This window comes from Paenibacillus sp. YN15 (genome assembly GCF_003285005.1).
Classification (GTDB): Bacteria; Bacillota; Bacilli; order Paenibacillales; family NBRC-103111; genus Paenibacillus_AR.
This window is the reverse complement of record NZ_QMFA01000021.1, coordinates 1-115,343: the sequence shown is the minus strand read 5'-3', so window position 1 is coordinate 115,343 and position 115,343 is coordinate 1. Positions and strand designations below refer to the sequence as shown.

Annotated in this window: 87 protein-coding genes, 4 tRNA genes, 3 pseudogenes and 1 other annotated feature (1 of these 95 running past the window's edge); of the genes and pseudogenes, 17 read left to right on the top strand and 77 right to left on the bottom strand. The window is 54.1% G+C overall.

Annotated features, from left to right (window positions below):
- Both ileS and DQG13_RS17475 read right to left on the bottom strand, forming a co-directional pair.
- Positions 1-842: pseudogene (ileS, locus tag DQG13_RS17480) on the bottom strand (isoleucine--tRNA ligase); it reaches 2,240 nt to the left of the window's first position.
- Between the two features lie 57 nt (positions 843-899).
- Positions 900-1,145, bottom strand: a binding site (T-box leader).
- Positions 1,146-1,235: 90 nt separating this feature from the next.
- A complete protein-coding gene (locus DQG13_RS17475; RefSeq protein WP_113021067.1) occupies positions 1,236-1,859 on the bottom strand; it encodes a CatB-related O-acetyltransferase in 624 nt (207 codons plus the stop codon).
- Positions 1,860-2,429: 570 nt separating this feature from the next.
- On the opposite strand from DQG13_RS17475, the gene DQG13_RS17470 reads away from it, so the two are divergent.
- Positions 2,430-3,635 (top strand): RluA family pseudouridine synthase, encoded by a 1,206-nt coding sequence (locus DQG13_RS17470; RefSeq protein ID WP_258525720.1) that lies wholly within the window; start codon positions 2,430-2,432, stop codon positions 3,633-3,635.
- Positions 3,636-3,740: 105 nt separating this feature from the next.
- Here DQG13_RS17470 and DQG13_RS17465 read toward each other — a convergent pair whose 3' ends face one another.
- Positions 3,741-5,015, bottom strand: a complete 1,275-nt coding sequence (locus tag DQG13_RS17465) for a serpin family protein (RefSeq protein ID WP_181592817.1) — start codon at positions 5,013-5,015, stop codon at positions 3,741-3,743.
- Between the two features lie 310 nt (positions 5,016-5,325).
- On the opposite strand from DQG13_RS17465, the gene xerS reads away from it, so the two are divergent.
- Entirely contained in the window at positions 5,326-6,423 is a 1,098-nt protein-coding gene (gene xerS / locus DQG13_RS17460) for a tyrosine recombinase XerS (protein WP_113021065.1), read from the top strand.
- A 101-nt stretch (positions 6,424-6,524) separates the two neighbouring features.
- On the opposite strand, the gene safA is transcribed toward xerS, so the two are convergent.
- From safA to dapB, 5 genes are all read right to left on the bottom strand, one after another.
- Positions 6,525-7,172, bottom strand: coding sequence for a SafA/ExsA family spore coat assembly protein (gene safA / locus DQG13_RS17455; protein WP_113021064.1), 648 nt, complete (start codon positions 7,170-7,172; stop codon positions 6,525-6,527).
- 59 nt (positions 7,173-7,231) lie between these two features.
- Positions 7,232-8,149 (bottom strand): DMT family transporter, encoded by a 918-nt coding sequence (locus tag DQG13_RS17450; RefSeq protein WP_113021063.1) that lies wholly within the window; start codon positions 8,147-8,149, stop codon positions 7,232-7,234.
- Between the two features lie 60 nt (positions 8,150-8,209).
- Positions 8,210-10,195, bottom strand: a complete 1,986-nt coding sequence (pulA, locus tag DQG13_RS17445; protein ID WP_113021077.1) for a type I pullulanase — start codon at positions 10,193-10,195, stop codon at positions 8,210-8,212.
- A gap of 84 nt (positions 10,196-10,279) precedes the next feature.
- Entirely contained in the window at positions 10,280-11,572 is a 1,293-nt protein-coding gene (locus tag DQG13_RS17440; protein ID WP_113021062.1) for a DUF3900 domain-containing protein, read from the bottom strand.
- Positions 11,573-11,623: 51 nt separating this feature from the next.
- Positions 11,624-12,370, bottom strand: a complete 747-nt coding sequence (gene dapB / locus DQG13_RS17435; RefSeq protein ID WP_181592816.1) for a 4-hydroxy-tetrahydrodipicolinate reductase — start codon at positions 12,368-12,370, stop codon at positions 11,624-11,626.
- 207 nt (positions 12,371-12,577) lie between these two features.
- On the opposite strand from dapB, the gene DQG13_RS17430 reads away from it, so the two are divergent.
- Complete coding sequence (locus DQG13_RS17430; RefSeq protein WP_113021060.1) at positions 12,578-13,687, top strand: metallophosphoesterase; 1,110 nt, start codon at positions 12,578-12,580, stop codon at positions 13,685-13,687.
- A 380-nt stretch (positions 13,688-14,067) separates the two neighbouring features.
- A complete protein-coding gene (locus DQG13_RS17425; protein WP_113021059.1) occupies positions 14,068-14,292 on the top strand; it encodes a hypothetical protein in 225 nt (74 codons plus the stop codon).
- 14 nt (positions 14,293-14,306) lie between these two features.
- Here DQG13_RS17425 and DQG13_RS17420 read toward each other — a convergent pair whose 3' ends face one another.
- Together DQG13_RS17420 and DQG13_RS17415 are read right to left on the bottom strand one after the other, a co-directional pair.
- Complete coding sequence (locus DQG13_RS17420; protein ID WP_181592815.1) at positions 14,307-16,043, bottom strand: ATP-binding cassette domain-containing protein; 1,737 nt, start codon at positions 16,041-16,043, stop codon at positions 14,307-14,309.
- Positions 16,040-16,858 (bottom strand): ATP-binding cassette domain-containing protein, encoded by an 819-nt coding sequence (locus tag DQG13_RS17415; RefSeq protein ID WP_113021057.1) that lies wholly within the window; start codon positions 16,856-16,858, stop codon positions 16,040-16,042. The genes DQG13_RS17420 and DQG13_RS17415 overlap by 4 nt, the downstream gene beginning before the upstream one ends.
- Before the next feature lie 111 nt (positions 16,859-16,969).
- On the opposite strand from DQG13_RS17415, the gene DQG13_RS17410 reads away from it, so the two are divergent.
- Complete coding sequence (locus tag DQG13_RS17410; protein ID WP_113021056.1) at positions 16,970-17,572, top strand: biotin transporter BioY; 603 nt, start codon at positions 16,970-16,972, stop codon at positions 17,570-17,572.
- A gap of 418 nt (positions 17,573-17,990) precedes the next feature.
- Positions 17,991-18,401 (top strand): Hsp20/alpha crystallin family protein, encoded by a 411-nt coding sequence (locus tag DQG13_RS17405; RefSeq protein WP_113021055.1) that lies wholly within the window; start codon positions 17,991-17,993, stop codon positions 18,399-18,401.
- 60 nt (positions 18,402-18,461) lie between these two features.
- Here the strand turns inward: DQG13_RS17405 and DQG13_RS17400 are convergent, their stop codons facing one another.
- Both DQG13_RS17400 and DQG13_RS17395 read right to left on the bottom strand, forming a co-directional pair.
- Entirely contained in the window at positions 18,462-19,232 is a 771-nt protein-coding gene (locus DQG13_RS17400; protein ID WP_113021054.1) for an SDR family NAD(P)-dependent oxidoreductase, read from the bottom strand.
- A 70-nt stretch (positions 19,233-19,302) separates the two neighbouring features.
- The gene (locus DQG13_RS17395) at positions 19,303-20,646 is read right to left on the bottom strand and encodes an MFS transporter (RefSeq protein ID WP_113021053.1); all 1,344 of its coding nucleotides are present in this window, start codon (positions 20,644-20,646) and stop codon (positions 19,303-19,305) included.
- Positions 20,647-20,761: 115 nt separating this feature from the next.
- On the opposite strand from DQG13_RS17395, the gene hflK reads away from it, so the two are divergent.
- On the top strand, positions 20,762-21,787 hold the full coding sequence (hflK, locus tag DQG13_RS17390; RefSeq protein ID WP_113021052.1) for an FtsH protease activity modulator HflK: 1,026 nt from the start codon (positions 20,762-20,764) through the stop codon (positions 21,785-21,787).
- On the top strand, positions 21,784-22,647 hold the full coding sequence (gene hflC, locus DQG13_RS17385) for a protease modulator HflC (RefSeq protein ID WP_113021051.1): 864 nt from the start codon (positions 21,784-21,786) through the stop codon (positions 22,645-22,647). The genes hflK and hflC overlap by 4 nt, the downstream gene beginning before the upstream one ends.
- 80 nt (positions 22,648-22,727) lie before the next feature.
- Here the strand turns inward: hflC and DQG13_RS17380 are convergent, their stop codons facing one another.
- The 10 genes from DQG13_RS17380 to DQG13_RS17335 all read right to left on the bottom strand — a co-directional run bounded on the left by DQG13_RS17380 (position 22,728) and on the right by DQG13_RS17335 (position 35,839).
- Positions 22,728-23,969, bottom strand: coding sequence for a cellulase-like family protein (locus DQG13_RS17380; RefSeq protein WP_113021076.1), 1,242 nt, complete (start codon positions 23,967-23,969; stop codon positions 22,728-22,730).
- A 228-nt stretch (positions 23,970-24,197) separates the two neighbouring features.
- On the bottom strand, positions 24,198-25,094 hold the full coding sequence (locus tag DQG13_RS17375) for a C40 family peptidase (RefSeq protein WP_181592814.1): 897 nt from the start codon (positions 25,092-25,094) through the stop codon (positions 24,198-24,200).
- 74 nt (positions 25,095-25,168) lie between these two features.
- On the bottom strand, positions 25,169-26,557 hold the full coding sequence (locus tag DQG13_RS17370; RefSeq protein ID WP_258525724.1) for an MATE family efflux transporter: 1,389 nt from the start codon (positions 26,555-26,557) through the stop codon (positions 25,169-25,171).
- A gap of 167 nt (positions 26,558-26,724) precedes the next feature.
- On the bottom strand, positions 26,725-27,204 hold the full coding sequence (greA, locus tag DQG13_RS17365; RefSeq protein WP_113021075.1) for a transcription elongation factor GreA: 480 nt from the start codon (positions 27,202-27,204) through the stop codon (positions 26,725-26,727).
- 124 nt (positions 27,205-27,328) lie between these two features.
- The gene (locus DQG13_RS17360) at positions 27,329-28,693 is read right to left on the bottom strand and encodes an FAD-binding oxidoreductase (RefSeq protein WP_113021048.1); all 1,365 of its coding nucleotides are present in this window, start codon (positions 28,691-28,693) and stop codon (positions 27,329-27,331) included.
- Positions 28,694-28,706: 13 nt separating this feature from the next.
- The gene (locus DQG13_RS17355) at positions 28,707-29,369 is read right to left on the bottom strand and encodes a methionine ABC transporter permease (protein WP_113021047.1); all 663 of its coding nucleotides are present in this window, start codon (positions 29,367-29,369) and stop codon (positions 28,707-28,709) included.
- Positions 29,366-30,397, bottom strand: a complete 1,032-nt coding sequence (locus tag DQG13_RS17350; RefSeq protein ID WP_113021046.1) for a methionine ABC transporter ATP-binding protein — start codon at positions 30,395-30,397, stop codon at positions 29,366-29,368. The genes DQG13_RS17355 and DQG13_RS17350 overlap by 4 nt, the downstream gene beginning before the upstream one ends.
- Positions 30,398-30,534: 137 nt before the next feature.
- Complete coding sequence (locus DQG13_RS17345) at positions 30,535-31,410, bottom strand: MetQ/NlpA family ABC transporter substrate-binding protein (RefSeq protein ID WP_113021045.1); 876 nt, start codon at positions 31,408-31,410, stop codon at positions 30,535-30,537.
- Between the two features lie 197 nt (positions 31,411-31,607).
- Positions 31,608-34,682: a PAS domain S-box protein gene (locus tag DQG13_RS17340; RefSeq protein WP_113021044.1), complete on the bottom strand. Its 3,075-nt coding sequence runs from the start codon at positions 34,680-34,682 to the stop codon at positions 31,608-31,610.
- Positions 34,683-34,816: 134 nt separating this feature from the next.
- Positions 34,817-35,839 (bottom strand): LacI family DNA-binding transcriptional regulator, encoded by a 1,023-nt coding sequence (locus tag DQG13_RS17335; RefSeq protein WP_181592812.1) that lies wholly within the window; start codon positions 35,837-35,839, stop codon positions 34,817-34,819.
- Between the two features lie 225 nt (positions 35,840-36,064).
- Here DQG13_RS17335 and DQG13_RS17330 point away from each other — a divergent pair, with 225 nt between their 5' ends.
- The 4 genes from DQG13_RS17330 (at position 36,065) to DQG13_RS17315 (ending at position 41,437) form a co-directional block, all read left to right on the top strand.
- The gene (locus tag DQG13_RS17330; RefSeq protein WP_113021042.1) at positions 36,065-37,381 is read left to right on the top strand and encodes a sugar ABC transporter substrate-binding protein; all 1,317 of its coding nucleotides are present in this window, start codon (positions 36,065-36,067) and stop codon (positions 37,379-37,381) included.
- A 164-nt stretch (positions 37,382-37,545) separates the two neighbouring features.
- A complete protein-coding gene (locus tag DQG13_RS17325; protein WP_113021074.1) occupies positions 37,546-38,811 on the top strand; it encodes a carbohydrate ABC transporter permease in 1,266 nt (421 codons plus the stop codon).
- On the top strand, positions 38,808-39,632 hold the full coding sequence (locus DQG13_RS17320; RefSeq protein WP_113021041.1) for a sugar ABC transporter permease: 825 nt from the start codon (positions 38,808-38,810) through the stop codon (positions 39,630-39,632). The genes DQG13_RS17325 and DQG13_RS17320 overlap by 4 nt, the downstream gene beginning before the upstream one ends.
- Positions 39,633-39,637: 5 nt before the next feature.
- Positions 39,638-41,437 (top strand): glycoside hydrolase family 13 protein, encoded by a 1,800-nt coding sequence (locus DQG13_RS17315; protein ID WP_113021040.1) that lies wholly within the window; start codon positions 39,638-39,640, stop codon positions 41,435-41,437.
- Positions 41,438-41,755: 318 nt separating this feature from the next.
- On the opposite strand, the gene DQG13_RS17310 is transcribed toward DQG13_RS17315, so the two are convergent.
- From DQG13_RS17310 to DQG13_RS17240, 15 genes are all read right to left on the bottom strand, one after another.
- The gene (locus DQG13_RS17310) at positions 41,756-44,116 is read right to left on the bottom strand and encodes a histidine kinase (RefSeq protein ID WP_113021039.1); all 2,361 of its coding nucleotides are present in this window, start codon (positions 44,114-44,116) and stop codon (positions 41,756-41,758) included.
- Between the two features lie 4 nt (positions 44,117-44,120).
- A complete protein-coding gene (locus DQG13_RS17305; RefSeq protein WP_113021038.1) occupies positions 44,121-44,936 on the bottom strand; it encodes an alpha/beta fold hydrolase in 816 nt (271 codons plus the stop codon).
- A 1-nt stretch (position 44,937) separates the two neighbouring features.
- Positions 44,938-45,558, bottom strand: coding sequence for a potassium-transporting ATPase subunit KdpC (kdpC, locus tag DQG13_RS17300; RefSeq protein ID WP_113021037.1), 621 nt, complete (start codon positions 45,556-45,558; stop codon positions 44,938-44,940).
- 36 nt (positions 45,559-45,594) lie between these two features.
- Positions 45,595-47,628 (bottom strand): potassium-transporting ATPase subunit KdpB, encoded by a 2,034-nt coding sequence (gene kdpB / locus DQG13_RS17295; protein ID WP_113021036.1) that lies wholly within the window; start codon positions 47,626-47,628, stop codon positions 45,595-45,597.
- Positions 47,629-47,648: 20 nt separating this feature from the next.
- Positions 47,649-49,325: a potassium-transporting ATPase subunit KdpA gene (gene kdpA / locus DQG13_RS17290; RefSeq protein WP_113021035.1), complete on the bottom strand. Its 1,677-nt coding sequence runs from the start codon at positions 49,323-49,325 to the stop codon at positions 47,649-47,651.
- A gap of 33 nt (positions 49,326-49,358) precedes the next feature.
- Positions 49,359-49,436 carry a K(+)-transporting ATPase subunit F gene (gene kdpF / locus DQG13_RS31900; RefSeq protein WP_397333989.1) on the bottom strand — a complete coding sequence of 26 codons (78 nt, stop codon included), beginning with the start codon at positions 49,434-49,436 and terminating at the stop codon, positions 49,359-49,361.
- Positions 49,437-49,635: 199 nt separating this feature from the next.
- Positions 49,636-49,827 (bottom strand): hypothetical protein, encoded by a 192-nt coding sequence (locus tag DQG13_RS17280; RefSeq protein ID WP_113021033.1) that lies wholly within the window; start codon positions 49,825-49,827, stop codon positions 49,636-49,638.
- A gap of 587 nt (positions 49,828-50,414) precedes the next feature.
- Complete coding sequence (locus tag DQG13_RS17275; RefSeq protein ID WP_113021032.1) at positions 50,415-51,119, bottom strand: response regulator; 705 nt, start codon at positions 51,117-51,119, stop codon at positions 50,415-50,417.
- On the bottom strand, positions 51,112-53,805 hold the full coding sequence (locus DQG13_RS17270) for a sensor histidine kinase (protein WP_113021031.1): 2,694 nt from the start codon (positions 53,803-53,805) through the stop codon (positions 51,112-51,114). Before DQG13_RS17270 ends, DQG13_RS17275 begins: the two co-directional genes overlap by 8 nt.
- Before the next feature lie 226 nt (positions 53,806-54,031).
- Positions 54,032-56,350 carry a heavy metal translocating P-type ATPase gene (locus tag DQG13_RS17265; RefSeq protein ID WP_113021030.1) on the bottom strand — a complete coding sequence of 773 codons (2,319 nt, stop codon included), beginning with the start codon at positions 56,348-56,350 and terminating at the stop codon, positions 54,032-54,034.
- A 483-nt stretch (positions 56,351-56,833) separates the two neighbouring features.
- On the bottom strand, positions 56,834-58,315 hold the full coding sequence (locus tag DQG13_RS17260) for an Lsa family ABC-F type ribosomal protection protein (protein WP_113021029.1): 1,482 nt from the start codon (positions 58,313-58,315) through the stop codon (positions 56,834-56,836).
- A 713-nt stretch (positions 58,316-59,028) separates the two neighbouring features.
- A complete protein-coding gene (locus DQG13_RS17255; protein WP_113021028.1) occupies positions 59,029-60,738 on the bottom strand; it encodes a hypothetical protein in 1,710 nt (569 codons plus the stop codon).
- Positions 60,739-61,036: 298 nt separating this feature from the next.
- Positions 61,037-62,785 (bottom strand): hypothetical protein, encoded by a 1,749-nt coding sequence (locus DQG13_RS17250; RefSeq protein ID WP_113021027.1) that lies wholly within the window; start codon positions 62,783-62,785, stop codon positions 61,037-61,039.
- A gap of 201 nt (positions 62,786-62,986) precedes the next feature.
- Positions 62,987-64,219, bottom strand: coding sequence for a sensor histidine kinase (locus DQG13_RS17245; protein ID WP_113021026.1), 1,233 nt, complete (start codon positions 64,217-64,219; stop codon positions 62,987-62,989).
- Positions 64,220-64,286: 67 nt separating this feature from the next.
- Positions 64,287-64,985: a response regulator transcription factor gene (locus DQG13_RS17240; RefSeq protein ID WP_113021025.1), complete on the bottom strand. Its 699-nt coding sequence runs from the start codon at positions 64,983-64,985 to the stop codon at positions 64,287-64,289.
- Between the two features lie 199 nt (positions 64,986-65,184).
- Between DQG13_RS17240 and DQG13_RS17235 the strand changes: the two genes are divergently transcribed.
- The 5 genes from DQG13_RS17235 to DQG13_RS17215 are packed head-to-tail and all read left to right on the top strand — an operon-like array spanning position 65,185 to position 70,049.
- Complete coding sequence (locus DQG13_RS17235) at positions 65,185-66,795, top strand: ABC transporter substrate-binding protein (RefSeq protein ID WP_113021024.1); 1,611 nt, start codon at positions 65,185-65,187, stop codon at positions 66,793-66,795.
- 18 nt (positions 66,796-66,813) lie between these two features.
- Positions 66,814-67,782, top strand: a complete 969-nt coding sequence (locus DQG13_RS17230) for an ABC transporter permease (RefSeq protein ID WP_113021023.1) — start codon at positions 66,814-66,816, stop codon at positions 67,780-67,782.
- A gap of 1 nt (position 67,783) precedes the next feature.
- On the top strand, positions 67,784-68,620 hold the full coding sequence (locus DQG13_RS17225) for an ABC transporter permease (protein WP_113021022.1): 837 nt from the start codon (positions 67,784-67,786) through the stop codon (positions 68,618-68,620).
- 12 nt (positions 68,621-68,632) lie between these two features.
- Entirely contained in the window at positions 68,633-69,499 is an 867-nt protein-coding gene (locus tag DQG13_RS17220) for an ATP-binding cassette domain-containing protein (protein ID WP_113021021.1), read from the top strand.
- Positions 69,453-70,049, top strand: coding sequence for an ABC transporter ATP-binding protein (locus DQG13_RS17215; RefSeq protein ID WP_113021020.1), 597 nt, complete (start codon positions 69,453-69,455; stop codon positions 70,047-70,049). The genes DQG13_RS17220 and DQG13_RS17215 overlap by 47 nt, the downstream gene beginning before the upstream one ends.
- An 82-nt stretch (positions 70,050-70,131) precedes the next feature.
- On the opposite strand, the gene DQG13_RS17210 is transcribed toward DQG13_RS17215, so the two are convergent.
- The 40 genes and pseudogenes from DQG13_RS17210 to DQG13_RS17015 all read right to left on the bottom strand — a co-directional run bounded on the left by DQG13_RS17210 (position 70,132) and on the right by DQG13_RS17015 (position 115,343).
- The gene (locus DQG13_RS17210; RefSeq protein WP_258525722.1) at positions 70,132-70,857 is read right to left on the bottom strand and encodes an ABC transporter ATP-binding protein; all 726 of its coding nucleotides are present in this window, start codon (positions 70,855-70,857) and stop codon (positions 70,132-70,134) included.
- On the bottom strand, positions 70,850-71,683 hold the full coding sequence (locus tag DQG13_RS17205) for an ABC transporter ATP-binding protein (protein ID WP_113021019.1): 834 nt from the start codon (positions 71,681-71,683) through the stop codon (positions 70,850-70,852). The genes DQG13_RS17210 and DQG13_RS17205 overlap by 8 nt, the downstream gene beginning before the upstream one ends.
- Positions 71,684-71,707: 24 nt before the next feature.
- Entirely contained in the window at positions 71,708-73,303 is a 1,596-nt protein-coding gene (locus tag DQG13_RS17200; protein WP_113021018.1) for an ABC transporter substrate-binding protein, read from the bottom strand.
- Positions 73,304-73,322: 19 nt separating this feature from the next.
- Positions 73,323-74,069, bottom strand: coding sequence for an ABC transporter permease (locus DQG13_RS17195; RefSeq protein WP_258525721.1), 747 nt, complete (start codon positions 74,067-74,069; stop codon positions 73,323-73,325).
- A gap of 96 nt (positions 74,070-74,165) precedes the next feature.
- Positions 74,166-75,095 carry an ABC transporter permease gene (locus tag DQG13_RS17190; RefSeq protein ID WP_220094400.1) on the bottom strand — a complete coding sequence of 310 codons (930 nt, stop codon included), beginning with the start codon at positions 75,093-75,095 and terminating at the stop codon, positions 74,166-74,168.
- Between the two features lie 38 nt (positions 75,096-75,133).
- Positions 75,134-75,823 (bottom strand): class I SAM-dependent methyltransferase, encoded by a 690-nt coding sequence (locus DQG13_RS17185; protein WP_113021016.1) that lies wholly within the window; start codon positions 75,821-75,823, stop codon positions 75,134-75,136.
- Positions 75,824-76,055: 232 nt separating this feature from the next.
- Complete coding sequence (locus DQG13_RS17180) at positions 76,056-78,809, bottom strand: golvesin C-terminal-like domain-containing protein (RefSeq protein ID WP_113021015.1); 2,754 nt, start codon at positions 78,807-78,809, stop codon at positions 76,056-76,058.
- 6 nt (positions 78,810-78,815) lie between these two features.
- Positions 78,816-81,773, bottom strand: coding sequence for a glycosyl hydrolase (locus DQG13_RS17175; protein WP_181592810.1), 2,958 nt, complete (start codon positions 81,771-81,773; stop codon positions 78,816-78,818).
- Between the two features lie 143 nt (positions 81,774-81,916).
- Positions 81,917-83,545 (bottom strand): response regulator, encoded by a 1,629-nt coding sequence (locus DQG13_RS17170; RefSeq protein ID WP_181592809.1) that lies wholly within the window; start codon positions 83,543-83,545, stop codon positions 81,917-81,919.
- Between the two features lie 14 nt (positions 83,546-83,559).
- Positions 83,560-85,281 (bottom strand): cache domain-containing sensor histidine kinase, encoded by a 1,722-nt coding sequence (locus tag DQG13_RS17165; RefSeq protein ID WP_181592808.1) that lies wholly within the window; start codon positions 85,279-85,281, stop codon positions 83,560-83,562.
- A 111-nt stretch (positions 85,282-85,392) separates the two neighbouring features.
- Positions 85,393-86,955: a type 2 periplasmic-binding domain-containing protein gene (locus tag DQG13_RS17160; protein ID WP_113021011.1), complete on the bottom strand. Its 1,563-nt coding sequence runs from the start codon at positions 86,953-86,955 to the stop codon at positions 85,393-85,395.
- A gap of 68 nt (positions 86,956-87,023) precedes the next feature.
- Positions 87,024-87,896 carry a carbohydrate ABC transporter permease gene (locus DQG13_RS17155; RefSeq protein ID WP_113021010.1) on the bottom strand — a complete coding sequence of 291 codons (873 nt, stop codon included), beginning with the start codon at positions 87,894-87,896 and terminating at the stop codon, positions 87,024-87,026.
- A gap of 11 nt (positions 87,897-87,907) precedes the next feature.
- Entirely contained in the window at positions 87,908-88,861 is a 954-nt protein-coding gene (locus DQG13_RS17150) for an ABC transporter permease (RefSeq protein WP_258525714.1), read from the bottom strand.
- A 25-nt stretch (positions 88,862-88,886) separates the two neighbouring features.
- Positions 88,887-91,274: a family 78 glycoside hydrolase catalytic domain gene (locus tag DQG13_RS17145; protein WP_181592807.1), complete on the bottom strand. Its 2,388-nt coding sequence runs from the start codon at positions 91,272-91,274 to the stop codon at positions 88,887-88,889.
- Positions 91,275-92,065: 791 nt separating this feature from the next.
- A complete protein-coding gene (locus tag DQG13_RS17140; protein ID WP_113021008.1) occupies positions 92,066-92,422 on the bottom strand; it encodes a VOC family protein in 357 nt (118 codons plus the stop codon).
- A 68-nt stretch (positions 92,423-92,490) separates the two neighbouring features.
- A complete protein-coding gene (locus DQG13_RS17135; protein ID WP_113021007.1) occupies positions 92,491-93,372 on the bottom strand; it encodes a transglutaminase domain-containing protein in 882 nt (293 codons plus the stop codon).
- A 46-nt stretch (positions 93,373-93,418) separates the two neighbouring features.
- Entirely contained in the window at positions 93,419-94,120 is a 702-nt protein-coding gene (locus tag DQG13_RS17130) for an AAA family ATPase (protein ID WP_220094399.1), read from the bottom strand.
- Positions 94,051-94,611 carry a ClbS/DfsB family four-helix bundle protein gene (locus tag DQG13_RS17125; protein WP_113021005.1) on the bottom strand — a complete coding sequence of 187 codons (561 nt, stop codon included), beginning with the start codon at positions 94,609-94,611 and terminating at the stop codon, positions 94,051-94,053. Before DQG13_RS17125 ends, DQG13_RS17130 begins: the two co-directional genes overlap by 70 nt.
- A gap of 294 nt (positions 94,612-94,905) precedes the next feature.
- Positions 94,906-96,060 (bottom strand): AI-2E family transporter, encoded by a 1,155-nt coding sequence (locus DQG13_RS17120; RefSeq protein WP_113021004.1) that lies wholly within the window; start codon positions 96,058-96,060, stop codon positions 94,906-94,908.
- A 101-nt stretch (positions 96,061-96,161) separates the two neighbouring features.
- Complete coding sequence (locus tag DQG13_RS31895) at positions 96,162-96,500, bottom strand: S-layer homology domain-containing protein (RefSeq protein ID WP_397333988.1); 339 nt, start codon at positions 96,498-96,500, stop codon at positions 96,162-96,164.
- 163 nt (positions 96,501-96,663) lie between these two features.
- Complete coding sequence (locus DQG13_RS17110; RefSeq protein WP_113021002.1) at positions 96,664-97,428, bottom strand: MgtC/SapB family protein; 765 nt, start codon at positions 97,426-97,428, stop codon at positions 96,664-96,666.
- 108 nt (positions 97,429-97,536) lie between these two features.
- Positions 97,537-98,259 (bottom strand): alpha/beta hydrolase family protein, encoded by a 723-nt coding sequence (locus DQG13_RS17105; protein WP_113021001.1) that lies wholly within the window; start codon positions 98,257-98,259, stop codon positions 97,537-97,539.
- Positions 98,260-98,431: 172 nt separating this feature from the next.
- On the bottom strand, positions 98,432-99,403 hold the full coding sequence (locus DQG13_RS17100; protein ID WP_113021000.1) for an acetylxylan esterase: 972 nt from the start codon (positions 99,401-99,403) through the stop codon (positions 98,432-98,434).
- Between the two features lie 92 nt (positions 99,404-99,495).
- Positions 99,496-101,874, bottom strand: coding sequence for a LamG-like jellyroll fold domain-containing protein (locus DQG13_RS17095; RefSeq protein WP_113020999.1), 2,379 nt, complete (start codon positions 101,872-101,874; stop codon positions 99,496-99,498).
- Positions 101,875-102,158: 284 nt separating this feature from the next.
- The gene (locus DQG13_RS17090; RefSeq protein ID WP_113020998.1) at positions 102,159-102,812 is read right to left on the bottom strand and encodes a histidine phosphatase family protein; all 654 of its coding nucleotides are present in this window, start codon (positions 102,810-102,812) and stop codon (positions 102,159-102,161) included.
- Between the two features lie 28 nt (positions 102,813-102,840).
- Positions 102,841-104,142: a nucleoside hydrolase-like domain-containing protein gene (locus tag DQG13_RS17085; protein WP_113020997.1), complete on the bottom strand. Its 1,302-nt coding sequence runs from the start codon at positions 104,140-104,142 to the stop codon at positions 102,841-102,843.
- The gene (locus DQG13_RS17080) at positions 104,123-105,481 is read right to left on the bottom strand and encodes a glycoside hydrolase family 28 protein (protein ID WP_113020996.1); all 1,359 of its coding nucleotides are present in this window, start codon (positions 105,479-105,481) and stop codon (positions 104,123-104,125) included. Before DQG13_RS17080 ends, DQG13_RS17085 begins: the two co-directional genes overlap by 20 nt.
- 14 nt (positions 105,482-105,495) lie before the next feature.
- Positions 105,496-106,374: a carbohydrate ABC transporter permease gene (locus DQG13_RS17075; RefSeq protein WP_113020995.1), complete on the bottom strand. Its 879-nt coding sequence runs from the start codon at positions 106,372-106,374 to the stop codon at positions 105,496-105,498.
- Positions 106,375-106,385: 11 nt separating this feature from the next.
- Positions 106,386-107,309 (bottom strand): ABC transporter permease, encoded by a 924-nt coding sequence (locus DQG13_RS17070; RefSeq protein ID WP_258525713.1) that lies wholly within the window; start codon positions 107,307-107,309, stop codon positions 106,386-106,388.
- 186 nt (positions 107,310-107,495) lie between these two features.
- Positions 107,496-109,769, bottom strand: a complete 2,274-nt coding sequence (locus DQG13_RS17065) for a helix-turn-helix domain-containing protein (RefSeq protein ID WP_113020993.1) — start codon at positions 109,767-109,769, stop codon at positions 107,496-107,498.
- Between the two features lie 73 nt (positions 109,770-109,842).
- Positions 109,843-111,144 (bottom strand): annotated as a pseudogene (locus DQG13_RS17060) (extracellular solute-binding protein); the annotation flags it as partial.
- A 136-nt stretch (positions 111,145-111,280) separates the two neighbouring features.
- A complete protein-coding gene (locus tag DQG13_RS17055) occupies positions 111,281-111,511 on the bottom strand; it encodes a DUF5348 domain-containing protein (protein ID WP_113020991.1) in 231 nt (76 codons plus the stop codon).
- Positions 111,508-112,308: an ExeA family protein gene (locus tag DQG13_RS17050; protein WP_113020990.1), complete on the bottom strand. Its 801-nt coding sequence runs from the start codon at positions 112,306-112,308 to the stop codon at positions 111,508-111,510. The genes DQG13_RS17055 and DQG13_RS17050 overlap by 4 nt, the downstream gene beginning before the upstream one ends.
- A complete protein-coding gene (locus DQG13_RS17045; protein WP_113020989.1) occupies positions 112,301-113,653 on the bottom strand; it encodes a DDE-type integrase/transposase/recombinase in 1,353 nt (450 codons plus the stop codon). The genes DQG13_RS17050 and DQG13_RS17045 overlap by 8 nt, the downstream gene beginning before the upstream one ends.
- A gap of 32 nt (positions 113,654-113,685) precedes the next feature.
- Positions 113,686-114,156 (bottom strand): annotated as a pseudogene (locus DQG13_RS17040) (DUF6431 domain-containing protein); the annotation flags it as partial.
- A gap of 217 nt (positions 114,157-114,373) precedes the next feature.
- Positions 114,374-114,652: a hypothetical protein gene (locus DQG13_RS17035; protein ID WP_113020988.1), complete on the bottom strand. Its 279-nt coding sequence runs from the start codon at positions 114,650-114,652 to the stop codon at positions 114,374-114,376.
- Between the two features lie 368 nt (positions 114,653-115,020).
- A tRNA-Leu gene (locus tag DQG13_RS17030) sits at positions 115,021-115,105 on the bottom strand.
- A gap of 7 nt (positions 115,106-115,112) precedes the next feature.
- Positions 115,113-115,188, bottom strand: a tRNA-Val gene (locus DQG13_RS17025).
- A gap of 10 nt (positions 115,189-115,198) precedes the next feature.
- A tRNA-Glu gene (locus DQG13_RS17020) sits at positions 115,199-115,270 on the bottom strand.
- Positions 115,271-115,281: 11 nt separating this feature from the next.
- Positions 115,282-115,343, bottom strand: a tRNA-Thr gene (locus DQG13_RS17015).

Sequence of the window (115,343 nt, the reverse complement as noted above, 5' to 3'; positions counted from 1 at the left end):
ATGCCCACCAGTTCGGCGCCTTTTTTCACGGATAAAATCTCGTAATCCGCCTTCATCACCTTTTCCACCAGATTCAGGGCAACCACGAAGGTTTCCCCCTGCCGGCGCACCAGAGCGTAATCCATGCTCTTATTCACGGCCAGCGCGATATTCCCCGGCAGAGTCCAAGGGGTGGTGGTCCAGGCCAGGAACACCAGTCCGCCCTCAAGGTTGGGAAACTTCACTGTAGCGCTCAGGTCCTTGACATCCTCATAACCCTGGGCAACCTCATGGGAGCTGAGGGTTGTCTGGCAGCAGGGGCAATACGGGCTTACCCGGTGCCCCTTGTAAAGCAGGCCCTTCCCGTGGATGACGGACAGAAGATGCCAGACGCTTTCGATATAGTCGTTGGTTAGGGTCACATATGGATGGTCCAGGTCCGTCCAGTAAGCAATGGCCTCTGTCAGCTCCCGCCACTGGCGCTCGTATTCAAAAACGCTGGATTTGCAGGCTTCCACAAACCGGGCTACGCCGTATTTCTCAATTTCCTGCTTGCCGGAAATCCCCAGCTGCTTCTCAATGCCCAGCTCCACGGGCAGGCCATGGGTGTCCCAGCCCGCCTTGCGGATCACCTGGTAGCCGGACATGGTTTTGTAGCGGCCGATAAAATCCTTGATCACCCGCCCCAGCACATGGCCGATATGCGGCTTGCCGTTGGCGGTAGGCGGCCCTTCGTAGAATACGAACCGGGGTTTGCCCTCTCGGTTGGCAATGGATTGGCGGAAGGTATCCTCCCTCTGCCATTGCTCCAGCACCCGTTTTTCCCGTTCCCGGGCTTTTTCCTTAACGTCAACTGTTTTCATCTCGTTGGCCATCCTTTCGTATGCCGCTTGACCAAAAAAACAAAAAAATCCCGTCCCCTAAGGGACGAGATTCCTCTCGCGCTACCACCCTCGTTCCGCTGGCTTAAAGCCCATGCGGCGCTGTTCCGGCGTACGTGCTCATACGCGGCCCTTGTAACGGCGGGGATTCCGGGTCGGCTTACTTCATTCAGCCTTCCTTCTCGGAGAGGATATTCGGCTGTTTCCCGGACATTGGCTTTCAGCGCAGGGCCAACTCTCTGGGGAACGGGCAAACAGCTTATTTGTTCTCGTCAGCGAATTTGAATTTGGTTATGATTATTGCCAGTTATACAGGAAGTTCCGGGGAATGTCAATCCCTCTCCTGATAATGGGCTGCGGATGGGGCTCTACACCCTACAACCTCTTAAGCTCCTCAGCCAATTCGGCAATTTTGTTGGAGGTCAAAAGCGGAATGAGCCACTTCACCGTTTCGATGTCCTTCTCCCACCACTTGGTTTCCAGCAGGAGCGCAATCTCTTCCTCGCTGAAGCGCATGCGGATCAGCTTGGCGGGATTGCCTCCGACTACGGCATACGGCGGAACATCCTGGGTGACCACCGACCGCGAAGCGATTACCGCTCCGTCCCCGATGGTGATGCCGGGCATGATCATGGCCTCCGTGCCGATCCAGACATCATTGCCGACAACAGTATTCCCTTTGGCCAAATAGCCGTTTTCCGCCCCCTCATAAAGGTCCGGGGTGAAATAAAACGGATAGGTCGTAACCCAATCCACCCGGTGCCCCTGGTTGCCGCACATGATGAAGGCGGCCCCCGATCCGATGGAGCAGTATCTGCCGATAATGAGCCGGTCCACATCGTCCCGGTCAGGGGACAAATACCGGACGCAATAATCCTCGAAATGCTGTTGGTGGTAATAACCGGAGTAATACGTATAGTCGCCTACAGTAATATTTTTGTTGATGATGCGGTCCTTCAGCACATAACTTTTGGACCAGTGCTCAAATACATTGGTCATTCGCTATCCCCCGTCTTTTGTAATGGACGTTATTCCGCTATTAGCTTACCTTCTTTTGGTCCTCTCAGTCATCCCTTTCCCGCGGATAAAACGGATATAGCGGATTTTTCCGGCAGCTGGCCTGTCTCCGGGGCGGGACGGGGGAAGGTTGCTCTGGTGCTGAGGTTTGTTCTGGTTCTGAGCGTAGCGGAACTCAGCGGCTCTTAAAAGGCTAAAATTGGGGGCTTTCCAATTTTTGCGGAACTCAGCGACTCTAACGTGGGCCGGCACGAGCCAAACTGCTCCAATCCGAGGAATTTCGGCAAATAAAGGTGCCATAGTTCCGTTATTTTGCCAACCAGCGAAATTAAGGCGATTAAGAGTCGCACAGTTCCGATACGGAGCCGCGCTGCTCCTCCCCGCCCATTGCGGAGGAGCGGCATCTGCTGCAGCCAAGAACAAATCAACGGCCGAACCTCGCAAACAGGCAGAATAGCAGCCGCCGATCAGGCAAACCTTGTGTGCGGCCGTCGTTTATGTCATGATACAGGTAGCTTTTATAGCACATAACACTAGAACAGGTGGTCTCACATGGCAAACAAACGGAATACGGAGAGCGGCCGCAGGTCCGGCTCCCCTTCCCATAAGCAACAGGCGGACAAACCGCGTAAAGGCCGCCGCGGCGCAGAACGGCATCAGTCCGAAGGCAGGGGCGCCCGCCACAAAATAGCCGACCAGGGCGACGCCTACGCCCAAACGGACCGCCGGGGCCGGCAAGAGGCGCCCGGAGCAGCCCGCGGGCGGACCGCCGAGGCCGGCCATGACGGCAGGCGTGGGCCCGCCCCGGCAGCTGCTGCCGGTCAAGGCGCTCCGCGGCAGCGGCGTCCGCAGACGCAGACAGGCGGCGGCGAAGGCGCATTGTCCTTAGCCGGGCGGCGCAAGGGTGACTGGTACGAAATCCGCCTGCCGGAGCAATACGGCGCCGCTCCCGCATCGGCGATGCTGCGGTTTCTGCCTCTGCCTCCCAAGCTGGCTAGCAAGCTCCTTCAGGAAAACGGCGTCCAGAAAAGCGGCAATCTGCTGAAGCTGCGCCTGTTTCCCAAGGAACGGCTGGGCATGGAGGCGGATTGGCATGATTTGAACATCCTCTTCGAGGATGACTTTATGCTGATTGTCAACAAGCCGGTGGGCATGGAGGTCCATCCCAGCGCCCACGGTCAAAAAGGCACTTTGGCCAATGCCGTTGCCGCCTATTTCGAGATGACCGGCAAAGCCTGCAAGGTCCGGCCTGTGCACCGTCTGGACAAGGATACTACCGGTCCGGTGGTATTCGCCAAGAATGAGGTGGCCAGCGTCATTCTGGAGCGATCCCTGAAGGATAAGCATATTGACCGCTTATATGTAGCTATTGCGGAAGGACGCTTCAGCCAGATGAAAGGCACCATCGATGCCCCCATCGGCCAGGACCGGCTCCACTCCACCCGCCGCCGGGTCAGCGAAACCGGCGAACCTGCCGTCACCCATTATGAGGTGGCAGAACGGCTGGGGGGTCATACGCTGGTGCGGCTGCGACTGGCTACCGGCCGGACCCACCAGATCCGGGTCCATCTGGCCCACATTGGACATCCCATTGCCGGGGACGGCATGTATGGCGGCAAGCGCACCTATATTTCCCGGCAGGCGCTGCACGGCGAGAAGCTGGTTTGTTATCATCCGTGGACCGGAGACAAAATCCATGTGTCGGCTCCCATACCCGGGGATATGATGCAAGCGCTGGCGGCTCTCCGAAAAAAGTAAGGCTGCCCAATGCTTCCCTTTCAACAAAAAAACCGGACTCCTGGGGGTCCGGTTTTTGCAGTTTTGCGAAAGGATAAACGGGGAGGTATCAACCTAAACCCAAGCTCAAGGCTGGCGGCAGATGCCTGCAAACAGGATGACGCCGTTGGGAGCGGTGATGCTGTAAAGAAAGGGACGGTCCAGAATCAGCTCCGCCGGCTCCCCGTTGGGCTGTGCGCCGCCCGCCATGAGAATCTGGGTGAAGGCCGCCGCCTCTACCCCTTTTTCATCAATGGCAATATGAGTATCCTGCTTGACCCCGCTGATATAAACCGCCGTATCCGTCATTCCCCCGAAATCCGCCCGGTCTGTGAAGGCAGTCTCCATGCCCAAGGCCTGCAACGTCTTCGCAAGCTCCAGCCCGGAGCTGTACTCAAATTTGGGCACCTTCAGCACCAGCTTCCGCAAGGGCTGGCCGGATGCCGGGAGCAGCGCCCCGGCTTTTTCCAGGGAGGCCGCCAATTCGTCCACAGAACTCCCCTTATCCGGCAGCACAAAGGTCATGGAGCCGCCATGCTTCAATCCCAGGGAAGCTGAGGCATAGCCCTCCCCCTTGCTATAGCCCACAGTAAAAAAAGTCCGGTTCATAAATGCCGCGGGCGCCTGACTTCCCTCCTGGGGATAAAAAGTCCCCGTCTCTGTCTGGCTTTCATTAAAGGCGTCCGTCCATTCATCCTTGAAGTCCAGGGTATTCAACAGCGCCATAATCTGCTCCGGATCAGGCTGAATCTCCGGTGAAATTTGCCCGCTGGTATGCTTGCGGACCCATTCACTCATCCGGTCCGCTGTCTCCTTCCGCGCAAAATCCCCCTGATGCAGCGAAGCGTAGAAGCTGCCCGCCGCCAATTCCCCATACTCCTTCCGGAAGGTATGCCCGTTCTGAACCCACAGGGAGTTGGCGGTTTTCAGGCGTCCCACCTCATTGTCGGCATGAAGCTGGCGGATGAGCTTGCCCACTTCCTCCGCTAATGGAAGACTGTTGTCTGCCCCGTTCCCCCCAAGAAGCGCCATCATTTCCTCTCTGGTTGCTCCTTCCGCTCCCGATGCGGCCAGGGCAAGAGCAATATAGAGACTGTACGGCGAGTAGAGCGCATTGCCCTTCTCCGCTGTCAGCACACGGGCTGACGAAGCCAAGGCAAACCGGCGCATCCCGTCCAACAACTCCGCGGATACGGGATTCTCCTCCCGAACCTTGATCCTGCCGTCCCTATCATCAAAAGCCAACGCACGGGGATAGACCGGCTCGGCAATATAGTCTTTTCCGCAGGAAGCAGTCACAGCCAGCAACGCCGCAAAGAGAAGGAGCTTGCCGGAGGTTCGCCGGACAGAACATGCTGTCATAACCATCGCCCCTTGTATCGTTTTCCCTTATGACGCCATGGAGCAGCCATTTGTTGCAAAAGGTCTACAGTAAACAGAATTACGGCAATCTGCATCTTGTTAAGTTTACATAATATTATTTATGTCACCCGCGACTGTGTTCACAAACTCAAGGAAACATTCAGTAAGCGATGGAGAATAAGTAAGTTTACATAATATTTATTACGTCATTCAATCCCCCCTTTGCCCCAAAGAGATAGAAACTTTTCCCTCCCCTTGTTATACTTGAACATGGATACATGATCCGTCAAACCCACATGGGGGTGCAAGTATGAACGTCATCAAAGCCAAAGACCGCAAGGAGCTGGACAGCCGCCTCCCCACAATGCCCTGGTACATTGAAAAATTCATCAACTACAAGCTGCCTGACCTCTCCCCTTCCTCCCTTCTGGAATATGTGCGGGATTATGAGATTTTTTTGAAGTGGCTGATGGCCGAAGGCCTGACCGCCGCCGCGGACATCCGCGATGTGCCCCTGGCCGATCTGGAGAAGCTGCGGATGGATGCCATCGATAACTTCCGCATGTCGCTGGCTGCCGGACTGGGCAGCCATACCAACAGCAAAACCACCATTGTCCGAAAGCTTTCCTCTCTCCGGTCCCTGTTCCATTACCTCAGCCAAATTGCCGAGGATGAGGAATTTTACCCTCTGCTGAAACGCAATATTATGGCCAAGGTGGAAATCAAACGGACCCATAAGCCCAAGGATACCGCCGCCAAGCTGGAGGGCAAGCTGCTGCAGGAGCATGAAATCGGCGAATTTATCGACTACGTGGCCCGGGGCTACGGGGATGATGTGGCCGGCAACAAGCAGGCCACCTATTTTCATCAGCTGAACAAGGAACGGGACGTATGCATCATCAGCCTGATTCTCCATTCCGGCCTGCGGGTGTCCGAGGTGGTGAATCTCAATGCCGAGGATCTGGATTTGAAAAAAAAGCTGGCTTACGTTTACCGTAAAGGTAAAAATGACGAAACCTTCAAAACGCCGGTTTATTTCCGCCAGTTGGCCATCTCCCATCTGGAGACTTATTTGGAGCTGAGGCCCGCCCGGTACCGCCCTTCCAAAAAAGAAAAAGCCCTCTTCCTGGCTATCGCCAACGGCAAAAAAGAGGGAGAACGGATGACCAAACGGGCCATTCAGGAAATGGTCATCAAATATGCCAAGCGGTTCGGCAAACCCTACCTGTCCGTCCATAAGCTGCGGCATTCCTTTGCGACGGATTATTATGTCCGCAACGACTTGTACAAAACTCAGGAGCAGTTGGGCCATGCTTCTCCGGACACTACGCAGATTTATGCCCATCTGACGGATAAAACCATGGCGGAGGCCATTGACCGCTCCAAGGCGGAGTCGCCTGGATCGTAACCGAACGACAAAAAAGAAGCTTGCCGACAGCAAATCCCAGTCCTCGGCAGGCTTCTTTAGTTTTCGACATTTATATTTAATGTTATAAATATTTATCTCACTTAAGGATTGATAAACATTTGGGTCCAATAGTAGCGGTAGCTGCCGCCTGTGCAGTAGCCCACGCCAATTTCCGAGTAGTTCGGGCTCAGGATGTTTTGCCTGTGGCCGGGGCTGTTCATCCAACTGTCCATCACCGCTTGGGCTGTGGTCTGCCCTGCTGCAATATTTTCGCCTGCGGCGGAGTAGCTGATGTTGAAGCTTTTCATCATATCGAAGGGGCTGCCGTAGGTGGGCGACGTATGGGAGAAATACCCCTTGTCCCGCATATCCTCCGACTTGTAGCGGGCAACCCGGGCCAGCTGCCAGTTGGCGGTTAAGGGCTTCAGACCATTTTGGGCCCGTTCCACGTTCACCAGGCGGACCACCTCTTCCTCCACGGATTTGGTGGCGGTGTAGAGCGGCACGGTAACCTTGTCACCGGGGTAGATTAAGTCGGGATTGGCGAACTGCGGGTTGGCCGAGATGATTTCGGACAAGCCCACCTGATACTTGAGGGATATTTTCCACAAGCTGTCCCCGGGTTGGACGGTGTATACATCCGAATCCGCCGGTGCGGAAGCGGCAGGGCGCGGCACGGCAAGCAGCGTTGCGGGAAGGACCAGCACAATGGCCAGCAGCATAACGAGAAGCCTGTTTTTATTGGGCATCGGAATTCTCCTTTAATTAAAAATCGGATCATTCCTAATATGCGCCGCGCCTCCCGTTCTTACACGAGGGACGAATCAAGTTCTTGCTTGCTCTCCCCCGCCGCCCCTTTCAGCTCCGCCAGCAGGATGCCGCTCAAAATAAGTGCTCCGCCCAGCAGTGTCTGCCCACTCAGACTCTCCCCGCCGATGGCAACCGCTGCAGCCGCGGCAAAAACAGGCTCAGAGGCGAAAATAATGGCCGTATGAGTTGCCGTGGTAAACCGCTGGAAGTGGGTTTGCGCCCAAAAAGCAAAGGCCGTTGCAAAAACAGCGCCGATCAGAAGCGCCCGGAGCACCCGGAAGTCGCCCCAGACCGCCGGAGACATGGCTTCCCCGACATTTTCAAAGCAGCCTGCCGCGATAAAATCCAAAAGCGCCGCCACGGTGATCTGAATGCTGGCCAATAGAAAAGGCTGATGCAGTACGGAGTATTTGGCCGTAACGAGAATATGGAAAGCGAAGGCAAAGGAGCCAAACAGCACAATGAGATCCCCTGCCTGCATCGGTTCATGGAAATGCAGCGACATAACAGCCAAACCGATCAAAGCAATACCTGCACCTGCGCCAACAGCCAGAGACAGCCGCATCCGGTAAACCACCGCGCCGAGAACCGGCACCAGCACTACGCATAATCCGGTGATAAACCCGGTATTGGATGCCGTAGTAAATTGCGTGCCTACAGACTGGAACATAAAGGCCAGAAACAGCAGCGCCCCCATTGCAGCCCCGCGGCGCCAAACTGCCCATGTCATCGGCTCCTTGTGCTTCATACATGCGTAACCGATCCACAATATCCCCGCCGCCAGGGAGAAACGGACAGCCAAATGGGTCATCACCGGCATAACGGCAACGGCCTCTTTCAAAAAAACAAACATGATCCCCCATACAAAGGTAACGCACAGCAATACCGCATCCGCCCAAACAGCTGCCTTCTTCATAGCTTTCCTCCTGTTGTCATGGAATTGCGGCAGGCGCAATTCCGAAAAAAACCGCACAGCTTAGGCGGGATAGAAACCAACCTGGGAGGTTACGCCCAGCACAACGGAGCTTAAGCCGTGAACCTCCAGCCGTCCGCCCGTGAGCCGGTCAAAGCTCCCATGATCGCCCAAACCGAAAAGCACCGACCAGACGCCGGGCAGAGGAATTTCCACTGCAACCGGATGAGTGTTGGCGTTATGCACTACGAACAGATCCCGGCAGGGATCTCCGTTGGCGTGATTCCGCAGCGTAAAGGCAATGCAGCCGTCCACCGACTGCTCGAATACCAAAGAAGCGCGGATTTCCTCCGCCGTGCGCATCCGGAAAGCGGGATGCTCCTTGCGCAAGCGGATCAGTTGCCGCATGGAATGGACCGCCTCCTGCTCCCGGGCGCAGCAGCTCCAATCCATCCGGTTCACCGTGTCAGGGGCCATGTAGCTGTTGTGATCCCCATCCTTTGTCCGGAAAAATTCCTGTCCCGCATGGAGAAACGCCATACCTTGGGAGGTCATCACCACCGCGGAGGCCAGAAGCTGCCTTCTCTTCCGCCTGTTCTCATCCTCATGCCCATTGGTCAAGGCAAGCTTATCCCATAGGGTGTGATTGTCATGGGCCTCTACGTAGGCAACGGACTGCACCGGCTCCAGGGCAAAGCCCCTGGTCTGCTCATTATAGGCAATGGCGCCGGCAATCCCCCGCCGGACATCCTGCTCGAAGCCGGGCTGGCCGCCGGCAAAGCCCGGCGCCTTCCCCGCAAAAGTGCTGCCCTTCAGGGCATCCCGCAGATTATCGTTGAACTGGCCGATGCCGGGCAGCCGGGAGGCATTGGCCTGATTCGCCCGCCGCTCAGACGCAAGCTCTGTGGGCATGATCCAGCCTTCCCCCAGCAGAACCATGGACGGATCAAGCTCATGCAGCCGGGTGCGGACCTCATTCATCGTTTCCAGGTCAAGCAGCCCCATCAGATCAAAGCGGAAGCCGTCCATCCGGTACTCCCTGGCCCAATACAGCACCGAATCCACAATCAGCTTGCGCATCATCCTCCGCTCGGAGGCGGTATCGTTGCCGCAGCCGGAGCCGTTGGAGAGGCTGCCGTCGGCTTTATGTCGCATATAGTAGCCAGGCACCAGCTTGGCCAGATTGGCCCGGTAGCCGTCATACACATGGTTGTAGACCACATCCATGATCACCCGCAGCCCATGGTCATGATAGGTCTGGATCAGGGTTTTCAGCTCGCGGATGCGGGCGGCGGGATCATAGGGGTTCAGAGAGTAGGAGCCCTCCGGCACATTGTAGTTTTTGGGATCGTAGCCCCAGTTGTAGCGTTCCAGGGGGGAGCGCTCATCCACACTCTCCGTGGCATAATCGTACACCGGGAGAAGCTGGACATGAGTGACTCCCAGTCCGGCGATATGGTCCAGTCCCGTAGGAATCCCCTCCGGACCCTCTGTCCCCGTCTCGCAGGCGCCGGCATAGGTGCCTTTGTGCCGCACGCCGGACAATGGATGGATAGTCAGGTCGCGGATATGCACCTCATAAATCACCGCATCCAGCGGATGGGCAAAGGGCGGCTTATCCTCGGTCCACCGCTCCGGGTTGGTCAGGGCCAAATCCAGCACCGCTCCCCGGTCGCCATTGATAGACACCGCCCGGGCGTAAGGGTCCACCGCCTCGTTCCATTGGCTGCCGATCAGCACCTTATAGGTATACAGCTTGCCTGCCAGGTCGCCGGGAAGGGCCAGCCTCCAGACGCCCCGGTCACCGCGGGTCATGGGATAGCCGGTTCCCCCGGCTGCGTCCCAGGCTTCATAGAGCATCACCAGCGCTTCTGTGGCCGTAGGGGCCCACAGCACAAATTCCGATCCGTCCGGCGAATAGCTTAAGCCCAGGTCATCGCCGCCATAGGCATACGCCTCATCGAATTCCTCCGCAAAAACAGAAAGGCCGCCTGTAGTTTGTGGGTCGCCGTATTCGATTGCATAATCGATTTCCTTTTGAACCGCCATGCCTCCGCCTGCCTTTCCGCTTGGTTTCATGTCCCCATTATAGGATGAATCGGAAAACCCGGCAACGGCCTCCATAACCCCGGCTTACTCCTCCCGGCGGGTCTTCAGCCTGTCCACCACCTGGTCCAGCTCCTCCGGCTGCAGCAGCTCCACCGGGGAAAAGTCCTTGTCAAACTTGAAGTCCTCCCCTTCCAGAAGCACCACATACCGGTTTCCCAGCCGGGCAAAATGAACCTTGCTGCCGTAATCGGACAGCTTCGTTTTGACGAAGGTATCCCCGATGTGGAACTTCAGTTCCAGCTCCGGCTGGAACTCCACAATCCGCTGCGCCGCTCCCACCACTGTTTCGTGGTCCCAGCGCTCCTGGAGCCTGCGCTTGTCGCTGTTGGCCCACAGCTCATAGGCTTGGGCTTCCTGCAGCATGGCGGGATTGGCGTTCCCTGCCGGGGCGTCCGCCGCCGCGGGATAAGGCGCATCGTCCAGAAACGGGATGCCCGTCAAGGTAGACTCCGGCGCAGCGCCCGCCGCCATCATGTAAGGCGCTTCCTCCACTTCCGCATCTTCCCCCGCCGGCTCTGCAACAGGCACACCCCCAGCCTCCGCCATCCGGATTCCTCTGTCATCGGCCACCTTAACCGGCGCAGCCGCTTTGGGAACGCTTGGGAGCTGATACTTCTGCTCCATATATTCCTGTACCAGGCCCAGCACCTGGGTTTGCACCAGCTCGGGCACGGACTGCTCGTAGGACACATAGGCCAGAAATTCCTCGAAATACCGGGCATGGGAGGCCTGGTGAATCTTCAGCTCCCCGTACTCCAGCATTCCTTCCTCCGGCATATGGGGATATTGGATGGACTTCATGCTTTTGGCGCTGATGGCCATATCCACCTGCCCCACCAGACTGTCCTCATCGGTAATCCGGGCAATCTTCGGCTCAAAATCGCATTTCAGGATAAACAGGAACGGCTCGTCAAAATATTTGGGCAGCACCGCCCGGGCCACAATAAACGCCCCGCCGCGCACCGAGCTGGTGCCGATATAGGCCCGCAGAAGATCGTCGCAGCCGTTGTGGTACTGCTCCCGGTCACGGGCCTCCCGGCAGCGGGCGATCATATTGTAATTGGGGTTGCTGGCCAGCTCATAGCCGGGCTCCACCACAAACGTGCCGATTTTGGTGGGGCAGCCCTCCGTGGGCGCGTGCTTTTCCGCCTTGCGCTTGACGATCCGGGCAAATTCCCCGTCCAGGAACCGCTTGATCTCGCTTCTTTCATACTCCTCCCCGTCGAGAGTCTTGAAGTGCCGGTAGCGTTTATTTTGCTCGGAGGCGCCCTCCGAGTGAATGACGAAGAAGGATAAGTATTCCATTGAAAAATCCATCTGTATGCTCATGCTCCTCTATAGTCAAAATCTGGGTTGGGTGTCAGCGGGCTACCCGAAGATATCCTCCAGCCCGTACAGCCCCGCCGGACGCTGGCTGATCCATTGGATCACCGTAAACACGCCCTGGGCGAAGCCCTCCCGGGAATACACCTTGTGGGACAGCTCGATTCGCTCATTTTCCGGCGTGGTAAACAAGACGCTGTGCTCTCCGATCACATGTCCGGCCCGGATGCTGTGCATATGAACCGGCGACTCCACCCCTGTCTGCAGGATGGTTTCCCTGATTTTTTTGGCCGTTCCGCTGGGCTGGTCCTTCTTGAACTTATGGTGGATTTCCGAAATGTCGATGTCCGCATGTTTGCCGAATTCCTCGGCGGCCAGCCGGACCAGCTTCAGAAACTTGTATACGCCGATGCTGAAATTGGGACAAATAGCCACCGGCATGGACTGGGAAAGTCCCGCCAGACGCTCCACGTCCTCGGCGCCAAATCCGGTGGTAGCCACGATCACCGGCTTGTGCAGCAGCGCGTAAGCATGGAAGTTTTCCTCCATCAGCGCCTTGGCATGGGTGCAATCGATATATACATCGCAGTCTTCCTTGGTGGCCAGCAAATCGCCGGTAATCCGCAGACCGGTTTCGTTGCCGCCTGTTACAGCCCCCAGATCCTGTCCGATCCACGGGCTGCCGCTGCGCCCGATAACAGCCCCCGGCGTCATATCCTCCCGTTGTAACAAAAGACCGGCAATATCCCGGCCCAGCTTGCCTGTTCCTCCCACAATGCCCACTCTGATCATTTGCGCCAAAACCGCCTTTCGCTCCATGGTTGCCGCTGTTCCGGTCAGTCCAATAAGTCTTCACATTGTTAGATTGTAACGCAAGGACGGGATAATTGTATACACACTTGAAGCACATGACGCATGGATTCTCAGACATTTGACCCGGCCGGTACAGGGGACGTATGATGAAAGTTAGGCAAACAGCATTTAGAAGGAGCGGCATTCATGTTTATTCTAATCGGATTGGCAGTTCTTGCGGTATATGGGCTTTTGGTATTTTATATCGGGTTTAGCGGCTGGCGCTGGATGAAGCCCAGGGTGCCGGGCTGGTTCAAGATTGTTTACGCCGTAGTCCTCGGATTTCTGGCAGTTTCTTTTTTCGTGGGCCGGTTTGTCCCCCAAGCCGATGTGCTGGGCATAATCGGATCGTATTGGCTGGCGGTATTTTCTCTCCTGCTGATGATCCTGCCGGTTGTCCATCTGACCCTGCTGGTGCTCCGGCTGACGGCTTTGCCCCGGCAGACCGCCCGGAAATGGGCGGGCCTCCTGACTCTGGCCGCTTTGGTGGGGATCATGGTGTACGGCTCGTACAATGCTTACAATCCGGTGATCCGGGAGTACGACATCCGCATCCCCAAAACGGTGGAAGGGATGGAGCAGCTGAATGTGGTCATGGCCTCCGATATGCACTTCGGCTTGCTGTCCGGCAGGTCCCATGCGGAGCGGATGGTGAAGGAAATCAACCGGCTGAACCCCGATCTGGTTTTGTTTCCGGGAGACATTATCGATGATGATCTGAATGCTTATGTCAGGCGGGGCTTTGGCGGCATTCTCAAGCAGGTGGAGGCCAAATACGGGGTATACGCCACCTTGGGCAACCACGATACCAATCCGGGAGCCATGGATGAGCTGATTACAGCCTTGGAGGACAGCGCCATGCGTGTGCTCTACGATGAGTCTGTTGTGGTGGACAACCGGATCACCCTGGTGGGCCGCAAGGACAAAACCGACCGGGACCGGGCAACCCTGGAGGAGCTGCTTCGCGGGACTGATAAGAATCTCCCTCTGATCTTGTTGGACCATCAGCCGTATGAGTTGGATATTGCCAAGGATAACGGGATCGATCTCATGGTCTCCGGCCATACGCACCGGGGCCAGATTGCTCCCGCCCAATTTATCACCCGGCGAATTTATGAGAATGACTGGGGCCATCTGATAAAAGGGGATTTTGATTCCGTTGTGTCCTCCGGATACGGCTTCTGGGGGCCTCCCATCCGGACGGGCAGCCGTGCGGAGATCGTGCAGCTGCATATCATGTTTACCGGCGGGCAGTAAGATTTCGCATTGTATTAAGAAGCTGTTAGGAATTGCAGTTAATAATTGAAACCGCAGAAGGATGCCGTTTTCCGGACATTCTCCTGCGGTTTTGTTTTGGTCTGGGACTTTGGAACCGGATCCCCTTTCATCTTGTTACGAATATCATATTATAATCATTATCATTAATACTGCAGTCACAGATTTGCCTTATTTCTTCATGCGGAAGCCTTACACTTACCCGAAATTTAGACAAATTCCGTTAAAAATATGTTAGGAAAAATAATGCGACTTTGATACCTCTCTGAAAACCGTTTAACTTTTTTCATTTATGATAGTTTCATAGAACAACTTGCTCCGACATACATTTACAATTTGAACTTTCTGGAAAGAGGTAATGTATGATGAAACCTGCTGTGCTGAAATTTAAGCAACACACCATTCCCGTCACCTTCTTCAATCAAGAGGCCGCCCCTCTTTCATCCTTGGAAAAGCTGTTTCAGGCCATGGAATATCATCTGGACTTCCGCCGGAAGCTGAAGAAAATCGCATCCATTGAAATGGTGGGCGAGGTGGCTGTGTTCAAGTATTTCGACGGCACCAAGCTGTACATGGAAGTCTGCTGATTCCTTGAGACCCTTCAGAAAAACAGCCGCAGCATGTTTATTCCTGCGATGACCAATAGACCGGCCAGACATGCCGTCCCATCGCTCCGCCGCCAACGGAGAGGGACGGCGTTTGTGCGTTTGGCGCCGGGCCGCCCGTACCCCCGCGCTGTCAGGGCGAAGGAAAGCTCCTCGGCATAGTGGAGCATGGACAACAGCAGCGGAATGAAGAAGGCCGCCAGCTGACGCAGCTTCAGCTTGCCCGGGTTGTCTCCGGGCTTCCCGCGGACAGAAGCCGTAAGCGCCATCCGCGCCAGCTCGCCGGGCAGGTAGCGGATAAACCGGAACAGAAGAGCCACCGCCAGCCCGGCGGTTTCCGCCCCCCGCCGGATGCCGGGAATGCGCCGGAGCAGCTCCTGCAGTCCCTTTTGGATGGACAATGGCGGGGTAAGGGCGTTGAACAGGACTCCGCCGGCCAGCATCGGCAGCAAGGGAGTCAGCCGCTGCAGCGTAATCCCCCCTTGCTCCCAGGAAAATCCCAAGCGCAGCGGAGCTCCCTGGACTTGGCCAAAGGACAGCTGTACACCCGAGATGGCAAACGCTGCCGCAATAAAACCGGCGAAGGCCAGAACCGGCTTAAGCCAGCGTTTGGCGGGAATACCGGCAGCCGTTCCCAGCGCGGCTGCGGCAAGAGCTCCCGAGGCGGTAACTCCCCAATGCGGCTTGATGAGCAGACTCAGGCTGAACAAAGCGTAGAGCAGCCACTTGGCTCTGGGGTCCAGCGCGGTTAACCGGGCAAGCTTCGCTGCCTGCGTTCCCGGGTTCCGGTCAGCGGCTTCGGCTTCGGGGAAGGCTGTTGGCGAAGGGATAGCGGCTGCGGAGCCTGTGGGGCCCGTGGGCCGTTCGGCGGCTTCCGCCTTCTGCCCGGCGCCCCTTGCATAGGGCGGTGCCTCCAGCCGCGCCGCCAGGGAGGAAGCGATGGCCTCCGCCGATGCGGAAGCCGTTCCCGCCAAGGCTGCCAGCCGGATGCAGTCCGGCACTCCGAGACCTGCCGCAATCAGCGGCGAAGGATCGGCGATAAGCTCCCGGGGGCTCCATTGGCCCAGGGAAGCGCCGTTCCTCAGCAGCACCACCCGGTCGGCCAGGGGCAGAAACAGATCCAGCTCATGGGAGGCAACGACAATTCCTCCCCCTGCTCTGCCCTGCTCCTGCTTCCACGCCGCCATTTCCGCAGCCAAGCTTGCCGCCATCGCCGGATCAAGCCCTGCCGTCGGCTCGTCCAGGAGCAGCCAGGGCGGGCGCAGCGCCGCCGCTGCCGCCAGGGCGGTCCGGCGCTTCTCGCCGCCGGAGAGGGTAAAGGCGGAGCGCCCCCACAGCTCCAGAGCGACGCCGCAGCGGGCGGAGGCCCAAACCAGCCGCTCCCGGCGCACCTCCTCGGGGAGCCTGCGCTTTTTGAGGCTGTACAGGATTTCATCCCGCACAGTGGGCAGGAAAAACATCTGCTCCGGATTCTGATGCACGTAACAGGAGGAGGTCAGCAGCGCTTTTCGGGGCAGCGGATGGCGCTCCTTCCCCTCCCCCTTCTCCTCGCCGATCACGCCGGACCTGGGCAGCTCGATCCCCGCCAGCAGCTGGAGCAGGGTCGATTTCCCCGAGCCGGTGCAGCCGGCCACCAAGGTAAGCTCCCCGGCGGCAAAGGAGCAATGGAATTGCTCTTGCTTGTGCCCGTTCCCTTCCCGGACCGTCACATGTCGCATATACCGTTCGTTCATGCCCATACCGCCTTCTCCAACGCTTCAGGCGACAGGGGGAACCGGTCCGCCAGCAGGTTCCTGGACTTCAGCTGCTCCGCAACCGCTACCGCAAGGGGCGGCTGCAGTCCGGCCGCTCTGCAAGGGGAGCGTCTCTCCCCGGACTCGGAGCATACGCTGCCATAGAAGAAATCCTCCGGCGAGCCGCTAAAAACCACGCTCCCCCCATCCAAAGCCCAAATCCGTCCGGCATAGGCCGCCTCCTCCAGCAGCTGGGTAATGTGGACCACCGTCATTCCCCGGCTTTGCAGCGCCTTCAGCAAAGCCAGGAGCCGGTGGCGGGCCTCCGGGTCCAGCATGGAGGTGGCTTCGTCGGCAATCAGGACGGCTGGCCGCACAGCCAGCGCCCCGGCGATGGCCAGCTGCTGCTTTTGCCCCCCTGACAGGCCCTTCACCGGGCATGTCTCCAGCCCGTCAAGGCCGGCCGCCGTCAAGGCTTCCCGCATCCGCAGCTCCATCTCCTCCGGAGGGATTCCGGCGCATTCCATGCCAAACCGCATATCCTCCTCCACCGTTTCACCAATAAGCTGCGCCTCCGGATTTTGCATCACCAGGCGGATGGAAGCGCCCTTGGCGGAGCGGCCGATTTCCCCCGAATAACGCCCGTCCAGCCCGGCCAAGAGCCGCCCGAGCACACTCTTGCCGCTGCCGTTCCTGCCGGCTATTGTCAGCCATTCCCCTTCGCGGACTGCGCCGGTTATCCGATGCAGCACCGGCTCTTCCCTGCCCGGCAGGCAGACGCTTACCTCCCGCAGCTCGATTAGAGAATTTCCCAAATTTTTTCACCGCCCGCCTGTTCAAATGCCAATGGACATGTTACAATGCCATCAGCCAATTGTTAACCTATCACCGTGAAATTAGGTTAACAAATCAAAGGAGGTTTGGCAATGCCCTTTTCTTTTTCCACTAAAGGCTTGGTATTTATGACCGCATTCAGCGCACTTTTTGTTCTGTCCAGCTATTTGAACCTGCATCTGGGCTTTTCCCCCGTTCCCATCTCCATGGAGAATTTCGTGGTGATGCTGGCCGGCGCCATCCTTGGCCCGGTATACGGCTTTGGCAGCATTGCCCTGGTTATTGCCCTGTCCGTGCTGGGGCTGCCTATTATAGACGGCCGCGGCGGTCTGGCGCTGCTCACCGGGCCAACCGGGGGCTTCGTGTGGATGTTTCCGGTTGCCGCCTTTCTGATCGGCCTGGTTTCCCGTTACGTGAGAGGAAGCCGCCTGTGGACTACCGTAGCCTTGATCGCCGCCGCGGAGCTGTTCGGCTCCCTCCTGCTGTATGTAACCGGCGTGCCGTGGCTGGCTCATGCGGCCAACTACTCCTTCGCCAAAGCGATGGCCGCAGGCTGCTACCCCTACCTGCCGGGTGACGCCGTCAAGGCGGTGCTGGCGGGAGTGGTCGCCGCCGCCGTGCGCCAGGTGTTCCCGCTGGAGCGGATCACCGGACAGAGCGGCTATTCCGGCGCGGAAACCACGATCGCCAAATAGCCATCCTTGCTGCGTCGTGCAGCCAACGAAAAGGACCGACGTTCCGTTATTTTCTTCATTTGGTCCTTTTCCGGATTTTCGCGGACAGACGATCCGTTATGTGCTCCCAAATGACTCTGAACCGGCATTTTTACCGCTCATAACGGATTCTGTGTCCGCTGCGCCTCCAGAAAGGCTCTTTTTAGCAAAATAACGGAACCTCGGTCCGCCAACCTGCCATGAGGATCGCAACACAGTCGCCAACCCGCTACGGGGATATCACCACAGCTGCCAACCTGCCAGGAGCATAGCACCACAGTCCGTCAACTGTCCGCGGAGATAGTTATCCCCCGGGAATATCCTCCCTTCTGCCATTAACCATAGGCGCCTACCCCACATATCCTGTAGCATCAGCAAAAACTTACAGGAGGTACGCGTTATGTGGGAGGATTGGGAGAAGCTGTTCAGACAGGTAGCCAAAACCTCGCAGCAGGTCAAAAAAGCGCTGGACGATTTCCGCGGCCCCGAGCCGCATGTGAGAATTTATGAGACTGACCGCTACGTCAAGGTAGTCGTCAGCCCCATGCCCGAGCAGAAGGTGCGGCGCTGGTCGGTGAAGGTGCTGGGGGACCGGGTATTCATCCGGGGCAAGTACGAGGTGGAAACCCTGGCCAAGGATGATCTGGGCTACGAAATGGCGGAATTTCGGGCGGATGAATTCGTGAAGGCGGTGCGGCTGCCCGTGCCGGTGGAAGCGAAGCCCTACAGCTCCCGCAAAGAAGGAGAGGTGCTGATCGCCACATTCCTGAAGCGGAAGGAGCTGCCCGCAGGTGGTTGGTTCGATCTTTAGAAGCGCAAACAAGACCGTCCCATGCCCCTGGGCTTGGACGGTCTTGTCATGTAACCCGCGTTAGAAGCCGTAGATGGTCATACCCCCGTCAACAAACAAGGTTTGACCCGTGATGTAGCCCGATGCCTCCGAGGAGAGGAAAACCACCGGCCCCACCAGATCGCGCAGCTCCCCGATCCGCTTCAGGGGAGTGCGGGAGAGCACCTCGGCGACGAACTCCTCGTTTTGCAGCAGCTTCTCCGTCAGGGGCGTCTTGAAATACCATGGCCCGATGGCGTTTACCAGAATATTGTGCTTGCCCCATTCCAAGGCCAGAATCTTCGTCATCTGGATCAGCGCGGCTTTGGTGGAGCCGTACACCACCCCGGTCCGGAGCGCCATATGCCCTGCTACAGATGCTACATTCACAATCCGCCCTCCGCCTGCCTCCTTCATATGCCGTCCCGCGCATTGGGACATCATAAAGGCGGATTTCAGATTGGTCTGCACGATGGTTTCCCATTCCTCATCGGTGACCTCAAGGGCAGGCGTCCGGATGTTCATGCCGGCATTGTTCACCAGAATGTCCAGCCGTCCCGCTTCCCCCACTGCCTTGGAAACAGCCGCCTCCACCTGCTCCCGGCTGGTTACATCGGCTTGGCAGATATAGGCCTTGCGGCCTGTCCGCCGAATCTCGGCCGCCGTTTCCTCCAGATCCGACTCCGTCCGGGCTGTCAGGGCCACATCCGCCCCGGCCTCCGCCAATCCCAGGGCAAGAGCCCGTCCGATTCCCTTGCCCGCGCCGGTGACCAGCGCCGTTTTTCCTTCTAGTCCGAATGATGGCAATAACATAATGACATTCCTCCCAAGCGTATATTAGTTTTAAACAAGATGCCCTCTCATTTACGGCTCCGGGACACTCCTATTGGGCGATAACCTCACCGGCAACAACGCCTTCTTTTCGCAGCATAAAGGTTGAAAGAAGGGCAGCCAGGCTCATCAGAAAGCCGTACAGGAATAAATGCTCTATGCCTGCAAATACGTCAGAGGCGTGGTTCAGCAGCGAGCCCATGATAGTTACCCCTACCGCTGTTCCAATATTGCGGGCGAACATCTGCAGCGAGGTGGAGATCCCCTTCTGGTGCGCGCCCACCAGCTGCTGCGACCCGATAATGGAGACCGTGACAATCAGCCCGAAGGCCACCCCCTGGATAACCATGGCGCCGGTGGCGTACACAATCCCCCTATCCTCTCCCAAAAAGGCAAACATAAGGCCCGAGGCGGCCAATATGGTGTTGCCTATCATCAGCATCCGCCGGTAGCCGTACCGGAGAATCCACTTTCCGGCGAACACGGCCACCGCCATCCATCCCAAAGAGTGGCCCAGAAGCGGCATTCCGCTCCAGGTAATGGAATAGCCCTTGGCCTGAAGAAACAGCGGCAGAAAGCTGGAGGTGCCGAACAAGGCGGCACAGGCCAGGACCGAATTTACATTCATCCAGGCCACATTGGGATGGCGCAGGAGATCCAAGGGAACAATGGGAGCGGGATGCCGCTTTTCATACAGGACAAAAACCGCGACCAGCAGCACACCCCCCGCCGCGTACAGCAGATAGTCCGATTCCACCACCGTTGTCAGCAGCAGCAGGCTTATACCGGCGGAGAACAATAAGGCGCCTCCCCCATCCACCTTGGCCGGCTTCGGCTCATAGACCTCCCGGTACGGCAGCAGAAGCAGCAGGGAAATGATGCACAAAGGCGCGTTCACATAGAAAATCCACCTCCAGGACAGATATTCTACGAACAAGCCGCCCAAGAGCGGCGCCAGCACAGCGGATAATCCCCACATGGCGGAGAAAAAGGCTTGAATTTTACCCCGCTGCTCAATCGAGAACAGGTCGCCGGCAATAATATTGGGAAACGGCATCATGACCCCCGCTCCCAATCCCTGGACAGCGCGGAAAAGCACCAATTGAACCATGCTGCCCGAATAACCGCACAGCAAAGAACCCAGCATAAAGAAGATGATGCCGAAGCCGAAGACCTTCTTGCGTCCGAACAAATCGGACAGTCTCCCGGCAATGGGCGCAGCCACAGTGGAGAAAATCATGTAGGCGGCGAAGGTCCAGGCATAGAGCGCCTTGCCTCCCAGCTCATCGGCTACCACCGGCATGGTGGTGTTGATAATGGTCGTGTCCATGGAGGATACCAGCATAGCCAGCACAATACTGGCCATCACCGGCCAACGGTTTTGACGGTTTGACATGGATGAAGAATGCTCCTTTGTGACAATTTTATTTCATTTTTTTGAAACGCATGCAGGGGTTTTCCCGTAATACCCTTCAGCAACCAAAGAACAGCGTGGAAAGGGAGTGGCGTATTTGGAGGTTTATCAAGGCGGCAAAGACGGAAACACCGTAAAGCTTCCCCAGTTTCCCAAAAATACGGTGAAAAAAATCGTATTTGGCGTTGCCGTTGTGGCAATTGTCGGCCTGGCCTGGAGCAGCGTCTACACGGTGCAGGAGGAAGAACAGGCAGCCATCATGACTTTCGGGAAATATACAACAACACAGGAAAGCTCAGGACTTCATTTTAAGCTTCCTTATCCCATTCAGCAAGTGGTGATTGTTCCTGCCAAGCTGACCCAGAAGATTCACATCGGCTACCGGGAGGTCAACGGCAAGGCCAATCCGGTTGAAGAGGAAGCGCTGATGATTACCGGAGACGAGAATATCGTCTCGGCGGACGCGGTAGTGGAATGGCGGGTCTCCGACCTGCACAAGTATCTGTACAATATTGAGAACCCGGAGCATTTCCTGCGGAACTCGGCCATTGCCTCCATCCGCTCGGTCATCGGCTCCACCAAGCTGGATTATGCCATTACAGAGGGCAAAACGGTGATTCAAACCGACGTGAAATCCAAGCTGGAAGAGCTGATGAACCAGTACAACACCGGCATTCATATCATCGACCTGAAGTTCCAGGATATCGAGCCTCCGGAAGGACAGGTGCAAACGGCCTTTAAAGCCGTCACCAATGCCCGGGAGGAAAAGAACACGAAGATTAATGAGGCGCAGAAGTATGTGAATGACCGCCTCCCCAAAGCCCGCGGCGAAGCCCAAGCGCTGATCGAAAGAGCCGAAGGCGAAAAGCAGTCCCGGATTTTGAACGCCCAGGGCGATGTTTCCAAATTCAATGCCGTTTATGCAGAATATGTGAAAAGCCCCAACGTAACCAGCAACCGGCTAACCCTGGAAACCCTGGAGAAGATTCTCCCCAAGGCCAAGGTCATCATCACCGAAGGAAGCGGCAATACCGTGAATTACCTTCCGCTTAACGATCTCCTGAGAAGCTCGACAACAGGAACCGGCGGTACTGCGGCAACTCAAGGAGGTGGCAACCGATGAAACGTTGGATCAGCATTATAGTCGGAGCATTGGTGCTTATTATTCTGGTTGCAGGCTCCCTTTTCATTGTGAAGGAAAATGAATACAAGGTTGTGCTGAAATTCGGCGAAGCGGTTCGCATCCATGAAAATCCCGGGATCAAGCTCAAGATTCCGTTTATTGAAACAGTCTCCACCCTGCCCAAATACCAGAAGGTCAGCGACAGCCAGCCCACCACGATTATGACCAAGGATAAGAAGCCGATTATCGTGGACAATTATACCGTTTGGCGGATCAACAATTCGCGGAGCTTCCTGCAAACGCTGAAAACCGTCACCACTGCAGAAAGCCGCATTGGAGACGCGGTTTACAACACCGTGCGCCGCAAGCTCTCCGAAATCGATTACGGCAGCATTATCAGCGAGGATTCCTCCCGCGGCAACCTGAATGATGATATCACCAAGGAGGTTTCCAATATCGTCGCCCGGCAAAATTACGGCATTGAAATCATCGATGTCCGGATCAAGCGGACGGATCTGCCGGAGGAGAATAAGGAAAGTGTCTACAAGCGGATGATTTCCGACCGGGAATCCATTGCCGCTGGATACCTGTCCGAGGGTGATGAAGAATCCAAGAAGATTACCTCCAACGCCGACCGCCAGGCCCAGGAGCTGATTGCCCAGGCGGAGGCCGACTCCAAGAAAATTATCGCCGAGGGCGAGCAGGAAGCGGCGCGGATCTATAATGATGCGTATGGCAAGGACCCGGAGTTCTACAAGCTGTACAGAACGCTGGAAAGCTATGTGACCACCTTCCAGGGCGAGCCTGTGATCCTGCTTCCCATCGATTCCCCGTATACCCGCATCCTGCTGGGCCAATAATGCCCAGCATAAAGAAGAAGCCTTGACGGAGCTCATGAATGATGCTCTGTCCGGCTTCTTTCTTTTTTCTGCTTACCCTTTCACTCTGCTTCCAAAATGAACCGGTTCCACTTCTGCTGCCATGCCTTATCCTGCCAAAAAGGATGATGGGGCGCACAGTTGGAGCATAGAATCATGCCCCAGAAGCCCAACGCTATCCCCTTCTTGATGGCATATTCGGCAATATCCTTGCCCACCGGCCCCTCCTCGAAGTTGGTTTGCCAGGGAGTATAGCCCACGTAGCCCTCTCCGATGACCATAGGCAGCCCCTTGCGTTCGGCCCATTCCGCCGCTTCCTCCAGCCGCTGGTCAATCTTCTCCCGCATGGCGATCCGGTGAGCACCGTACCGGTCATACAGGAACAAGTCCCACTTGACCGGATCGCACCAGTCGTGGAGGTACAGGAGCTTCAAGCCTACAGGATTGCCCAGCAGCCGCCACTCCTCCCCGTCCGGCAAGGTATATTGGGAGAACGGCGGCGCGCCGTCCCGGAGCAGAGCGGCTGCTGCCGGATTGGGAAAGGGCTGGTCTGCACGGTGCAGCTCCACCGCATCGGTCAGCTCCTGGAGCACCCCATTCAGATAAAGGTGAAAATGGGCTACCTGCTCATTGTCCGCCACATGCTCCTTGGGGTACGCCTGGTTAAGGGTATAACAGCCGGTAATCAGAATATCCGGATGGCCCTTCCGGAGATAGGCCAAAGCCTCTTCCACGAAAGGCTTCATGTACGCGATGGTTTTGGGAGCGTTGCCCTCGGGAATCCCCGCATCCAAGGCCACCTGAGTCATCCGGCCGAATTCCAGCTCATTATGCAGCTCTGCGTAAGCGATCCGTCCGCCAAACCCAGCCTCCTTGACCGCAGCGATCAGCCGGCTCATGGACCGGGCGATGGCCATAAAACGCTTCTCCGGAGCAATGGCCAGCAGTTCGTCGAAGAGCTCCCTTGTTTGCAGAAAGCTGGGGCTTTGCTGGTACTCCCAGGAGGACAGGATAATAAAGCAATTGTACTTCTCCGCCAGCCGGAACAGCTCCAGCAGATGGGACACGCCGTCCAGCTCCGCTCCGCCCTTGCAGTTGTACCAGCGGGTCCGCACTCCTACCTGGCCCAGATTGCCGAAGGCAAGCTTGCCCGGTCTGGGTCCCTCCTCCGTAAACAACAGATACGGCATGGCGCAGATGCGGATAGTATTGTACCCCCGCTCAACCGCCTCCTGGAAGCGGGCCTCCAGATCGTAATAAGGCTCGCCGGGCATGGTCATGGTGTACCAGGAAAAATCCCACATGGTAATGGTCAGTCTCTTCGGCAAATGGCCGGGAATGGTTGCATTCACGTCGTCTTCACACCTTTTGGACAAGTATCGTTATCCTCATGGTACCTTCCGCGGCTTGGCGGCGCAATGGAGGAAGAACGTCTTATGATGGAGGATGTGTGGATTGATCCGCAAATGAAAAAGAGGGCCCTCGCTGGAAGGCCCTTGGGGATTCGTATGGAAAAAGTCCGGTTTTTGCGCTTACAGCACCCTGCGGGCGGATACGTAATGGGTATCCCAATACCCGGAGGTGATGGAGGATATGCCGACGCCGTTCAAGGAGGGTGTATTATGTATGATTTTGCCGTCTCCTATGTAAATGCCCACGTGGTTGATGACGCCGGAGGTGCTTGTCCAGAAAAAGACCAGATCGCCTCTTTGCAAATTGCTTCGTGATACCGCCGTGCCTGCGCTTTGCTGATATTTCGTGCCCCACTTCAAGGTTACGCCTTCGATGCCGAATACATATTTGGTGAAGGATGAGCAATCCAGCTGAGTCGGCGGAAGATTGGAGCCGTATTTGTACTTGGTGACACCGATTAAATTATTGGCGTGGTGGATAATCCTGTCGGCAAGGACTGAGGCTCCCTCGGAAGGTGCCGGTGCAGGCGCCGGATTGGATGATCCCGTGTCCCCCAGCCTGACGTAATCGGTGGATAGATAGCCGATTTGGCCATTGATGTTGACCTTCACCCAATAGGAGTTGACCTTCTCCACCACCTGGAATGCGGTGCCCGCCTTGACCAGGGTGATGATGGAGCTTGAGGTGGAAGGGCCTGTCCGGAAGTTGACGCCTCGCTCCACAACTCCCGCTCCGGCTGCGGGACTCTCCGGCGAGCTGGAATCCAGCTTCACATAATTTGTGGAGAGGTATCCCACTTGGCCGTTGACATTGGCCTTGACCCAGTACGAATTGACCTTGTCGAGAACTTCAAAGGTGGTGCCTGCTTTAACCAAACCGATAATGGAGCTGGATGTGGACGGTGCGGTGCGGAAATTGACGCCCTTCTCCACCACACCCTGTGCGGCCAGGGCCGAAGATGAGATCGACAATGTGAGAACTGCTGCAGTTGTCAAAGATATCAAAGTTTTCTTCATTACATCTCCTCCTGGTACAATTGTAGCCTCCGGAGGAAGATTATGCATTGAATAAATATTGGTAAGGTATAATTTTACAGGGCTTCTGCAGGGGCAGCGTCTGTACCCGGCTGATGGACCAGGCTGTAGCGTTCCCAGCGTCTGCTTTTCCACCGATAAATCATAATCACGGCCCGGGTCCATTCGTCCGCGGCAATGGCCAGCCATACTCCGGCTACTCCCAGATCCAGAACAAACACCAGGAAATATCCCAAGGGCAGGCTCATGCAAACCATGGAGAAGATGCCGATCCACAGGGGATATTTGGCGTCTCCGGCAGCCCGCAGGGAGTTGATGACCACAATGTTCAGCGTCCGCCCGGTTTCCAGGATAATGCCCAGCAGCAGAAGCTGCGCGCCCAGGCGGATAACCTCCGGATCATCGGAGAACAGCCCCATCAGCGGCACCCGTATAGCGACAATCAGCACCAGCATGGCGCAGGTTGCCCCTTCCGCCCAGCGCAGGCTGCTCCACACCCGGGAATACGCCTGATCCTGGCGTTCCGCACCCACCAGCCGCCCCACAATAATGGAAGTCCCCATGCCGATGGCAATGGCGAACAGATAGATAAACATGGAAATATTGGCGGCATACTGCCGGGCGGCCATGGAGGTTTCCCCCAGGAAGGTCACATAGAACAGGAAGGTCATTTGGCAGGCCTGATACATGATCTGCTCAAAAGCGGAAGGAATGCCGATTTTGAGAATCTTCACAATCCGCTCCTTGGACAAACGGATGTAATCTATCCATTCCGGCTTGACCTCGGTAACCTTGTAAAGCAGCCACAGGAAGGTAACAAGCGCCAGGGTTCTGCTGAGCACAGTGGAAACCGCTGCCCCCTGAACACCCAGCTCGGGAAATCCCAAGTTGCCGAAAATAAAGGCATAGTTGAAGAAAATGTGGACTATGTTCATCCCCAAGGATACCAGCATGGCCTGCTTAGTGAAGCCGTGCACCCGAATAATGGCCGACAGGGAATTAATGATCGCCTGCAGGAAGATGGCGCCGCCCACAATGGACAGGTAGCTTTGCGCATAGGTATAAATTTCCCCGGTCAGATTCAGGGTGCGGAGCAGCGACCCGTTGAACAAGAGGAACAAGGCGCTGATGACAATGCCGATCAGCGTATTAAGCGTCACCGCAAGAGCGGATATCTTGGCCGCCTCACGGGGCTGGCGCGAGCCCAAAAATTGCGACACCACAATGGATGCGCCGTTGCCGATAACCTCCAGCACCAGGATGGCAATGTGCAAATAGTTGTTGGCCGCCCCTACTCCCGCTACCGCTTTATCGGATATGGCGCTGAGCATAAACGTATCGGCAATGCCCAGCAGCATAAACAGGGAGATTTCCAGAAAAATCGGCCATGTCAGTTTAAATAAGTGAAATTCCTTGGTGGAGCCCATTACCATCACCCGCTTCATCAATCTCGCTATCGCAAACACGGGAATCGTATCATTGAAAGCGTTCTGCATACTACAGGAAAATGATAACTCTTTTTAATGGGTTGAACGTATTTTCCGATGGGATTGGCAAAAGAAAAAGGCAACCGTTTTCTGCAACGGCTGCCCCGAAAATTCGATATGTAATCCTACACAAACTTGATGCCCAGCACCTCATATTTCAGCGTGCCCATAGGCGCTTCCACATTGATGATATCCCCCACCTTTTTGCCCAGCAGCTCCTTGCCCATAGGGGATTCGTAGGAAATCTTGTTGGCGGTCACATCGGATTCCGCCGGACCTACAATGGTGTATTCCACATGCTCGGCAAACTCGATATCATTCAGTGTGACCGTTGAACCCACGCTGACAGTGGAGGTATCCGCCGAGGACTCATCCACCAGCTTCACATTGGTGAGCATTTTCTCCAGTACCTTGATCCGCGTCTCCATGAAGCCTTGCTCTTCCTTGGCGGAATGATACTCGCTGTTCTCCCGCAGATCGCCGTAGCTGATGGCAACCTTCAGCCGGGTGGCCATTTCCCTGCGTTTTACAGTCTTCAATTCTCTTAATTCATCCTCCAGCTTTTGGAGGCCCTCTTTGGTCAACAGAACTTCTTCGTCTGCCATCTGTCCATACAGCTCCTTATCCACTTCTCTGTTTTCCATTCTACCTGATTTGCGGACAAGAAAAAAGGCCCTCCCCCCGAATGTCTTACGAAGGAACGGCCAACTCCCTTCGGGGAGTGGGTTTTTAATCAAACATTTTGCCCCTGTTCAAAATTTTCCGGTCATCCAGAGCCAGCTTGATCTGCCTCATGGCCAGCACCGCTCCGGGATCAGCCGCTTTGCGGAAGTAGGGCTTTTTGGAGAGGCCGATGCCATGCTCTCCCGAGGTAAGGCCCCCCAGCTCCCGGCTTTTCCCGTAAATCCGGCTCATGACCTCATGCAGCTCCCGTTTCCAGGTTTCCGCATCCCTGCCGCCCCGGACTACGCACAGATGCACATTGCCGTCGCCGGCATGTCCGAAGCTGATGAGCTGCACGCCGCTTTCCTGCTCCACCTGATTGGCGTAGGCAATAAATTCCGCCGTCTTGTTAATCGGCACCACAATATCCACCGGCTCCTGCTCGGAAACAGCCTCCACGGCCTTCACCAGAGCGCCGCGCACCCGCCACACCTCATCCTGCACCCGCTTCTCCTCCAGGAGCAGAAAATCCAGCGCGCCGTTCTGCAGCGCCGCATGTCTGGCCTTATCCGCACGGGCGCGGACCTCCTCCACGCTTGCGCCGTCGAAGGAGAGAAGAATATAAGCTCCCGCATCCGGAAACGGAAAGTGCAGATTCATATACTGTTCCCCCAGCTCCACCACCTTGCGCTCCATAAACTCCATGGCGGTAGGTCCGGTATTCTCGTGAATCAGGCGGATCACCGCGTCGATTCCCGCCTTCAACGAAGCAAACGGCACCAGGGCGCCCAGCACAAACGCCGGTTTGGGAACCAGCTTCAAGACACACTGGGTAATGATCGCCAATGTGCCTTCGGAGCCGATGAGCAGATGCTTCAGGGACAGCCCGCTGCTGTCCTTCACCACCTTGCCTCCGGTGGTTATTATTTCCCCGTTGGGCAAAACGGCGGTGAGCCCCCGCACATAATCCCGGGTCACGCCGTATTTTACCGCCCGCATCCCGCCCGCGTTGGTGCTGATGTTGCCGCCGATGGACGACTCCTTCTCTCCCGGATCAGGAGGGTAAAACAGCCCCTGCTCCTCCACATGCGACTGCAGCCGGGAAAGCAACACTCCAGGCTCCACGGTGACAGTCAGGGTATCCCTGTCCAGCTCCAGAATCCGGTTCATCCGGGACAAATCCAATACAATGCCGCCCCGGTCGGGGACAGTGGACCCCACCAGATTGGTTCCGGCGCCGCGGGGCGTTACAGGCACGGAATGGGTATAGGCCCATTTCATCACGGCGCTGACCTCCTCCGTGCTGACGGGGAACACCACCGCCTCGCAGACGCCCTTCAGCCGGCCCAGATTATCCGTCAAATAAGCCCCGGGAATGTCCGAAACCAGCACCCTTTGCGGATCGGCAATAATCGTTTGCAGCTCGTGCATGAACAATTTCCTCCTATCTCCGGGTAAACAGCTTGGCGAACCAGTCGCCAATGAATTGGGCCCCTTGAACGATCACGATCAGCAGGATGACCGTCGCAAACATAACCCCTGTCTCATAACGGTAATAGCCGTACTGGATGGCCAGGTCCCCTACGCCGCCGCCGCCCACAAGTCCCGCCATGGCCGAGTATCCGATCAGGCTGATGATGGTTACGGTGGTGGCCCGGATTAAACCCGGCATGGCCTCCACGAACAGAACCTTGCGCAGAATCAGGCTTAGCTTGGCGCCTGTGGCAATGGCCGCTTCCAGCACCCCTTTGTCCACCTCGCTGAAGGCCGCCTCCACCAGCCGGGCAAAAAAAGCAATGGAAGCAAAGGCCAGCGGCACCGAAGCCGCCACCGGACCGATGCTGCTTCCGGCGATCATCTTGGTCAGCGGAATCAGCAGCACCAAAAGAATTACAAACGGCACCGAGCGGATCACATTGACAATCACACCCATAATGGCGTTCAAGACCCGGTTAGGGAAAAACAGCCTGCTTGCCGTGAGATACAGCACCAGGCCGATGAGCAGGCCAAAAACCAGCGAAGCCGCCATGGCGATGCAGACCATCAGCGCCGTTTCCCCCAGGGCTTCCATTAATTCAAGGCGCAGAATATCCCAGGTTGTATTCATCGGCCGCTCCCTCCTTGTCCAGGAGCGGCAAGCTCCTCGATCTTAAATACCTGGCCGGCAATATAGGCCTTGGCCTTGGCGGTTTCCTCCGCGCTGCCGCTTAGCTTGATCAACAGAATACCCAGCGGCTTGCCGTGGATATATTCAATCTTGCCGTGGAGAATATCCACCAGCACATCGTAATCCTTGGAAACCCGGCTGATCAGCGGCTCGTAGGCACGTTCCCCGGTATAGGTAATCTTCAGCAGCACCTCATCCGGGCGGATATCCAGATGCTCCGGCGCCTCAATGTTCAGCACCCGCTCCACCAATGAACGGGTCATGGGATGCTGCGGCTCCGTGAACACCTGGTAGGTGTCCCCGGTTTCCACGATTTTCCCCTCCGCCATCACCGCAATCCGGTCGAACAGCTTCTTGGCCACATCCATCTCATGGGTAATAAATACGATAGTAATGGGATTCTCCCGGTTGATGCGCCGCAGAATCCGGATAATCTCCTCCGTATTCTCCAGATCCAGAGCCGATGTCGCCTCATCGCACAGCAGAATTTCCGGGTCATTGGCCAAAGCGCGGGCAATAGCCACCCGCTGCTTCTGTCCGCCGCTGAGGTTTGCAGGATACACATTGGCCTTGTCCGACAGGTTCACCTGGGCCAGCAGCTCCGTCACCCGGTCGTGAATCCTCTCCTTGGGACAATTATTGGCCTTAAGGGCAAAGGCGATGTTGTGATAGACCGTAGCCCCGCTGATCAGGTTGAAATGCTGGAAAATCATCCCGATCTTGAGTCTCACCTTGCGCAGCTCCGCCCCCTTGAAGCGGGTAATATCCTGTCCGCCCACAATGACATTGCCGGAGGCGGGAGGCTGCAGCAGGTTGATCACCCGCACCAGCGTGCTTTTGCCGGCTCCGCTGGGTCCCACAATGCCGAAGATTTCCCCCTTGCCTACAGTTAACGAGGCATTTTCCACCGCATTCAATTTCCGGCCCTTATGCTTAAACACCACATTGATATTGTCCAATACGATCAATTGCCGACACCCTTTCTCGAAGAAAGCCTCAACTGTTCCGGCGGTCCGGTGACATCCGGTACGGCTTAAAGGAGCGGCTGCCCGCGAAGCTCCTGCTTCCGGCGGCCGCTCCCCTGGATGGTTAACGTCTATAGAGCTTACTTGCCATACTTGGCGGTGTACCATTCCGGCTTGTCAAAGGCCTTGAAGATCCCGTTGGCATCCTCAATCGCCTTGTGAAACTCCTCGGATTCCACGGCAGCCTTCAGGTCCTTGCCCAGCTGGCCGTTGATATCCGGGGTGCGGACCGCTACTACGTTCTTGTAATCCTCGGTCAGCTTCTCCACCGCAAGAGCCTTGGCAAAGTCCAGCTTGGCGGCGATGGCGAAGTTGCCGGGAATCAGACCCACGGCCACACTGTCCAGGCTGCGGGAGATTTGCGCCGCGTCCATGGTGACGAACTCAAGCTTGCGGGGATTGCCGGAAATATCGTGAACCGTGGCCTTGGTGGCATCCACATCGGCCTTCAGCTCAATCAGCTCCAGGGTTTGCAGGAATTTCAGGGAGCGGGCCAGATTGGACGCATCCACGGCAAGGGCTACCTTGGAGCCGTCGGGAATTTCCTTCAGGCTCTTCACCTTGTTGGAGAATACGCCCATGCCGGCGGTGGGAACAGAGATCACCTTGCCGATGTCCAGCTTGTTGTCGGCGGCAAATTTGGTCAGGTACACCGTATGCTGCATCAGGTTGGCGTCGATTTCGCCGCTGCCCAAGGCCTGATCGGGCTGCACGTAATCGCTGAATTGCACCACTTCGATTTTATAGCCCAGCTTCTCCATATACGGCGCAATGGCCAGCTTGATCATATCTCCGTACGGGCCTGGAGAAACGCCCATCTTTATATTCTTGCTGGCGGCAGGAGATCCGTCTGCTCCCGCGGAAGGCTCCTCCTTGCCTCCGCAAGCGGTCAGCAGCAATCCGAATACGGATATTGCCAAAGCCAGAATCAACCATCTGTTTGTCTTTTTCACCATGATGTTCTCTCCCTTGTCTCTTTTGTAAAGTAGTCTAATAAGTGCATGTTTTTATCCGCAAATTCATACCTTATTAGTCGGTTTAATGTTTTAAAGTATAGTAGCCTCTTGGGGGCTTGTCAATCTTTTTTCAGAAAATGCAAAAAGCCCTCAGGTGCGCCGTCCGCATCTGAGGGTAGCCGGAGATTTTGCCGGGATCAGCGGCTTTTGATCACAGGGGCCCATTTATTCAATAAAGCCTCGATATCCGTCCTCCTGATCGGCTTGCATACATAGTCGTCCATTCCGGCCTCCAGGCAGATTTTCCTGTCCTCCTGGCGGGCGAATGCGGTAACGGCAATAAATATCGGCAGGCTCCAGGGAAGCAGCTCCCGCTTTATGAGGGGAACCACCTCCAGACCGTCCATACGGGGCATTTGAACATCCAGAAATACGATATCATACGGCGTTTGGCGGACCTGCTGCAGCGCCTCCACCCCGTCCTCCGCCCAGTCCGGATAATAGCCCAGCCGGCCAAGAATGATTTTGAGCAGCATCCGGTTGGCCTCATTGTCCTCCGCTACCAGGATGCGCAAGGGTCCGTACAGCCCCTCCGCCGGTACGGCACGATCCTCCGGCTCAGTCTGCCGGCAGCTTGTGCTTGCGCCGTCTGCAGACTCCTCCAGAAGGTCCAGGGGCAGGGTAAAATGAAACACCGAGCCCTTGCCTTCCTCGCTATCCACGCCGATGCGGCCGCCCATCAGCTCCACCAGCTTCTTGCTGATGGCAAGCCCCAGGCCGGTGCCTCCGTATTTGCGGTTAATGGACGGATGCAGCTGGGAGAAGGAATGGAACAGTTGGTGCTGCCGGTCCAACGGAATTCCGATTCCCGTATCCCGGACCCGGAATTCAAGAAAAGCTCTGTTGGCATCTGTATGGATCAGCTCCACGGAGATAACGATGGAGCCGGAGTCCGTAAACTTCACCGCGTTTCCCACCAGATTGATGAGAATCTGTCTTAACCTTCCTTCGTCTCCCGCCAGCAGCTCGGGAATGGCCGGGTCGATCTCGGCGGCAATATCCAGATTCTTCGCTTTTCCCCGACGCCGAAACAGCTCCGCAACATCCGAGAGGATCATGGGAACAGACAGGGGCGCCACATGAAATTCCAGCTTGCCCGCTTCCATTTTGCTGAAATCGAGAATTTCATTGACAATTTTCAGCAGCGAGTGTCCGCTGCCCACGATCACATCCGCCAGCTCCCGCTGCTCCGGCTGAAGGGACATCTCCGCCAGCAGCTCCGCCATGCCGATAATCCCGTTCATCGGCGTCCGCAGCTCATGGCTCATAATGGCCAGGAACTCCGACTTGGCCTGATCGGCCCGCTCCGCCGATTCCTTGGCCCGGATAATCTCCTGCTCCTCCGTCAGATCGCGGAAAACCACCACCACGCCCCGGGCATGCTCCCGGTCCAACGGGCTCACCTGGTAGCTGGCGAAGAAGCTGCTGCCGTCCCTCCGCCAAAAAATCCCCTCCAGGTTGCGCCTTGGGATGCCGTCCCGAAGCGCACGTTCAATCGGGGTATGCCCTTCGGGAAACACGGAACCATCGGGGCTATGGACATTCAGAAGCGAAATCCGGCGCAGCGCCTCCCGCTCCTCCCCCTGCTCAAAGCCGAATATTCTGGCTCCGGCAGGATTAATGAAGGTCATATTCCCGCGGGCGTCCAGACCGGCTATCCCCTCCGATACCGCATTTAACAGCAGAGTCCGTTCGTCATTCAGCTTTTCGATTTGCTCCACGTACCGCTTCCGCATAGTGATGTCATTGGCAATGCCGTAGACTCCGGCCACCTTGTCATCCACAATAATGGGCAAAAGGGTAAGGCTCAGATCGATCCAGCTGCCGTTTTTATGCAAAATGGCGCATTCCGTCGTACATGCCTCCCCTTCCCGGACCTGGACAAACTGTTTTTTGATCCGGTTAATCTCCCGCGGATGGATAATTTTGAGAAAGGAATGATCCTGAATATTGCCGATGGACCAGCCGGTGAGAGATTCCACATGGGGATTGGCAGCCAGCATCCGGCCGGACAGATCCATCTGGAATACGCAAAAAGGATTGTATTCAAACAGCGAGCGGTAGCGCTGCTCGCTTTCCCGGACCATCCGCTCCATTTCCACCTTGACGGTAATATCCTGGGCGTAGCCGATGCAGCGGTGGGGTTTGCCGTCATTATGCCAGGTCAATTCCCATTGGGCATGAATCACACGCTGCTCCCGGGATGGCAAGAATATCCGGTATGTGATTTCCCTCGGCATGCCGGTTGCCGCCGTCTCCCGCATACAATCCCGGAGGCGTTCACAATCCTCGGGAGGCATGACCAAGAACAAATTCTCCAGCTTTTCATCCTCTACCTGCTCAACGGCATACCCGAATATCCGGCGGGCTTCCTCGGAAAAATACAGCTTGCCCTCGGCAATATGCCAGTCCCACGATCCGATATGGGCAATACGCTGGGCTTCGGCCAGAATATGCTCCACGTTCTTGCGGTACGTGATATCCCGGCCCATCCCCAACATAAGCTCCATGTTGCCCCGTTCATCGAACATACGCTGGAAGGAAATTTCAAACCACAAATGGTTGCCTTGTTTATGCCGGAGACGGCGCTGCTTCACACCCCCGCCCGCATAGAACTCCTCCGGGGTCATATCCCTGAATTCGTCCGGGTGATAGAAGTCGAACCGGCTTTTGCCGATCATTTCCTCCTGTTCATACCCCAACAGATCTTTGCAGGAGGGAGATATATACGTCAGGATTCCATCGGGGGTGGTAAAGGAGATCATGTCATGCTTGCTATTGGTCATCAGTTGGGCCAACGCTTCGTTATTTTGGGAGTTTTTCCGTTCCTCCCTTTCCCGGGAGACATCCTTCATCATAAAAAGCACTGTCCGTTCCTTCATTAACGCGGATAATGCCCTCACTTCGATCCAAACGGGATGTCCGCTCTTATGTATAAACTGCAGTTCTCCCCAATCCTCCTGGGGGAATGGGAAGCGGTCCACTAACGCATTCAACCGTTCCGGAGCAAACATCCCCCGGTCTGCGGGGGCCAGAATTTCCTCGGCGCGGCAGCCCATCAGCTCTGCACTGGAGTAGCCCAGCATGGACTGCACAGCCGGATTGGCATCCATCAACCTGCCGCTACCCGCAGAATATATTGCGATGCCAAACGGAACCTGCTCCCAAACCGCTTCCAGCATCGGTAAACGTTCCTTTGGGGGATAACCCATGGTATCTTCCTCCTGGCGGTTTTTTGCTCACCGGCTTTATATACCTATTATTCTATTATAATAATTTCAATATAAATGAACAGGTGAAATGAAAAGAAAAAGCCCCGGCGCGGGGCTTTTTTGCACATTCTGCGTTATAGGTCCGACCGCTTCGAAGAGCCGCGGACAATCAGCTTAGGGGCAAGCAGCTGCGGCGGGATCGGCTTGGCCGGATCCCCCATTTTCTCCAGGAGCAGATTGGCGGCTCTGACGCCGATTTCGAAGGTATCGATATCCAGGCAGGTTAAAGCGGGTGTTGTATAGGGCGCGATGGGGTAATCGTCGAAGGTGACCAGCCCGAAGTCCCTGGGCACGGCAATATCTGCTTCATGCAGCGCCTTCAGCGCGCCGAAGGCTGCCAGATTGTTGATGCAGACGGCCGCGTCGGGCGGCTCGGGGAGTGCCAGCAGCGCTTGCATCATGCTGTAGCCCCCGGTTTCATCGCTGGGTCCCGGCAGACAATAGGTATGAGGAGCGTCCCCGCCTGGGATCACCCGCTTATACCCTCTTAACCGGCTTTGGGCCAGAGGTTCGCCGAAATCCCCGCCGATAAACCCGATCCGGCTGTAACCCTGCTCCAGCAGATGGCGCGCGGCTATCTCCCCGCCGATTTCGTTGTCGCCGTCCGTCCAGGCAATCACACCCTCAGCCACGGGTCTCCCGATAACAGCATAAGGAAAACCCAGCCGCTCCAGCTCGTCGATCAAAAACTGGTCCGCCGTCAGCGTATGCAGGATCAGTCCGTCCATCCGGTTGTTGTAGACAAACCGCCGGAGAAGATCCATCCGGGTGGAGCTGCCCTGGCTGCGGATATTGGAGATGGCCAGATCGTATTGATGGAGCCCCATCACACTCTCCACCCCGCCGATGATGCTGTAGAAGAACGGATTCAGGAAATCATCCTTACGGTCTATGTCAATCACCAGCCCCACCATAAGCGAAGCACGCTTGGCCAGCTGGGTTGCGGCGCTGTCGGGGGTAAAGTTCATGTCCTTCATAATCTGCAGGACCTTATTGCGGGTGGCCTCCGAGATGGTCGGCGAATTGTTTATGACCTTGGAAACCGTAGATTTGGCCACATTGGCGGCTTTGGCGATTTCGTTGATTGTGATCTTCATGAATTGCTCACACTCCGTTTTTGAAGCTGCGTCTAAAGGCAGTACCGTTTTCATTATAAACATATTTCTTGCAAAACGGACAGTGTTTGGCGAATCGCCATTATAAATATTTTTACGGAGGAGGATTGTATTGGAAGATGAACTGTGCTATTCTGAAAGCGATTTAGGAAACCGGTTTCCTTATCTGAATCATAATGCGCTTATCACGTTAATGGGGGGAATTCCATGTTCAAAAAAACGGTTGGCGTTATTCTTTCAGCTGGTTTGGTGATGGCTCCGATTACAGCCTGCAGTTCCGATTCCGATTCTGCCTCTTCCCCGGCTGCTTCCTCCGGGACCGCTTCACCGGCAGCCTCAGCTGCCCCAGGCACCAGCAGCCCTGCCGGTACAGAGCTTCAGCCCGAGAAGGGCGCCGTACTCACCCTGTGGGAAGACAAGGAGGCCAAACAATGGGCCACCGAGGTGGCCGCAGCCTTCAAGGCCAAGTATAACGTCGAAGTGAAAATTGAGGAAGTGCCTGCCCCTGACCAGGCAGGTCGCCTGACAACGGACGGACCGGCGGGAACCGGCGGTGATGTGGTGCTGTTTCCCCAGGATAAGCTGGGGGATGCGGCTTCTGCAGGATTGCTCCTCCCCAATGATGTATTCGCCAAGGATGTGACGGCCCGCTCCCAGAAAAACGCCATTGAGGCTTCCACCTACAAGGGCACGTTGTACGGATACCCCAAATCGGTGGAAACCTACGCTCTTTTTTACAATAAGGACCTGGTTCCCAATCCGCCGAAAACCTGGGACGAGGTCATCGCCTTCGCCAAAACCTTCAATGACGAAAAAGCCCGGAAATACGCCATCATGTGGGAGGTCAAAACCGTTTATTACGACTATGCCTTTATGGCCCCCTACGGCGCTTACGTATTCGGCGGCAAAGGCACGGATGCCAACGATATCGGCCTGAACAACAGTGGAGCCGTCAAGGGTCTGACCTTTATGCAGTCTCTTCGGGCCATCCTTCCGCCCAAGGTGGCCGACCTGACCTTCGATATCAAAACCCAGCTGTTCGCCGACGGCAAGCTGGCCATGAATATCGATGGGCCCTGGTCCATCGGCAGCTTCAAGGATAAGATCAATCTGGGCGTTGCCCCCCTGCCCGATCTGCCGGAAGGCAAAAAGGCGGTTTCTTTCTCCGGCGTCCGGTCCTATTACGTGAATACGTACACCAAATATCCCAAGGCGGCCCGGCTGTTGGCCAACTTCCTGACCTCCAAGGAGAACCAGCTGAGCTGCTACCAGAAGACAGGAATTCTGCCGGCGAATCAGGAGGTAGCCAATGATCCGGCTGTGAAGGCCGATGCCTTGTCCAGCGCCTTCCTGACACAATTCGCCAGCTCGGAAATTATGCCCTCCATTCCGGCTATGGCCAGTGTCTGGGCCCCAATGGAGGGCGCCGTCACCTCTATCTGGGATACCAATGCGGATGTGAAGGCTACCTTGGACGCTGCTGTCAAAACCATCAAGGAGCAGATCGCCAGCGGCAAAAAATAGGCCAGAACCGCATCGTGGAGTGCGGAATCATCCTGCTCTGCCGGTACTTTTTCCGGCTGTTCCTCCGGTACCGCCGCTTGGTGATTCCGCATTTCCTCTCGAAAGGATGACTAGATGTGCCGACCAAACATTCGCTGCGCGCAGCAGCCTTATCCGTTGTTTGTATGGGTTTCGGACAGTTTTATAACCGCCAGATTGCCAAAGGACTGCTGTTTCTCCTGTTGGGTGTTGGCAGCATAACGGCCTTCGCGCTTTATTTGCTCCCGGGGCTGCAGGGGCTCATTACCCTGGGCACCACTCCGCGTGGACTCATGATGGTGGACGGCATGTACCAGGCTGTAGACGGCGACCATTCCATCTATCTGATGGTGGAGGGGCTGATCTGCCTTCTGGTTGCCTTTCTGCTGGTGGCCGGCTACGCTCTCAACATCCGGGATGCCCGGCTGAACGGAAAGCTGCGGGACCAAGGCAAAACCACCGAAACCTTCCGCTCCACCCTGTACCACCTGAATGAACGGCATTTTCCCTATCTGATCCTGTTTTTGCCGGGTGTGGCCATTCTGTTTTTGACCATCCTGCCCCTGTTGTTCAGCATTCTGGTCGCCTTCACCGATTTCGCCGCCCCCAATTTGCCTCCGGCTCATCTGGTCAATTGGAACGGCCTGCAAACCTTCGGTGATCTGCTGACGCTGCGCACCTGGAGCCGTACCTTCTACGGTGTGTTCGTATGGACCTGCGTTTGGGCGGTATTGTCTACCTTGACGACCTACGCGGGAGGCATTTTCGTGGCAGTCCTGATTGAACAGAGGGGTGTACGTTTCCGCAAATTCTGGCGCACCATCCTGGTCATTCCCTTTGCCATTCCCAATCTGGTATCACTCTTGGTCTTCCGGAATATGTTCAACGGCGAATTTGGTCCGGTTAACCAGTTCCTCGGATACCTGGGGATTGAGAAGATCCCGTGGCTCACCGATCCCGTTTGGGCCAAAGTCACCGTGCTCCTGGTAAATGCCTGGCTGGGCATTCCGGTGATCATGATCCTGGTCTCCGGCATTCTGACCACCATTCCGCGAGATTTGTACGAATCGGCGGAGATTGACGGGGCTTCGCCCTTCAAAAGCTTCCGCATGATCACCCTGCCGCTTGTCTATTTCTCCACGGCTCCGGTGCTGATTATGCAGTTTGCCGGAAATCTGAATAATTTCAACGTCATTTATCTGCTTACGGACGGCAATCCGGTAAATCCCAAGTACCAATACGCAGGCTCCACCGACCTCCTGGTCACTTGGCTGTATAAGCTGACGCTGAACAACCAGCAGTACAATTTCTCTTCCGCCATCGGTATCATCATCTTCGTGATCGTAGCCGGCTTGTCCATCTTCAACTTCCGCCGCTCCAGGTCCTACAAAGAGGAGGATATGGTGCAATGAAGCTGCGGCTGACCCTTACCTATCTGATTCTGATCCTGCTTGCCCTGTGCTCGGTGCTGCCGGCCTTATGGATTGTGTTGTCCTCCTTTAAGGAAGGCAACAGCCTGTACAGCGAAACCTTCCTGCCCCGGCAGTTTACTCTGGAGCATTACCGTTACATGCTGAGCGGAGATAAATATCCGTACGTCAGCTGGTTCGGAAACACCTTGAAGGTGGCTGCTTCATCCACGCTGCTGGGCACCTTTCTGACGCTGCTGGGCTCCTATGCCATGTCCAGATTCCAGTTTAAGGGACGCAAAACCGGGCTGACCCTGCTGTTGGTGGTCAATATGTTCCCCAGCTTCATGTCCATGGTGGCCATCTACATTCTGCTGGCCCAGCTTAACCTGATGAACAGTCACTGGGCGCTGGTGCTGGTGTACAGCTCCGGCTCCTTCGCAGGCAATGTGTTTGTGGCCAAGGGCTTCTACGATACCATTCCCAAAAGTCTGGAGGAGGCCGCCCGCATCGACGGGGCATCCCATTGGACGGTATTCGGGCGGATTATGCTCCCCCTTCTGCGTCCTATGCTGACCTATGTGAGCCTGATGATTTTTACAGGGGCATGGATCGACTTTATCTTCGCCAAGCTGATTCTCCGTTCGTCGGAGAAGTATACCCTCGCCGTAGGGCTATATGATATGGTCAGCCGCCAGAACTCCACGGAATTCACCAGTTTTGCTGCCGGAGCCGTGATGGTGGCCGTACCGATTTTGATTTTATTCATTTGGCTGCAGCGCTTTTTGGTTGCAGGCCTTACACAAGGTGCCAATAAGGGGTGATCACAATGCGGCTGGACTCCATCTATCATACGTGCGATGCACCCTTTGCATTTGCCGTCAGTCTGCATGAATGGAAAGTAAGAATACGCTGCGCCAAAGGGGATGCGGAACGGGTATCCGTGGTGCATGCGGACAGATATGCCGATCCGGGACGGGAAACCCCCATCCGGCTGGAGCATGTTTTGTCCACCGGGCTTCACGATTATTATGAAGGGATCATTCCAACGCCGACCCGCCGCATCCGGTACAGTTTCCTGTTGGAGAACAGTCTGGGAGAACGGGTGTGGTACGGGGAAAACGGCGCGTCCGTGGAGCGCAAGCATACCAATGTTTTCCATTGCCCCATCATTACTCCGTCCCAGGTGCATAATCTGCCGGAGTGGGCGGCATCAGCCGTGGTATATCAGATTTTCCCCGAGCGCTTCCATAACGGGGACCCCCGGAATGATCCGGAGGAAGCCCTGAATTGGGCAGACGAAAGCTGCCCGGCTTGGGATTCCTTCTGGGGCGGAGATCTGCAGGGTATCCTCGACAAGCTGCCCTATCTGCAGGATTTGGGGGTTACCTGCGTCTACCTGACGCCTATATTCCTCTCCCCCACCAACCACAAATACGACACGGTGGATTATTACACCATTGATCCCCATTTTGGTGATGAGGCATTATTCCGCCGGTTGGTTGAGGAAGCGCACCGTTTGGGCATACGGGTAATGCTGGATGCGGTATTCAATCATAGCAGCGATAAGTTTTTCGCCTTTCAGGATGTGCTGAAGAACGGGGAGGCTTCCCCCTACAAGGACTGGTTCTATATCCGCGAGTTCCCCGTGGTTCAAGAGCCCGTCGCCTGCTACGAAACCTTCGCCAGCAACCTGCCCTTTATGCCCCGGCTGAATCTGGAGCATCCCGAGGTCCAGCAATATATGCTGCAGGTGACGGCATATTGGATGGACCAGGCTCAGATAGACGGCTGGCGGCTGGATGTGGCCAATGAGGTGCCGCCTTCCTTCTGGCGGATGTTCCGGCAGCTGGTCAAGTCCAAAAATCCGGAGGCGCTAATTATCGGCGAGGTGATGCATGACGCGCTGCCGTGGCTGCGCGGCGACCAGTTCGACGGGACGATGAACTATCCTCTGCGGGATGTGCTGCTGGAGTTTTTTGCCCGCCAAACCGTCGGAGCGGCGGCTTTTGTGGAGCAGGTAGCCAACCTGTATATCCGCGGCACCGACAGCTCCTCCCTGGCCATGCTGAATTTGCTGGATTCCCATGATACGGAACGGTTCCTCACCTCCTGCCGCAAAGGCGGCTGGGGCTGGCAGCCGGGGGGTGAAGCGGAGAAACGGCTGAAGCTTGCGGTGCTTTTCCTCATGACCTATCCCGGCATTCCAATGATCTATTACGGCGCCGAAATCGGCATGGAGGGCGAAACCGACCCAGGCTGCCGCAAGCCCATGATATGGGAGCCGGCCGGCCAGAACCTGCCGCTAAGACAATATGTTCAGCAGCTGACGGGACTGCGCCGGGAGCGGACCGAGCTGCAAAACGGCTCCTTTACCGTGTGGCTGGCGGATGAATCTCAGAATCAAGCCGGCTTTATCCGGCGGAGCGGCGACAGGGAAATAGCCGTTCTGCTGCACAACAATCCCTGCGCGGCCGAGGTGGAGCTTCAGCTCCCCACCTCCTTCCAGGGACGCCGCATCCGTGATCTGCTGACCGGACAAACCTGGGACGTGGCGGTTTCCATCCGGCTGGAGCTCGCCCCGTATAGCGGCTATCTCTTTGCCGCGGAAACACCGGCTGGCGTCTAACGGCGGCCAAAGACCTTATTTAGCGAAATCATAGCCTCTACAAATTTTAACGGCGGCAGGAGACCTTATTTGACCACAACTGGAGTTCATTCCCTCCTTTTGGTCCGAATAGTGTCTCTCACCGCCGTTAGAAATTTCTCGGAGCTCTTTTTCGTCCAATAGCGTCTCTCACCGCCGTTAGCCGCACTTTTAGTCGTCTCATTATATTTCTACAGCCGGCATATAAGGTGCCGACTGTAATACTTCGCTTTCAATGATAATTTCCGGGCCCCCCGTAGCTGTCCTCATTTCGCGCTTTTCACCCTTCCTCCAAAAAACTCATGGACAGCTCTTCCTCTTTGACATCCCCCTCCCCTGCCCGGCCACATGCGGTTTGTAATCCGCCAGGATCAGCATATCGATATGGCGGGCATGGCGCAGCAGATAATGGACGAAGTTCTTCTTGAACAGCGTCCGCCACAAGGGCTTCCGGGACTGCCCGATAATCAGCTGGGTGGCCTGCACCTCATTCATCCGCGCCAGCAAATGCCGGTGGAGCCGCTTGCCGCCGCCTGTCTCTGCCGTCTCCATGATCCCGCCCAGCCGCTCCGTCAGTTGGCGCAGCGTATCCAGCTGCTTCCGCTCCTCGGCTGACAATTCCCCTCCGCAATGGGCATAGTGGACATACCACTCCGCCTTCAGCCGGTGGGCAATCCGGAAGCCGCGGCGGATCAACCGCTCCGCCCTGGGCTCCAGATCCACGCAGACGAAGATGACCTCCCGCCGACTCCACGGCCCGCGCAAGGCGGCATCCCGCTCCCAGGCCTCCAGCCGTTCGTCCACATCATCGGCAATCTCCCGCAGGGCCAGCTCCCGCAGAGCAATCAGATTGCCAATCTTGAAAAAGGATTCCAGGGCCTGGCCGATTTTCTCCGCCGCATAAATTTTCCCTTCCTTCATCCGCTCCTGAAGCATCTGCGGCGTGATGTCGATCAGCTCCACCTCATTGGCCAGCCTGAGAATATAATCCGGCACCGTCTCCCGGACCCGCACTCCCGTCAATTGGGCAACCGCATCGTTCAGGCTTTCCAAATGCTGCACATTCACCGTGGTAATAACGGAAATGCCGTTCTCCAAAAGCCGGATGATGTCCTCATAGCGCTTCCGGGCGGCCACTCCCGGCACATTGGTATGGGCCAGCTCATCCACCAGCACCACCTCGGGACGGCGGGCAAGGATGGCATCCGTATCCATCTCCTCCAGCTGGGCGGATTGATACCGGATTTTAGCCCTGGGAATGACGGGCAGCGCCCCTATCTGCTCCAAGGTTTCCTTCCGCCCGTGGGTTTCCAGCAGACCAATGACCACATCAATGCCTCTTCCCAGCAAAAGATTGCCTTCCTGGAGCATCTTGTAGGTTTTGCCCACTCCCGGAGCAGCCCCGATATACACCTTGAAGCTGCCGCGGCGGATGGTATCCGCCCGATTCTGGATTTCCTGAGCGGTCAAGCGGTGAAACCGTTGGGTTTTCTGCGGCAGAGCCGACTTGACGGGCAGGATGCGCTCTCCTTCCTCCACGGCCCGGTCGGCCATCAGGAACACATCGATATTGCGGGTTTTCCGCAGCACCCGGTTGGCAATGGAGCCCTGCCATTTTTCCTGCCAGCGGCTTTTTTGCGAGTGGCCCATGACAATCCGCGTCACGTTGTTTTGAATGGCATACCGGACCAGGGCCGACGGCAGGGCGCGCACCCGGGACAGCGGCAATTCCTCAAACCGGGCATCCACCCGCTTCACCAGCTTGCCGATGGACTGCCTGAAGGCCTGCTGCTCTTTGGTCAGCGGCTTTCCCGCCGGCACGAAGGTAACCACAAGCAGTTCGCCGCCCAGCCGTTTGGCAATTTGCTGGCCCCGCCGGATATGGAGGGAGCCGTTCCAATGATACTGCGCCGAAACCAGAATCCGCTCCGAAGCGCCGGACGGGCCGATGAGCCCCAGCTCCTCCCGGTGCTTTTCCAGCGAGTCGTTGACCCCCTCCGCCACCAGCCGCAGAGCCGCCTCCCGCAATACTCCCAGGTTGCCTCTGCGGGACAAGGCCGGATGGGCCCGGTCCCCCAAGATCCCCTCCTCCATCCGCTTCAGGATGGTTTCCGGGGAGACATCAATGAGCCGCACTTCATCTGCCAGCTCCAGAGTGTTCATAGGCACTGTTTCGTCCGCTTTGATTCCCGTCAGCTTAAAAATTTCCTCCCCCACGCCTGCCAATTCATACACGTTTATGGTAGTGATGACGCTGATGCCTTTGTCCATCAGGTAACGGATATCCTCCAGCCGGGTGGGGAATGGGGCTCCCTCTCGGTTGCGGTGGGCCAGCCCGTCCACCAGCACCACCTCGGGATTGCGCTCCAGCAGCGCCTCCAGGGGCAAGTCCTTCTGCTCCTGCCCCTCCTTCCACCAGTGGATGCTGGGCACCCGCTCCAAATCCTCCAGCTGCTGGACCGTCTCCGGCCGCTGCATGGTGGAAACGGCGCTGTACACCACATCAATGCCCTGCTTTTGCAGCAGCCTGCCCTCCTGGAGCATGTGGTAGGTTTTTCCCGAGCCGCTCACCGAACCGATCAAAATCTTCAGCTTTCCCCGGTGAAGGCGGTAGATGGACTCAAGAATCTCTTCCGGCGTTTTGCGTTTGTAGGGCGCCACCGCATCAGCCTCCCGCTTGTTGTTCCCGCTGCACTGCCAGCGAATCCAGGAACTGCCGAAGCAGACGGTTAAACAGCTCCGGCTGGCACAGGTTTCCCGGCGGCAGCGAATCCGGAAGCAGCTCCAGCTGCGCATGGGGCAGCATGGCCGCCAGCTCCTTCATATACAGCACATTAGGACCGGAATCCACCGATGCCAGACAAAGAGCGGGATGGCGGATTTCCCTTAGCTCCCGCCCGTAATTTACGCCGGTCATGGCCAATCTTTGCTTATACAGCTCGCCGGGACGCTTTTCCAGCAGACTGCTGCGGATAACCCGGTATGCCTGCTCCCAGCGCCGGTAAGATAACCGGACCGTGGGCAGAATCCAGTCGCTGGGCGCATAATAGGTCAGCCAGCTGCAGTAGGCGGCCGCCGCCTGAAGGGCTCTGACCACCGCAGACGGATCATCCCGGTAAAAGCTGTCCGCCACCACCAGCCCCCGGACCCGGTTGGGGTACGCATAGGCAATATGCTGCGCCAGCAAGCCTCCGTAGGAGATGCCCACAAACACAGCCTCCCGCAGCTGCAGTTGGTTTAAGAGCACGATGAGATCGGCGCATTGCGTATCGATAATCTCCTGCCGCGGCTCCGTGAGCCGGCCGGACCTGCCGTTCCCCCGCAGATCGCAGGTGATGACCTTGTACTGTCCGGCGAAATAGTCCAGTTGGGGCTTGAACATGGCATGGGTCATCCCGTGGCCGTGAATGAAGAAAACAGGCATCCCTCTGCCCTGGATTTCATAATAAAGCGAAGTGCCGTTCACATGGGCGACAGGCAAGTTAACCACCTCCCAGCTCCAGCAGGGCTATATTCAGCTTCAGCACATTGACCCGCTCCTCGCCGAACAATCCCAAATCCCGGCCCTCTGTATGAGATGTGACCAACGCCTCCAGCTTATCCCGGGGAATGCCGCTTAAGGCGCTGATTCTGGGAATTTGCACCCGTGCGGATGCGGGAGTGATATGCGGGTCCAGACCGGAGCCGGAATTGGTCACCAGATCAACGGGCAGCGAGCTAACCGGAACCTCCGGATTTGCCGCTTTCCACTGCTCAATGGAATCTCTGGTACGCTGAAGCATATCCGGGTTGGACGGCCCGTAATTGTTGGAGCCTGAGGCTTCGGCCTTGTAGCCGATGCTGGATACGCGGCTTTGGAACAATGCCGGGTTGGCAAATTGCTCCCCGATCAATTCCGAACCCACCACCTGGCCCGCGCTGTTGCTGATCAGGCTTCCGTTGGCCCGCCCGGGCATCAAAACCTGGGCCAACCCGGTTGAAGCCAACGGATATATGATCCCGCAAAGGATAATAAACACAACGCCCAGCCTTGCCGCTATGAACAGATAAGCCGTTTGGGACACCGGATTTTCACCGGAGCCGCCCGTTTTTGCATAACCCATTTTTGTCATCCTCCCTACCCGCGCTGATTCATGCTCTTATAACCAGATGCTCACCAATAAATCGATGGCTTTAATGCCGATAAACGGGACGATAATTCCGCCCAGCCCATAAACAAAGATATTGCGGCGCAGCAGCTTGACCGAGCTCATCGGCTTATACGACACCCCCCGCATGGCCAGCGGAATCAGGAGGGGAATAATGATTGCATTAAACACCAGCGCGGAGACAATGGCAGAGCCGGGAGAGCCCAAGCCCATCACATTCAGGGCGTTCATCTCCGGGATTGCCAGGGTGAACATGGCGGGAATAATGGCAAAATATTTGGCAATATCATTCGCAATACTGAAGGTGGTCAGCGCCCCCCGGGTCATCAGCAGCTGCTTGCCGATGGCCACCACCTCAATGATCTTGGACGGATCGGAATCCAAATCCACCATGTTGGCCGCTTCCTTGGCGGCGGCGGTGCCGCTGTTCATGGCCAGCCCCACATCCGCCTGGGCCAAAGCCGGGGCGTCGTTGGTCCCGTCGCCCGTCATGGCCACCAGCTTGCCGTCGTTTTGTTCCCGGCGGATGACTTCAATTTTGTCCTCCGGGGTGCTTTCGGCAATAAATTCATCTACACCCGCCTCTGCGGCAATGGTAGCTGCGGTCAGCGGATTGTCGCCGGTGCACATTATGGTTTTAATCCCCATTTTGCGCAGCTCGTCAAACCGCTCCTTCATTCCCGGCTTCACCGTATCCTTCAGATAAATAAGCCCGTATATCCGGCCATTCACCGCTACCGCAAGGGGAGTGCCGCCCTTTCCGGCGATGCCGTTGGACTTCTGCTCCAGATCGGCCGGGATGGCGCCGCCCTGGGACAAGACCCACCGCTTGACGGAATCAACGGCGCCTTTGCGGACCATCCGCCCGTCCGGGAGATCCATCCCGCTCATCCGGGTTTCCGCCCGGAATTCGATGAAGGTCCCGACGGTTGCCAAAGTGCTGTCATAAGGATGTCCCAATTTTTTGACCAGCTCAATAACCGAACGGCCTTCCGGCGTCTCATCCAGACCGGAGCTGACGGCGGCCCACTTGGCCACCTCCGCTTCCGTCTCTGCGCCAACGGGAACAAATTCGCTGGCCATCCGGTTGCCGAAGGTAATGGTGCCTGTTTTGTCCAGGATCATGGTATTGATGTCTCCCGCCGCCTCCACCGCTTTGCCCGACATGGCCAGAACATTGAAGCGGGTAACCCGGTCCATGCCGGCAATGCCGATGGCGGACAGCAGGCCGCCGATAGTGGTGGGAATGAGGCATACCAGCAAAGCGATCAGCACGGGAATCTCCAGCTCCGCCTCCAGATAGCCTGCGATGGGACGCAAGGTGACCACCACAATCAGGAAGATGATGGTCAGGCTGATCAGCAGAGTGGACAAGGCAAGCTCGTTGGGAGTTTTTTGCCGCTTCGCCCCTTCCACCAGCGAGATCATTCGGTCCAGGAAGGATTCCCCGGGGTCGCTGGTGATCCTTACTTTAATCTCGTCGCTGACCACCCGTGTGCCGCCGGTGACAGAGTTGAAATCCCCGCCTGCCTCTTTAATGACAGGGGCCGATTCCCCGGTAATGGCCGATTCATCCACGGAAGCGAGGCCTTCGATCACTTCGCCGTCGCCGGGAATCATTTCGCCCTGGCGCACCATGACAATATCCCCTTTGCGAAGCTCGGAGGAGGCAACGGTCTTAAGGGTATCACCGACCAGCTTGTTGGCCTGGACATCCTGCTTGGTCCGCTTCAAGGTATCCGCCTGGGCTTTTCCCCGGCCCTCCGCCAGCGCTTCGGCGAAATTGGCGAACAGGACGGTAAACAGCAGGATCAAGAAAACCGCCACATTAAAGCCTCTCGAAGCCTCCGCTCCAAAAAAGCCGGGTGCCAGCACCATCAGCAGCACCATAAAGGTGCCAAGCTCCACCACGAACATAACCGGATTTTTCATTAGGGTCAGCGGGTTCAGCTTCACAAAGCTATCCTTCACCGCACTGCGGATAATCGAGCCTGTTAACAGCTTCTTTTTCGGCGCCGTACTCATAGTGATGTTCTCCCTCTCTCCTAACTTAGAATCAAATGCTCGGCCACCGGTCCCAATACCATCACCGGCAGGAAAGTCAAGGCGCCGATAATCAGCACGGTTCCGATCAGGATGCCGGTAAACAGCCCGTTGTCGGTGCGGAAGGTGCCGATGGTTTCCGGTACCGGCTGCTTGCGGCTGAGGGACCCGGCTACCGCCAGCATGGCGATCATGGAGATATAACGGCCAAGCAGCATGACAATCCCTGTTGCCATGTTCCAAAACGGCGTGTTATCCGCCAATCCCTCAAAGCCCGAGCCGTTGTTGGCAGCAGAGGATGCGTATTCGTAGAGGATCTGAGACAGCCCGTGATGCCCCGGATTGGTGATGGAGCCTTGGCCCAGATCCGTCAGGAAGGAAACTGCCGTAGGGGCCAGGATAATAAACGGATGGATCAGGATCGCGACGGCGATGAGCTTCATTTCCCGGGCTTCGATTTTGCGCCCCAGAAATTCCGGGGTTCTGCCCACCATCAGCCCGCAAAGGAATACCGCCAGCAAGGCATACATCAGCATATTGATCAGCCCTACCCCCTTGCCCCCGAACACGTTGTTCAGCATCATCAGCGCAAGCGGGGTGATGCTTCCGAGAGGCGTTTGGGTATCGTGCATATTGTTGACACTGCCTGTAGTGGCAGCGGTGGTCACCGTGGTGAACAGCGCCGACTGCGGGATGCCGAACCGCACCTCCTTGCCTTCCATACTGCCTTGGGAGGCATCAATGCCCATGGCGTTGATGGCCGGATTGCCCTGGCTCTCCGCGTAGAAGTTCAGCGACAGCAGCACGATAAACAGCGTCATCATGGCGGCGAAGATCCCCCAGCCCTGGCGTTTGTTTTTGGCAAACCGCCCGTACATGTACGGAAGAGCCGCAGGCAGCATCCACATGGATAAAATCTCGATGACGTTGGTCAGCGGGGACGGATTCTCGAATGGATGGCTCGAGTTGGCTCCGAAGAACCCCCCGCCGTTGGTTCCCAGATGCTTGATGGACTCCAGGGAGGCTACCGGGCCGATAGCGATTTGCTGGGTGGCCCCTTCCAGTGTGGCAACCTCCAGGGTGGGCTTCAAGGTCTGCGGCACCTGAAGCGCCACAAGAACCAGCGTTACAACCAAGGCCAGGGGAATAAACACACGGATGTGAGCCTTCACAAAATCCTCGAAGAAGTTCCCCAGATGCTGCCTTCCCGTAATTCCTCTCACAAACGCAACCGCCACTGAAAAACCGCTGGCCGCCGAGGTAAACATCATCATTGTAATTACCGCCATTTGGGAGAAATAGGCAAGGGACGTTTCTCCGCTGTAATGCTGCAGGTTGGTGTTGGTGATAAAGCTGATGACGGTGTTGAAGGCCAAGGTTTCTTCCATTGCCCCTGCACCGTTGGGGTTCATGGGCAGTGCGCCCTGCAGCCGCAGGATCAGATAGCCGAAAGCCACCAGCACCAGGTTAGTAGTCAAAAAGCTGAGTGCGTATTTTTTCCAGGACATGCCCTCGCGGCTGCGCAAGCCAACCAGCTTGTAGATGCCTCCCTCGATTCCGCCGAAAATCCGGTCCGTCCGGTTCGCCTCGTTGGAGAACACATGGTATAAATAAGTTCCCGCCGGTTTAACCAGAAGCAACAGAATAACAATCACTGCGATTATTTGCACAATCCCCACATATAACCCTCCCACATATCGGCATCCCTTCGCCTAGAACTTCTCCGGATGAATCAAAGCGTAGATCAGGTAAAGAAAAAGAAAGAGTGTAGCAATCAGAATGACAGTCATTGCTCTTCCCTCCCTTTTTCCTCCACCTGCGCCTCGCACCAATTGGCAAAGGCGTAAAATAACCCGAAGCTTGCAGCCAATGCCGCCGCCATATATAGATCCATCATTGGGTTTTGCTCCTTTTATTTGATCTGCAACAAGCGTACCATGTCTCTCATTAATGAAGGATTAGGATATCCCGCCGAGAATTAAGATCGCATTAAGATTCCTCTTCCGGCTTCGGCTGTCCGGACGAATAAGCACCCGTGCCTGCTCCGCGCACCTCATAAAGCTCCTCCGGAGGTATCCGGGACAGTCTCTTCATGTCCACAGCAATCCATATTTTTTTGGCCAGGCTCACCACGATAAGCCCCACCCCTATGAACCCCCAAATCCGCAGCAGCTCATTCATTTCTCGTCACCTCTCTTTGGCTTCCCCTCCGTAATTCAGCTTAGCACTGCGGCCATAAGCATGGGGTTAGGGTTTGGCGCGTGAAATAAAGAAAGCCTTAAGAATGAAAAAACGTAGCTGCTCAGCTATTGCGGAAACGAGATGGATATGGTGTGTCCATAATGCAAAACTGCACTTATTTCATGGCTCAGCCGCTGAAACGGAGGGTCAAAATGCACAAGTGCACTTATTTCCCGCGAATTCCACCCGTTTGGCGGTTTCAGCGAAAAATAGATGCACTTTTGCATGAAGAGGGCGAAAAAGAGGGCTCGCGGCTAAGACTAACTGCACTTATGCATGATAGCATTGGTAGGATATGGGTTGCGCGCAGCCTATACGGGACTCCAGCGGCTCTAACGGTGGCATAAACAGGCATAAGCAGGCATAAACAGGCATAAACGGCGAAAAAGAGGCGAAATGGAGCCGCGGCAATGTTACGGAACTCAGTGATTCTTGCTGTCAAACAGTCATAGCGGAGCAGTTGCGAAAAACGCAAAAAAACCGCCACTTCACGTGACGGTTGAACGGCATAGGCCATGTTATGGAGGTTATGCGTCCTCACTGACCTGCAGCATCCGGTAGCCGATGCCGATGTGGGTTTGGATCAGCTTCTGGGACGAGCCGCTTTCGATCTTCTTGCGCAAGGTTGCCATAAAGACCCGCAAAGCAGGCACATCATACGAATGGCTGCCCCAAATCTCATGCAGGATATAATTATGGGTCAGCACCTTGCCTACGTTTTTGGCCAACAGACAAAGCAGCTTATATTCGCTGGGCGTCAAATGAATTTCTTCCCCTTGCAGGTAAACCACTCCCGCCGCGTAATCGATCCGCAAATTCCCGTTGGAAAAGCTGGATGCATCCTTCTGGAGCTTATCCCGGTCATACTGGACCCGCCTCAGGCTCACCCGCAGCCGGGCCAGCAGCTCCTCCACACTGAAGGGTTTGGTTAAATAATCATCGGCCCCGGCATCCAGCGCCTCAATCTTGTCCCGGTCCTCGCTGCGCGCGCTGACCACAATAATGGGCAGATTGGACCAGGCCCGCACCTTCCTGATAATCTCCACCCCGTCCATATCCGGCAGGCCCAGGTCAAGTATCATCAGATCCGGCTGCCGGGACACCGCCTCCATAATCGTCATTTCCCCCGTGGATGCCTCCAGATACTTGTAGCCCTGGGTCTCCAATGTGGTTGTGATCAGCTTGCTGATGGGTTTGTCGTCCTCTGCCACCAGAATCACAGGCTTATTCAAATACGTTCACCTCCGCAGCCGGCAGGGTAAAATAAAACACGGTTCCCTTCGGCCAATTATCTTGCACCCCGATGCTGCCGTCATGGGCATGAACAATGGATTTGCACAGGGATAACCCCAGACCCAAGCCCCTCCGGCTGTCTCCGCGGCTGATTTCCGCCGTGAAAAACATCTCAAACAATCTTGCCTTCGCTTCATCCGGAATGCCCGGACCATCGTCTGCAACCTCGACCCGCACCATCTGGTCCTCCCGCTTTGCGGAAATCCGGATATGGGAGCCGTCCTGGGTATATTTTACGGCATTGTCAATTAAATTGATCAGCACCTGGACGATAAGCCTGGAATCCATCCGGGCCATCAAGAGATCATCCTCAACCTCCGTTTGAATCCGGTGCTCCTCCTTATTCCGGGACACGTGCTGCAAGGCTTCGGCAATCACATCCTCGATCAATTCCCCCTGGAAGTTCAGGTTGAGTGTGCCGTTTTCAATCCGGGTAATGGACAGCAGGTTCTCCACCAGATGGATCAGCCAGATAGAGTCGTCATAGATATCCGCATACAGCCCCCGTTTTTGCGCCTCGTTCAACACATGGGAGTTCCCTATGAGAATGCCTGCGTTGCCGGAAATACTGGTCAAGGGGGTCCGCAAGTCATGAGAGATGCCCCGCAGCAAATTGGCCCGCAATTGCTCCTGCTGGATCTGCATGGAGATTTCCTGCTGCCGTTCATTCAGCCGCGTCTTCTCCAAGGCTAATCCGCATTCTCCCAGCATGGCAATCATGAGGCTTTTCTCGAACACCTCTATGGGCTGCCCGTCATTCATCACCACCGCCACTACGGCAAACACGGTCTCACCGCCCCGCACAGCCAAATACAGACAGCGGGCCCCGGAGAAGGTATCCGTGGTGGCTCCGGCATGTTTGTTGTTCTTATATACCCAGTCGGCCACCGCCCGTTCGCTCTCATCCGTGAGCAGCTGCTGCGCTTGCTCCGGCTCCTGCTTATGAAAGAACCTCGGGGCCGACAACCGCCCTTCATCCGCAGTATAAAAAATGACGGTGCGGTCCAGCAGCTTGACCAGTTGGCGGGCGGTCTCCTCAATAACCGCCGGAGCATCCTGGGCCTGCTGCAATTTGCGGCTGGTCTCCAGCAGCGCCTCCGTCCTGTAAGCCTTTTGGGCGGCTTGTCGCGCCTGAAGCTTAACCCGCATGGTCAGCGTGCTGGTCAGGAAGGATGCCCCCAGCATCAGCAGGAAGGTAATCAGATAATTGGAGTCATAAGCACGGAAGGAATACCGGGGAACCGTAAAGAAAAAATCAAAAATCAGCACACTGAGAACGGACGACGCCGCACTGTAAATTCTTCCTTGGGTCATGGTGGCGAGCAGCAGAATCCCCACAATATATACGGTAATGATATTGGCTTCCCGGTAGCCCATCCGGTGAAACCAGAATCCGATTAACGTAGAAATACCCAAAATAACCGCCGTTTTCCCTGCATCCGCCAGCGACAGCTTGGGCGGCTTCAAATATTGAAACAGCCTTTTGCGGGCGGAGGGCTCCGGGTAGGGAATAATATAGGTTTCTATATGGGGAACCTGCGCAATGAGCTTATCCACCACTGTAGATTTGGACAACCCCCGCTTTTTGTGGGGGGATCGTCCCAGCACAATTTTGGAAACATGGCCGGTTCTGGCATATTCCGCAATTTGCCCCGGAATATCCTCCCCATACACGGTTGCGATCTGGGCCCCTAGTTGCTCAGCCAGACGCAGATTATCCCGAAGCTCTGTTTTATCTTTCCAGGCCAGCTCATTGGCTTCCGATGTTTCCACATAAAGCGCGGTAAATCTGGCGTGAAACACCTCCGCCATCCGGGCGGCTGTGCGGATCACCTTCTTGTTGGAGGAGGCGGCTGACAGACAGACCAGAATATGATCCTTAACCTCCGATTCCTCCCGATTGGCTTGGATTCGCAGCCGCGCGGCAATCCGGTTTAATTGGGCGGCCGTCATCCTAAGCGCAATTTCTCTTAGATGGGTCAAGGTTTTTTCCTGAAAAAAAGGAGCATAGGCGGCAGCATCGCCCGCCAATGACAGCTCCCCTCTTTGATACCGGGAGATCAGCTCCTTCGGTTCAATATCCACCAGCTCCAGGAAATCGGCATTGTCCAGCACATTGTCGGGAATCCGTCTGATGTCGGAAACTCCTTCAATGTAAGGGATGATATCCGTCAAGCTCTCCAATTGCTGCACATTTAAGGTTGTATATACATGTATGCCGGCCCGAAGCAGCTCCTCAACATCCTGGTGTCTTTTTTTGTGGCGGCAGGCTGGCGGATTGGCAGCGGCAAGATCATCCAGCAGGATCAAGTCCGGCTTTCCGGTAAGGGCGCGATCCAAATCGAAGGCTTCCTGATCCGGGTTCCCGGCAGGAAAAGCCGCAGTCGGAGCCATCTTCAGATCATTTAGGAGGGTTAACAGCTCCGGCCTGTTATAATGGCGGATAAATCCGGCTGCTACCTGTTTCCCCTCGTTCCGCTCCTGGCAGCCCGCTTTTAGCATGGCAAGGGTTTTGCCTGCTCCGGGAGAAAAGCTTAGGAATATTTTTAATGTACCCCGTTTTTTGTCCGGGGGTTTACGGCTATGCCCGAACCAGCTTGCATCTCCGGCTTGTATGGCTGGCATGTTGGTTTGCCCCGCTTCCCTGGAATAACATGGTTCCGGAGCCACATAAACGAGCGGCTTTGGGTGCCCATTTGGGTAAGTATATCACGAACAAAATCAGGATCGTATTATGACTTTCCCTCCAGTATTAAGATTGCATTAAGATTGGAAGGCATACATGCCGGAGCGCAAAAAAAGCCGACTCCGGCGGGTATAAACCCACCGGAATCAGCTTTAGTCACACAGCTTAAATGGCCGTTGCTTTCACTTTCAACACCCGCATGGCGTTCAACACAGCCAGAAGGGTCACACCCACGTCGGAGAAAACGGCTTCCCACATGGTGGCGATGCCGAATGCGCCCAGGAGCAGGAAGACTCCCTTGATCGCCAGCGCAAACAGGATGTTCTGCCATACGATCCGCCGCGTCGCTTTGGCAATATGAATGGCGGACGCCAGCTTGGAGGGTTCGTCGGTCATAATGACAATATCCGCCGCTTCGATAGCGGCATCGGAGCCCAAACCTCCCATTGCCACGCCCACATCGGCACGGGCCAGCACCGGCGTGTCGTTGATGCCGTCGCCCACAAAGACGATTTTTTCCTTGGCCGGTTTGGCCGCATCCAGCTTCTCCAGTGCCTCTACCTTATGCTGGGGCAAGAGCTCCGCCCGGATTTCATCCACGCCAAGCTTGCGTCCAATATCCTCCGCCACTGCCTTATTGTCTCCTGTCAGCATTACAATCTTCTTGATGCCCAGCTTCTTCAAGGAGCGGATGGCCTTGATGGAATCGGGTTTGATCTCATCGGCTATTGCCAGATACCCTGCATATTGGCCGTCTGCCGCCACATGCACAATGGTGCCCAATTCAGCCGGAGCGGCGAAGGCAATCTGCTCCCGGCTCATCAGCTTGGCGTTGCCGGCCAGCACTGTTTTGCCGCTGTAAGTTACCTGAATGCCGTGTCCGGAGATTTCGTTGTAATCTGCCAGCTGCCCTTCATTCAGCTCCTGGCCGTACGCCTCCCGGATGGACTGGGCGATGGGATGGGTGGAGTGCAATTCGGCGTAAGCCGCGTAACGGAGCAGCTCCTCCTTGGACCATCCGTTGGCGGGAACAATGGCATTTACTTTAAATGAACCCTTGGTTAGGGTGCCCGTTTTGTCGAATACCACATATTTAACATCATTAAGAGCTTCCAGGTAGCTGCTTCCCTTCACTAATACGCCATTCTTGGAGGAAGCGCCGATACCGCCGAAGAAGCCCAACGGAATGGACACCACCAGAGCGCAGGGGCAGGAGATGACCAGGAACACCAGCGCCCTGTATACCCAATCCGAGAAGCTGGCCCCGCTGATCAGGAGCGGAGGAACCACAGCCAGAAGAAGGGCGAAGATCACCACAAAAGGAGTATAATAACGGGCAAATTTCGTAATGAAGTTCTCGGTGGGCGCTTTTTTGCTGCTGGCGTTCTCCACCAGATCGAGAATCTTGGCCACGGTGGATTCCCCGAACAGCTTCGACACCCGGACAGTCAATACGCCGTTCTTGTTGATAAACCCGCCCAGCACATCATCGCCGGGGGCTACCTCGCGGGGAACGGATTCGCCGGTAAGGGCCGATGTATCCATAGCGGAGAGGCCGTCTACAATCCTGCCGTCCAAGGGAACCCTCTCCCCCGGCCGGATCAGGATCAGATCGCCAATCTCCACATCCTCCGGGCTGACACGCCTGACCTCATCCCCCGCCTTTAGGTTGGCGTAATCGGGACGGATATCCATCAGGTCGCCGATGGATTTGCGGGAGCGGTTAACGGCAATGCTTTGGAACAGTTCCCCGATCTGATAGAACAGCATAACCGCCACACCCTCGGGATACTCCCCGATGACGAAGGCGCCTACGGTGGCAATGGACATCAGAAAAAATTCATCGAATACCCGGCCTCGGGCAATATTCTTCAGCGCCTTCAGCACAATGTCTCCGCCTACAATCAGATAGGAAACAATAAACAGCAGAAGCTCCGCCGCCGTCCCCAAGGACAACAGCATGGCGGCAGCCCCAACAGCGGTGCCGGCGATAAGGCGCAGGATCACGGTCCGCACCGCGTTTGCCCCGTGGTCATGGGAATGGTCGTGCCCGTCGTCCTCAGCATGGCTGCCGTAATCCTCCTCCGCCTCCGCACGGGAGCCGTGGCTGTGGCCATGGGCCTCCGCCTGCTCCAGCGCTTTTGCCGCAGCTGTTTCCTGGCAATGGTCTTCTCCGCAGCATTGGGCTTGCTCCACGCGCACATGCCGGTTCAGCTCCATTTTTTGCCGCGGCGCAGGCTTTTGGGCTTCCATGATCCGGATGCCCGGCTCCAAGGACAGCACCTTTTGACGGGCCTCCGCCATAATCTCCTCATCCCGTTCGGCGTCCAGCTCCATGGTCATGGTCTTATTGACGAAATTTACGGAGCAGGAGGAAATGCCCTCCAGCTTTTTCACACCGTTCTCAATCTTCAATGCGCAATTGGCGCAATCCAAACCTTCCAGTATAAGCTTCTTCTTCAAGGTCGGCGCAGTGGCTCCCATAGGATTCACTCCTCATATATGAACAGTTGCTCATGTGTTATTCATATTATACCCCCGGGTTTTTCCTGCGTCAATGAGAAAAATTCTTAATGGAGCATGCTCAAGAATGGGCGACTGCCGCGCCACTCCGTCCCTTCCGTCTCTGCACCAGCACCTGCTGTCTCTGCGCCGGTACCTACTATTCGGCCCGCTTGGAATAGCGGAACTCAGCGACTCTTAAAGCTGCTTTTTCGGCTTGTTTCCGCCATGACGGAACTGAGAAGCTCTTATTTCCCGCTGCAGCCTTATTTCCCCCTCCTTTTCGACGTCTAATGGATTTAACGGTTTCTCAGTTCCGCAATAAAACCAAATTCCCGTTTTTACCGCAATAAGGGTCGCTGAATTCCGTAACAGAATGCGTACACGATGAGGAAGGTTCTCCCCTCAACTGACTGCCCTGGTTAATGAAAAAAGCATGCCCCGAACAGGCATGCTTCATTTTCATTAAAGAGTGACAGTTTTCGTAGCAATGTTCTCCACAAATTCCCGGTCATGCTCCACAAATAGAATGGTCGGCCGATGCTCCAGCAGCAGCTCCTCTATTTGCATCCGGGAAATGACGTCAATAAAGTTCAGCGGCTCATCCCACACATGCAGGTGAACCTTTTCGCAGAGGCTTTTGGCGATGAGCACCTTCTTCTTCTGGCCTCCGCTGAAAGCGGACATCTCCTTTTCAAACTGGAGCCGGGAGAAAGCCAGCTTGCGCAGGATGGCCTTGAACAAGCTTTCGTCAATGCCGTGCTCCGCGGCATAATCCGTCAAGCTGCCCTGCAGATGGGAGGTATCCTGGGACACATAGGAGATTTTCAATTGGCTGCCGATTCTGCAGGTTCCCGTGTAAGAAGTGATGCTCCCGCCGCAAATCAGCTTAATGATGCTGGACTTGCCGGAGCCGTTTTTGCCAACCAGCGAAATCCGGTCCCCCTGCTCAATGGTAAAGCCGACATCCTCGCAAACCGTCTTGTCTCCATAATAAATCGACACATTCTCCAGCTCCGCCAGTTGGCCTTTATGATAGGGCAATTGGGCAATCTTCAGGCTTTCCGCGCTTTCAATGTTTTTCAGCAGCCTGGACTTCTCCTCGATGGCGGAATGCTGCCGCTGCTCCATGGATTTGGAGCGTTTCATCATTTTGGCGGCCTTATGCCCGACATAGCCTTTATCCACCTTGGAGCCGGAATTGCGGGTGCCGTTCTTCGTTTTTTCCACTTCATCGGACCAGTGGCTGGTCCGTTTAGCCGCCTCCGACAGACGTTTAATGTCCTTCTTCAGCTTATCGTTTTCCGCCAGCTCGAATTGGTCCTTACGCTCCTTGTTCTCCCACCAGTCGCTGAAATTCCCCCGTTGAACCTCAATATTGGTTTTGTTGATGGACAGGATATGATCCACACAATTGTCCAAAAAGGCCCGGTCATGGGAGACCAGGATGAAGCCGCTTTTGCCCCGCAAATAGTCGCTCACCAGCTTCCGCGCCGCCATATCCAGGTGGTTGGTGGGTTCATCAATCAGCAGGAAGCGGTTTTCCTTCAGGAACAAAGCGGCCAGCAGCACCTTGGTCTGCTCCCCGTTGGACAAGGATTGAAAGGGGCGGTATAAGGCTTCCTCGTCCACCTTCAGCAGGGTCAGCTCCCGCATAAGCTCCCAATGAACATAATCGGGAACAATGTCTGCGATCACATCCAGGGTATTGTTCTCCGGATGGGGTACCGGAAACGGGAAATACTCGAACTCCACACTGGCGGCAATATGGCCGCGGTATTCATATTTGCCCAGCAGCAGGTTCAAGAAGGTGGTTTTCCCCCTGCCGTTGCGCCCCGTGAACCCCAGCTTCCAGTCCGTGTCGATTTGAAAGCTCACATTCTCGAAAATATTGTCATAGCTGCCGTCATAACCAAAGGTCAGATCGGTAACCCGGATCATGGACATACGCATAACCTCCGCAAAAAAATATGAGCTGCAAGAAGGCACTCCTCCCGCAGCTCATACATATAAGCCAAGCCATACCCAAGAGCGCGGCGCATGACTAAGGTTATATATCCTGAGTGAAAAGAAGAAGAAGCAACCTTCTTGCAGAAAAAAGCGCAATAAAACAAGCGGCAACATCCGCTTACCCGTTTTAGTGGCTTCCATCTGAGCAAGAACATTACTTCCGCATCTTTTCACATCCAATCCGTTTGTTAAGTTGTACTATACCACAGCCTTTTTGAAAACTCAATTGACATCCGACTCATCCATCCCGCCCAGTAAATAAAGCTGGGTGCCGCCCCGGGGGATTTTCGCTTCAAAGCGCCGGTTCACAGCAGGAAAAGCGGCCGTTGGGGGGCCAAATAACGGATAGGCCTGCCGGACCGCAGGATCAGGCAGCAAGGCAGAACATGCCTCCCCGCTCTGCGCATGTATGCCGAACAAACGGCTGTTGGCATATACGGGATCATCCGTGTCCGCGGCGGAGAAAAAAAGGCCAATTTTTGCGAAATAACGGAACCAGGGTCCGCACGCACAATGAGACGCATGAAGTGGCCGGTCCATTTCTGATCGTATTCCGCTAGTAGCTGCCCGGTGCTTGTGCATTGCCAATACTTCCATTAGAAATTATTATGCCGCAAAAATGCGCATCAAGATTTGGAAAACGATACATCTCATTTGCGCAGTTGGCTGATTAGCACTTCCGGGGTGAGGAACCGGCGGAAGACCAGCAGCAGAACTACCGGCAGAAGCGCAATAACCGCACCCGCCTGGAGAAGAACCGGGTCCCCGTTCAGAGCCTGCGCCGCAGAACCGACGGCTATGGCATCCGTCTTGACGGCCATGGCGGCTGCTTTGAATCTCAGCAACGGAGGCATCAGGTTAGGGCTATTAATATATAGCAGCGAAGGGAAGGAAGAACTCCACAGGACTGCAAAATGGAGCGCCCAAAGTCCGATAAGCGGCTTCCATAACTTAGGAATAAACAAGCAGAAGAAGGAATGCAGCTCTCCTTTTCCCGCTGCCGCCGCTTCGTTCTTCAGGCTGGAGAAACGGCTGTTGAAGATGCTCTTCAGCACGAATATGGAGCTAATGGAGAAGAGCCCGCTTATCGCCGCGGGATAGATGGTATTCACCATCCCTGCGTTTTTGAAGAACAAATATTCATGAACCACCCCCGTCCCCATGACCATCACCGCCAGCAGCACTCCCTTGTACAATCCGCGTCCGGGCAGATCCTTCACAGTCAGCGGATACGCCAAAGTAACCGTAATCAGCAGACAAATACTCGCCGCAACCCAGTAGATCAAGCCATATTGGAGCATAAGCAGCTTGCCTGTAATATCCCATACACTCAGGCCGGCAGAGCTTGTGGCAGTGAATGGATAAATAAACAGGCCGTATAACGCCCCCAACAGAAACGCGGCATACAGCAGGGCAACGAATAAACCGGCGATATTCGTTTTCCCCCCGGATGGCACCATCTCATGCTTTTCCTTCATTCCGGTAAACAGATCTTCCTTGAAAAATCTCCGCACCAGCAGGTAGGCCGCAACCGTAAACATGAATTGCAGCGCAAATTGCAGCAGCCATAATGCCGACGAAAGGCCATAGTTAGCTTGCAGCATAGATGTCCGGTATTGAAAGGTTGCCAAGGTATCTCCCGTTTCCATCACCAGCGGGTTCAGCAGGCTGTGAAGCAGTTCAAAATCCGTTGCCAGCAGCGTAGACAGCTGCAGCAGCACGAAGGCAACCGCAACTCTGGCTGCGGGGATCAGGCGATGGTGAACCAAGTCGGCCCCGGTCATGGAAACGGCAGACTTGGCCTCCATGGCGGCAAGGGCCAGCAGCGCGGGGATGCCGCAGGTTTTAACCGCTTCCATCATCACCAGCAGAAGAGGAAACAGGCTCTTATCCAACAACGGAGATGCGGATATGCCAAGCCTGGCCATATTCCCGGCGGAGAAAGCGTGCTGCACAAGATAAGCCGCCACGGCCGAAGGGATAAAATAGGGGATGAGAAAAAGAGTGGCAAGACCATACCTCAGCCATCTTGACACAATGCCGCCAAGAGCCAGCGCCAGAGCTACAGCCAGAATGCCGCAGACCAGCATGTAAGTCAGCTTCAGGGCAAGCGTATTGGCAAGCACTGCGCGGAAGGCAGGAGTGCCGAACAAGGTGCGGAAATTGTCCCAGCCCGTCCAAGGACTGTCTGCGAGCCCCCTGAAGAGATTGTAATGGATAAACGGAAGCCGCAAGGCTGACAGGAATGGAACAATTTTAAATATAAAAATCAGTAACAGTCCGGGAAACGCGATGATATAGTGAAACTTGTACCGCCATATCCGCCTCATGATGCTTTGAGCTTGCACTTCCATCTCCATGAACCTGATCACATCCTGTTTATCGTTTCTACTTCTTTTTCAAAAAGAGCCACCAGTTCGAATCGAAGCCATCCAAGAAGATTTCCTGACACTCCTCGTTGACCCTCTCCACATATTGACATCATTGTACCAGAAATAAGCTCCGCTTGTATTGATCTGTTATGTTATGAACATAATTCCATGCGTTCATCAGCTTTCGATGCTTTCGATGATCGGCGGGCAGCAGAAACGTGTAAAAAGCTTGATGAAAGGACTTTTTCGTCCAGTCATCAAGCTTTTTTGTGTTTGGCAAATGAGGCTACAAGGCCTGCTTGCGGAATATGTCCTGCTTGTCTGCCGGTTTTACGGGAATCCGGACATGCAGCGCATCTGCGCCGGCTCCCAGAACGCCGCTGATGTCCCCCTCCTTCTGCTGCCACTGTACGTCCGGCCCTCCGGCCAGTTGGTCAGCCTCGCCCAGGCTCAAATGAAACAGGAAGGCGGCCTCTTCCATGGCATGGAAATCGATAAGCTCGGCTTCGCCGGAATAAAGCACCGCATCAATCGCCCATATGCCCTGCTCCTCCACCGCCTCCAGGCGGACGGCCCCGCCGCCCCACTTGGCGGCCGCCAGCTCCAGCCGGAGAGCCAGTCCGGTCCCGGGAAATTCCGCCCGGGCCGCCCCGTCCTCCGCAATGGCGATCAGCGGAGCCTGGCCCTTGGCGCCAATCTCCAGCCGCACCCGCAGATCCGCAGCCGTAATTTTGCCGTGGCAAAGATTCAGATTGGGATGGGTATCCCCTCCGTCCAAGGCGAAGCAAATCCCGAACAAGGCCTCGCCCCGGCGCTGCTGTCCCGCATATATGGCCGAGCAGTAATCGTAGCCGTCATGCAGGACGCGGAGCCGGGCATAGAAGCTGTCCCGCGGGGAATGGCCCAAAAAAGCCAGCAAATTGCGGGTCTGGTTCCACATGATCCCATGATTGAAGGAACCCATGGACCAAGAAGGAGTCATATACGTGTAGGCGGTTCTTGTTCCGAACTCATCGGTTGCAGGCAGCTGGGCTTGAAGCTCCCGGGTATCCCCAGTCCCGAAGAACGGAAGCAGATGCTCGGGACAATGAATTTCATTGCCGTACCATTCCGTATTGTACGTGAATTCCTCTTCCGGAATAAGCGGCAGCCGCCCTTGAAGAGCCATATGCAAAAAGGAGAGCCGGTTGGAAGACAAGAAGGTATCGTAAGAGCGGGCATGCGGACCGGACCATTCCATAGTGGACGGGTGAAAATGCTCCGCCGTCATCGTCCAGGTCAGCTCCAGCAGCTCCTCGGCCAGCTTCCGCGCCTCCTTATCCTGCATATGACTGACCAGACCGGACAGCTCGATCAAACAGACAGAGCCATAGGCGGGACTATTGTACTCCAGGAAGGTGCCGGTTTTCATCGTATACCCGTGAACCCGCTGCAGCCGGTTGACTCCATATTCCTTGAACCGGGAATTGCCCAGAACCTCGCCGCCCACAAGGGTAACGAAGGTGCCCATAATGGCAATATTGGTATATTCCGGTCCCACGTTGCGGCGGATAATCGCCTCGCAGCTATGGGAGAGAGCGTCCTCCACCTTCCGTTTCAGCTCCGCGGGCAAGCGCGTTTTATGACGGGCCAAAACCAGCATAAGACGCTTGCCGATAAAGTCCGCCCAGTTCCAGTCGGGAGGGGACATCTGCTCCAGCGGCTCCTCCCAAAACCAGGACCAAATGCCGTAGGTGGCAGACTCGGGGTTCTGGTCCTGCTTGTCGATTACAGCCTGCAAAACATCATAGGCCCGCTGTTGGTAAGCCGGGTCCTGATCATCCAGCAGCGCAAGGGCGTAATTCATGGCCTGCAGAAACGGATGGACAAAATCCGCCTGTTTGATTGTTGTATGATAGCCCGGGCTGGAGAAGGGACATTGGAGCAGCCGGTTATCGGGATTATACCGGCTGTGCATCTTCTGAAGCGCCTGCTTGAAGTGGCCGGTCCATTTCTGATCGTATTCCGCCAGGGGGTTGCCTGGTGCTTGTGCCATTGCCATTACCTCCTATTTTGCGGCCTGGGTTTTGCGCGTTGATCTGTTATTATCCTGCCGCTTATGAGAAAGCATAGCAAAGGCTCCCTTTGCCGGATACTGACAAGTTCTTAATCGGGTACAACTTTTTAGGTTTCGGATGTCACTTTTTTTGCGGTGGTCGCATTTTTTGGGGAATGGCCGCCAGAATATACGTAATTATTACGAATACCTTCTTAGCTGCAGCTTAAGCAAATATAGACCATCCCAATTCCCGGCTTCCAACGCCCCCTGGCAATTCTCAAGAATATGTTGACAAGTCATTAGGCCCAAGCCCGTGCTTAAGGAAGGGTCTATATGACTTTTTGCTTTATTCTGATAAGAAATAATCAGATGATCTCCCTCATGCTTCGTCTCAATAAGAACCGGCTCATTTTTATCGGCATACTTCAAAATATTAGAAATGACATTGTCCAATACACGCTGCAACAGCTCCTTTCCAATTGGAACATGATAATTGGCTTGACGAGCTAAGGAGGTTTTCACTGCCATTCCTTCCGATTCAAGAAGAAATACTCCGTCCAAAATCATATTTTCAATGGACAAGCCGTCAATACGACTCTCCTTGTCTGCCATCGCCTCCTGCTGTCCGGAAATAACGAAGTGCTCAAATAGATGATTGATCAAGGCTTTCAGCTGATTGGCCTTTTCTGCGCTTTTCAGAAGGTACTGCCTTAGCTTCTCCTCGTCTGCAGTCCTTTTATTGATAAGAATATCCAGATAGCCGATCATGGCAGCCAGAGGAGTCCGAATATCATGGGATATGGTGGAGGCAAATTTTCTGCTGAGATCATGCATCTGATTTTGGGCCTGAACCTGCTGGATAAACACCTTGCGCATGTCGTCAATGTTTCGGGCCAGCGACGATATTTCATCATTGCCTCTGGTCTCAATGGGAAAATGAAACATTCCCCCTTGCATTAATTGCACCTGCTGCTCCAAATGAAGAATATGGGAGGTTTTTCGGTGCACAAAAAATAGCACAATAAACAGAAACACCCCAAAGAAGACCAGAAGATTTCCCACAAGCGCCCGATCATAATCATGGTGCTTCAGATATACGGTCAAATCCATGTGGACATCGGCATCCTTTAAATGAATGGGATACAAGGTCTGCCAAAGAAGAGGTTTTCTCTGTATGCCGCTGCTCATGGTTCCGGCCAGATACGATATGGTCGAATCATAAATGAGATTGTCCTTGTCATACAAGGTGATGGTTGTGATTTTATCCCGGTCCATCCATTTGGCCACCTTGTAAAAATGATTCAGGCCGATATCATGCTCCGCAATATATGCTTGAATGGCTTCCACCTCCCGCTTCATCTGCGCTTGTACATATTCGGAATCCATGTACCTGCCCTCAATCATTTGGGCAGAAATATGCTCAAGCAGCATGAAAACGGCACCTGCGCACAAAAAAGCAAAAATGACGCATAATCCCAATTTTCGGACGAGCCATTTTTTAAACAATCTGATACCCCCTGCCCCACACGGTAATGATGAACCTGGGTTCCTTTGGATTGTGTTCGATCTGTTGACGCAAATTTTTAATATGTGCAACCACTGTATTGTTGGAAACAGGCAAAAAGGGCTCCTGCCAGATGCTTTCGTAAAGCTCCTGAGCGGATAATATCCTGCCGCGATTCGTTGCCAAATAGACCAGCAGCTTGTATTCCATATGACGCAGAGATACGGGTCTGTTGGCAATCCAAACCTCACCCGAGGTTGGGTGGATCAACAACTCACGGATGCGGATAATCTCGGATTTCGGGTTCTGATCCTTGCCCTGATATACGGAATACCGGCGAAGCAGTGCTTTTACTCTGGCTATCAGTTCAATTGGAGAAAAGGGCTTCAGCAAATAATCGTCTCCCCCTACAGACAGTCCCCTCTCCTTGTCCTCAATATGGGATTTTGCCGAGAGGAACAGGATAGGCGCAGTAGTTGCTTTCCGGATATCCTGGCAGATCTCGAATCCCGATTTTCCCGGCATCATAATATCGAGTATGATCAAATCTATATCATGGTTAATGTCCAATAGACGAAGAGCATGTTCCCCGCTTTCGGCAGTATGAACCTCATACCCTTCGCTGTTAAGCACAACCTCTATGACCTCGCGAATATCCTCACTGTCGTCCACCACCAAAATTTTGCCGCTCATCCGCTTACCACCCGATCCTTTTTCAATACATTTTAACAAGCAATCTATAAAACTCCAAGAATAGCGGGGCCCGTTATTTATGAAATATTATGAAATCAAGCTAAAAGCTCTTGTTATTATCGATTGCCTCCATATATACTTGGCACTGCAGCTGGCTGCTTATATTGATAAAAAATATTAGGAGATAGGAGGTTTTACTATGAAAAAGTTATTCACGCTGATGCTGGCATGCGCCCTGCTTATTATGACAGGCTGCCAGTCATCCGATCACTCTTCAGAGAGCAGCGGCCAAGAAACCCAGAAAAAAGACGAGCTGGTGCTGGCCGTAGGAAAAACCGATGTAGGACAATTCGATCCCAAAAAGGGTTGGGGAACCCATGCCCAGATTCGGCTGACCCATAGCTCCCTGTTAACCATTGATTCAGAGCTTAACTTCATCGGCGATCTTGCCAAATCTTATAAAATTAGTGATGATGCCCTTACCTGGACCTTTCCCCTGCGTGAGGATGTCAAGTTTTCCAACGGCGAGCCGGTCACTGCCGAGGATGTCAAGTTTACATACGAGATGCTCAAGGATGACGGTGTAAAGTTTGATTTGTCCTTTATCCACTCAATCAGCATTTCCGACGGAAACACAATCATTTTCCATCTGAAGGAACCGCGTTCTACCTTCGTCAGCCAGCTTACAGAGATCGGGATTGTCCCCAAGGCTTATTATGATGATAATTATTCCAGCAATCCTATTGGCTCCGGACCGTACAAGGTGGTTCAATACAACGATGGCCAGCAAATTATTATGGAATACAATCCATACTGGTATGGAACAACCCCCCAATTCAAAAAACTCACCTTCCTGCTGCTGGAAGAGGACGCTGCCCTTGCCTCCGCCAAAGCCGGAATAGCGGATATTGTCTATGTGCCGCCCACCTTTGCCGGACAAACAGTAAAGGGAATGACCCTCCGCTCCTTCGAGAGCATCGATTCCCGCGGAATTATGCTTCCAACAAAGCCCAGTGGCGGAAAAGGCATGACCAATGGCAAGGAAGTAGACACCGGCAATGATGTGACCAGTGATGCTGCAATACGCAGAGCTCTTAATATCGGATTAGACCGCCAGAAGCTTTTGGATGTATCGCTTAACGGCTTTGGCAAAAAGGCCTTTTCCCTGTGCGACAATCTGCCCTGGTTCAATGAAAAGACCGTTATTAAGGACGGCGACATCGAGGCTGCCCAAAAAATCCTTGCTGAAGGCGGTTGGGCTGACTCGAACCAAGACGGAATCGTTGAAAAAAATGGGCGCAAGGCTGAGTTCTCCATGTACTTCAGTTCCAGTGACCAATTGCGCAGCGATCTTTCTCTCGCTGTTGCCGATCAGGCAAGCGCCTTCGGCATAAAGATTAATCTCATCGGAGCCACATGGGACGAGATATACCTCAAGGGCAAAACTGCAGCGGTAGCCTGGGGCGGCGGCAGACATCATCCCCATCAGCTGTATACCATGAATTCTTCCGAAGTAATCAATACAGGCTACAACAATATGTCTAATTATGAGAATCCCAAGGTAGATGAATATTTGAGACGGGCGATAACAGCCTCCACTCAGGAGGAAGCCAATAAATATTGGAAGCTGGCGCAATGGGACGGCAATACCGGCTTCAGTGGCATCGGAGATGCGCCGATTGTTTGGCTTTTGCGCGTTGACCATTTGTACCTGACAAAAGACGGGCTGGATCTGGGCAAGCAACCGGTGCATTCGCACGGCCATGAATGGGCACTATTCGGAAATATCACGGAATGGACAATGGAATAAAGGAAGGGAGAATCGGCGATGGCCGGAAAAATTGCAATCCGGATAATCCGGGTAGTAACCCTGCTGATTGGATTATCACTTCTTACCTTCTCCCTGATTTATATGTCTCCAATGGACCCGATCAATGCCTACGTCGGTGCGGACAGCTCCGCCTCCCCGGAGCAGCTTGCAAAAATCAAGGAGTATTGGGGCGTTGACAAAAGCCCTGTTGAGCAGTATTTCTCCTGGGCCAAATCCCTGCTGCAGGGCAATTTCGGAATTTCCAAGCTATACCGAAGTCCGGTAATGGACATTATCAAGAGCCGCTTTATGACCTCTCTCGCATTGATGGGAGCAGCCTGGATTTTCTCGGGAATGGTTGGTTATTTTCTGGGGGCATTGGCTGCCATGAATAGGGGAAAATGGATTGACAGAATCATCAAATGGTACAGCTATACCTTGGTTTCCACGCCGGTCTTTTGGCTGGGATTGATTCTTTTGATTATATTTGCCGTATGGCTCAAGTGGTTCCCTGTTGGTCTTGCCGCGCCGCCCGGCGTACGGGAGAGCGAGGTAGCGTTTATGGACCGTGTGAGGCACTTTGTTCTGCCTGCGTTGTCCCTGAGCATCTTGGGGATTGCCAATGTGGCTATGCATACCCGCGAAAAAATGATCGACATCCTAAATTCGGAGTATGTTGTTTTCGCTAAAGCCCGTGGCGAAGGCAGATGGGCAATTTTTGCAAACCATGGCTTCCGCAACTCCATCATTCCCGCAATTTCCCTGCAATTTGCCTATTTTGGGGAGCTCTTCGGAGGCTCCGTACTGGCCGAGAAGGTGTTTGCCTATCCCGGACTGGGAAGCACGCTGACCACAGCCGGACTAAAGGGAGACCTTCCTCTTCTTATGGGCATTATCCTGATCAGCTCACTGTTTGTTTTTGCCGGAAATTTGATGGCAGACATTCTAAATACCTTGGTAGATCCCCGAATCAAGGAGGGAGCATGAGATGCATAAAGAGCTGGAAGGGCCCAATGCAAGAAAGAGAATGATGGGGTTTGTGGCATTTTCCTCCCTCCTCATCGTGGCCATCCTGATTCTCAGCTTTCTGTTAAGCGACAGCAATCTTCGATTGAACGCCGCCAGCAGGAATCTGCCGCCCAGCTTCAATCATTGGTTCGGTACGGACTGGCTTGGCCGGGATATGTTTACGCGGACAATCAAAGGGCTGCGTCTGTCCCTTGCAGTCGGTGCTTTTGCCTCCCTTATAAGCGTATTTGTTGCAACCATTATGGGGATATGCGCCGCCACCTTTGGCAAAACGGTTGACGCCATCGTTTCATGGATCATTGATTTGTTCATCGGCATGCCGCATCTCGTCTTCATGGTATTAATCTGCTTTATTGCAGGCGGCGGAATACACGGGATTGTATGGGGAGTTTCTCTGACTCACTGGACCTCATTGGCAAGAGTTGTGCGATCCGAGGTGCTCCAAATCAAAAACGCGGAATACATCCAAATTTCCAAAAGCTATGGAAAATCAGCCTGGTTTATCGCCAACAAACATATCCTCCCTGCTGTTTTTCCGCAAATTATGATCGGGTTCCTGCTTATGTTTCCCCATGTCATTTTGCATGAGGCGGCACTAACCTTTCTGGGCTTCGGGCTTTCACCGCAAACCCCTGCCGTCGGCATCATCCTCTCCGAAGCTATGAACCATATTTCTACCGGTAAATGGTGGCTGGTGCTTTTCCCCGGTTTGCTGCTCATTATTGTGATTAAGAGCTTCGATAATATCGGCGAGCAGCTTCGCATACTGATGGAACCCGCCAGTTCTCATGAATAGGAGGCCCCGGAATTGAGCACCGCGCCCAAAAAACCATTATTGCAGGTCGAGGGGTTGTCCATTGGATTTTCCCAATATTTGAAGGGAACCCGGAAGCGCCTGATCCAGCCCATCTCTGATTTAAACGTGGACATTCATGAAGGGGAAATTGTCGCCGTGGTAGGAGCCAGCGGCTCCGGCAAAAGCCTGCTGGCCCACGCGGTATTGGGCATATTGCCTCAGAACTCCATATGCGGAGGACAAATGATGTACCGCGGAGAAAAACTGACCGAAGAGCGCAAGGTCCAACTGCGCGGCCGGGAAATATCCTTTATTCCCCAATCGGTCAATTACCTGGACCCTCTGATGAGGGTGGGGAGGCAGGTACAGATTGGCCTTCCCAAAACCATGGCCAAACAAATACAGCAAGAGTTGTTTCAGCAATATGGCTTGGACCAAAGGGTAAGCCGGCTTCTTCCCCATGAATTATCGGGAGGCATGCTTCGCCGGATTCTGTTCGCAACCAGTGTCCGGGAGGGGATTCGACTCGTTATCGCCGATGAACCCACACCGGGAATTCATCCGGAGGCCCTGTCCGAGATTTTGCGGCAACTGGCCCAAGTAGCAAGGAATGGCGCAGGAGTTATGCTGATTACGCATGATATTATGTCCGCTCTGGAGATTGCCGACCGGGTAGCCGTCATCCAGGACGGGCGGACAGTAGAAGTGGCGGATGCGTCCGCTTTTCAGGGGAACGGCGAAGGGTTGAATGCGGAATATACCCGAAGACTCTGGAGAGCGTTGCCGCAGCATGATTTTGGTCTGGAATTTCAGGGAGAAGAGGTGAAAGACTTTGAAATTGACCGGAGAAAATCTGGGGTATTATTATCAGAAAAATAACTGGATCTTTCAGAATGTCAACATCTCCGTATCGCCGGGCCAGGTTCTGGGGTTATCGGGCTACAGCGGCTGCGGCAAAACCACCTTGGCCAGAATATTGGCCGGCTATATATCTCCCCGAACAGGATGCGTAACCATTGGACAACAGGCTCTGGAACAGCGGGGCTTCCGCCCGGTGCAATTGATCTATCAACATCCGGAAAAGGCAATTGACCCCAAATGGCGCATGAAAGAGGTCTTAACGGAATCATACAATCCCTCCCAGGATATACTGGACGCCTTTGAGATACGGGAGGAATGGATGAGCCGCTGGCCGGTTGAGCTCTCCGGCGGCCAATTGCAGCGCTTTTGCATTGTCCGGGCCCTGAACCCTGCTACCCAATACATTATCGCCGACGAGATGACGACCATGCTGGACGCCATTACCCAAGCGAAAATCTGGAATGCCTTTCTTCGTATTTGCAAAAGCAGAGAAATCGGCATTATCGTGGTCAGTCATGAAAAAAGCCTTATCAACCGGTTATGTGATGCGGTATATAAAGTGAATTGATGCCGGCAAAGGTCCAAGCGGATGGGTTGGATTAACCATTTGCTTGGACCTTTATTTAATGCCGCCTTATTATCACAGCCTGCTACAAATTCGCCGATTTCACAAGACTGCTTGTATATGGATGCCCGGGGTTCCAAATGACGCGCTCAGGCGCCCCCTCCTCTACTATCCGGCCGTCCTTCATGACCGCAAGCTTGTCGCTGATGCTGCCTACCAATGCGATATCATGGGAGATGAACAGGTAGGACAAACCAAGCTCCTTCTTTAGCCGAGCAAGCAGTCCCATGATTTGAGCCTGTACGGATACATCCAGAGCGCTGGTGGATTCATCGCAAATCAGCAGCTTGGGCCGGCTGATGACAGCCCTGGCAATAGCCGCCCGCTGGCATTCCCCGCCGCTCAGCTCTCCGCAATAACGTCTGGCGTACTCCCGTTTTAACCCCACCATATCCATCATTTCATAGGCCCTTTGCTCCATATCATGGCGGGACAGGGAAAACCGGTAGCGAAGTCCCTCGCATATCGAATACAACAAGGTCATTTTGGGAGAAAAGGAGGACAGGGGATTTTGAAAGATCATTTGCATCTGCCGCCGCAGGCGGAAGCCTTCACGGCAGGCTTTGCCGGGAAGCCGCTTGCTGTCAAAGGCGATTTCGCCCTCCGTTGCATCCAGGAGTCCCGCAATCATATGGGCAACTGTAGATTTGCCGCTGCCGCTTTCACCGATTAGCCCGTAGCACTCTCCGGTATTTATCTGAAAATGGACGCCGTCGACAGCCGTCATTCTGCCGTTGGGGCCCTCAAACACCTTTTTCAACCCCTTCGCCTCCAATAGCGGGGTTCCTTCCATATGCTCCTCCCCCTGCTCCCTTGAATTTCGGCACTGCCTGGAGCAGCGCCCGGGTATACGGATGCTTCGCAGCATACAGCACCTCCTGCCGGGTTCCCCATTCTACAAGCTCTCCGCGATACATGACTCCCACCATATCCGCCATCTTTTCTACCACCGCCATATTGTGGGTGACCAGCAGCATGGACATGCGGTGCCGCTTCTGCATGTGGAGGAGCAGGTCCATGATTTCCGCCTGGACCGTTACATCCAAGGCGCTGGTGGGCTCATCGGCCAGGAGCAGCTTCGGCTGATTGGCTATTGCCATCCCAATGGCTACCCGTTGGCACATGCCTCCGCTCAATTCAAAGGGATAGGAATCCAGCACTCGCAATGGCTCCGCAAATTGAAGGTCGGCAAGCAGGGAAACTGCTGTCTGAAGCGCCTGCTTTCTCGTCATTTTTTGATGCACGTTCATGGCTTCGTAAAACTGCTGTCCGATCCGCATCCGGGGATCAAAAAAGGCCTCCGGATTTTGGAATATCATGGATATTTGCGCGCCGCGTATTTTGCGCAGCTCCCTGGGAGGCATGGCGGAGAGATTCTGCCCATGAAACAGAATCTCTCCGCAGGCGATGCCCCCTCCCTCTCCCAACAGACCCAGGATGCTCCGCAGCAGAGTGCTTTTTCCGCTTCCGCTCTCCCCCACAATGACGGCAATTTGTTGCTCCTCCACCCGGATATTCAGCTGTTTTACAGTAGGCTTGTGATGATAATGAATCGTAAGGTCGCGGATTTGCAGCAAGGTTGCTCCTCCTTGATCAGGGTTTTATTTCGCCGCTGTTGTATGATCCAGGATATAGAACTCGGAGGGCTGCGCGCGGAAGGCTGCCACCGTCTCACTGTTATAGGCGCAGGTGAAATTTTTATGGGCAAAGAAAATAAAGGGAACCTCATCCAAAATCTTCTGGGTGATCCCGATGATGGCCTGATTCTTCTCCGCTTCCCCGGAAGCCTGGCGAAGGGAGGCAGCCAGACGGTCTACTTCCGGGCTGGAATATTTGCCGAAATTATTGCTGCCGCCGGTCACAAACATATATTCAATGAACGGCTGGGGATTTCCCGTGGAGCCCGCCACATAGGATTCATAGGTCAAGTCAAAGGCGCCGTTTTTCCGGGCCTCGCTTATATTCTCCATGGCCTGCACCTTCAGATCAATTCCGATTTCCAGCAGCTGGCTTTGCAGAACCTGGCTTAATTCCAGAATCTCCTTCTGCGCGCTTATGCCAATCATCTTCAGCGACAGCTTCACCCCGTTCTTCTCCAGAATGCCGTCCTTGTCCGAGTCCCCATACCCCGCCTGGGACAGAAGCTCCTTGGCCTTGGCAGGATCAAAGCCGGTTACGGCCGCGTTTACTCCCTTTGTGCCGCCGAAGGGGAAAGCCTCCGGGAATATGCCGTAAGTAGGCACCGTCGTATTCTGGGAGATAACCTTGGAGTAGCTGCTGCGGTCGATGGCATAGCTGATAGCCCTTCTTACCGCTGCATCCTGGACTACGGGGGAGTTCATATTGAACCGGATCAATTGGGTCCGCATTCCGGTTGAGGTATCCAGCTTCAGCTTGGCGTCCTTTTGGATGACCGGTATTCCCGCTTCGGGAATCGGGACCACAATGTCAATCTCCCGGTTTTGGAAGGCCATAATAAGCGCATTGGCATCCTTGATCGTTTTGAAAACAGCCTTGTCCAACTTGGGTGTTTCTCCCCAATACTGCTGGTTCTTCACCACGGTGAGCTCTACGCCGGGATTAAACTCTGCGGGAATATAAGGCCCGGTGTAATAGGTGGTTTTGGCGAAATCCGTAGAGCCCTCCGCATCGTATACCAGCAGCAGCGGATCGGTTAAATCGTTGGGCAGGCTCGCAACAGGCTCCTTCAACTTCACAATCAGCGTTTGGCCTGAGGCTTCAAAGCTTTCCAGCGGCAGCAGCTCCTTGGCCCGCTCATTAGCGGCGAGGGTGCGCTCAAAGCATTTTTTAACCGCTTCGGCAGTCACCTTCTTTCCGTTATGGAACAAAATATTGTCCCGCAGCACCAGCTCCCATGTTTTGTTGTCCTTGGTGCTGTAAGCCTCCAGCAGCCAGGGCTCCGCTTTGAACGCGTCATTCAGACGGAATAAGGTCTCGCCTACCCCATACGAGCCAATGGCCCAGCCATCCCACCCTTTGGCAGCATCCCATTGTTCATTATAGAAGTAGCCGACAGAGCCAAAGGTCAGCACCTTTTCGGATGAGGATACGCCTGGAGAAGAAGAACTTGTTTGCCCATGGGGAGCATAGACTTCATCCGTGGCACAGCCGGCAAAAAGTGCGATAATCATCAGGATGCTGAGTGTCAGCGCCCCTATTTTAAGATTCATTTTCATTTTTCAATACCCCTCCCATTCATTTTCCGGTCGCTTTGCTGTCCATCCTGCTGCGAAGCGAATCGCCCAAATAATTAAAACCCACCACCACAATAAACAAAGCCAATCCGGTAAAGACCACAACCCATGGGGCCGTCTGCAGATAATTTTTGGCCTCGCTCATCATAGCTCCCCATTCCGCCGTGGGACGCTGTGCGCCCAGACCCAGGAAGGACAAGCCGGCCATACTCAAGACCACTGCGCTAATATCCAGAATCCCTTTTACCAAAAGGGGAGAACCTATATTGGGCAGCATATATTTCAATATGATATGATGGCCTCCTGCTCCGCAAATCCTGGCAGCCTTCACATAAGCTTCATCCTTAATGCCCAGAATCAGGCTTCTCCCCAAGCGCGCATAAGAAGTCCAAAAAACCGCAATCAACGAAAGCATCCCGTTAAAAAGGCCGATCCCCAGCATCCCGGCGACAGCCACCGCCATCAAAAAATAAGGAAACGCCTGAAATATCGTGGTGATCCGCATGATAAAAGAATCGATAAAGCCGCCGGCATATCCCGCAATCACCCCTAATGCGACTCCTATAAGGGAGGCGATCAGCACAACGGCAATGGCGGAAAAAACAGATATGGAGGCGCCCGATAATATTCGCGACAGCACGCATCTTCCCAAATGATCTGTTCCGAAGGGAAATTGCCGGCTGGGAGACAGATGAGCCAATAACAAATTCGTTTTGTAAGGATCATGGGGAGCAATAATAGACCCCATCATGGCAAGTGCAATAATAAGGATCACAAACAGCAAACTGACCGAAAGCTGTATCCTTATTTTTTTCTGCGCGGACACGGACAGCTTGTTCACCACCTAAACTTTTCTCAGCTTCGGATTCAGGAACAGATAAATAAGCTCAATAAGGGCATTAATCAAAAAATAGATGAAGGCCATCCATACCACATAGCCTTGTATAACCGGATAGTCCCGGTATTGGATCGCTTCTACCGCCAGTTTTCCTACCCCCGGCCAATTGAAGATGCTCTCTACAATAATAGTGCCCCCAAGCAGGGTGCCCAGCGAGATGCCTGTCAGCGTAACAATCGGAGTTAAAGTATTTCTTACAATATGCACAAAAAATACCGTATGTCCAGGTACGCCCCGGGCATACAGGCCAAGAACATAATCATGCTGCATCTCCCGCAGGACAATGGCCCTGATCTGTCTGACGTAGACGGCAATCAAATTCAGGGACAGCGCCAGCGCAGGCATAATAATTCCCTTCCCGCTGCCGGAGCTGATGACAGGAAGCAGGTTAAGCTTAAGCGCCAGCACATACATTAAAATCAATGAAATGAAAAAAACCGGCAGCGAGATAAAGATATAGTTGGCCAATTGAATGGTCCGGTCAAACCAACTGCCCTGATATTTGGCGCACACCACTCCCAAAGGAACCGACACCGCTATGGTTGCCAGCATGGAAGAAACGGCCAGCATAAGCGTATTGGGCAATGATTTCATTAATTCAAGTCCAACCGGACGGTTCGACTTGATGGAGCTCCCCATATCTCCCTGCAGCAGGTCGGTAAGCCAGGACCAGTATTGGATATACACGGGACTGTTCAGTCCCAGCTCCTCTCTTGTTTTCTGCAGCAGCTCCTGAGAAGGCGCAATTCCGTTTTCCGTAAGCAGGATTTCGGCGGGATCGCTGGGGGACAGATAGGAGAGTCCGAAGGATAGAACCGTAATGCCAAGCAAGGTAATCAACAATACGGATAAGGTTTTTCCGGCAGCCCGAAGCAAGCTCTTGCCCCCTTCCGAGGTGGATATAAGCATCTCTTCTATTCGGCTGGAGCAACGAACCGGAATATGTACGCCTCCTGATATTCATATTGCATCCTGTCGGCAATATTATGGAACCATTCATCCCTGGGATCGAGAGTAATGTAGCCCTGGGGCATCATCCGGCGAATTCCCACCGAGAAGTTCTCACGAAAAAAAACATCGGCGATATCATTAAGCGAATGGAGCTGCATCGGCAGCGAGCCCTGACGGTCAATTCTTTTCTTGTAATGCAAGAGACAGGGGTTCTTGCTGTAATCCGTATAGGTGCAGTAATACACGCCGCCCGGCTTCAGCGCCTGCTTGATCTTCCATGCATGTTCGTCCAGATTCTGGATTAAATAAATGACGGAAATGCTGAACGCCATATCAAAAGCATGATTATATTGGTCAACATGTGCAGTTGCTTCATACGCAATAGGCAAATTGTGCTTGCGCGCATTGGCGACCTCAATGGATTTCTGCGCCAGATCAACGCCTGTCCCCTTCAAAAAAGGCTTATGGCTGTACAAATACCGCAGGAAGCCGCCTTGGTTGCAGCCAAAATCCAGCACATTACAATCGCTGATATCGGTTTCCTCTATCATGTTAAGCACCTTGCGCCAATGCGGCTGATGGTTATCCTCCATCGCTTGCTCTCCTTTTACATCATCATGCCACCACACATCATACAGCTGGTGATCGTTCAATGAAATTCCTCCTTGATACGTTTAATTGAGAGAAATTCTCAAGTTATCTCCAAAAAAAATCCCTTCATGGTTTCATGGAAGGTAAACTGGCACCTTGCAAATTCGTAAAAATTACATATTACAATTAAAGCATAAAACAATCTGGCTGACAAGATGCCCATGGGCAGAAAAAAAGCGCCCCGGAAGGCGCTTTTTGAGGTTAGCTATTCGGCTGTTCATTGGCAAATCAGCTTCATTCCTGCCGGACAAAAGCAACGGCGGCAGCCCGCAGCGCTCCTCCGGGAGCCAGCGGGTCCAGGTGGGACAACTTCACGTATCCCCCGGTGCCCGCCTGGAAAGAGTAAGTGCCCAAGGACACCCAGCCGGCGCTTCCCGCCGTATAATCCAAAACCCGCTGGCTTACACCGGCGTTATGGTATACCTCCAGCCTGCTGGCGGGTTCGCTGTTGGAGCTGGTTACCCGGTATACAAACACCTCGTAGGTTCCGGCTTCAAGCTCCGGCGTCCAGGAGGCCGTGGCATTGCCTGCAAAGCTGTAGCGGGTAAGATTGCCGTCATGCCCCTTCAGACCGCTGTTGATCCATGATGATCCCGTCTCCCCATACCCTGCTCCCAATACAGGGACAACCAGGGCATCTTCCGGCAAAGGCGCCGTGGACCAATCCAGAATATCCGGTACGCCCGCGCCAAGGGCAAAGCTCAGCCGGTCCGCCGCAATATTGTCCACAATGCCTTGGATCAGAATGCCTGCTGTCAATTGCGGCCTGGTATCGGCAATCGTTAAGCCGTCGACCTCAATATTGTCGCTATGCTCAATGGACAGGCCCGCGAAGACGCCGTTAACCGCTTCCGTACCTGTAACTTCAATCTCGTTGTCGGTAAGTACGGCTCCCCTCACGCCGCCCAGATAGATTCCGTTGCGCACCGGATTGCGGACCAGATTACCCTCCAAGACAATATCCGTAATATTTCTGCCGTCCGCCACCGCCCTGCCGCTCTTCTGCGAGAACACGGTAATGGCTGCCGCATAAGGATGCCTGCTGTACACATCCAGAAAATTAACATGGTCCGTTACATTGTTAAGGACATGAATATTCATGGGGGCGGGTCCGTTGGGAACGTCGGGATCATCGGTGAGCATAACGCCCGCATTGCCCAGATTTTGAAACAAATTGCCCTCAATCCAGCCGTCCGTGGATTTCAGATACAGCCCATTGCGCCGGGAATCGCGGAAGATGCTGTCCGTAATGCTGAAGCCCGCTCCAACCGTACTCAGGTTGTAAACCAGATCGGAGTCGGATGGAGTAGAACCGGCATGGAGTCCGGCTACCGGGGTATCCAGCGTAATCAGGGCCTTGGTCGCCGGAGCCAGGGAATCCGGCTGCACGGAGACAACCGTGGCCGTGCCCAGCACAACCCCGTTCACTGCGCGGAAAAATTGCAGACGGTCTCCGGCCCGGGGCACCTTCGATCCGGATATCCCTTGCACATGCAGCTCCGTCTCCGAGATGATCTGCGAGATAAGCAGCGGCCGGTTATAGATGGCTACGATATCATCCATCACTCCTTCAAACAGGGAATCCTGAACCACAGGGCCTGTTCTTGCTGATTGCACATGAACGGAATCCGCATTGGTCACGATCATCTGGTTGCTTCCGGGCTTTCGCATAATGCGCAAACGGTCGATCTCAATGCCGTCGGTGTAGTAGCCCACTAGCGTGGCGCCGGAGGAGCCGTGGACCGTTACATCCGTAACGGCGATAGTATCCGACTCCTCCAAGCGGAAGATGCCATTGCCATGATCGCGTGTGACCATGACGAACGGATCTCCGGCCTCGATTTGTCCCGGACCCACCTGAGACGGTACAGCCGCCTGGAACCGGTACGTCATGCCGTCGGACAGCTTCGTCCAACCGTTCACATTAATATGATCATTGGCGCTGCTCTTCATCAGCAAGGGGTTGTCCGCATCCCGGACGGTGCCCCATATTCTGGGCAGCTCCCCAAAGCGCGGGTCCTCCAGCAAGGTGTAGCCCGGATCGGGAACAAAATCGAAGGTGGATGCCGCCTGGTCGATGGAGGCAACCGTCCCCTGGATAAACGGCGGCGTCTCGTATTCGATGGTTATTCCCTCAAACGAAAGCTCCGAGCAATCCAGACAGCGGAAAAAACCGGCAACGGGATCGGTAATCAACAGCACCGTTTCGTCTCCAGCCAGCTCAAGTCCCTGCAATTCATGGAACAAAAAGCTGAAGGAGTACATGAGTTCATTGCGGACCGTACCTGCGTCAAACCGGATATGATCCAACTCCAATACGCCGCTTGCCGGGTCATCTCCGAAACGGACGGACACCTGATGAACGGCCCCGCTCCACTGGGCATGTCCGCTCAAATCGAAGACATATTCCGTGGCCTGCGTATCGTACGGCGTCAGCGCAATGGTTGCGCTCCGCAGAGTGGTCCACGGCTGTCCCGGGGCACCGGTCCAGAAGATCGTAGCCTCCTCCGCATCCGACGCATTCTTCAGCAGCAGCTTCACTTGCTTGTATTTGCCTGCATCCAATCCCAAATAAGCGGGCGAAGTGATGCTTAACGGTCCCGCAGCGGCTGCCGTTGCCGACAAGCTGCCTCCGCCCACCGACGAATAAGCGGCGTTGGTTACTGTCCAATCCCCGTCCGTTCCACCGTTCGAGAAGCCCCATTGCGCTTGCGGCGGAGCAATCCGGTATGTTCCCGGCGAGAGGGATACGGGCAGGCCTGCACCGGCCCCTTCCAGCATGGCTTGCCGAATCGCCCGGGTATCATCCAGCCCGTCATCGGCCACAGCCCCGTAATGTTCGGGTCTGACAACGGCATCGGCAGAAACGGTGGAAACCGCAGCGCCGCCACCGCCAATCCCGAGGGCAACACATAACGCAAGCAGCAGCTTCACCTGAGAGGGAAGCTTCCACCGCTTCCCCGCAATCTCTTCTTTAGAAGCAAACATCGCCGATCACTCCTTTTTGTGGTTCCTATCAGACAGCCCATAGCCCATGTAAACCTTGCCAAGTCCGAAGGGCTGCAGCACCAGCTCATGATGCTGCTGCTCCAGAAAAACAACGCGGCGCAAATAAGGCATCCGTTCATCATGGGGCACATAATGGGGGCCATACACATTTCTCAGCGTATTGACAACATGGAAGACAAGCTCATTTCGCCCCGGCACCAGCCAGTCGGTAACATCCCAGGCCCAGGGCTCCCACACCCTTGCGGCTGCAGCATGGCCATTAATCTCCAGTACGGCTCCGGCGAATTGCGGCTTCTCACAATAAATATGCCACCGGCTGCCATGCTCCTCCCCGGCATCTCCATTCCAGTGAAATTCCGTGCGCAGCGACAGCGAACCGCTGAAAAACGGATAACCGCTGTTCACCAGGTCCGACGGATCGCAATCCCCATTCCAGGGATGCAGCCTGAACTGCTTGGGACCGCAACGGACGACCTTGAAATTGCCGCGCAAATACATATTTTCAAGCTCACGGCATTCGGTCCGCAGCTCTATCTCGGCATAATGGATTCCGGGGCCCAGCAGCCGGGCGGGCACTCCATATCCCTCATACTCCGGGTCCATCCAGTCCGCCACCGTGCGCTCCAGCATAACTCCGTCCCACCGTATGCTATGGCAGATGCCCGGCTCGGCGATCAGCCGCACCTGGGCAGGCAAACCTTCCGGAGAGACAGCCACGGCGGTCCGGACCAGCCTTGTCCGCATCGAAGCGATCTCCGTATCCTGGGCACATGCAGGTTGGAGCCAGCCTCCCCCTTCCTCGTCCCGGCATTGAAATTGGTCCAGCAGCAGCAGATTATCGTCGCCGCCGGCAACGTTGAATCCGCCAATCTCAACGATACCGCCGTATGTCCGCTCCTCATTCAAGCGTACAGCCGGGCCGGAATGGGAAGCCGCTATCCGCTCTTCCTGCCCGCCGACAGCCTCCGCCCCCGCTCCTTCCTTCCATTCCAGCAGCAGGGATTGGCGCGGGCGGAAGCTCACCCGAACGGATAACGCCCCGTCTTCTCCGGCCGTTGCGGCAACCCGGCTGACCTCTCCCGTTTCCCCATCCCACCGGTACAGCTCGCCCCGGGCGCCCCCTGGAATGCGCAGCTCCCCCCGCACTTGGCCGCTCATGGACAAATTGCTGAGAAACAGCAGCTTCCCCCCTGCGCCCTGCCGTTCGTGCAGCCAGATGGGATGGTCTCCCTCCTTCCCGTAAAACCTGCATAGCGCCGGCTGCACAAGACGCAGCTCTTCGATATCCAGCCCTCGGGCCGCCGGAATGAAGGAAGCGGTTTCAAGCAATCCCGGGATTGGCGCGCAAGCCCATTCGTCATACCAAATCACCCCTCCCTCCCCGTGGAACTGTCTCAGCAGTTGAACGGTAGAAGGCCTTAACCGTGTGCAGGCGGGGATGACAACCCCCTTATAGGCGGCGCTGCCCACGATAAGCTGCCCTTCCTCAACACGCCCATGCCTGGCAATAATCGCTTCATTGCCGAAATCAAAATCCAGCTGTGCGTCCAGCAGCCTGAGGCACAGCTCCGCAAGCCGGTCGCTGAGCGCCTCCACTGCCGCGGTTTCCTGCGGCCGGTACAGCTCCCAGGCGGATTCCATGGGATGGAGGACCAAGAGCGGGACCTGACGCTCTCCTTGGGACAAGGCATAGGTCACTCTGGCCTGATAATCATGAAGCTGGCCTGCATGGCTCCACCAGGGCTGCTGCGGGCCGATCACAGGCGGCCAATCCCGCTTGGCCACCCCAAGCATGGAATAGGGGAGCAGATGGGGCGTAAACATATTGACTCCCAGCACCAGATGCCAGTCGATCATCCATTTTTGCATGCGGAGATCAAACATCTGTCCGGCGCCGCCAAACAATTCGGACAGCACGCGGGGCTTGTTCAATTGGCGGGCTGCGCTGGTAACCTGCTTGACAGTCATGACCGTGCCTCCCGCAGCACACAGCTCCGTATCCGATTTGTGGATTTGCCTGCCCAGATAATCCAGTCCGGGAATGTGCATGTACTCATAGTGGGGCATGGGATCGCCCAAATACCGCATGATTTTCGTCAAATGATCCTCGCCCATGTAATGTCCCGTGAAGGCAAGTCCCCGCGCCCCGCACCACTCGAAGATCGGCTTGCTGTAATGGTTGACCAGCAGCTCCACCATAAGCCTCCAATAATCGTATCTGATCTCCCGGTACCGCTCCCCGGCAGAATGAAACAGGGAAGCAAGATGAGGGATCAAATCATAGCCGTAAGCTTCCTGAAAGCGGGACTGGAACCCTTCCGTCCACGGGAGGGCATTGCCGGTTCCTCCCCGCTCCATCATCAGACAAGCCTCATCGCTGAATATGCCCGGAATGGCTGTGCCAAACGCTTCCCCCACATGCTCCTCATACACACAGTGGGTATGCCGGATAAACGCCTGCACCACATCCGGATTCATCAGATCCACCCCGGAGGCTCCCAGAAAACGGGGATTGCCCAGCGGCGCCGTCCATTGGTAATAATACCGCCCCAGCTGACCGTCATGCCCAAGCAACCGGTATGCCGCATCCGTCTCCCGGTGCTCCAGCTCTACCAGCGCCTTGGCCCGGTATGCCGGGCCAAGCCGCGGCACCTCGCCGCCCGCATAGCCGCTGGGCCAGCCGTACTCATCGTAAGCCCAAGCCTGCATCCCGTTGCTGCGGGCTTCCTCCAGGCAAAATTGAACCATGCCGAACCATTCCCGCCGCAAATACGGGGTTTGTATCCCCGCACGCGCATGCATAAAAAAACCGCCAATTCCCGCCTCCTTCATCTGCCGGATTTGCCGGCGAAGCCGGTCTTTCTCCAGCATCCCGTTCCAGGACCAGAAGATGACCGGCCTCCACTCCCCATGCGGATGCTGAAAGTCGCTTCGCCCAATCATGTGCGCCTCACCTCTTTCCATGCTTCTTCCCGCGAGCGCCCTGCGCTCTGTCCTCATCTTATATCAGGCTGCAAACCGGGGGCCTCTAAAATATTTGGGGATTGCTTTAATATTTTAAGAATGCGGCAATCCCCGCATGAGCTTCAGCCGAAAGGCCGCTTGCGCAAATTCCGCATGAACTTCTGCGGCGAGATCCCAGTATGCTTGCGGAACAACGTGCAGAAGTAACGCTCGTCGGCGATGCCTGCCGCCTCGGCCAGCTCCGCGTTGGTATAGTCGCGCTGCTCCATAAGCAGCTTGGCGCTGTCAATCCTCCGGCGGTTCAGGTAATCGATGAAGCCTTCGCCGGTTTCCTTCTTGAAGAAAGCGCTGAAATAGGCGGGATTCATATTGACATGCTCGGCCACCTGATGCAGCGTCAGCCGCTCTGCCAGCCGTCCATCGATAAATTGCTTCGCCTTGCGGATTTCCGTCCGCTCTTCCGTTTGATGCAGCCGCTCCAACCAGCCGGGCAGTCCGTTCTCCAGCCAGTCCAGAAGGCCGTGGCAGCTTGCAAACCGGGGCGGATCGTTATGTCCCGGCATTTGTCCCGCCGCATGCCTGCCCTGTCCATTCCCGGGGGCCGCCGCCCTGATAAACCGCGCCGTCTCTTCCAGCACCCGCCCCGGCTGCAGCTTGCGGCTTTGGAGCAGCCGCCGGATGCGCTGGACCGCGCGCTGCCTCGCCTGCCCGTCGGCTCCGGGTGCGAGCAGCTCTTGCAGCTGCCGCAAAGCCAGCGCAAACTCGTCCGCGGCCGCAGCCTCATACAGAAGCCGGTTGGAGGGGGTGATAACCCGGCCTTCGCCGATATAGAAGGTATCCTCCAGTGCCTGCTTTGCTTCCCGGAATGCTTGGGGCGCCGTCCCCCAGCCGGAATGCCAACCGCTGAAGGATACGGTTACCGTCAGCTTCAAATAGCCGTGAATGTTCTCCCTGATACTTTGCCCCAGGGACTGGTTGGCTTGCAGCAAGTCCAGCTCGCTCTTCAGCTCCGCCCGGGAAATAAAACCGGCAATCAGCTCCGGCTCCAGCTCGCAGCAGAAGCCCCGCTCCGAAGCGCCCAGCAGCTCCTCGATGATATTGAGCATCCCGTACTTCAGCGCCTTCCGGTCCCTGGATTCATATTGTCGGCGGAAATCCCCCAGGTTCTCAATCCGCACGGCAAAGCAGCTGTACTTCTGCGGCTTGAACCGGATCATCAGCTCCCCGCAGCGGGCCTCCATGCCGCCCGGGCCAACCTCGCCATGAAGAAGCTCCTCCACCACCTGCTTGCGCAGCCGGTGCAGATTGCCCCTTACCGTAGCGTTCAGCTGCCTAAGCTTCACCGCCTCCGACTCCTGGGCCTCCAGTGTCCGCTGGGCCCGCAGCAAGGCAGCGGCAACCTCCGTCTCGCTTAACGGCACCTTAAGCAAATATTGCTGCACATTCATCTCCAGGGCCCGCCGGGCATAATCGAAATCCGTATAGGCGCTGAGAATGACCAGAATCGCCCGGGGCAGCAGCTCCTTCAGCCGGCCGATCAGCTCCAGCCCGTCCATTCCCGGCATCACAATATCGGTGATCACAATGTCCGGCTTCAGGTCTGCGGCAAGCTCCAACGCTTCCGCGCCGTTCTTGGCCGCTGCCACAAGCCGGAACTGGCGGTGCTGCCGCTCTATTCCCGCAAATAAAAGGCGCAGCCGCTGCACAATCAACGCCTCGTCATCCACAACCATGCAAGTGTAGGTTCTCACCGTATTTACCTCCTTCATAACGGAAACGCCAGGCGAACGACCGTTCCCTCTCCCGGTTTGCTGCTTACCTCAACTCCGTAGTCCTCGCCATAATAAAGCTGAATCCGCTTATGAATGTTGTACAAGCCGATGCGCTGGCGCCGTTTCGGCCGCTCCGCTCCATAGGAGCGCTGCAAAATCCGCCCTGCAAGCTCTTCCTCCATCCCAACACCTTTATCCGAGACGGCAATGATCATCCTCCCTCCGTCCCGGCAGGCGGAGACCGTGATGGTTCCTTCCAGCGTCCCTCCTTGGTAGCCGTGGAAGATGCCGTTCTCCACAATCGGCTGCAGGATCATGCGCAGCACAGGCGCATCCAGCAGCTCCGCGTCCATCTGTTCCTCCAACGCAAACATCTGGTCATAACGGATGTTCTGAATATATAGATAATCCTTCACATTGCGCAATTCCTCCCGCAGCGTGACACGGTCGGAGGCGTCGGCAATCCCGTACTCCAGAATGGAAATAAGCGAACGGACAAGGCGGTCCACCTCCCCGGTTCTCCCCAGCGCCACCACATTGCTGATGGAGCCCAAGGCATTGTAGAGAAAATGGGGATTGATCTGCGACTGCAGCACCTGGATTTCCATATCCCGCTTCATTTGCTCGCTGACGTTCAGATGGTTGATCAGATGGCGGATGCGCCCGATCATGTCATCGAAGGTGTCGGCCAGCTCCCCGAATTCATCCTGGCGGTGATTGGAGATGACAATATCCAGATTGCCGTTCCGAACCTCCCGCATCTTGCGCTTCAAATAATACACCGGCTTGCGGATGAAGCGGGATACAAGGAAGGCCGTGACCAGGCTGAGAAAAAAACCGACAAATCCCAGACCCGCAGAGTAGGCGCGCAGCCGCTCCAGCGACTTCCGAAGCGGTGTTTCATCCAGCACCGAGTATACAATCCAGTTTTGCCTGGGCATCAGGAGCTTGGTAATGGTGGCCGGGGCGCCGTTGATTTGCGTTGTGAAGACATCCTTGCCGGCATTGTAAATACTCATGAAGTCAAGCGTCCCCAGCTTATATTTTCCATCTGCGGAAACCGTCATGGCATTCAAGCTGAGGCTTTGCGCCACCGGCACGCCGGATTGATGGAGAATGCCGATCTTATAGTCGTTGTAATCGCCGATTCTCAGCAGATGATCCTCCAGGGCCTCCAAATCCAGGTCGAACGCCAGCACCGCATTTTCGTTATTGTAGGAAAGCAGCCGCGTCACCGTAATCGTGCGCCCCGAATACGTGGACATATACGGCTCCGTCGCCTTGATGCTCAAGGGATTGGCAAGGGCCTGCTCATACAGCCTTTGCCGCTCCGGCAGCGGCTCGTCATACGCCTTGGATATCACATTGCCGCCGATAATGGACAGGTCCTCATTGATGATATAGATATTTTTCAAGTTTCCCCCGTTGGCCAGATACAGCTGATCCAATTGATTTTGCAAAATGTCAGGGTTGTCCATGGACAGTTTGATCGTGGACAGCACCGTATAGTGGGTGTTTTCGATCATGAGGAAATACATGTCCAAATACTGCTTGACCTTCTGCAAAATTTGCCGGTTCTGCTCCACCCGGCTATGAATCGTATCCTCCTTGATGTAGTTATAGAACAGCACACTTATTATGAGGACGGTACTGCCGGCGAATACGAGACAAATGACAAACAGCTTGAAGGTGATTCCCTTCATCCAGGACATCATACCCATCGCTTCCCTGTCTTTTTTCTGAATGATACCGCAAGTTATACCACAGCCACTCCGCAAGACGCCAAAAAAGAAGGCGGACGCCTCCTTTTTTGCCGGTCTGCAGTTCTACCGGAGAATACCCTCCTCCTGAAGCTGGGTGGTATAAATGCCCAGCAGCTCGCTGAGCTTGAACTTGTCCTCCAGCGTCTTCACATAATCCCCCCACTTGGCAAGCGGCTCCTTGCCGGTGGCGAATTTCAGCATCATTTCGTTCATATACTTGAGCCTGTCGGCAGCCAGTGTGTCCTTGGAATCGCTGACCAGACGGGGCATGACGTTGTTATCCCGCAGATATTGCATATTCAGCGCATGGTAACTTTTAGTATCCGGGTTCTTGAAAGCGAAATAAGCCTCATCGTCTGCCCTACGGACGAATGCATAATGATACTTCCAGTCATATTCCTTCTCGTTGTAGGACGTCTTATCCGTAATTTCCGCCTTGCCGTTCACTTCCTTCCAGGTTACATCCTTCACGCCGTAAGCAAGGTACGGATACGCCTCTTCATCCGTGTACAAGTATTGCAGCAATTCCATGATCCGCTTGGCCTTCACCGGGTCCTTGGCCGCTTCCTTGGAGACCGCCCATTGGGAGTTTTGGAACACCTTCAGGTCCAGAATCTGGTCCCCATGCGGCCCCTTGGGCGGGGCAATCAGCTTCCAGTCCGGCAAGGAGCCGCCGATCTCCTGCATCTTCTGCACATGCTCCGGCTCCAGCCTGCGCCAGTCCTGAATGATAATGCCCACCTTGCCCTTGTACATTTTTTCATCCAGCTGCAGGCTGGTGGTGATGGTCAGCCAATCGGGATCAACCACCTTGGCCTCAATCATCCGGTTAATGAAGGTCAGCGCCTCTTGCATCCGCGGTTCCGTGTTATGATACACAATTTTTCCGTCCACTACATCCACATAATTGGGATTGACGCCGAACATCCAGAATATTTTTTGCCAGCCGTGAGTCAGGGTGCCGTCCTTCAGCATTCCGGCGACAAAGCCGTAGGTATCGTTTTTGCCGTTGCCGTCGGGATCATTGTAGGTAAACGCTTTCATCACCTCCAGCAGCTCATCTGCCGTTTCCGGCGCCTTCAGGTTCAGCTTCTTCAGCCAGTCATTGTTGATCCACCAGCCGTTAATGCCCCCTACCGACTCCACGCCCGGCACGCCGATGGTATTGCCTTTGTACCGAAGGGGCTCCCAGCGCCATGCTTCAAAAGCATCCACCAGCCGGGGCGTTCCCTTCAGCAGCTCATCCAGCTCCGCCGTTACGCCCTGATTGTAATATTTCACCGCATCCACCCGCGTCGGCAGATGAATGAGGTCCGGCGTTTGCCCGGAGGCCACCAATGTATTCAGCTTATCCAGGGCCCCATCGCCAATCACCGTCATATCCAGCTCAATGTTAACGGCCTTCTCGATCATCTGCCGGATGGGATCTTTATCGATGGGCAATACAGGAACCGTAGGGCGGAACCCCGCCGTATTGAACATGGTGATTTTAATCCGGGCATTCTCCTCTCCTCCCGTCGCGGACGGCTCCCCTTCCTTCTCCGCACCTCCGCCGCAGCCTGCCAGCAGACCGCCGGCCAACAATAGGGCTGCCATCCCCTGGAAGATTTGCTTGTTCTTTTTCATATGACCCTCTCCTTCAGACAGATATATATGAAGGGATGCGTCCCTATCATATCATAACATGAAAGCGATTACCCCTTTACCGAGCCCAGCAGGACCCCTTTGGCAAAATGCTTCTGGATAAACGGATATACCAGCAAAATCGGAACTGTCGTCACGATGACCGCCGCCATCTGAATCGAGATGGGATTTACCGCATCCTGCATGTCGGGAATATTCTCGTTGTTGAGGGCCGTGGCCCCCAGCAATATATTGCGCAGCACCACCTGGAGGGGATATTTGTCTGCATCCTGAATGTACAATACGGCGTCGAAGAAGCTGTTCCAATGCCCGACGGCGTAAAACAAGCCGATGGTGGCAAGGATCGGCGAAGACAACGGCAGCACCACGCTCCACAGAATCCGCAGCTCCCCGGCGCCATCTATTCGCGCCGACTCGTCGATGGCCTCCGGCAGCTGCTCGAAAAAGCCTTTGACAATAAGCAGATTAAACGCACTGATCAGGCCGGGGACCACAAGCGACCATACGGAATTCAGCATTCCCAATTCCTTCACCAGCAGATATTGGGGAATCATCCCGCCGCTGAACAGCATGGTAAAGACGATGTACAGCAGGAAGAATTGACGTCCCTTCAGGCTCTTCCGGGCAAGGGGATAAGCGGTCAGCATGGTAAAAGCCAGGTTCAGGAGTGTTCCCGCAACCGTTACGAACAAGGTGACGCGATACGCGCTGTAGATCAGCTTCGTGCCCAATATTTCCTTGTAGGCGGCCAAGGTAATATGCTCGGGGATGATGACGATGGAACGGCGCATGGCTTCCGCCTGGGAGGTGAAGGACACCCCCAGCACATACAGGAAGGGGAACAGACAGATGGCCATAAGCGCAAGCAAGGCAAGATAGATGAGCGCATGGACGATTTTTTCGGCCGGGGTCAGCTTATGCATGGATATCCTCCTTACCAGATTTGCCCGTCGAATTTTTTGGCTGTCTGATTCGCGGCAATTAACAGGATTAAACCGATGAAAGATTTAAACAGGCCGACGGCGGTGGCCAAGCCGTAGCGCATTTCCTGAATGCCCACGCGGTACACCCAGGTGTCCAAAATATCGGAGGTTTCCCGGTTCATGGCGTTGCTCATCATAAACACCTGATCGAATCCCACATCCAGAATGTGGCTTAACCGCAAAATCAGCATCAGGATAATGACGTTCCGTATCCCCGGAAGCGTGATATGCCACAGCTGCCTGGTCTTGGATGCCCCGTCCACCACAGCCGCCTCATACAAGCTGGGGTCCACGCCGGCAATGGCCGCCAAATAGACGATGGCTCCCCAGCCCATGGAATGCCACAGGTCGGTGGACACCAGCAGGGTGCGAATCCAGCCCGGCTCCGTCAGGAAAAAAACCGGGTCCATGCCCAACTGCTTCAGAATCAGATTGAACAGTCCCTCTCCCGGGGCCATAAAGGCAATCAGCAGACCGTAAATGATAATCCACGAAATAAAATGGGGCAAATAGCTGATGGTCTGCACCAGCTTCTTGAACCAGCCGAAGCGGACCTCATTTAGCATCAGAGCCAGGAGAATCGGCGCCGGAAACACAAACACCAGCTTGTAAAAGGCGATCATGATGGTGTTGCCCAGCAGTTCGGCGAAATACACACCTTCAAAAAACATTCTGAAATTATCCAAGCCCACCCACGGGCTGCCCCATACGCCTTCCGTCAGACGGTAATCCTTGAATGCGATAAGAATGCCGCCCATTGGCACATACTTGAACAGCGTAAAGTAAACCAGACCCGGGAGCAGCAGCACATACAGCATGGCGTTCAGGCGGAATGGACGCAGCCTCCGGTTCAAGGCCGATGCCCGAATACCGGCTGACAGCTTCTCAAAAGTTGCGCTTATCATAGGTTTCACCCTCCTCTCCGCAGCTTCAGGGCAAGCGGCGGAACCCGTCCGCCTGCTCTTCGATGATGATGGTTTGTGCCCCCGCTGCCAGCGTCTGTCCATACAGCATTCCCGAGCATCCTTCGGGAATGGCCAGCTCAAGGGCATACCGGCCTACTCCGACTTGCCGGAGCGCCATACGGATTTCTCCATGGGGGGTTGGCAGCGCAGCGCCGATCTGCTCCAGCCCGCAGGGAGCCGGGGCCAGCTCGAAGCGCCGGAAGCCGGGAGCCAGGGGCCGCAGACCGAAAATCCCCTCGAATACAAACACGATGGGCGAAGCTCCCCAGGCATGGCTGGCGCTGGAATAGGCGATTGTCCCGTCCGCCTGGCGGTGGAATACGCTCCAGCGCTCCCATGTGGTGGTGGAGCCTGCATCCAGCATCGCCCCGTAACGGCTCATGATCAGCTCAAGCGCCCGGCCGGTTCTCCCGATCCGGGATAAGGCGCGCCCGATCACCAGCATGAAATAGGGGCTGCCGCCCACAACCGGCGCTCCGCCGGCCCTGCCGCTGAACACACGCCGGAATATGCGGGGAACCCGCTCATCGTCCGGGCCGTGGAGATGAAGCAAGGCCAAAGCATTGGCGGGTTCGCTTATAGTGCCGCTAAGGGCGCCGTCAACCCGGCAATCCACGTACGCCCCCTCCTCCCCATTCCACAGCCAAGCAGCCACACCGGCCTTCAGCCTGGCGCCTTTGGCGGCAAACAGCTGCTGCGCGTCACGCTCGTTCATCCGTGCGGCGAACTCGTCCATCGTCTGCAGTCCTTCCAGATACTGCAGATTCAGCGCCGTCACAATTCCGCCGCGGTTTACGTCCAGGGTAGTGTTTCTCGCCCCGTCCCCCCAGTCGATAAACGGCCAATACGGTACATTTTCCAATAGACCGTGCTCATTCTCATACGCCGTGAACCAACGGATGGCAAGCAGCAGCTGAGGCCACCACTCCTGAAGCAGCCCGGTATCCCCGGTGTATTGGACATAGTCGCGGAAGGAACAAATCCAGGCCAGACAGAAGGAGGGGATCGGCGGATAATTGTGGTGGCCGTCGGGATATCTGGCCTTGGTCATGCCCGTCCAGTCCTGGGATTGCCCCACCTGCCTGAGCAGCTTGCGGTGCAGACGGCTGTCGCCCGAATAATAATGGTTGATCACCGCCTGCCAGCGGCCATCCCCCATCCACTGCTGCTGCTCCCTGCTGGCTGAGTCGAGAAATCCGTCCTGCATGCACAGGCGCAGCGTGTGCGCGGAGATATCCCAGATTCCCGCCAGGCGCTTGTCACTGCACTGCAGCGATGCCGTATGTTCAAGGGGATAACGCCGCATCCTCATTCCTACCCTGTGAAAGATAACCGGGCCCCGGTGATTGCGCACACGAAGCTGCGCGTACCGGAACGCCCGCCAGGCAAACGCCGGCTCCAGCACATGGCGTCCTTCGGCCAGAATGTAGCGGTCAATGGGGCGGTTGTTGTTCATGTTCAGCAGCGCCCGGCCCTCCCACAATTCCTCGGCATAGACCACATCAAGGATGTCTCCTTCGCTGCCGGTCACCTCAAGCTGCAAGTACCCCGCCGCCATCTCTCCGAAATCGAAGGTGACAACAGAAGCTTGCCCCGGCAAGGATGCGGGCACCGTGTAATCGCCTTCTAATGCCTGAGCGCAGGCAAAAGCCTCCTGCAGAACCGGCTGCTCCGCATGAATCTGATGATGAAGACGCTCCGGAGGCAGCGGCAGCTCCGTCGCCACTCCGGTATTGATAATACCCGCCGCGTGAATTTCCTCTTCCTCCAACAGCGGAATATCCCGCACCACCCAGTTCCAGAACGGAGACAACCGGGTTCCCCGCCCTTTGGCTTGCACCCAGGCCTTGTCTTCATAATCCGCCGCCGTCCAATTCCCTGGCACCAAGCTCATATCCACGATTTCCATTGGGCCTTGGCATCCATTGATTCTCGGAGCGCTGCGAAGCCATGCATCGGCGGTCAAGCATTTCCAACCGGCATCGCTGTGCACATAGATGGGCTCCTGTCCCGGCAAGGCAATTGCTGCCTCCACGGCCAATGCCGGAATCCGGCTGATGGATTGGCCCGTTCCGTAGCCGTAATACAACGCCAGCACGGCAATGACATTTTTCCCCCGTCTCAGATGCGCCGTTATATCCCACTCATCCACATATTGCTCCCGCGGGTCGCTGCGGCACGGCCCTCTGCCCACATAGTTTCCGTTCACATACAGCATGTAGCGGGAATCGGCGAATAACAGCACCCGGGCAGCATCGGGCTGTCCGCTCAGGCCGAAGGTTTTGCGAAAATAACAGAATGCGTTAGCCGGCTGCTCGTAATGGGTCTCCACCTCGTCCGGATGCCAAATCAACTGCGTTTGCTCCCGCCAGGCCATCGTCCGGCCCGGTTCCCGTTTAAATCTGGAACTGTTGGCTATACTCACGGTTCACGTCCACTCCCGACTTGTTATTCTTTAATTGTTTTCTGGCTTCATTGTACCGGGGCTGCGGCGTTTCACCTTCTAAAATATATGGGCGTCCTTCTAAAATTTTAAGGTATCCTCAATTCCGGCTTCGCGGCCCGCCCCCCCCTTCCCTCCCGCTTCCTATAGAACATTGTTGCTCTAAAGCATGCTTCCATGGCAACAATATCGCAAAAATAAAAACCCTTCCGAAGAAGGGTTTAATTTCTCTATGATCTTTAGTATTTCATTGTACGTATATAATTGTTTGCGATATTCTTTTCCGTCCATTTTATTTACACGAGGGCTGAACGCAGGGTGGGAATCACCATAAGTAAAAGATATCGTTTTGATGTCAAATTCCTCAATGGGGATCTTTATATAAAGGTACTATTTTCAAACCACGTGCTTAACCATGGACTATGCTCAACTACCATATAATGGGGAGATTTTCTCCTTAACACACCACCTTTTTCCACAAAATGTGTCCGGAGTATTTCTTCATAATAATGCCTGTCCGCCATATATTCAGAGTGGCGTTTAGCGCTCTGAACGTTTGGTTTAGTCGCTTTGATCCTATTCAGCACAGCTTCTGCTTCATCCATCGGGATATCTGATAAATTGACAAATGGCCCGATTGTTTTATCAAAATGATGGTACAAATAAATTTTAGTTACCCCCATCATTTTGATTATGTAAAATTAAACGCTGAACTCCACAACAATTCCATCGGGGTCTGCAACCGTAAAATGTTTTGGCTTTGGTCCTTTTGCAATTATTTCTGATGGAGAATAGCCCAATGTGAGTGCTTTCTCTCTCAATTCTCCAAGCTCATCGTCTGCCGAAAAGCTCAGAACCATTCCCTTTGTTGCAACTTTTTCTACCCCTTCAAATTCGATTAATTCCAGCATCGTTTCGCCTTTCTCATTTGCCAGAAATACAATTTCTCCTGCCCCGGGATTCATGCGATTGATGACCTGCAGACCTGCCAGCTCCTGATAGAAAGCAACTGATGCTTTAATGTCTCTCACCATAAAAGTAATAAAATTCAATTTCATAAATGTTCCTCCTTAAATTCCTGTTTGTCTATGTGATGCAGTTACCTTTAAAACCATGATACCATACTTCACAGAAGGCTGTTTGGCGGTTTCTCAAAATCGATAGAGGTGCAATAGGTATACTCTTCCTTTTCGACTCTCTCTATCCAGCTTTGCACACGAGGATTCGTTCCATATTTTTTCACGCGGTATTCAATATTGCTTAATCGTATTTGTTTTGGATCATATCCCTTGGGACATAATGTAATGCTGCGATTTACAGAAACAGTTCCCTCTTCAACGGCATCGCCGTCTCCAAATGAACTCATTTCAGATGTTTGAAAATAGAATAAGTTTTTTGCGAAATATTCTATATTTTCTTTTGTACTTTCTATATTCCATTGGTCATCATTATATTTAGCCTCGTTATTGAAAAAAACAGGCTTTTGATTCGCCAAATGATTTTCTAAAAGGCTCAGATACTCGCCTCGTTCGTTTGAAAAATATGCGTTTAACGTAGGGTCAAGCATTACCCATTTTTTCATTTCTCTGATATAAACTTGCGTAACGACATGGTTGTCGCCATCATATGGAGAACATGGCATAAGAAAAACCCTCCTCGCTTTTAAACCGACAGCAAGAAGACACTCCGATAAAATCGTGGCTAAAGCCACACAGTTAATGCCGCACTGGCTTCCCTTGTCATAAGCATAATTGAGTAAGGCCAATGAGTTAAAGGCTATTGCCCCATCATAGTCCCCTTTGTGATAGGTATGCTCCGATACCCAATTCAATAAATGAACAGCTTTTGAAAAATCCTCCCCATCACCGGCGATTGCTTCTATTGGATAAGCAGATTTTAATTGCATGAATTGAGGATTCTCGTTATCGTATAAAAAATGTATGTCCGTTTCTTCTGCTGAGGGCAACGAAAACGCCTTTAATAATCCAGTATAAATATCATAACTCATACCCGTCCCTCCTTCGCTTATTGGAACTATCAGATGCGTATTATGCTCATAACGGGAAGATTATTTTTATTTCCTTCATAAGGCTTTGTGGAGAAAGAGTGCCGTCCAAAGTAATTTGTGTACAGGAAATCTCTTTTTGCCATTCATCATGCATTGCTTTACTTCTCATCGAAATGTCACCGTTATCATATTCAGAGGCCCATTGCAAAAATTTCTGATGTTCCTCATACATATCACCGCCTGCAAGAATCCGTCCTCCAAATCGTTGGTACTCTCGCTTTTTCAATCGAAATATCCTCTCTTCTGCGGGAACAACCAAGCGCACAACCAAATCAAAAAGAGGGATAAGGGCGTCGCCCCATCCGCACAATGAACCACTGATAACACTTTGAGAGGACTTTCCAATATCTCTTCTCATCAAATTTAGTCTTTCTTCCGTGGAACGCTTTTCAATAAAAGGCGGATTGGTTGGCAACCAGTAATAATCATCTGTATCAAGATGCGTATAGTTGTAATTCTCCTGCAATGCGCGTCCGAGAGAGGAAGTTCCAGAGCCGGAAGCTCCAAAAATGTGAATTATAGGCACATTCTCACCTTTTCCTGTTTCCCCATATAAAGCAGCAAGCTTTATACCCAGGATACCATTTTCTTCTGAATGAAAAAAGACATGCCTTCCTCTCAGCGGAAAGTATGCCTTTTCTGGCAACACAGTGTGCTTATATGTTTCTTTATTTTCTTCATAGCCCAATCATAATGACTTGAAGTTGTTGAAACAAAATAACTGCCTAATGTTGATCCTCCAACCCAAGCAAAAGCATTTTTAGAAAATAGCTCATCATTCGAAAATTTTTCTGCTGATTTAATTATTCTTTTATGACTACCTATAAATAACTCCTTTGATTCTTCATAAGAAGTTTCTTGATGCTTTTTCCAAAACTCCACATTCATATTACCATAATTTTTCCAATTATAGGGTTCTAATAAAAATTGTTTTTCTATTCCTTTTACATTATTATCTACCCAATTAAACAGTAATTGATGCCACTCGTATAAATGAATTAAAACATCTCTTATATTATTATCTCTTTTCCAGTGTGCTTCTTTTCCTGCATTTTCTTTATCAAATGTGAATTCTTTGTTTTGATCCTCATTACTAATGCTATTAATAAGTTTCCACAACTTATCGTATTGCTCGTCCGCGGCTTGAATTAAATCTTCTTTTGTATTTGGCCTTGCCATTTTTAACCCCTCCTTACTCGAACCTCCACGGAGTGAACCGGAAATCCCTTGCCCAGCATGGGGGTTCCACTTTGGACAGACGCGCCAATTTTTTAGTCTTGCGCCTCTCCACACATGAATTTGGCGCGGACCAAACACGCGCTTATCCTCTCGAAGTGGCCCCCCATCCCTTTCACGAACAAACCCAACGCTTCCTTTCTTCCTGTTACCGCCGCGGTTTATCCTCAGGCACAATCCAATATTATTCGTTTCACTTTCTCGAACTTCTCCAAACGATGATCCATGACATGGCAATCATGATGCATCGTGATCGTCCCCCTCCGGATACAGCCCGGTCCGGTTTCTGAACCATTGGTAAAGATGGGTCATAACCACCTTCAGCACCGCATAGCCGGGAACCGCCAGAATAATGCCTACAATCCCGAACAGCTTGCCCGCGAATACAATCACGAATATGATCGTCACCGGATGCACCCGCAGCGTCTTGCCCATAATCTGCGGCGAGATGAACTTTCCCTCCACCAGTTGAACCGCGGTCCAGACTACAACCATCTTCAGGAGCATAAATGGCGAGGTTACCATGGCCACGATCAACGCCGGGGTGATGGCGATAGCCGGACCCAGATAAGGGACCACCGCTGTGCAAGCGGCAACAATCGCCAGCACCAGAGCATATTTCAGCCCGATAATGATATACCCGATGTAGAGCAGCATGCCTATGCAGCAGCTGACGATGATCTGCCCCCGGATATAGGAAGCAATCTGGTAGTTCATCTCCGCCATGACTTGCCTGGTGCGCTTCTGCAGCCTGGTCGGTACGAAGTTGATCATGTAATCCGGCAGCTTCTTGCCGTCTTGCAGCAGATAGAACAGAATGAACGGTGTTGTGATCAGCCCAAGCACCACCTGGGTTAACGCCCCGACAAAGCTGCTGACTCCGTTAACCGTACCCTGTAATATAGAGCTTCCCCAACCGGCCACATTTTCGGCAATGCTGAAGTCGGCACCCGTAGTCCGCTGCAGCCATTCGAAAAAATCACTGCCCATCAGGTTGTAGAATTGGGATTGGATCTGCTCGCTGTAGCGGGGAAAATTATCCGACAGATCCACGACCTGGGTGCGGATAATCGGAATAACCGTGAGCAGAATCAGCGTTATCCCTCCTGCAATCAGCAGATACAGCACAATTACGCCGAAGCTGCGCTTCAGGCGGCATCTGCGCTCCAGATAATCCACCAGCGGATTAAGCAGATAATAACCGACTCCGGACAAGATCACCGGCAAGGCCACCGTGTGCATCAGAGCGGTCAACGGCTTGAAGATGAAGGGAATTTGGGAGAAAACAAGCACATTACTCCCGATCAGCAGCAACACAAGCAGAAAGACGACCAATTTATTATTAAGGAAAAATTTTTTGAACCGCTCCGGCCAAACCTGAATCTTCTCCATTCCGTCTTTCGCCTCCCGGTGATGTTATGTTAATGATACCTTTTTTCGCGCCATTATTCCAGAAGGTTCCCAGAGGTTTAGAGATCTTGTATATAATGTATTTATCCATGTTGGCATTCACGCAAAAAGAGCAAGCGGAAGCTGTTTAAGCGTCCAACTCGCCCTGAAAAGGAATGCTTAGATAGCTCAAGACCGCGTACCAGCATAGCCATGAATTGTGCCCTGGTCAAATCGGCCTCCGGCGCAAAAAGCCCGTCGCTTACGCCGCGAATGATCAGACTGGAGGCCAGCTCCCGTATTTCGTGTTCAGCCCAATGCCTGTGACTATCCGCGAAATTTTTCTCTCCCAGTCTATGACCGTATAGAGCCCCTGGCCCTTGCGTTGAAACAGACGTGAATACCCCGACTCTGACGGTCGTATATGTTCCATATGATTCCATGTTAAAACACAAAAATAAAAACCCTTGGTGAACAAAGGAAGCTTACCTCCCAAAAGCCCTTATGAGACAGGGGTTTTCAGGTTTTTGTATTTTTCTCCCATTGATGAAAATCCAGTTATTTTCCGTGTTTGGTGCGCTCATACACCCCCATCACGTGCCCAGCTTAAAGTACCATCGTTGTCCTTTCTGCTTCCTCATGTTTTTCCAAAGATGCTTTGAGCGCCCCAGTTTGGGTCGAAAGCACATTCTCCAGCGTCATGATATGATTCATTGCTTCAATGATATCCATATGTTTTTTTACCTGAACACTCAATTTCATTTCCTTAATTATAACCCCCTGCTTTCCGGCATCATTTATTTTGCGGCAGTTCATCCGAACGTCGATAATTCTAATGCCCTGCTCCCGCAGCAAAGTATAAATCAAATTCTGTGTGTTTGATTCCTCCGTGAACCGGATCATCACGTCATGCCGCCGGCTTCGCTGCATCAATTGTTTTTCCAATTTATTCAACAGAAACAAACTTACAAGCACAATTACAGTCGATAAATTTGCGACAAATAAAAAACCAGCCCCTACACACAGGCCTATGGCGGCGACCACCCAGATTGAGGCCGCCGTGGTCAAGCCAGAGACACTCAAGCCGTTGCGCAGTATAGCACCGGCACCTAGAAAGCCGATGCCACTCACTACTTGGGCTGCCAGCCGCGCCGGGTCCATGCGTACGCTCTGTTCATTCACGTAGGCATTAAATCCGTACATGGACAAGAGCATAATGACGGTCGAGCCGATGCAAACCAGAATATGCGTTCTGAGACCGGCGGAGTGATTGTTCCATTCCCGTTCCAGCCCAATTATTCCACCTAGTCCTGCAGATATGAAAATGCGTATAGCCATGTCTAGCTCAGAAATATGCCATATGCTGGACATGGCTGCCACCACCATTATCGCTATACGCAATTACGCCTCGCCACATCATAAACTTCACTCCATCGCAAGTCAAATGTTTTTATGCCACCTCCGGCGCAGCCTTGACCGTTATCCGATATAGCTGAAAACAAAAGCATAGTACCTTTCAAGTTGATCATCTCGCAAAGCACAATGGTTCATGCCCGGCACTTCGATATATTGAATGCGTCTAATAGTATGGAGGGTTTGGAAAAAAGCGTCAGAATGCGCTTGTTTGCTTACCTCCCGGTCCTCGAATCCATGAACCAGATAATATGGAATATCCGGCATGCGATATGCCAGATGAAGGGGGGAAGAAGAAGCGATGGCCGTTTCAAGATCGCATGGATAATGAGCAAAAGCATGGTATAAGGTTCGTGGCACATCCTCTCTTTCCGTATAGTGGTACAGCAGGTCACAAACGGGGCTATTAACGGCACAGGCTACCGGCGTACATGCGGCATACACTGTATAAACCAGCGCACCAAGTCCTCCCATGCTTCCGCCGGTTGCAACAATCGGGATACCATCGCTTAATTGATATTTCATCATCGCCGCCTCAACAACGGCATCCACAGTTCGGATCGCCGTATCATTCATCCAACTCCATGGACCATAATATGGATAGATATACAATGCGCGATGCCGGGCATATATGATAGCCGCCTCAGGGTCCTCACGCAAGATACGCATCCCTCCATTCAATCCGTGAAAATCAATTACGATTCCTTCCGTCTTTCCCTTCAACAAATGGGCATTGGTATAGGCAAACAAATGCAGATGATTGGAATGAATAGGAAACGATATCGTCATATGGATTAGCCTGTCAGAGAATTCACACTATGCTTATTTTGGTGAGAATGCTCCCTGAGAGGATACACCTCCTTCATTTCAGAAGCGATGGAAACGTCGATTGGGGTCTTCAGGTCAACGCCAATATAAGCTGACACGAGCCGGCCATCTGTGCCGGTGATCCCGGTATTTTTCACATCCTTGCGAACCAGCTTCCGAACCATCGGTGCACGTACGCGATTTTCCGCTCCGTATGTCCCGCGCCGCCTCCCTCATGGCCGTTGAACGGATAGATGGCGATATCCTTCTCTCCGGCAATCCGATTGTATGTAGCGAAATACATCTGTGGCGGACATGTATCGTCCTTCAGCGCGACGGAGGCGAACACCCTGCAAGTAATACGATCCGCCATGTTCATCGTATCGAAGTAGCTTAGATTATCGAGGACCAAATCCAGCTCGTCCGGATGCTTCTTGATGTATTCGGCCACGCTCGCGAACGCCCCATGTTGGCCCTCGACCCGTTGCGTCAGATTGCTGTTGCTCGGCACATCGGCCAGCGCCAGCACCGGTCTGTCGTCCAGCGCTGCAACTGCCATTGTCAGTCCTCCCCCCTGGCTGCCACCCTCGACGACGATCCGCGAGCAGTCGACCTCCGGCTGTTCGCAGGCAAAGTCGATCGACTTCAGGCAATCGACATACACGTGGCGATAATAATATTCGTACCGGTTGTGCACGCCCTTGCTGGCGACGTTCATCGAGAATCCGCTCGAATATGAAGCGCGGTTGCCCGTACGCCCTCCCTGATCGCGGCAATCGACGGCAATGACGACGAAGCCCATCAGCACCCAATGCATAAAGGACGAAGGCTCGCTGCGGCTGCCGTTAAGCCCGTGATAGCGGATTAGACAGGGCAGCAGACCATCGCCCCCAAATTTGGGGACGATCATCCAGCCGTGGATCGGCGTGCCGTCCATGCCGTTGTATTGAATTTCATAAACGACAGCTTGCCGAATCGGATAGTCCACGCGCAAACGCTTGGCTGCCAACGGCGCCTTTTTCGCCCCTTCGATTGTCTCACGCCAGAAGTCGTCGAAGTCGTCCTTCCTTGTAAGCGGGGGCAAGTAGCGGTACAGCTCCTGCGTCGTTTGCTGTAAATAACCCAACGCAAATTCCTCCTCTGTGTGATACGAATCCATGCACGGGAAGAGTCCGCCGCTAAGCGAGCCCTTCCCGTCCTTGCATGAACCGTTGCAGATTATATGATAGCTGAGATCTCGGCAGCGGATAGCGCCCTGCCATACACGCGAACTTCGTCGATCTTGCCGTCAAAGTACAGGTCGCCGCTCGGACGGCGGCCGATGTTGACGTTCAGCGTGTTGTTGTATTGCGACGCTGCGATAGACGTCGTATTGGAGTTGCTGAGCGTCCCGTTCACGTAAATCCGAAGCGCCGTTCCCGGCTCGTAGACACCCGCCAAATGAACCCACTGTCCCGTCGGAATGGCCGAAGCGCTGTTCACGAGCTGTACGGTTGTGCTGTTCGTGGCGATCTGAAACGATGCCTTGCCGTCCGATTCCACGTTCAATGTCCATCCTCTGTTGCTCGCCGCTCCTTGCTTGGCGATGATCCGGCCCGCATGCGTGAACGTATCGACATACACCCACGCGGACAGCGTCATCGCGCCGGTCAGCCGCAGGGCGGCCGGATTGCCCAGGTTGATATAGTCGTCAGTGCCGTCAAAGCTTAGCGCGCCGTTCGTGTGGCCCGCCGTCCATACCGGGCCGTTCGTCAGGGTACCGTCAATGTCGTTGCCAGAGTTGTCGGCGGCCGTCGTCCCCGACGTCTCGTTCAAGCTCCAGTGGGCGATGAGATCAGGAACCGTCGTCGACGTCGAGGCCAGATTCGCGACTTCGCTCGCGGAGAGCGACTTGTTATACGCCTTCACCTCGTCAAGCTTACCGTCAAAGTACAGATCGCCGCTTGGCCTTCGGCCGATGTTAACGTTCAGCGAGTTGTTGTATTGCGAAGCGGCAATCGACGTCGTATTGGAGTTGCTGAGCCTTCCGTTGACATAGATCTTGAGCGCGGTTCCCGGCTCATAGACGCCGGCCAGATGCACCCATTGCCCTGAAGGAATGGCTGCGGCGCTGTTCACGAGTTGTACCGTGGTACTGTTGGTCGCGATCTGGAACGATGCTTTGCCGTCAGACTCTACGTTCAGGCTCCAGCCTCTGTGACCGGATGCCCCTTGCTTTGCAATGATCCGGCCCGCATGCGTGAACGTATCGACATACACCCACGCGGACAGCGTCATCGCGCCGGTCATCTGCAAGGCAGACGGATTGCCCAGGTTGACATAGTCGTCGGCGCCGTCGAAGCTGAGCGCGCCGTTCGTATGACCTGTCGTCCAGACCGGTCCGCCGATCAACGTGCCGACAGGCACGTTGCCCGAAGCATCGGCAGCCGTCGTGCCCGACGTCTCGTCGAAGCTCCAGGAGCCGGCCAGGCCGGGCACGGCAAGCGCCAGGAACGAGGTCCTGAACAGCGTCGGGTATACCCAGGCATGATTGTGATAATAGCCGCTATCGTAATTGATTCTGCCTGAAAGCGGGCGGGCGCCCTTGACATAGTTCTCGTAATTAATATCTTGATAAACGTCCGCCATCGCCTCATAAAGGTTTCTGGCGTTGGAGAACGTCTGGTTCGGACCGCCGTAGGCGGTCGGCCACTCCGACACATGACCATTGACGTAGTAGAACATTTTGTCGAGCGCCAGTTTGATCGTCTTGCCGCTTGGCGATACCCAGTGGAACAGATCCTCGCCGGTGGCGTTTTTCACGATCTCTGCCGCCGACGTCATCGGCCCAAGCGCAAAGTAGTGATACCATAGCGAATTGGTACCGCGGGTCGTCTCATCTGGGAGGAAGCCATCCGATGCGATCGACACGTCGATCTGCGTCTTGAGCTGAGCCACTTCGCCGGCCATCCCGGCGGCATCGTCCAAGTATTGATAAGAAGCAATCTGTGCGTACAGACTCCAGTTCCGCCAGTTGCTCGTGAAGGTGATCGTATCCCAGACCGGAATCATCACGTTCGTCAGCCAATTGCCGAATTGCGTCTTGTCCGCCGCGCTCCAGCCTGGATAATCCTTGAGCATATCTGCCGCATTAATAAGGCCCACCCCGAGATAGGCCGAGACGAGCCGTCCATCCGTGCCGCTGACGCCGGTATTCGTATATGCCCAGCCGTTCAGCAGCTCCTTCGCCTTGTCGGCATAAACCGTATTGCCTGTGAATCGGTATGCGACCGCAGCCGCATAGGCCGATTGAGCGTCAATCTCAAGACGAAGCTTGTTTGCATTGTGGGTAGTCGGATCGGCATAGTAGCCGGGGATGTTAAGAACAGCGATCGCGTGGCTGCTCTCCGACAACGCTGCATTGGCGTCCGTCATCAGCTTATCGTACGCTTCCTTCCACGGCGTGACGTTCGCGTCGACCTTCGACTTCGCGATTGCGAGCTCGCCGGACATCACCAGCCCTCCCGGATGGGAATAGGCCGAAGCCGATAGGGCAAACGACAACAAGAGTACCACTGCCAGCGAACCAATCGACCATTTGCGAATCCTTTTCATCATGCATCCTCCTCATGCGAGTTTAAGTTCTAGTACATCGTTTCAAAAGTCCTTTCCTTCTTTTATAAAGACCAGGGAGCCAGAGCGAACCCGAATTGCTCGGTCAGAAGCCTCACGATTTCACCTAATGTGCCGCAATAGGGAGTCGCTTCCCAACGCCCCCGATAATCGGCCATACTAAGGTGTGATACTGGAACATGACCTTGGTAAGGCGCGGAGTGCGGCATATATCCGCAACCCACAGCTGGCCGCATCGACAACATCGCTCACTGCTCTACGCCCAATTTTTATGTCGCGCTATTATGTGGATGACTGAGACAATCTTCTATATGCTCCGTTATCATACGATTGCGAAGACAAATACCTCTGTCATCCAGCAGATACTCATAGATCACGCCATTCGTATTCCCATTAATGGGAGGATAAACAGCCTTCGGGCAAATGATCCGGCTCAAGCTTACCGTGCTGGCGCCATGACCGAATACAGCAACGGCAGCATCCGTCGATAGCAGCGGCGACAACTGCTTTTTGTAAAACAGGTGAATCCGATCCTTCAGCTGCTCCAAGGTTTCCGGCCAAGTCGGCCACCACTGTGAATGGCTATTCTCCCTTTCGGGAAAAGTGCATAGCGGGAACTCACGAATTACTTGTTGAATCGTTTCCCATTCAAAAGTTCCGTATGCTGGCCAGTCTTTTTTGAAATATTCGCACATCTCGGGCGCCAACTGAACGGGGACTCCTTTCACGGCTGCCAGTGGAAGCGCAGTTTGTATAACCCGGCGCAGCGGACTGCTGAAAATGGTCGTAAGCGGACGGTGTTCCAAATAATCACGGATGCGCGACGCATGTGCCTCCCCCAGCTGAGACAGTCCACAATTGGGCGTAAGCGATTGCCGTATATTCCCCAATGATTCTCCATGACGGATGATATATAGCAGCATACAGACACCTCCTCATCCCGATAACCTTTTATTGGGGATGTATAGTAACGATCACCCGGCCGTAGCTGGTGAGCGGCGGGTTGCCCGTATCGGTAGCTGCCAAAACAATATGGATCGTTTCAGGCGCTTCGACTTTGGGCGCAACGAAAGTAAATTTCGATGTTTTCTCACCTTGAAACGCTATATCCCCCTTGAAGCTCCCCGCCTCACGATAAATAAACCATTCATATGTCAAATCATCTCCGTCCGGATCATAGGAGGAAGAAGCATCCAGCAAAATCGTATTTCCCGAGATCGCCTCAAGCTCCCGGTCGCCTTGAATGACAACTACGGGTTCATGGTTTGCCTGATCCGGCGGCAGGACGCACCAGTCCATACGCGCCTGGAACGAGCGTTGAAACGCGTCCCGCCAGCGATAAACAGATGACCAATATATGGAGTCCTCATGCTCGCCTGTGCCCTGAAATTCCTTAGAGTCGAAATAATGCCGCAAAGCTCCTTTTCCAAGCTCATATCTTCCGCCCCACCCCCCCCAATCCGGCCGTTCCGGATTGCTTAACCCGTTGGGGATTAAGTAGAGGAAGGATGGAGTGTCGCCTTCCTTTATGCCTTTTACCCCTTTGCCGAAAATATCGCCGCCATCATATTTCGGATAGGCTGCTCCAAGCGGGCCATGCCCCTCAGTCACATGCTGCAGAAGCCATTCATCCGTTACCAGCGATGTGTCTCCGCCTTTGTATATGCCGCGGGTAGTACTGAAGCTGCGGATGTAGAACAATTCGGGATAATGATCCCGAACCCAGGAGCCCAACCGGTTCTGGTCAACAATGGAAAATATGCGCAGGCGGGCAATCAACCGCAGAAATTCCTGTCGGCTGCGGGTATGCTCTGCTTTCCACAATGCTTGCGCCAGCTCCATCGTCCCACCCCAGATGATCACCCACAATGGCCGCTCATCTTCGTTCTCCATGGCTTGCAGAATCCACTCCGAGCCCTCCGTATCATGACCGTCGCCTATAAACTCCGGTCCGTCATCTGAATTGCCCGACTTGATAACACTCAATAAATACTCTTCGCTGGGGTAACGCGGATCATGGGCTTGGAGCTGCGTGCACACCTTGCCGTATTCCTTCACAATAGCCCTGATATAATCAGGCTTTACCTCGCCGCTCCAATGATTCGTACATGTGGCAATAAGACTCTCGATTTCAAATTCATTGGCGTACAACAGCAAACGAACGAGGGATTGTGTATCGTCCGGTTCCTTGAAACCCGTTTGCAAGCTGCTAATGTCCGTTAAGACAATCAACCTAATTTGAGCATTCGTCATTTTTAATTTCACCTCTCTCGATTGTTACTTGCTCACACTCGATCCACTCGCACAATTCTTCCTCGTTGACGGGCTGAAGTGGTGCCAATCGCATGTTTGTCAACCTTACATGACGCAGGTGATGACCGCTGATTAGCTTCCAAGGCGCTGCCTGGACAGATCCGCAATCCAGCACCACTCGATAGCCCGACACCTCTAAGCCGTTCACGTACGCGGCGGTTATATAAGCTTCAACCGATGCGAATTGGGTGTCACTCTCCCGTATAGTACGGAATCTAGTCCCCGTAGGCTTTGAGCGCCCCTGCTGCTTTGTATGGGCAAGCATTCGTTGGCTGACATTGAGGAAGGTTATATTCTCAATACCTGCATCCGGACATCCCTGGAGCAGGACAGGCGCCGTTGCATTGATCTGCACATCCCGCAGCAACACTTCTCGGATGCTGCCCATGGCGGAGTCCTCATACCTTCTTTCTACATCCATCAGAATCGGATTACTTTGAGACTCCTCCTGATTTATAATTATATTGGCAAACTGTATTTGGTCTGCATTCGCCCCGTCCTTGATAAAAAAGCCGATTGCTTCACCCTTGGAATGGATGATGCAGGAGGATATAAGGATATTTCGGAAATCCCCGAAGGTTTCGGTTCCGAACTTGATCCCTCTGTATGTGAGCGTATTCATGAAACAGGAGTGAACGATAATATTCTCGCAAGAAACCGGCTCTGTAGTCTTAAATGCGATACAATCATCTCCTGTTGTAATGCTGCAATTGGCAATAAGCACATTCCTGCAGGAATCCGGATTGATTCCGTCGGAATTAATTCGATTCATATTGTTGCGGATGGTTACACCATCAACCACCACTTCTTGACACTGCTTGAAGTGAACCGTCCAGTAATCGCTGTACAGAATGGAAATACCGCGAAGCTGGACGTGCTGGCAGCCCGTGATCATAAGTGTGCAGCGCCTGAACTTATACTCCGGTAAAATATTTTGCGCAATGGTGATTTCCTCCACTCCTTGACCATGAATGGTCCCCTCGCCGACGATGCCAATATGGCTGGCTTCCATCGCCATAATAAGAAAACCGATCTCTCTGCCGTTATGATCCTCGTAATGATAGTGCTGCTGCTGCTTACTGGCCTTCAGCACCGCTCCGTTGCCAAGATGGAGAATCACATGGCTTTTCAGCCTGATCGTTCCCGTCAGATACTCTCCAGCCGGAAAATATAAAGTTCCTCCCCCGCCTTTATGGCAAGCGTCAATCGCTTGTTGAATGGCTGCCTGATCAAGGGTAACACCGTCTCCAACCGCCCCATACTCCTTTATGCTCTGCATTTCCCTCTCTCCTTTTATCCTTTTACAGATCCTAATAGAACTCCCTTTGCAAAGTGCTTTTGCAGGAATGGATATACCACAAGGATGGGCGCCGTTGCTACGACAATAACGGCCATCTTTATGGATTGGGAAGGTGGTGTTACATATTCCGGCCCAAAGCCCGAGGAATCGAACAATCCCCCTTCAGACATAATGACAATCTGCCGCAGGATGACCTGAATGGGCCATTTATCCGATTGATTCAAATAAATAATCGCGCTGAAAAATGAATTCCAGTGACCTACTGCATAAAAAAGCGTTAACGTGGCTATCACGGGCATAGACAGAGGCAACACAATACGCAATAAAATCCCCAGGTCATTGCAGCCATCAATTTTTGCTGATTCCTCTATTCCGTCCGGAAGCTCTTGAAAGAAATTCTTCAATATAATGAGATTAAAAGCACTTATCAGCCCGGGAATCATGAGCGCCCAATAGGTGTTAATAAGATGAAGCTCCTTCACGACCAGAAAGCTGGGGATCATCCCCCCGCTGAAGAGCATGGAGAATATAACCATCAGCATGATTCCTCTGCGCATGAACAATGCTTTACGCGCCAACGGGTACGCCATTAATGATGTAAATACGAGATTGAGGAACGTGCCCAACAAGGTAATATAAATCGTGTTTAATAAACTTCGTATGATGATAGGGGTCGAAAAAATATAATGGTAAGCCTCTAACGAATATACCGTTGGAATCAGAACGAATCCTTTCTTCAGAAGCTCTGTTGTGGTCGTGAATGAACCGGCAATGACATACACAAAAGGCAATACCGTTATAAGCGCGAAGCAAGTCAAAAATATCAAATTGACTGCGTCAAATAATCGGCTTCCTATGGACATTCTGTGCATTGATATCCCCCTCAATATATACCTTCATGATTAAATTTCTTTGCGAGGCGGTTGGCCCCGACAATCAACATCAACCCAATGACGGATTTAAACAATCCGACGGCTGTGCTGTAGCTGAACTGGCCTTGTGTGATTCCCGCTGTATAGACATAAGTATCAATGACCTCGGCTACGCCGCGGTTTAACGCATTCAGCATCAGAAAGATTTGCTCAAAGCCCGTATCAAGAAAATTTCCAAGCCTCAGAATCAACAATATGACAACTGTGTTTAAGATCGCCGGTATTGTAACATGCCATAATTGCTGCCAGCGATTCGCCCCATCGATCTTCGCCGCTTCATAAAGCTGTACGTCCACACCGGCAAGTGCGGCTAAATATATAATTGTGCTCCAGCCTGTTTCCTTCCACATTACCTCACCCAATACCATGGGCCGAAACCATTTCTCACTGGCCAAAAAATTGATTTTTCCGATGCCTGCATCCTGCAAGAGTACATTGACAATTCCACTTTCCGTATTAAAGAAAATATAGATGATTCCTACCACAATTACCCAAGACATAAAGTGCGGAATATAAATTAACGTTTGGATCAGCCGCTTTGCTGACTGCAGCCGCAGTTCATTCAGCAATAACGCCACAATAATCGGCACCGGGAAGAACAGAACGATGTTCCAAAGAGCTAAAATCAATGTGTTTTTCATCAGCATCATAAAAGTCGGTTCGGAGAAAAAGCGTATAAAATGGTCAAACCCAACCCATTCACTTCCGCTAATTCCAAGAAACGGCTGATAATTTTGAAAGGCGATCAACACCCCCCACATGGGAACATACTTAAAGATAAGAAAATACAATAGGCCCGGCAGCAGCATGAAATACAGCCACCGATCCCTCACCATCATTTTGCTCCACCGTCTCAGTAACGGAGAATAATTCATGAGATCGAGTCACATCCTTTTTATAGTTGCAAGCTTAGTCCTATCGTACCGGTCGCCGCCATAACCGTAAATAATCCGTAGTTAACCCGATGCATTCCGATAACGGAGTAATCATTATTTCTCTCGGATAATCATTTTTTAGCCCATAAAAAAAGGACCTTGCACAAGGTCCTTGGTCATTGGTGCTCAAGAATCGGAATCCGCGGCCCCCCCGCTGTCCCGATGAAGCTCCCGGTATTGACGGGGGGTCATTCCCTCCATTTTGCGGAAAGAACGGATAAAGTTTTGAGCGTTATTATATTGCAGCCTTTCCGCCATTTCTCCAATTTTCATATCCGAACTGATCAGCCATTGTTTAGCAGCTCCTATTCGGACCTGGATGAGATATTCAATGAACGTAATCCCTGCTTGCTTGCGGAAAATGCGGCTTACATACACGGGTGAATAGTTAATGCGGGCCGCGCATGATTCCAACGTGATGGGGGTGTCGAACTCCCGTTCAATGATTTGTTTAACCGTATCCGAGATATTCTTGAATTGCGACTCGGATTGTAAAGTAAGCTGGTTGATGATAGGGATGATCAGCTTCTTAAGCATCCACTTCATAATTTCATCCGCAGTTCTGCAGTTGAAAAAGTCGTCGAACAAAGAGGTTTGGCTGCTCTCGCCCTGTTGTGGAAGCATAGCTGCCAGCCGGAACAGCAATGGGACAAACTGCATTTGATACTCCAACGAGCTTTGTTTGATACGGAATACCTCATCAATAAAGTTCTGAAGCATAATTTCCGCGCTTTTTTCATTCAACAACTTTATGGCATCGATTAGCTCCCTCTCCACCTGCTCCGGATAAGTGGATGGCGTCCGGTAGTCAGGCTTCACATCATTAATGGACAGCAGCGCTTCATCCCCAATTCTTATCCGATATTTAAGCGCCTCACATCCTTCCGCATAAGCATTATGGCTATCCTGCAAGGAGTGAAAGACGCGGCTGATGCCAATGCTCACCTGCAGTTGCAGAATTGATTTAATGGTAGCCTGAATTCGCTGCGCCAGTTCGTATGCATAGGCGGCGAAATGATCTGTGTCAGAAGAGCCACGCAGCAAAGTAACCTGCTGCTGGTCGATAACAACAGGCAGCAGTTGTTCCTCGGGTCTAAGCAATTCCCCTACAATATTATTAACTGCAAACAACAGCAAATCTATGTCCCGCTGTTCAAACCTGGTGTCTTCAAGTGTATCCACTTGCAGCACCAAGACTGCGTATTGGGCATAATCGCTGGAGTAGCCAAACGTCGTCAGCTTCTCCCGGATTTCATCCGACTTCATCTTACCACTGAAAAGCCGGGTTATGAACCATTCTTTCAATTGTTTATTTTGCCCCCGAAGCGCCAAGCCCAACTCCTCCTGCTCGTGAACGAGAGACAGGACGCTCCGCTCGATATGCCCCAATTCATCCTCGGACGGCCCGCTAACCTCCTGCCGTGACTTATCAAGGGTTAGCCGATATAATCGGCGTACCGGCATATACACGAATCGGGAGCCAAAAAAAGAAAAGAGAAGGATGATTACCAGTGTAACTATGCATGTAAAGAAGGTAATATACCCTATAGGGCGGGATTCACGGCTAAGCTCCTCCAGATCGATAACGGTTGCATAAATCCAATGATTGTAAGAAGATCGGGTATACGTTAACGCATAGGTATGATCGTCGTTCAATGATGTGAATTCCAGTTGTCCGCTTTCCTCTGTAAGATCAGTCTGATGTTCGGCCAAAAACTCCTGAAGCCCATCAATAACAACCTGATCGCTTTGATGTGCAATCAGCTCATGATTCTCGTTCATGATAAGCATCGTGCCAGTAAAGCTGGAGCTTGTCAACCATTGTTGAAGGGAGCTGCCGGGTAGATTTGCAATGATGAAGCCCTCCGGGTCCCGAGTGAAGTTCGGAATAGTTTTGATTAGACGCAGCTGCACACTGCCACTCTCATCCACCTCGGATGACCAAAAGGATGATCGTTGTTTGATAGTATAGTCAAGCAATCGTTCCTTATGCGCCGACTCCTCCAAGGACTGCAAGCCCTTGTTGTCAAGGAGCCATTCATGCCGCAGACTCGCCAGAATAATCTCCGTTATCCCCGTCTCAAAACCCTGGAGATTGCTTAATGTTTGCTGCAGATCACGAAGATCCCCAAATTCGTTTGTCGTATACGCCTCTCTTCTAATAACATCAACCAGATAAGGCAGATTAATGAATTGGGTCAGGGTGTGATCCGTTGTTTTCAACGTTTGCTCAATTCGTAGCTGCGACTGAAGGACCACTTGACGGTTTCCTTCCAATACCCGTTCTTCCACTAATCCTGAAGATATAATATAGGAGAAGAAACCCAATCCTACAATAGGAACTGTGCTAATGGCTGTCATTGCAGCCAGGAGCCGCGTGAAATATTTGGAGAACCTCATCAAGAATCCCCTCGTCCGATACAACACAACATGGGATGAGGATGAATCCCCAATCCCATGTGGCACTGTTCGTTTATTTGGTAGCTTTTGCGTATTCCGTCTCCAGCTCCAGCAAAATCTGGCTTCCGCCCAATTTGCGCCATTTCTCCAGTTCCTGCTTATAGCCAGCCTCGTCCATCATCCCCATGATGAACTTAACCCTGGCATCATAGATAATCTTGTCAATTTCCGGTCCCTTTATTCCCTTCGTTTCCGAATTCAGAGGGGCAGAGGGATCTTTAGTAATAATTGAAGCGCCTTCTTTCTTAATCAGCCTGTTGATTTTTTCCTCCAGGGGAGTGGCAAATTTTTTCTGCTGCTTTGTTAACCCTAAGGTATCATAAACAGTCAGTTGCTCAAAGACTTTCCATCCGCTTGGAGTTTGGAAATTGTCTATTCCGACAAAAGTATTATTTTCTACCTTATAGGAGACCCCCTCGATTCCCCATGCGAACAAATCTATCATTTTATCATCGCCCAGCTTGTTGTAAAAGCTTAGAATCTGCTTCAATTCCGCTTCCGTTTTCACGCTGGATTTAGGAAATACCACGATGCCATTGTGTCCGGGATACGAAGGAATACGTTCTCCTTTTGGCCCCTTAATCTGTTGCGTAATATCAAACCGGGCTTTCGGATTAATCTTTTCCGTTTCTTGTTGGTATCTCTGGGCTCCGTCAACTGTAGCAAAAACCGCTCCGCCTTTACCGGTATAGATCATCTCGTTCCTTTGCGCCGGGGTCATTACCGCAAAGTCAGAGACGAGAATTTTTTCCTCGTATAGCTTTCTCAGGAACTTCATGGCTTCGAAATTTTCAGCCGTTTCATGAGCGGGAATGAACTTGCCATCCTTAACCTCATATCCTTGAGGGGACCCGAAGATTGCAAAGATGGTATTGAAGCCAAATATATTATTAGCGTCGATTAAGCCATAGGTATCCTGTTTCCCGTTCTGATCGGGATCATTATGAGCAAATGCCTTCAAGGCAGTGTATAGCTCATCAATTGTGGTTGGGGTTTTTAAACCGAGATTGTCCAGCCAGTCCTTGCGGAAGATCAATCCCTCGCGCGCGGCGTCGCGATAACGATACAAACCGTAGGTTTTACCATCATACATTGTGTTCTCATAACCAATCGCCGGCATATTGGCTAAATTCGGATAATTCTTTAAATATGGGCCTACCTCCCAGAAAGCGCCGGACCGCATAGCATTGATGAAAGCCGCGCTTTTCACATCGCCGCCAAGTAATGTCATAACCTTCGGCAATTCTCCGGAGGCTAAAGTGATATTCAGTTTGTCCGAATAGCTGGCCGCGGGTGCGTAACTAATCGTCAGCTTCGTATTTGTATACTGTTACTGACGTTCTATCATGGCAAGAAATTGACGGCGCAAGGTGTCCGGATTCAAATGGAATATCTGACCGAAAAGGGCGCATAAACGGGAAGCCCGGTCTTATCGCCAGCTTCCCGTTATGTCAGATTTCTACCCAGTAGGTTTGCTTGTTCTTCAAGTAAAACTGGGCATTCTCGCTCATGACCACGTACCAGTCCCGGTCCATCTCGATCCGGCACGCCACCTCCAGCCCTTCCCGAATGTGCATCAGCAGATATTCCCCGCAGTGAAATCCCACTTTTCGGCCCTCGATCTCCACTACCCACCAAGCCCCATTCCGGTCATAGGTCATCGGAAGCCACTGCCGCCTCATGACAATTCTCCCGCAATGACCTGTTTCACCATATGGTCATCGACGATCCGCCGCTTGTTCTGCGCTCCGTACATCAGACTGTGAGTCGCGACCTGGTTGAGCATCCGCGCCGTTCCTCCCGAATACCGATACATTTCCTCTACCGCTGCATCCGAGAAGATATCCTGCTGTGCTCCCGCATAGGTCAAGTGCCGCTTCAGGTACTCTGCGCTCTGCGCCCGGTCATAGTGAGACAACTTGCACTGCAGATCGATCCGCTGCCGGATCGCCGCGTAGGTTTGCAGCCGCAGCCGTTCCCACAGCTCCGTCTGACCCACCAGCACCAACGCCATGGGGCTCTGCGCATCCATCCGGAAGTTGAGCAGAAACCGCACTTCCTCCAGCATCTCCCGGTCCAAGAGATGGGCTTCGTCGACCACCACCACCGGCTGCACCTGATGCATCCCCCGCAACAGCTCAATCTCCCGGTGTAGCTGCCGCTTAGCATCTCCCCGGTAGAACCGGGCCTCACAGCCCAACTGCTCCAGTATCCCCTTGTAAAAGTGGCGCGGTGTCAGCTTCGAATCCGCCACATAGAGTAGCTTGTATTCCGACTCCTTCAGTTCCCCGGCCAGCCGCCGCAGGATGGTTGTTTTCCCTGTGCCACAATCTCCCGTGACCACGGCAAACCACTGCCGTTTCGCCGCGTAGACCAGCCTGCCCAACGTTTCTTCCAGCATAGGGGACACATACAAGTCCTCGACCGGCACCTCCCGGGTGAACGGCGTCCGGCTCAGATCGTAGAAAGCCTCAAACATGGCGTTCTTCCTCCCGAACCGTCCGGTAGCTCACGGCATGGGCCTGCTTCTCCTGACGCTCCTCCTGTTTCTTGGCCGCTCCCTGCAGTAGCCTGGATCCCTCCGGCGGTTGCGGCTGCAGATGGGCCGGCAGCTTCGGCCGCTGACCGGCCCATTCTCCGATCTCCAGTTCCTTGGCCTTCCAGGCCGGCACCCCTTCGTATTCTAACGTGATCTCTCGGATGTCCGCCGGGTCATAGACCACCTCCACCGTTCGCCCGATGAAAGAAAGCCCGGCCTCGTATTTCCTTCCCATGAAGCTGATGCAGCCCGCCTTGTCCACCTTGCGTTTCTCGCTGTGCAAGAAGGCATCCGCCACCCCTTCCGGATCGGCAAACCGCAACACCTTCGTATCCCGGCGAAACGCCATTTGGGGAGTGGTTTCTTCTCCCAATGCGGCATGGGGCTTGTTCTGATGGCACTCGCTGAGCCACGCCTGAAAGAGCGTATTCAGTCGCTCCAGCGTCCTGGGCTTCTCCAACGCGGCCTCATCCAGAAAGTGCTGCACCACGCCGTTCAGCCGTTCTACCTTGCCCTTGGACTCTGGCGAGTACGGCTTGGCAAAGAGAAGCCGAATGCCCAGCTTCGAGCAGGTCCGTCCCATCTGGTGGCTCTTGTATTGCTTGCCGTTGTCGAAGTAGACCGCCTCTGGAATCCCATAGACTCCGATGGCCTGCCGAAAGGCCTCCTCCACGATGCGGGCATCCAGCGTCGGGTAAAACTCCCCGTGCAGCACAAAGCGCGTGGCGTCATCGATGAACAGCACCAGATATACCTGACGTGATTCTCCCTTGGGGCCAATGGGCAGGTAGGGACCAAATTTAATGTCGCTTTGCCAGATCTGGTTGCGGTGCCGTTTCTGGAAACGCCGGGCGGCGACTCCCTTTGTGGCATACAGCCGCATGTGCCGAGAACTGTAGCCGCGTTCCGTCAGTTTCTCTTGCAGGGTGCTGCGTTTGACCTGCCCGGGTTCAATTTTCTCTTCCCACTCCAAAATTTGAATGATCTGCCGGACGCTGCGTCCGGGCACCTCCCGACGCAGCAGGATCGCTTGCTCCAGCACTTCTTCCGCAAGGATGTCCGTGGCCGGTTTTCGACCTCGCGTCTTAGGCTTCAGGCCGGAAAACCCTTCCTCCCGGTGCCGGGCCAGATACCGTCGGATGGTGCGTTCCGACCAGCCGGTTTGCTCGGCAATGGCCGTTTTCAGTTGACTGGCCTTGGCCGGATCCAGTCCTTCCGCTAAAAGAGGCGCCAAAACCTGCATACGCTGGGCCGCCACCTCTTCGGCATGTTGTTTGATCTTCATGTTCTCATCTCCCTTGGCTAGATGATTCCAGTCTAGTCCAAGGCAGAGTGGACAGGAACGCAGAACGGGTCTGTGACCCACAAGCTGCTGTTGACCACGGAACGGACAATCCGGCTCAGCCATCCGGGAGCGCTTTCGACGTAACGGTGGAGCAGGGGAAGGACAGATTCGGGGAGACCACACGTCTTCTCCACGGGCAGGTGCAAACGCTGGGCAAGGGAGGCCAAACAACCAGCGGCATACACGGCCCATGTGGCAAACCAGGCTCTCCAACGGGATAGCGTGGATTCATCTGCTGCGACAGCATCCGGAGGAGGTGAAGTGACGGTCTGTTCGATGCTGGCTGCATCATAACGCTTGTAGGGCACCAGCATGTCCGGCAGTTCATGGTGGATTTTCTTACAAGCCGAGCAATATAGCCGCCGGATGATGAGCACGGCTCGCTCACCGGAGCTTTGGTACCAGACACGGGGGCGACTACCGATCACTTCCAAAAGGGCTTCACAGCAGGGGCAATGGGCTTCCTCTGTACTTCGAACAAAAAACGCCGGTCACATCCCTCTTTTCAACCAGCGTAAACTTTGATACAATAACCATACTTTAGGTTTATGTGGAAGACGACCCCTGAGGCAAAGACTGTTGGCGCAGTCCCCTCCTAGACAAGGGTCGTCTTTTCCTTTCCCGATTTTCACTCTGGACATTATATCGGTCAATCTTTGGTCAGGCATAAGCGTCAACTTTCGGATAATTTCGCTTAGCAGAAACAGTATACTCTTCAATAAGCTTTTGAAACGGCTCGTCAGCCTTCGGTGGTTCCGTTTCATACAAAGGCATCATTATACTAAGCTGTAGTGGCTCCTGCGACTTGTCCGCCGCCTTGGCCGATGGACTGGGAGCTTTATTCTCCTCTCCGCTACTGCTGCTGCACCCCGCCGCTAACGTAATTGTGGTTGCCAATGCAAAAAACAGATAGCTCTTGCGAATTTTTCTCTGCTTCATGTGCGAGCCTCCCCTAATAAAAGTGATTTGTGATTTAAGCACCCCCATTATATCCACACATCCGTGTGACATGAAATAATCCTAATTTAGTTTGTTAACTCCATGCACAGAATATAATCCTCATTTTACTTAGACTAATCATTTCATAATCATTTGAAATTTCATTGTGCATTACCCTTTATCGATTTCCTGAACAGTAAACCCCAACAACAAAATTCGGCGTAAGTGATCGAGACTCCTTCCATGCTGCAAACCCAAACAAGGCAATAAACTGCAGAGCATATAGTAATAAAACCGATGTTAGAAAAACAATCTAGAAATAGCAAAAGGGCTTCAGCGAAAACCGCTGAAGCCCTTGCTGCTTGTAGTGCGGTCGAGAGGACTCGAACCTCCACGGAGTATTAGTCCACTGGAACCTGAATCCAGCGCGTCTGCCAATTCCGCCACGACCGCAAATGTATGGTGGGCGCTGAGGGGATCGAACCCCCGACCCTCTGCTTGTAAGGCAGATGCTCTCCCGGCTGAGCTAAGCGCCCGGGATATGTATGACCCGTAGGGGAATCGAACCCCTGTTTCCTCCGTGAGAGGGAGGTGTCTTAACCTCTTGACCAACGGGCCAATCGGAAAGCTTCCAACCGGAATCGAACCGGTGACCTCATCCTTACCATGGATGCACTCTACCTACTGAGCT

Excerpts from the sequence above, each read along its gene's own strand:
- DQG13_RS17475 (WP_113021067.1), bottom strand. The coding sequence starts at position 1,859 with ATGACCAATGTATTTGAGCACTGGTCCAAAAGTTATGTGCTGAAGGAC.
- DQG13_RS17470 (WP_258525720.1), top strand. The coding sequence starts at position 2,430 with ATGGCAAACAAACGGAATACGGAGAGCGGCCGCAGGTCCGGCTCCCCT.
- DQG13_RS17465 (WP_181592817.1), bottom strand. The coding sequence starts at position 5,015 with ATGACAGCATGTTCTGTCCGGCGAACCTCCGGCAAGCTCCTTCTCTTT.
- xerS (WP_113021065.1), top strand. The coding sequence starts at position 5,326 with ATGAACGTCATCAAAGCCAAAGACCGCAAGGAGCTGGACAGCCGCCTC.
- safA (WP_113021064.1), bottom strand. The coding sequence starts at position 7,172 with ATGCCCAATAAAAACAGGCTTCTCGTTATGCTGCTGGCCATTGTGCTG.
- DQG13_RS17450 (WP_113021063.1), bottom strand. The coding sequence starts at position 8,149 with ATGAAGAAGGCAGCTGTTTGGGCGGATGCGGTATTGCTGTGCGTTACC.
- pulA (WP_113021077.1), bottom strand. The coding sequence starts at position 10,195 with ATGGCGGTTCAAAAGGAAATCGATTATGCAATCGAATACGGCGACCCA.
- DQG13_RS17440 (WP_113021062.1), bottom strand. The coding sequence starts at position 11,572 with ATGGATTTTTCAATGGAATACTTATCCTTCTTCGTCATTCACTCGGAG.
- dapB (WP_181592816.1), bottom strand. The coding sequence starts at position 12,370 with ATGATCAGAGTGGGCATTGTGGGAGGAACAGGCAAGCTGGGCCGGGAT.
- DQG13_RS17430 (WP_113021060.1), top strand. The coding sequence starts at position 12,578 with ATGTTTATTCTAATCGGATTGGCAGTTCTTGCGGTATATGGGCTTTTG.
- DQG13_RS17425 (WP_113021059.1), top strand. The coding sequence starts at position 14,068 with ATGATGAAACCTGCTGTGCTGAAATTTAAGCAACACACCATTCCCGTC.
- DQG13_RS17420 (WP_181592815.1), bottom strand. The coding sequence starts at position 16,043 with ATGAACGAACGGTATATGCGACATGTGACGGTCCGGGAAGGGAACGGG.
- DQG13_RS17410 (WP_113021056.1), top strand. The coding sequence starts at position 16,970 with ATGCCCTTTTCTTTTTCCACTAAAGGCTTGGTATTTATGACCGCATTC.
- DQG13_RS17405 (WP_113021055.1), top strand. The coding sequence starts at position 17,991 with ATGTGGGAGGATTGGGAGAAGCTGTTCAGACAGGTAGCCAAAACCTCG.
- DQG13_RS17400 (WP_113021054.1), bottom strand. The coding sequence starts at position 19,232 with ATGTTATTGCCATCATTCGGACTAGAAGGAAAAACGGCGCTGGTCACC.
- DQG13_RS17395 (WP_113021053.1), bottom strand. The coding sequence starts at position 20,646 with ATGTCAAACCGTCAAAACCGTTGGCCGGTGATGGCCAGTATTGTGCTG.
- hflC (WP_113021051.1), top strand. The coding sequence starts at position 21,784 with ATGAAACGTTGGATCAGCATTATAGTCGGAGCATTGGTGCTTATTATT.
- DQG13_RS17380 (WP_113021076.1), bottom strand. The coding sequence starts at position 23,969 with ATGTGGGATTTTTCCTGGTACACCATGACCATGCCCGGCGAGCCTTAT.
- DQG13_RS17375 (WP_181592814.1), bottom strand. The coding sequence starts at position 25,094 with ATGAAGAAAACTTTGATATCTTTGACAACTGCAGCAGTTCTCACATTG.
- DQG13_RS17370 (WP_258525724.1), bottom strand. The coding sequence starts at position 26,557 with ATGAAGCGGGTGATGGTAATGGGCTCCACCAAGGAATTTCACTTATTT.
- greA (WP_113021075.1), bottom strand. The coding sequence starts at position 27,204 with ATGGCAGACGAAGAAGTTCTGTTGACCAAAGAGGGCCTCCAAAAGCTG.
- DQG13_RS17360 (WP_113021048.1), bottom strand. The coding sequence starts at position 28,693 with ATGCACGAGCTGCAAACGATTATTGCCGATCCGCAAAGGGTGCTGGTT.
- DQG13_RS17355 (WP_113021047.1), bottom strand. The coding sequence starts at position 29,369 with ATGAATACAACCTGGGATATTCTGCGCCTTGAATTAATGGAAGCCCTG.
- DQG13_RS17345 (WP_113021045.1), bottom strand. The coding sequence starts at position 31,410 with ATGGTGAAAAAGACAAACAGATGGTTGATTCTGGCTTTGGCAATATCC.
- DQG13_RS17340 (WP_113021044.1), bottom strand. The coding sequence starts at position 34,682 with ATGGGTTATCCCCCAAAGGAACGTTTACCGATGCTGGAAGCGGTTTGG.
- DQG13_RS17335 (WP_181592812.1), bottom strand. The coding sequence starts at position 35,839 with ATGAAGATCACAATCAACGAAATCGCCAAAGCCGCCAATGTGGCCAAA.
- DQG13_RS17330 (WP_113021042.1), top strand. The coding sequence starts at position 36,065 with ATGTTCAAAAAAACGGTTGGCGTTATTCTTTCAGCTGGTTTGGTGATG.
- DQG13_RS17325 (WP_113021074.1), top strand. The coding sequence starts at position 37,546 with ATGGGTTTCGGACAGTTTTATAACCGCCAGATTGCCAAAGGACTGCTG.
- DQG13_RS17320 (WP_113021041.1), top strand. The coding sequence starts at position 38,808 with ATGAAGCTGCGGCTGACCCTTACCTATCTGATTCTGATCCTGCTTGCC.
- DQG13_RS17315 (WP_113021040.1), top strand. The coding sequence starts at position 39,638 with ATGCGGCTGGACTCCATCTATCATACGTGCGATGCACCCTTTGCATTT.
- kdpC (WP_113021037.1), bottom strand. The coding sequence starts at position 45,558 with ATGGGTTATGCAAAAACGGGCGGCTCCGGTGAAAATCCGGTGTCCCAA.
- kdpB (WP_113021036.1), bottom strand. The coding sequence starts at position 47,628 with ATGAGTACGGCGCCGAAAAAGAAGCTGTTAACAGGCTCGATTATCCGC.
- kdpF (WP_397333989.1), bottom strand. The coding sequence starts at position 49,436 with ATGACTGTCATTCTGATTGCTACACTCTTTCTTTTTCTTTACCTGATC.
- DQG13_RS17280 (WP_113021033.1), bottom strand. The coding sequence starts at position 49,827 with ATGAATGAGCTGCTGCGGATTTGGGGGTTCATAGGGGTGGGGCTTATC.
- DQG13_RS17270 (WP_113021031.1), bottom strand. The coding sequence starts at position 53,805 with ATGCCAGCCATACAAGCCGGAGATGCAAGCTGGTTCGGGCATAGCCGT.
- DQG13_RS17265 (WP_113021030.1), bottom strand. The coding sequence starts at position 56,350 with ATGGGAGCCACTGCGCCGACCTTGAAGAAGAAGCTTATACTGGAAGGT.
- DQG13_RS17260 (WP_113021029.1), bottom strand. The coding sequence starts at position 58,315 with ATGTCCATGATCCGGGTTACCGATCTGACCTTTGGTTATGACGGCAGC.
- DQG13_RS17255 (WP_113021028.1), bottom strand. The coding sequence starts at position 60,738 with ATGGAGATGGAAGTGCAAGCTCAAAGCATCATGAGGCGGATATGGCGG.
- DQG13_RS17250 (WP_113021027.1), bottom strand. The coding sequence starts at position 62,785 with ATGGCACAAGCACCAGGCAACCCCCTGGCGGAATACGATCAGAAATGG.
- DQG13_RS17245 (WP_113021026.1), bottom strand. The coding sequence starts at position 64,219 with ATGCTGCTTGAGCATATTTCTGCCCAAATGATTGAGGGCAGGTACATG.
- DQG13_RS17240 (WP_113021025.1), bottom strand. The coding sequence starts at position 64,985 with ATGAGCGGCAAAATTTTGGTGGTGGACGACAGTGAGGATATTCGCGAG.
- DQG13_RS17235 (WP_113021024.1), top strand. The coding sequence starts at position 65,185 with ATGAAAAAGTTATTCACGCTGATGCTGGCATGCGCCCTGCTTATTATG.
- DQG13_RS17230 (WP_113021023.1), top strand. The coding sequence starts at position 66,814 with ATGGCCGGAAAAATTGCAATCCGGATAATCCGGGTAGTAACCCTGCTG.
- DQG13_RS17225 (WP_113021022.1), top strand. The coding sequence starts at position 67,784 with ATGCATAAAGAGCTGGAAGGGCCCAATGCAAGAAAGAGAATGATGGGG.
- DQG13_RS17200 (WP_113021018.1), bottom strand. The coding sequence starts at position 73,303 with ATGAAAATGAATCTTAAAATAGGGGCGCTGACACTCAGCATCCTGATG.
- DQG13_RS17195 (WP_258525721.1), bottom strand. The coding sequence starts at position 74,069 with ATGGGGTCTATTATTGCTCCCCATGATCCTTACAAAACGAATTTGTTA.
- DQG13_RS17180 (WP_113021015.1), bottom strand. The coding sequence starts at position 78,809 with ATGTTTGCTTCTAAAGAAGAGATTGCGGGGAAGCGGTGGAAGCTTCCC.
- DQG13_RS17175 (WP_181592810.1), bottom strand. The coding sequence starts at position 81,773 with ATGATTGGGCGAAGCGACTTTCAGCATCCGCATGGGGAGTGGAGGCCG.
- DQG13_RS17165 (WP_181592808.1), bottom strand. The coding sequence starts at position 85,281 with ATGATGTCCTGGATGAAGGGAATCACCTTCAAGCTGTTTGTCATTTGT.
- DQG13_RS17160 (WP_113021011.1), bottom strand. The coding sequence starts at position 86,955 with ATGAAAAAGAACAAGCAAATCTTCCAGGGGATGGCAGCCCTATTGTTG.
- DQG13_RS17155 (WP_113021010.1), bottom strand. The coding sequence starts at position 87,896 with ATGCATAAGCTGACCCCGGCCGAAAAAATCGTCCATGCGCTCATCTAT.
- DQG13_RS17150 (WP_258525714.1), bottom strand. The coding sequence starts at position 88,861 with ATGATAAGCGCAACTTTTGAGAAGCTGTCAGCCGGTATTCGGGCATCG.
- DQG13_RS17140 (WP_113021008.1), bottom strand. The coding sequence starts at position 92,422 with ATGAAATTGAATTTTATTACTTTTATGGTGAGAGACATTAAAGCATCA.
- DQG13_RS17135 (WP_113021007.1), bottom strand. The coding sequence starts at position 93,372 with ATGAGTTATGATATTTATACTGGATTATTAAAGGCGTTTTCGTTGCCC.
- DQG13_RS17125 (WP_113021005.1), bottom strand. The coding sequence starts at position 94,611 with ATGGCAAGGCCAAATACAAAAGAAGATTTAATTCAAGCCGCGGACGAG.
- DQG13_RS17120 (WP_113021004.1), bottom strand. The coding sequence starts at position 96,060 with ATGGAGAAGATTCAGGTTTGGCCGGAGCGGTTCAAAAAATTTTTCCTT.
- DQG13_RS31895 (WP_397333988.1), bottom strand. The coding sequence starts at position 96,500 with ATGGAATCATATGGAACATATACGACCGTCAGAGTCGGGGTATTCACG.
- DQG13_RS17110 (WP_113021002.1), bottom strand. The coding sequence starts at position 97,428 with ATGTCCAGCATATGGCATATTTCTGAGCTAGACATGGCTATACGCATT.
- DQG13_RS17105 (WP_113021001.1), bottom strand. The coding sequence starts at position 98,259 with ATGACGATATCGTTTCCTATTCATTCCAATCATCTGCATTTGTTTGCC.
- DQG13_RS17095 (WP_113020999.1), bottom strand. The coding sequence starts at position 101,874 with ATGATGAAAAGGATTCGCAAATGGTCGATTGGTTCGCTGGCAGTGGTA.
- DQG13_RS17090 (WP_113020998.1), bottom strand. The coding sequence starts at position 102,812 with ATGCTGCTATATATCATCCGTCATGGAGAATCATTGGGGAATATACGG.
- DQG13_RS17085 (WP_113020997.1), bottom strand. The coding sequence starts at position 104,142 with ATGACGAATGCTCAAATTAGGTTGATTGTCTTAACGGACATTAGCAGC.
- DQG13_RS17080 (WP_113020996.1), bottom strand. The coding sequence starts at position 105,481 with ATGCAGAGCATAAAGGAGTATGGGGCGGTTGGAGACGGTGTTACCCTT.
- DQG13_RS17075 (WP_113020995.1), bottom strand. The coding sequence starts at position 106,374 with ATGCACAGAATGTCCATAGGAAGCCGATTATTTGACGCAGTCAATTTG.
- DQG13_RS17070 (WP_258525713.1), bottom strand. The coding sequence starts at position 107,309 with ATGAATTATTCTCCGTTACTGAGACGGTGGAGCAAAATGATGGTGAGG.
- DQG13_RS17065 (WP_113020993.1), bottom strand. The coding sequence starts at position 109,769 with ATGAGGTTCTCCAAATATTTCACGCGGCTCCTGGCTGCAATGACAGCC.
- DQG13_RS17055 (WP_113020991.1), bottom strand. The coding sequence starts at position 111,511 with ATGAGGCGGCAGTGGCTTCCGATGACCTATGACCGGAATGGGGCTTGG.
- DQG13_RS17050 (WP_113020990.1), bottom strand. The coding sequence starts at position 112,308 with ATGTTTGAGGCTTTCTACGATCTGAGCCGGACGCCGTTCACCCGGGAG.
- DQG13_RS17045 (WP_113020989.1), bottom strand. The coding sequence starts at position 113,653 with ATGAAGATCAAACAACATGCCGAAGAGGTGGCGGCCCAGCGTATGCAG.
- DQG13_RS17035 (WP_113020988.1), bottom strand. The coding sequence starts at position 114,652 with ATGAAGCAGAGAAAAATTCGCAAGAGCTATCTGTTTTTTGCATTGGCA.